The organism is Legionella nautarum (genome assembly GCF_001467895.1).
In the GTDB taxonomy this organism is placed as follows: Bacteria; Pseudomonadota; Gammaproteobacteria; order Legionellales; family Legionellaceae; genus Tatlockia; species Tatlockia nautarum.
On sequence record NZ_LNYO01000013.1, the window covers coordinates 681,398 to 777,123 of the forward strand.

A 95,726-nucleotide genomic window follows, 5' to 3' on the forward strand; every position below is an offset into this window, starting at 1 on the left:
GTCGCGTGTTGCTATTTATTATCAGCCTTTATATTTTATTTCAGCTGTTTGGCTGGTATTCGGATTCCGCTGTGTTCATGACCTTACAAGAATATAGTGAATATCCTCTTGTTAATTTATCCGGTATTCATATCACAGCGCTTAGTATTCTTGAGTTTCTTATCCTGCTTTCCATTTTTGTCTGGGCTGCTAAGTGGACGCGTGAGTTTTGTTATCGCTGGCTCTATCGTGATGCAAGGGATGCGGGAATTCGCAATAGCTTATCGGTATTTACTCAATATGCCGTTATTTTAATTGGTGGATTAATCACTTTACGTGTTTTAGGTCTCGATTTTAGTGGTATGTCGATGGTTATTGGTGGTTTGGCAGTAGGAATGGGATTTGGTTTGCGTGATTTTGCTTCCAATATTGTCGGTGGACTTATGCTATTGATTGAACGCCCCGTGCGTGAAGGGGATTTGATTACCATAGGTGCTCATGAAGGACGTGTGGCCCATATTGGTATCCGTTCAATGCGCGTATCGTCCTGGGACAACATGGAAGTGCTGATTCCTAACGCAGAAACCTTCAATAAACCATTTACCAATTGGACGCATCAAGATAGTATTGTCCGCACGGTGGTTCCTATTAAAGTCAGCCGAGCAGATGATCCAGGATTGGTGCAGCAATTAATTTTTGATGTATTGGCCACTGTCCCTGAAATTGTCGCAGATCCACCGGCTCAGGTGTTTTTAAAACAAATTGACGATGCACTCATCGAATTTGAAATACGTTATTTTATTAACGTACAAATCCACACACGCTTTGAGATTCGCTCTAAAATCTTATTTGAAATTATGGCGAAATTTAAAGCGGCTGGTATTAAAGCACCGATACCACCTATCAGCGTAGAATTAAAAGAGGGCATCCATGCTCCTAACTCTAGCAAAAAGAAAGTTGAACAATGAAAATGAACTTTTGGAACGCTGCCGTTTAATTGAAGGATTAAGCTTTGCTCAATTAGCCAATGCTTTGCAAATTAAAATTCCCGCTGAGCAGCAAAGACGTAAAGGGTGGACAGGGCTTGCAATTGAACTGGCTTTAGGAACTACAGCGGGTACAAAATCTGCCCCTGATTTTTCTAATCTGGGGATAGAACTTAAGACTCTACCACTCAATGATAGAGGGAAACCAGCCGAATCTACCTTTGTGACTAGCATCCCTTTGCTGACAATACATCAGCAAAATTGGCCATCTTCACAATGCTTCGCTAAATTAAAACGAGTTTTATGGTTGCCAATCGAAGGAGATAGCAAAATTCTTTTTGAGCATCGTCGTATTGGTCAGGGTTTTTTGTGGTCTCCTAATCAAGCCGAAGAAGCGATCCTTGCCGACGATTGGAATGAATTAACGACCATGATGAGTACCGGTCATTTAGAAGAGATTCATGCCGGGATAGGACAATATTTACAAGTTCGACCGAAAGCTGCCAATGCAAAATCATTGTGCTACGGATTTGATAGCGAAGGCACCAAAGTTCTAACGCTACCACGAGGCTTTTACCTCCGTAGCTGCTTTACCGAACAGATTATTGCTGCCAGTTTATATCAAGGAATTTAATAGGAGAAAAGTTGATGCAAATCACAGTTGCAACCGTTGAGGACTTGCCTAAAATAAATCAATTTATTCGCCAATCTAAAGCTGTTTGGGACTATTCCGAAGCTTTTTTAGATGCGTTTATGGAAAAATATAGTGTTAAATCTTCTTTTTTAGAACAAGAAGAAGTAATTCTTTTTGAGCAAAACGGCCAGTTAGTTGGTCTTTATGCATTTAAAATCAACGAACGATCTGCAGCAGAACTGGATTTATTTTTTATAAACGCAAATCATATTCGCCAAGGATTAGGAAAACAAATCTGGCAGCATGCAATCAATTATGCCGCAGCTAGAGGATGGCATGAATTTGAATTAGTTGCCGACCCCAATGCCGAAGGATTTTACCAAAAAATGGGGGCCAAGAATTTAAGAAACTTTGAATCTTTTCCCGGTCGATTTGTGCCAGTACTGAGCGTTAGTCTCAATTGACAAGAGAGTGGCCAACAGTCAGGAGAGTCTGCAAAGCAAACCTAATTAAAAAGGATAATATCTCGGCCTACATTTGATTATTCGAAAAAAATCAGGCAATTAAAATGTATTACTTCCTATTTTACTTTTTTGATCTGACTTGCATTTGTCTAAAAAATGATTACAGTTAAATGAGTATGCGATTAATTTAATGGAGTTAAACATGAAAAAACACTTGGTTGTGATTTTATCTTCTTTTCTTATTTCTAGCCTTAGCTATGCGTCAGCTTCCCCACAAATAACAGGTACGCCTAGCCAGCAAATCCAACAATTAAATACCCAAATACAAGATCAATTTAACCAGGTACAAACTCAAATTGGTAAGCTAAATACGCAAAATCAAAATCAACTAAAACAATTACAGACTGAGCTACAGGATCAAATCCAAAAATTAAATACTCAGACACAAACGCAAATCAAGCAAATACAGAGTAATTTTCAAGACCAACTTAAGCAAGTTCAAGGCAATTTTCAACAACAGCTTAAACAAATGCAACAGCAGCAAGCTCAGCAACCACAACCAGCTGCAGGTCAACCAGCAGCACCTGCAACACCAGGTAAAAGCTGATAATTGGTAAATCTCTGCTGTAGTGAATTCACTTATCAGGGTTTTCATACAAATATGATCTTGCCCTGATTTGTCGGACGCCCTGTTAAGCGAGTAAAATCAAAAGCGAGGTGGAAAATGAGTAATCCTTAACCATTTTTCCAGGTTCAAATATCTATCAGTATAAAACAATCATATAAGTTGATATATTGAAAGAAGCTAATTTAAATTATGGAGAGCATTTATGAGAACAATCGGAATAAAAATAGCCTTAATCTCTACATTATTAGTACCAGGTTTATTCTCAACATCGTTGTTCGCAGGATCTAAAGATGCAGCCAACAATAAAATAAATGCTGTCATTTCCTCCAACGTTTTTGAAATGGCAAAAAAGAATGAGAACTGGAAATTAGCACTGGTGACAGGGAAAGATGCGCAGGTTGTTTTCATGAATATCACGCCTAAGACCAATCCTAACAATGAGATTGGGCTCGAAACACATCAATTTGATCAAGTTATATTTGTTGTTGAAGGTCAGGCTAAATCTATCCTCAATGGCAAAAACTCAACTGTTACAGCAGGTGATATGATTTTTATCCCTCAAGGGATTCCTCATAATTTTATTAATCTCAATAAGGAAAAACCATTTAAAATAATTAGCGTTTATTCGGCTACTGATATCCCTAAAAATGCGGTCTATAAACAGAAATCTGATACACCACTAGAGTAACTCTGTAACAAATTGATGCAGATCATTTGCTTTAGGAGTTCTGATATAAATGCAACATAAAGAATATCATCGAATTGAGCGAATTGGCTGGTTACGTGCTGCTGTATTGGGTGCAAATGACGGTATTATCTCTACTGCGAGCTTATTGATTGGTGTTGCTGCTGCTCATACACCCTATAGTGGAATATTTATAGCGGGGATAGCAGGATTGATTGCTGGCGCCATGTCTATGGCTGCAGGTGAATATATATCAGTAAGTTCTCAAGCGGATACAGAAAAATCTGCCCTTAGACGTGAAAAGAAAGAGCTTGCAGAGAGTTTACCGAGTGAAGTTGATGAGCTAACCGCCATTTATATTAATCGTGGGTTAGAACCTGATTTTGCTAAAGAAGTTGTAAAACAATTGATGGCTAAAGATGCATTGGGCACACATGCTCGCGATGAATTGGGTATTACTGAAGTAACCAGTGCACGTCCACTTCAGGCTGCGCTTTTTTCAGCCTGTAGTTTTACTTTTGGCTCGTTATTCCCGCTCTTGATAATTTTTATTGTTCCTAGAACCTATCTTATTTCATCAGTAGCAATAATGGCGGTTCTATTTTTGGCATTACTCGGAGGAGCCGCCGCAAAGATTGGTGGAGCTCGAATAGTATTAGGATCATTGCGTGTTGTAATCTGGGGAACAATAGCAATGCTTGTAAGTGCAGGTATTGGCTCGCTCTTAGGCATAGCCATATAAAATGCAACTACGAGGTCTACAAATGGACTAATTGCTTTTAAGCTTCGTACACTGAGTTAACTCAGAAGGTCAATAAATAATTTGATCTTTTAAAACGCTATCAATCTTATTTCAATTGAACAGGGAAATGTAAATATACACATAGCCTTAAACCAGAATTGTTCCATCTTGCCAAATTAATGGTGCAAGGGCTAGGATTTTTGTGTAGGCGCAATCTTCCGTTACTGCAACTTCTTACCCGCTCGATAAATCGAAGTAGCGCTAGGCTGTGCTGTCGGCATTATTGTTAACTCAGCAATATCAACATGTTGAGGTCGGGTAGCACAATAATATGCTGCATCAGCAATGTCTTCAGCAAAAAGCGGATTAAAGTCTTGGTAAAATGCTTTTGCTTTGTCTTTATCGTTCCAACGAACCTCACTGAACTCGGTTTCTACAGCTCCGGGTGCAATTTCTGTCACTCGAATAGGACTTCCCAATAGATCCATGCGCATTGATTTACTTATCGCTCTCACAGCATGTTTAGTCGCACAATAGACGTTGCCATTGGGGTAGCATTCTTGCCCTGCGATAGAGCCTATATTGATAATATGGCCTTCTTGACGAGTCAGCATACCTGGTAAGATATTCCGAGTAACATAAAGTAATCCTTTGATATTGGTATCAATCATCACTTCCCAATTTGCAATGGAACCTTGTTGTATCGGATCTGAAGAGAGCGCAAGCCCAGCATTATTAATTAATACGCTGACTGCTTGCCATTCAGCGGGTAAAGTACTTAAAGTGGATTCAACCTTAGACTTATCTTGAACATCTAAAGTGATAACTAGACATTCTGTCTTATGCATCGTTTCTAAATCTTGTGCAAGTTGTTCTATGCGCTCTTGTCGGCGTGCACAAAGAATCAGTTTTGCGCCGTTTTTAGCAAAAAGTCGAGCACAGGCATGTCCAATCCCGCTTGAGGCGCCGGTGATTAACACAATTTTATTTTGTAAATTTACCATCTGAGCTCCTGATTAGGGAGACAAAATGCGCTGATGCCATCCTGCATTTTGCCAATAATATTCTGAAACATCGGATAATTCATCAAGACGAAGACTATAGAAAATGAATCGAGTTGGTTTGATTCGAAATCCACAATAGTAAGGGCTTAAAGGTAGTTTTTTATTAAGGTATTCCTTTTCAAGTGCCTTTTTTTTATCTTCAATAATTTGTTTAGACTCGATAGGTTGCATTGAGGTCAAAGCATAAGCTGTGAATCGTATTTGTGCTGAATGCGGATTAGTATTCCAATAGTGTTCTAGCTTTAATTGCGATAAAGGTTCGACACTACCTTCCAAAATCACTTCCCGTTGCCTAAGTTCAAACCAAAATGTAAGCGAAACTTTTGGATTAACGCTTAGATCCTTAATTTTTCTTGTCCCTTTTTGAGTGAAAAATATCAATTCGTCGTCGGTAATCTCTCGGATAGCAATCACACGGCTATGCGGCGTTGCATCAGAAGTTGCAGTTGACAAGATTGCATGTTGGGGATTGGAAGCTCCGGCATCTTTTTCTTCTTCAATCCAGTGATTCAAAATTTTAAACGGCATTTTATTGTCTCAACTTCCTTATAAATATGCAAAGTGTAGTCGAAAATATAGGATCTTTCTAATCCTTTTATACCTCGCCGTCATTCCGAGTGAGCGAGGAGTCTCCAAGGCTTCCTGAATGAGTTTGTGTGACTGCAGAATAGTCAAGGAGGCTCCATTTTTTAATGATAAAAATGATTCACACTCTTTAAAATGGAGATCAATTGCTTATTATCGAAATGGTGATTTGCTAAGGGTTCAGCTCTTAAATCTTGAATTTCAAAATCACCAGAAGGGAATAAATTAGTAATGGTTTGAGGTGTAATATAACTGATATTGTAATTACCGCTAACTATAAGTGGATAACGATTTTTTGCATCAAAGAGATTAGAGCCATAACTATAATCAGAATAAGCTGTTTTACAGCCTAAGGCATCTGACATTAGCGTTGGCACTACATCGTAATGGGAGGTAACATAATCAAATTGTTGTTTCGATTTACCCGGCCAATGAACAATGAAAGGAACTTCAATCTGATATTTACTGAAATTGCTTGCATGTCCCCAATAACCATTATGATTGTCATTGAACTCCTCTCCATGATCAGCAGAGATAATAATAATTGAATTATCCCACAAATTGGATTTTTTAATTCCATCTAAGACTTGGGCAACTTGCTGATCGACGAAATTGACTGCATTTAAATAGCGATTTACTAAAGGCACACCATTGTAGCCATTATTTAAGAAATAGCGTTTACAGACTTGAGTTTCTGGTTGAAATGGACCTTTAAAATTCCTTTTTCCGCAATATTCATGGGCTGCATCATAAAAAACAAATGAAAAAACGGGTTTATCCGTTTTACGATTATTGAGAAATGCCAAAAATCGTTTTGTCACCGCTTCATCACGTTGATAGGCCCAGCCGCTTGGAGGAGGGGGCAAAGACAGATTTCTGAAAATAGTCGAGGCAAAATCGGGGATGGTTAAACTTGCGCTGGCATATATGCCGAATTGATAATTTTGTTTTTGCAGTTGATTTATGAACTCAGGGCTCTTTTTCTGCTCAAAAATGGCAGTCCAGTAAGAAGCTGGCATTGAATAAAAAAGCGAAAACACTCCCGGTTGTGTCGCATTTCCACCGCTAAAATGGTTATGAAAATTAAGGTTTTCTGAAGCAAAACGAGCAATATTGGGAGTAGCTTTTTCATTCATTGCATCAAAGCGCCAGGTATCAATGAGAATGATGAAAATATTAGGCGCTTTAACTTCTTTGCTGCACTGTAGTGGATGCGTTGGATAAACCATTTGATGATTGGCAAATTTAGATTGAGCAAAATAGTGGCTGTAAACAAAGAAATTCATATCTTGTTTTGACACCGAAAAAAGATGGCGCACCACATCGGTATAATAAGGAAAAATGGTGCTTTGTCGGATCAGATATTTGTTGCCAACGACTGTTGAGCAAAAGGAAACAACGATCAAGATAATCGAGGCATAAATAAATCGTATAATCCATTTTGAAAAATTAACGACATGGTTAAACCATAGAAATAAAGCCATAAGTCCTTCGATGAGAAGAATAGACGCGACAATGAGATAAAACATTGCCCATTCGCTCGCAGAAAAATAAAAAATTTGATACCGATAGGGGCTGAATAACATCTTCAATATCAGTGTATTTAAATGAAAACGGTAAAGTTTGAAGACATATAAATCAATAACAATAAATAAAATAAAACAACTTATGCAAAGAATACTGATACCAATCGTAATCCAATTTCGCGAGGTAACCTTCGAAATTAAATAAGGAATTAACAAAGCAAAGATTGTTAAAATAGAAAAATAGCTAATATAGGTGACTATGAGATATAAACTTAAAATGAGATGGTTGACGGTATTAGCTTCATGAAAGCCATCTTTTCCAAAGTAAAAAAGTTTGACAGCAAAAGCATCAGCAATGTAATTGTAACAAAGGACATAAATTACAATTAAATTGATAAAGAAAAAATGTAAGAGCCATTTATTGATACGGGGTTGGCTCAAATCCTCACTTATACTCATATAAAAAATAAGGCTATAAAACTAAGGAAAAGTGCATACTTAATTATATAGTACAAATTTTTATTATAGCTCTTAAGTTTTTTCCCCACTAATCGTATTTGATAAATATGGGTAAATAACTTATTAATAGTTCCTACTTGTTCATTAGGTAAATTTTTACTTGCCGCAGCTTTCATTACAGTTCGACTAAAAAATTGATTAAACCGTGTAGCAAGTTTATTTTTTAAAGGTCTTTGAATGTCGCAAAAAAGAATGATTCTATCTTGCGAAGTTTTGTTCTCAGCATGATGTATAAAGGTTTCATCAAACATAACATCCTGGCCATCTTGCCAAAAATAAGGTTGCCCATCGACATAGATACAGCAATCTTTGGAATTAGGTGTAATTAATCCCAAATGATAACGCAAAGAGCCCGCATAAGGATCACGATGCTTAAATAGAAAGCTATCTTTCGGGAGTAGAGTAAACATGGCTGCATTAATATTAGGAATTTGCTGAATTAATTCCAGGGTTTTAGGGCAAAGTGTTTGAGCAGAATGCATAGGGTCTTGATACCATTTTAAATAGAAGCGCTTCCATCCACGGCGGAAAAAAGAATTAAAGCCAATATCATCGTATTTGTCCGAGGCAGAGATGTAACCTTCTTGATATAAAAACTCAGCTTCTTCACGAATGGTTTCCCAATTGTCGCGTAATATTTTTAATTCAGGAAAGGCCGCTACATCGAGGAAAGGCGTTTTAGGAACTGCGGAAAAAAGATACATGATTGCATTAACCGGCGCCATCAGGCTCGAATGGTCAGTGAGCTGTTTTAAAACTTTTAAACGAACTTTTCCACGAAAATGAGTATAAGCAATCGAAAAAATATAGCTGCTAAAAAACAAGGTCTTAAAATTTAAAATTGAAAGGAAAGTCATAAAGGATCCATTATTGTGACAAGCGACTAAATGCTAGAGAAATTATATTCTCTACCTGAACTTGTCAATAAGTAGATTAGTCACAAAAACTAACAGGCACTTCAGTGAGTTCCAGATCTTTTCTAATGGAGCTAAAATACATCGATTTTGCTTTAGCACAGAATCGTGAAGGTTTGAGCTCGTATTCGATATTCAGCACTGCTTTATTTGCATTGATAAAAGGAGTCAGCTGATTACATTCTTTGTAGAAAAAGCATTGTTCATTCACCGCAAAATCGAAATAAGGCTCTAGTAGCTCAATTTGGTCCAAATCGTTTTTTAATCCGACGGCTAGTCCTGCTTGGTGAGTCATATTAGCTAGTAAACTATTATATTTTGCCTGATCCGCTGCAGTAAGCGGGAAGCCTGTCTTGTTTCTGAAGCCATCGACATTATCGAAATCAACAGCATCAAAACCTTTATTTTTGCACATATTAATACGTGCTTGCATAATAGGCATAAGCAGGGTTGTCTGGCGAATATCCAACCATTTTTCTCCAGACCACCCATTGGTTTTGCCTTTGAGGTCAGCGGGAAAATCTCTTTTATCCGGACGCCAATTTTCCCAGGCTCCAGCATTGATATAACAAATTGCTTTCGCATTTTGGGCATGAATTTTAGCAACGGTTTCTGCTGTATTATCAAAACCATCGATGTCATAAACTGGAACGGACTCTTTAAACTTTAGCGGCTTGGTCAATATAATGTTCCATTTTATACCGAGAGGAATTTGGACTGCACAGGTTGAGCAAAACACTGGGGGGGGCAAGTTAAGTTCTTGTTCAGAGGAAGCAAAAGCAGAAGCTGAAACTAAGGTTAGAGAATAAATAATTTTTTTGAACATAAGATTAATCATCGTTTGAGTATTTTTTTGCCAGCACCAGTTTAGTATAGATACACCCAGTATCCTAAACAACTAAATACAAGTATGCTAAGAGTAAAGCTGTGATTTTTCTAGAGCCTGCCTATTCCAAGTGGAATTTTAGAATAACTGCAAAATTTATGGTTCTAATATTTTCATTTCATCATTAGAAGGACTATGCTTAATAATTATCTTAGATAATGCAATGTTGTTTGAATAATTTGATCACTCAAGGAAAAGGATTAGCCATGACTACTGATATTTTTATCTGTTCTCCTGTTCGCACTGCCATTGGAACTTTTAATGGTACTTTGAAGAATACCCCTGCACCACGATTAGGTGCAGTAGTTGTCAGTGAAACGCTCAAACGAGCAGGATTGACAGCTGATAAAGTACAAGCTGTAGTTATGGGCCATGTTGTACAAGCTGGGGCAGGCATGAACCCAGCTCGTCAAGCCGCGATTTATGGTGGCGTTCCTGTTAATGTTCCAGCCTATACAGTGAACCGAGTTTGTGGCTCTGGTGCACAAGCCGTTGTTTCAGCTTATCTCGAGATTGCGAGTGGTAATATTCAATGCGCAATTGCAGGTGGTATGGAAAACATGGATCTATGCCCTTATCTTCTTCCTTCAGCGCGTTGGGGTTATCGCATGGGTGATGGTAAAACCAGTGACTCTATGCTACTCGATGGCTTACACGATGCATTCTCAGGGAATCATTCCGGCTGGCATACTGAAGATCTTGCTGAAAAATATTCGATTTCTCGTGAAGAACAGGATGAGTGGGCTCTTCGTTCGCAACAACTTTTTTCTAAAGCACAGGCAGAGGGCAAATTTGCTACCGAAATTACACCGGTAGAAATCACTTCTCGTAAAGGCATAGAGTTATTTCAGAAAGATGAACATAATCGTCCTGATACAACGGCAGAAACTCTTGCTAAATTGAAACCCGCATTTCGCAAAGAGGGCACAATTACAGCAGGTAATGCACCAGGTTTGAATAGTGCTGCTGCTGCCATGATTCTTGCCGATAAAGATTTTGTTTCTTCACATCATCTCCAACCCATGGCCCGCATTGTTGCTTATGGTATTGCTGCGGTCGAGCCAGGCATGTTTGGCATTGGACCTGTACCCGCGGTGAAACAAGCTCTCGAACGCGCAAAATGGAAAATTCAAGATGTTCAACGAGTAGAAATTAATGAAGCCTTTGCTGCAATTGCTATCGCTGTGGCTAAGGAACTGAATTTAAATGAAAAGGTTGTCAACGTCGAAGGTGGGGCTATTGCTCATGGTCATCCAATCGGAGCTACTGGTGCTATCTTAACCACAAGACTTATTCATTCTATGAAGCGTGATGGTTTAAAACGCGGGATTGTCACTTTGTGTATCGGAGGCGGACAAGGTATTGCCTTAGCGTTAGAAGCACTCTAGCCACATACTAATTAGCTGTCTCTTTAACTTCCATTGATAATTAAAGAGACAGCTATTAGCTGAAAATTCTCATTTTTTAATAACTACTATGTATTGAAGATTAAAATAATACCGATTTTATTATTTTCGATAATTAAATAAAGAGAAATCAGCGGGTATTTGGTCAAAATAAAATCTTTTTGATTGAAAATAGATAACTGAATCAGCTAATGACTGATGAGTTTCTTTATAGTTAATGATTAATTAGATATTTACGGTTAAAATTGCAGCACTCTAATTAATAACTGATCATCAATGAAAAGAAAACGAGAAAACGAAACAATTTCAACTAACGAATCAACACAGTCTGATATTATAAAAGAACGTAAAGTTGAAGCGTCTGAGCGGGCTCAATTATCCGAAGTGGAAGCGAGAAATCGCGGTAGTAAGGATGCCGCTCTACAGGCACGCAAAGATTACGCGCAATTACAGGCAGAGGGTTGCACTCCAGTGACCGAAATAGAGAACGAATCTCCAGCTTATATGGAAACTTATCGGGAAACTTATGAAAAAGTTAAAACTCAGCTACTAGAAAGAGACAGTACTAACCTAAATTCTACTGCGAATGCTTATTCTTTGACCCCTTATTTAACCAATACTATACCTCCTACTCCTCAACAGACAATGCCGAATAGTCTTCAGCAGAATGGGGTGTTTTATGTTCCTCAGATCATGTATCTAAATGCTTTACTTAATTTGTACTATACGAATTCCATAGTCTTAATGGAATTAGAAAAGCAGAGAATGGCAATTCAAATGGAAGAGGAAGCAATAGGCCAAATTGCAAATAAACTAATGGAAGAAATAAAAATAGAACAAATGGCGGATGACTTAAGAGCTCAGGTCGAATCAGAAGTAAAGGATGGAAAGAAGATTTTTTCAGGATCTGATGAAATATCATGGGAAGAAGCCAAAACGCTGGAACGCGAACAAATTTTCCCTGAAGACACTTCTGCAGGAATGGGTACAAATTGGTGCGACTTTTTCCAATCTATATCAACAGAAACAGTTTATCCTTCCGATATGCCAGCTCCCAACGGTACAAAGGATACATTTCCAAATTTGTAACCTCTGTACCAACTAAAATTGTCATCCACGAGAAGGCGAGGCCAAAAAACACTGTCCTCAATTGATGAATGGACTCAGGCCTTCTCAGGAATAACAGAGTAAGCAATTAACTGATTAGAGGATTTTTATACTGTTTTAAATAGCGCTTGGCGAATTGATAAGAAGCATAATCAGTAATATGGGCCACATCCCGAAATACCGGCACACCATTGATATCAGCCTTACAGTGACCATCTTTTGTACACTGTACTTTTCGCGGATCGATAATAATGAGCTGTGTATATTTCTTTTGCATTTTTAAAAATAAATTATCAAGCCAAGAATCAGCATTGGTTTGTAAGTCAAAGTCGCATTGTTTAGGATCATATTTTTTCCGTTGTTTCACATGTTGGAAGAAACAATCACGCAAATTGTCAGTTGTTGAAGCGGTCGCCTTGATTAATACAGGTGTGGCTCCTGAATCAGTGATAAGCTGCAAAGCCTTTTCTAATGCAATTTTAATACGCTTTTTGGTCAACGCGACGGTACGTTCGTCATTTAATTGATTAATCACATTAACGCCTAAATAACCATTCCAAGACTGACCTATGATGACATAATGATAATGATTGGTTTTAATCATCTCGTAATAGCGCTGAGTTTCGTCGTAGCATTCTTGATAAATCCTATTTCTATAAGTAGACCAATCGTAAAGATAAATTCCCGGTAGGGCGAGGCAGCCAGGTGTTGCTTGCGCAAGAATGGATATATTCGCTTCTTTAGCGAGAGTATCCATGAAGCGCCAAGAATGATTTGAAAACGAATCTCCAATCATAAGACTGGCTTTGCTATCAGCATTTTTTGCCCCAAAAGTACAGCGACTCTTAATATCAACGCTATTTCTACCCATGCATTTTTCTCTTTGACTGACGTCGTATTGCTTTAATTGTTCAAAAACTTTCACTACATCATTATTAAAGCGATGAGGAAAGCCGGCATTGTTTAGAATTAAATAACCATCTAAATGAGCGAGGCCAATTGGTAAAAGCAATAAGAGACCCAAAGTATAGACAAAGCGGAATTGATAAAATTTACGTGCCGGTTTTTCAATAAAGCACCAAGAAAGGTAGCCTAGAACTAAACTTGCACAAAGTGCAGCGGCGATTATTGAAGTGTTTTCTTCGATTCCCAGATAGCGAATAAACGCAAAAATGGGCCAATGCCAAATATAAAGCGAATAAGAAATTAACCCAATGAAAACAAAAGGTTTTGTTGACAGCAATTGATTAATAAATGGTTTAGGTTGATGCCCGCCAACTGCAATTAATAAACCAGTCGCGACACATAAAATAAGCGCATAATAATTGGGAAAACCTTGGCTGATATTGCTGCGGGTGGCGATATAGACTAAAGCCAGAAGGGCAAGAGCGCCAATGATATTCAAAACGATACTCGGTAAAGAAAAGCGTCTTGGAGTAAGAGCAACAGAAGCACCGACCAAAAATTCAAAAATACGACTTAAAAATTGATAGTAAGTCTTGTCGGGATAATTGGCTGAAAAATACAGGGCCAGGCCGAAAAAGAGCAGGGTGAATAAATAAATAAGCTTGTTAATATGCTGTTTAGGGGCGAATTGATTCAATAAGTAGATGGCAACAGGCAAAATTAGGTAGCATTGCCACTCAATCGATAAAGACCAGGTATGCAAGAGGGGGAATTGATTTGAGTCCGCTGCAAAATAACCAGTTGTAACACGCGCAAAATAACTGTTTGAGGTAAAAATTGAGGTTTTCCGGGCACTTTTGGCGTATTGCACCAAATCATCAGGCAAATAAAAAATCAAGGCGCAAAGAGTAACCACCACAAGTAAACAAATAAATACCGGCTGTAAACGCCATAATCGGCGACTATAAAAATCAAGGAAAGAAAAATTCTGATTCTGAATAGACTGATGGATGATACTTGTAATCAAAAAGCCCGAAATCACAAAAAAAAGGTCAACACCGATAAACCCAGAGGGAAAAAGCTTCAGGCCACTGTGAAATAATAAAACAAATAGGATCGCAATTGCTCTTAAGCCATCCACGTCTGGACGATAGGTCATCCTCAAAGATTTCCTTTTATTAGAAGTTGTGCATTTATATCATAATTTTTTTTTTGCTAGAAGATTTGGGAAAGATCAATGGACAATTTCTATTTACACAAAAACTAAAAAACTAAGGGTTCAGACAAATAGTTAATATTTTCTTAATATTAACTCAGTAAGATCAAGCTAATATTATTTATTTTTTACTCTATGACAAAAGAAGCAAATGAAAAAAAGAAACTTTCAAAACAAGAAAAAAAACTAGAAAGCTATCATAAAAAGTTAGTCAGTTATATTCGGAAAAAAGAACGTCTTACTCGCGACAATCTTGTTTCTTTCGAAAAAAGAACTTCTTTTGTTGGTTTTATTACCGCATTTTACCCTATTATTCGACTTAGGGACGTAATGCAAAATTATGCTGAAAAAAAAGGAGTACTTTATAAGTTATTTCATTTTTTTAGCGCTGATTATCAAGCCGGAGAAAAGGTTGTTTTTCCGAGTCTAAGAAATTTTTTTGGGGCCTTATTTAAAAATTTTATAACAAATCGATCTAATAAAGAAAATTTAATTATTCGTCAGAATAATATCGGCTATGCACAAGAGTTATTGGCCCAACTTGATGCAAAAATTTATGGCGAACCTGAGTTAGACATTGATATTAATCAAGAAATTTATGAACAATTAAAAATTAAGAAAGCACGAAAAGAATTTGATTCTTATTACTATTTGTTAAAAGAAATCTTTGCTAAGACCGATCAACAGGTGACAAAAAGAAGTCTTAATGAGCTTAGAGAAAAATCAACTTATCTGGATAACCGTTCTGCAGAACCTGTTAAAAAGGGTTTGTATAGGGGAAACTACCATAGTTCTGCGATGATTCAGGTAAAATTATCAGAGTCAGAAGGCGACTTGTGTCTTTTACCTGTTGCTCCTTTTTCTCATCCTTATATTGACGAGCAAATTCATTTAGCGAGAGTTCTACGCTGGGGTGATCAATGCATGCATATGGTTATATCAGTAGAAAAATATCAGGAATACTCTATTAAGGGTGTTGAAGAAAAATCAAAGAGATTAGTTGGAAAAGATAATGAATTATTAGCCGATGGCTGGTATCAATTTGTAATTATTCATGACCCACAAACCGGTCAACTCTTTATTCGCTATTACCCTTGCGGAGAAAAAAGAGACGGGGTACCTTTTATAAAACAAAATCCTACAAAAAGTGAAGAAGCGGTTGATGATGAAGGGTATTTGATTCAACATCCTGAAAGTTTTTCATTAAAATATGAAAAATACATCGCTCATAGTGAATTAGCGGGTGGGTTACCAGTAAACGCAGCCGGCGCTTTTATGATAAAAAATGGCAAACTCAGAGTGATTGAAGATAGTTCAGGTCATTATGCGCGAAAGAATAGGGATGAGGACCCGCATCGTTCGTTAAAATTTTGCTTTGATTTATTTAGTCATTTAGGTGCTGACCTGGAAGATACCGTTTTAGAGCGTTGGGAACCCTATCACGGTATCGATAAACTTCTTAAAAAGGGTGCCGCTGTATTAACTCAATTTTTCGAATTACCCTCATTAAAAAAAGAAGGGATCTCGGCCCAACTCGCTGAATTAAGGGCCACCGAACCTGAGCATGAAAGCCCTATTCAAAAGTTAGTCAAGTTAAGTTAAGTTAATCCTTTAAGGTTAAAGCCAAATCCCAGCGCTTGCCATCCACGGTATAGAGTTGCAGGGTATAATTTGCTGGCAACAATTGCAGTGGATTTACCGGTGCTAGGGAAATTTCCGCTTTAGCACTTTCAGGCGCAATTAATCCATACATACCCACGCCAACTTTATTATATTGATAACTATTCTGAATAGTCGCTGTGTCTAATTGGTGTAGTTGCGTGGCTGACCAAGTCTCAACGATATTTTTAGTAGCATCCAATAATTCTATACGTACAATATAATTAGGAACCGCACTTGGCCCTGCATCAACATTGAGTTTAAATTTCACAGCTCCCTTGCTGTCTAATTGCCCGTCACTTAAACTGAGATGAAAAACATCGGCGCTTACCGGACCTGCGCGATAACGTGACCAAACAGCTCCACGATAATAATCATAGGTTCCCACTGTAAAAATAAGGGTAACGATAAAAAATAAAATAGCGGTTCGCCACAGGGTTGTGAGTTTCCAAGGCCCACTATTAAAAAGCAAAAACCAAGACTTGTGAACCAAGCCAGGATAACGTTTCATCAACCACCCATCGATTGAATAAACGGGGCTGCCTGCCAAGAACAAGGTCAGACCCATTGATAGATTAGAAACAGCCATGGTCCATTCATCCAGACAAGTACTTCCTTGCCAACCAAACAGAAGCATTAAAACAAAACTAATCATGACCGTGAATATCGCTGCCGTACGGGTAAAAAAACCAAAAATAAGCGCCAAGCCACTGAGAAGTTCTATTAAACTGAAAACAATGATTGCGAAATACAGAAAAACAAAATGATGTAATAGATAACTAACCACAGGAGTTAAATCAAATAGAGCCCCTGGCATAGCACTTTGAATTTTATTCGCCATCCATTGCGAAGCATAGGGATCAAGCTTATGTGGGTCGTAAATGAATCGCCGTGAGCCCCCACCCCAAAAAATCCACCCTTGAACAAATCGAATAGAAAGAATAATCCAGCCAATAATTCGCCAGTCTAAATGATCTAACTTCCATGTGTTGTACATAATTCCTCTATTTTTATAGTGAATAAGGAACAAACTTGTTGCTTAACTTTGACAAAAAATAAAACCAACGACAAGCTACTCAAAAATTACTCATCGATGATTCATTCTGCCAATCGTTCAAATCCCTAGCTTATCAATTGGTACTGGCTATCCTAGCATAACTGGAAGACTTAAGCGTATAGATGGTGGCTATGTGAAACTTAACAAAGCCGCCCTGTTTGGCGACTACTATCGAAGAAGAGGGGAGCCAATAGAACTGCGAGAAATGGTTCATTGATTTTTGTGTATGTTTTCTTATATATCTATAATTAACAGGTTGTATTTATTTAATTTATTATTTAAGGGATTAAAATGAGCCAAAAACTTGCTGTGATTATTGGGTTATTAGTCATTCTTGCTCTGTTATATCTCGTATCACCTAGCTAAAAACGGTTAGCCTATACTTAAAATAAGTTTATTTTATAAAGAGGCAGTATGAGAGCCATATGGAAGGGTGATATTTCTTTTGGATTAGTAACTATTCCTATACAAATTATACCTGTCGAAGAGAAAAATGAGTTGCATTTTCACTTATTAGATTCTCGTGATAATGCACGAGTTCATTATAAACGAGTAAATAGCAAGACCGATAAAGAAGTCCCTTGGGAAAAGATTGTCAAAGGCTATGAATATGATAAGGGAAATTATATTGTCATAGACGAGAGGGCTTTTGAAAATGCCAGCCCCGAATTATATAAATCGATTGATATTGAAGAATTCGTTGATCTAAATGAAATCGATAATTTATATTTTGATAAACCTTACTATGTAATCCCTGATTCAAAGAATCAAAAAGCTTATGTTCTTTTGAGAGAAGCGCTTAGAAAAACAGGCAAAGTAGGGGTTGCTAAAGTCATTATTCGCACTAAAGAATATTTAAGTTTTGTAATGGCCCATGATAATTCTTTAGTGCTTTATCTCCTACATTTTGATGAAGATCTTCGTAAGGAAGATGATTTAAAATTACCTGATGAATCACTCAAAAATTATAAAATCTCTGATCGTGAAATGAAAATGGCGGTTAATCTTATTAAGGATTTAAGCGGAAAATGGGAACCTGAAAAATATCACGATGAATACCGTGAAGCAATGACCAAATGGCTTGATCAAAAAACAGCTGAAATTGAAAAACAAACAGCTAGGAAAAAACCGGCTAACCGACGCACTCCTGATGATGTAGTCGATTTTATTAGTTTATTGAAAAAAAGCATGGGCAAAAAAGGGAAAAAATCTGCAGCAAACTCGGGCAAATCAGCTTCTCGTTAGAATCTTATGGTTTAGAGGACATATATCGACTAATTCAGCTAATTCCTTGAAAGATCCTCACCTTTTTTGAGAGTGTCTAGGCCAAGAGGCATGCATTCCTCCTATTAATTCTTCACCTTCTGTGAGATGTTATTCCTATGCTTTGTGTATAAGATGCCTCAGGGCCTTGACTTCATCAATTCATCCTAATCTTCCCAATTTTACAGAAGCAGATTGAGGATCTTTTGTGTTCTGAGGATTGTTACTTACTTGAGAATTTAATGCAAAAATTCCTGATCTACCTGGCGATGAGATAGCCTCGTCCGAGCGCTCGGATACTTCAGGTGATTTTCTTTTTTTAGACATTTTTTCTCCTTCAGTATAGGGTTGCAACAAGCTTAGCATCTTCGAATCAGTTGGGATTAGAGGCATAACCTCCTTAACTAAATCAACTGCATTATCCCCCGCATGGTCTAAAATTTTTTGCACGAGATCAGAGGAGTTTGACTTAAGAATAGCGGCTAGTAATACTTCCGCATCGATTTCTGCACCGTTTCCAAGCAAAAATTGCGCACAAACCGTACCTTTTCTAGATGAAACAGCTTTATATAAAAGCTTATGGTTTGATGAATCTGTTCTAGTTATAATTTCTCGGTCCAAAATAAATAAACGTTTGAGAAGATCATCTCGATTTTGGGCTACAACCTCTTTAGTCAATTGAGTGCCCCGAAGTTGTTGTTTTCTGTTCTCAAGAGCAGTTAGAAGACTATTAATCATTGACGCATGGCTTCTATATGAAGAGCCAGGGTTAAAATAACTGAAATCCGAAGATTCATATAAGCATTCAGGAGTCGCTCTTTGATTGGCTAAACGTCTTTCATACAATTGTTGGTGCTGATCAGTCTTTCTTAATTGAGCCTCCTCTTTTATTAGCTTGGCCAGTGGTAACTCAGGATCTGCCTGCTTGTCCAATAAAAATTTCACCAATTCATGCTTTTGATGTCGAGCTGCCAGATACAAAAGAGACTGTTGTTCTCTTCCTAATGGTGCATTAACATCAATAAGCTTTTTTTCTATTGCGTATTTTATAGTTTCAATGTCAGCTTTTGTTGCAGCATGCTGCATAATGGCTCTAATTGTTAAAGTTGCTGATTTTCCAAACTCCGGTCTAAAAAATTGCTGGTATTCTCCGTTTAGAAACGGTTTTAACAATATCTCCCAAATCAGTTCATTAGCTAAACGTCGGAGTTGGGTATTAACTAGTAAAACAGGATTAGTGAGCTCTTTTAAACTCATAAATGACAAGATATGCAGCCACATTTCTTCGGGTAATTGGATGCTTTCGTTATCGTTATCCTTTGAATCGAGGTCTCTGCGCTCTGTGTTTTCTCTCATGTTATACTGGCTCAGCAAAAGCCTATAATTTAGCTTATTGACCAAATGAAGAACAGAGAATATTTGTGGTTTCGACATTCCAAAATGGAATTAGTGCAAACAAATTGGAATTGCATCAAAGATGCATTAGCCCCTATCCGGGTTCGCTGAGTTATGAGGGGCTTGATGAGTAATACAACGGTCAACCGGTCTAAGAAAATAAATTTTATTTTACAATCTCGGTCTTCCACTATTAAGTTGCTAGCAATAAATGTCTGAATGGTAATGCCACCATCTATATGAACCTGTTTAAATCCTTCCTTAATTAACCACTGCAAAAAACATGATCGCGACAGGAACAGGTGGCAAAACCTAAAGTTCTATCATGCTAAATTTTGACAATTCATCACCTTTATAATCGTGCTTTGCTGCTAGTGATGTTTTCTATTTCACATCCAAACTCTCTCTTTGGGGGCTCTACTAACAACATTTGTTCAATCATTTTTTCAAAGACAGGATTATGATTGGTAGTTGCCTGTATGATTTCATCAAAAGAAGGAGCGATTTTTTCACAGGCTTGTCTTTGCTCTTTTTTTAAATTCTCTAAAACCTCTGCTGAGGGGAAGCCATGCTCTACAAACACTAATAATAAGGATTCAACCAAACCTCGCTGATTTACACCATCAATAATAACGGGTTCAAATAAAATACCAGCTTGAGTAAACAAGTTCAGATAGAAAGTCAAAAATACTTCATTGCGAAAAACGATATAAATGTTTTGCATTAATTCAGAACAGATGTGCTTTTTCAATTCACCTAAAACAAATAATGCCGAGATCATATTGGATAACGCGTTCACAAATAATTGATGATTATTCCATTCCTTTGAAAAAATTTCACTTTTGTGTTCTTTGGATTTAATCTTCTGAATGGGTGATAATTTTAAGCTTAAAATGATTATCATGAGCCATGTTTGTTCAAACATTTGACACGAAATTGCGTCTTTCAATTCTATTTTAAAAAGGTCTACTAGAGTGAATACTATTGCGAAAGCAATATTTTTAGCCATTTGCAGATCATGAACAGTGGGAGAGTTTTTAATCATGCCATGCAAATCCGGGAATTTGCCAAAAAATAGGCCCGAATGTTGAATTAAGCTTTGCAATGCTAGCAGTTCATCTCCCACCGTTTTTTGCGGGATGACCCCGTTATCGCCTTCATAGGTACAACTAGCTACCCAATCTCGAAAAATATTATTTAGCATTATCTTTGTGTAACTATTTGATGGGATGAAAAAATTAATTTCATTAAAGACTTTTTCTGTCAATGTGGTCGAAAAAACTTTCATGCCGGTTGCAATTGCATCATCAAGTTGGTCGATATTTTTAATTAAAGCACGTTTTGCTAAAAATAAGGCCACTGAAAAGCTTGCCCATCGAGATAAAGAATAGATATCAGGATAACTGGGTCCATAAAAAAAAGAGGGCGATTGATTAGAAGAGTTTGTTGTTTGCTTCGATAACAAAGCTTTTCTTCTTAAATCAGAACCAACATAAAACATCACTGAGATAAACGATGAACTAGTGCAACTAATATAAATCCGGCCGTATTTAATAATTGAATACAAGGTGTTTAAGGGCGATGGCACTAATCTTTTATAATCTCCAGTAGGGGAAAGCTCCACCAGATTATGCATCATCATATTTGCACGAGGGATTCGCACCTGATGAAAGCGAATGACATAATTCGCAATATCATTCAAACCAAATTTTTCGCCTACATCATAGAATTCAATATAGGGGGGTTCCCAGGAATCAAGATGAGGATACAGTGCTTTTTGTCCTTTAACCGTAAAGGGCACATAAAAAGCATGCACTCCTTTTGAAACCCATTCGCCTTCTTTTCCTTTTAATATGAGTTGTGCAAACACAATACCAAAGTCAGCATTACCTGCATTGCCTATAAAGATTTTGCTGGCTTTAATAGATTCTGGATCATTGGCAGTTTCAAACTGGATAAGTTTACCGTTTCTATAGATTGTATAAACATTATCAATAATGAATTGATCATTTTTTTGATCATAAAAAGCGACCGTTTCTAATCCAGGTACATTGGAACCATGCCCAATTTCAGTCATGCAGAAACTACCTAATAAAAATCCTTTTTGTACCAATCTCAATAATCGAGTACGGAGTTCAGGAGCCATCAATTTTAAGCCGCCACCAGCCAGTAACAACTGAACGCCGGCAAGCGTGGCAAAAGAACCACCTCCCGCCAAACCAAATAATTCCAACAGGAAAAAGAATTTTTCAGGATTTTTACTGAGATCATCGAGCTGCAAATAATTTTTACTTAATATGTATTGAAGAGCTCTTAAGGTATGAAGTCGACTTTGCTCACGATGTTGGAAGGGGCCCTTTAGCGAATTGCTCAGCGTTTTCAATTCGCTTTGTATGGTTTCAGTCAGTTGGGGATTAGACAAATTAGGTAAATTAGATTTGATTATTCTAAATATTCTCATGAAGATTGGTCCTCAATCTTAGGTTTAAAGTCATAAAACCGGGTAAATTTCCGATTAATTATTGCTTCTCATACATCGTTTCGCTTGAAACGACCTACTTTGAACACCTTATATCAAAAGCCCAGGCTATTGAAAAGGACAGTTTGTAAAATCTGTCACCGTCTGGAATTTATAACAAGTCAACACTATTTTTTATCGAACCTTGATTAGTTTGCCTGCAACTCACTTAAATAAATCTACTGACCGTAAATCCAATAAAGTGATTAGCTGGTAAGTGGAACTTAAGTCGATTGGTCGTTTATTAATCCCTAAGAAACTAAGACTACAAAGCACTTGTTAATATTTGCTCACTGTAATTGTGCAAAATAGAAATATGTCCTTCTTCTGGTAACAAAACATAATTAGCCTGGGGAATCTGTCGCGAATAGATTTCAGCATGTTTCACCGGTGCCTGCTGATCCTTCCCTCCTTGCCATACAACAAATGGACAGCGAATTGTTTCTAGATCAAAGCCCCAGGGTTTAAAAAGTAGTTTGAAATCATCGAGTACTCCGGCGACATTTTGTCGAAAGGCTTCTTTTAATGCTAAAAGCATCGATTCTATATAATCCGCATTTTTAAATAATTTAGCATCAACTTCTGGTAATTGTTGCAGCATTAATTTTAAGCGCTTAGGATTTTCCAAAGCTTTGCAGGACATTTTCATCATAATTTTCATTAAGATAGGGCAGTAGCGAATCACCCAATTCATCTGTTTTTGAGATCTCGATAGACTGCTTATTGCTTCAGGATAGGTTAGGGGTGCTATACCTGAAACAAGTACAGCTTTATGGAGTAGTTCGGGTATGTGATAAGCGCAAGCAGCAATATAGGGCGCGCCACCGGAATGACCCAGAATAGAAAAAGTTTTTAAATTTAAGGTCGTAGCAAATTCTTTTACATCATTTGGCCAGTCTAAGAGAGTTCGATTGCTTTGAGGGGAAGATAGACCCATTCCAGGTCTATCTATGCCTATTAATCTCAAATGTAACTTAAGAGCTGCTGCATGTAATTTTCCTGCTTCAAGGCGACTACCAGGTAAGCCATGAAAAAATAGCAGGGGGAAACCATCATTAAATCCATATTCTGCAAAGCCAAGCTTTCTGCCGTCCTTAAGTATGAGATACGATAAATTTGCCGTCATAAAAACTCCTTCTGCCAAATTTAAGTTAAATTATGCGTTGCAAATACTTCCATGCCAGCCTGCAAATACTCGGCTAAATCAGGATGAAAACGATTATAGAAATCACGAAAATCCGGATGATCCAAATACATTTGCCCTAGTCCTAAATAGGTTTCTTTTGTAGGGGTCCAAAAGTTATTAACCCAGTCATAATGTTGTTGAATAAGTTTCTGAACTGTAGCTGAATCTATCTTTTGACCTTGTTTGAGGGCGTCGGCAAGTGCAAGATTTAGTTTTTCACCGGCCTCTTTAAATTGCTCCCAATTTGGCTTTTTCCAATGAGCAACACGCTTCCAACTCTCATCAATTTGCTGTTGAGAAATAATTCCAGAATTAAGCATATGTTGTTCATGTTCTTGCTGTTTAATTGGGTCAAAACCATCAAACATTTCTTCAATGCGCATTTTATTTTGTCCTTTTAGATGAGAAATAGTTTTATCAATAGTCTGAATGAGTGTTGATGTTCGCAAAGCCTTAGCTTGTAATAAGGATTTATGCTGTTGTAATGACTTTATTTTATCGAAATCATTGCAACGCAAAATCTGTTTAATCTCATTAAGAGAAAACTCAAGTTCTCGAAAAAATAGAATTTGTTGCAGTAAGAGTAATTGCTCTTCTTTATAGTAACGATATTGGTTCTCACCATAAGCTGCTGGTTTTAATAAACTAATTTCATCATAAAAACGCAAAGTGCGGGTACTCACACCCGAAAGCTTAGCTAATTGTTTAATTGTGTACATTATGGGTACTCCTTCTTAGTCACAAGATACACGATAAGGGTTAACGTTGCGGCAAGGTCAAGCCTTTATTGATTAATTTTTAAATACTCACCTTAGAGCCTATTTTACGATAAAAAACTCAGATTTAATGCGTTGAAAAAAATATAGAGAACCACCTCTCTTAGCCTCTTACAATAGATAAGATCTTATGAAAGCAACGGCGGTATTAGGAATTAGCGGAGGTAAGTCACATGGTTACACTTGTCAACAGATTTCAATAAATTATCAAAATTTATTACTCCTTAGAGTTATACTTTAAGCTAAAGGGAGATAATTCATGAAAAATAAATTTCTAGCAATAGACATCCAGTTTAATGGGCTTGCCCTGAATTCAGGCTCCGCTGTTAAAAAAGCTGAAACCTACCTTGATTTAAAAAAGGAAATTGAGAAAAAATCTCCGTATTTAGGCAACTGCTTTATGATTGTTTTTGAAAACGATAGTGATGATTCAAATCCTCATTATATTCCCTTTGGTTTTTTGAAAATTGATGATAAAAATCAAATAGTTAAGGAAATAACGGTTTCTTAAAATTGGGTTATATGACACAAACGGGGCAAATGCGAACTAGTTGAATCCGCGGGAACTATTTAAAAGATAAGTCTGATTATCAAAATAATCAGACTTATCTTTTATTTATCGTTGGATCTGCCATTCCCTCATGATATGCAAATTTGCTGATATTATCCCTATAGTCGATAAAACTAAGAACCTTTTATAGACTATACTTTCATTGTAATTTTATTTTGGAGTTTGTGTATGTTTCGCTTGATATTTGCTCTTCTTCGTTTACAAATCCTTCGCGCTATACTTAAAAAAGCTTCCCAGCATCCTAAACTCAAGCAGCACGCTGCCCTTTTAGGACCTGTTTTTGTTCTATTAGAATGGTTTTTTACACGCCGTTCACTTAAAAAACGTTAATAATTTTCTTTCAATATGATTGGCTTTGAGCTTTAGAGTATGAAATCATCAAATTCTACTTAACTCAATTATGATCCTCGTCAAAGCTGCCAACTAGAGGCTTTCTGTAAATAGTTAAGCTTATTAAACGATGGAATTTTTCCTTCATCTCTTGAGTCTTCAATCGTATAATCACGATATAAATGATCATGTTTATCTAACATATCTCTTTCAGGGGTAGCTGCTCTAAGAGGACGCCCTTCTCTAGGTGTGGGGATACTGCCAAAGAATCTATGTTTCCGTTGGTAATCAATCTCATCGGAATATACAGAATTTTCTGTATTGACTGAATAGCCATAGTCAAGAGACTCGTGGTTCTTAATTGAACCATTTGGACGAGTACTAATATCTATAATGCGGGGATCCCAGGCATCAACTTCCCATAGGGAATAATCACATTCATCTTGTAATTTAATTTTTATTTCAAGGTATACATGATCAATTTTGATTGAGTTAACAATCCTAATTCTAGCAAGAGCACCATGCTGCTCAATTTCTTTGCCAATTTCTACGAGCAGAAAATCTGCTAACTCATGACAATTTCCTAACCCTGTATGTTTAAGAAGATCATGCCTATACATATACTCATCCTCATGAGTATCCATAATTGGAGCGCGAACATTACGAGAGAAATAATGATTCTCTTTAATTTCACGGTGAAATTTTTTATAACCGCTCAATTGATTATTAATTGTTAATTGACTCCTTGTATAAGAAATAGCTTGGGTGCATATATTAACAAAATCTTTTCTTGATAGAGGCATATTTTTTTCTCTAAAATAATAGGAGCCTCTAATTCTACGACATTGAATATTAACGAATTATTAAGTATACATTTTATTTTTCACCCTTAATTCTCACTGAATTCTACTTGGCGTACGTTTTCTGTCGTGAGGACTTCAAACCCCATATATATTATAATTGAGATATAAAATTATAATATAAGAGTTACCTGTGAGAAGACCCCGAAATATATATCCTATCCTTTACGAAGGAGTAGAGGTAAAAGTTAGCAATAATGAAACCAGTGAAATGGATGAATTAACTGCTATTCCTCTTGCAAGATTATTTGTCTGTGAACCAGATCCAACTACTACTAATCGATATGCTTTCGATATTCGTGAAATTGAAAATTATGTTACTACTTTTGGCCAAGTTTTAAATTTCTATACAGAATCATCTTTTTCCCCTAATGATTTACGCAAATTATTTGAAATGAGCTCGCTATTAAAAACTCATATTATGACTTTGCTCAATAATTCAGTTAGTCATATTAGTCCTCAAACCATTTATGAAATGGATGTATTTGTTAGTAACGCTGCGAAGCCTTCAAAAAAACTCCGCAAAGTTATGGAAAAAAAATATAAAAAATCTGAATTACGAGAAATGCAACAAGCTCGTGTGGATTTAAATGATTTGATTCGCGGAGAAGTATTTTCTAACTTCAAAGATTACTACCGACGATTAGACGAAAAAGAAAAAACAGCAATAGATAATTTTCCTGGCGTTAAACTGTTACTAAAAAGCTACCACTTAGGTGACTCGTTAAGTAATATCTTTAACCTGCCTGCTGATTCATGTTTGGGTGGGGCGGCAGGTGTTTGCAAAAAAATAATAAATACATTAAAAATTGTTGACGATCTTAAAAAAAATTATAGACAAATAAGTCCCCAAAAAGAAAGTTCTGCTCGCAAAGGCTTCTTTTACAAATCTAAAAAAATTTCCGATCCAGAGATAAATAAACCTGAAAAAAAAGATAAAAAAACACCTTAATTTTAAAATTCAATTGCTATTCTCAGCAATGAGCCGATTGATTTCATATCCAAATTGAACACCTGTGATGCTTGGCAAAAGATTTTGCTTTAGGGCAAAACACTATGCTCCTGAAAGAATTCTCTTATATTTTTCTTGCAGGGGTTCTAAGCCCTAACCGTATTTAAAACGATCATGATGTGCATTAGGAAATGAAAATTCGTTATCTATCAAACCGATTTCTAAGAAAACCTTAAAACATAGTCGGTTTATACTGACTAGGTGAAATTAATTCTTGAATTTCCTTTGAGGCCGCATTAGCAAGTTGAGTAGCAACAATACCCTCTCTATCCTCAATATCAACTCTTGCGTGATTCTCAATTAAAATTTTAATAAATTGAATATCTAACTTTAGTTTTAAGGCAATATGTAGAGCTGTGTTTTTACCTGGTTGGGTTTGAATGTCTACTGATGCTCCATGCTCTAATAAGGCTTCTAGCATAGGGAGGTTTTTTTCTATTACTGCTCGAATAATCAGTGGTTTTCCATCATGCAATTGATCTAAAATCGATTTATCAGCCTTTTTAACAAGGGCGATAAAAAGATCGGTATTTTTTAAATTAATCGCATAAACCAACAAGGCACTCAAAATACTCTGATGAATTTTATCCTGGAAATCAAAGATAATTTCTTTTAATAATTGGAGTTCCAGCTCAGAATTTTTTTCGCTATGGGCTTTTAAAAGGTTTAGGAATTGAGATGAATAATCACCAAGAATAACAGCAAAATAATCATCTAAATTTTTATCTATAACATACTGTAAAGCTGTTATTGGATTCGGATTATCATCAAAAAGAGACTCTGGTTTAGCTAAGAGCAAGCTCGACGCTCCGTTTTTTATTAAAAGCTCAACTATTGGATACTGCTTCGCTTCTAATGCTCTTAGCAATAAACTATGACCTTGGGACGAAAGTTCATTGATGATCCCTTTATGCTGATTAATAAAATTTTCAACAAAGGCAAGATTGCCGAACTCGATATGCTTGATACATAATGCAATCAGATCTGAAGGTTTGGCATATTTAATCAAAATATTGAAAATTTCATCTTCATTTGAAGAAGATAAAAGCGCTTTACTGATATCAAGTTTATCTGCCGAATATTTTAGAATCAGAGATATTTTCTTAGCATTTTTATTTTTAAAAGCCATATCAAAAATAGTACGGCCAAAACTATCTTTTGCAGTCGGATCACAATGGCCAGCTTCAAGCAATTTTTCTAAAGTACAATCACTCCCCGTTAATAAAGCTGCATGCAAGTGCGTAAATTGACTAGGCGATTTTTTTTGATAATTAGTTGCTTCTTCGCTATTTTTTGGCAATTCCTGCTCAGAAAATATCTCGAACTTTTCTAAATCGATATCCTTCGCTTGATGGCTAAAATAGTAAATATGGTAAGAAATAGGTAAGGTATTATCCTGATTTATTTTTCTTATTGCTCGATACTTTACATCGATAATGATATCAGTGAGGCAATCGGCAAGTTGCTCAGGATCAGCTTCAAATTCAAAATTTGGATCATAGTAATCAACATAAAAATTGCTATTCACCACATCACCACTAGTACTGTGCTCACCGCCTCCTAAATTGAATTGGATTCCTACTGGCATTCTCCTAATAAGTAGTAAATGTTCGTCCAACTGTTCTCTTGTCATGTCCTTAGTATCAAGATCACAAATAGAAACAATAGAAACGTCTTCTTTTGCAGGGGAAACCAGACTAAATTTGACCTCTGTCTCTAGTTGACGAATAGGGATTACTCCTGTTGTTGCTGTGCCCTGAAACCAAATAATATCTTGTGTCCAATATTCGAATAATGAACGAAGATTATCATGATATTTTGCTTGCTCAGATTCTTCAGGAAAAGTGGTGTTTAAAGCTTGCAAACTGCCATCCCATTTAGGAAGCAATCTAAGATTGTCATAATAATAATTCTTCATTCCCCTTGCAGAATAAAAATTCCGCAAAAAGGAAAAGCCATTGCAATGTCCCGTAATAGCAAGAAAATCAGTATCACGATAATTCGACATCAGATAATAATGCATTACAGGCAGCAACGCTCGGTGATTGATTGCTACTTTTTGTTGACCATATAGTCGATTTTTTTTAACCTCTTCCAGTTGTTTCTGATCTTTACCATAAATTAAGGCTAGTTGTTCATCATTTCCCTCGGCAATCGCCATATCCACCCCAGTAAGGCCATAAATATTTTTAGTTTTTAATAGCATTTCTTTATCGGCATGTTCCAATAACATTTGAGTAATTTCTGGATTATTTTGACGAATAGCGTAATGAAAAGCACAATTTCCAAAGACATCTTTTAACAACACATCAGCCTTATTATCTAGGAGCAATTTAACCATCTCACTATCATTAGCTTCTACGGCGAGCATCAGTGGTGTTTTTTTTACTTCATTTTGGTAATTTATAAAAGAGCCTAAGGATAATAAATAAGTTACCATTGAATGTTGATGGTATTGAGCTGCTGCGTGTAATGCTGTTTGAGTAAATGAAGAATTATTCGGATTCAATTTTCCCTTATTTGATAGTAAATAATTCACAAGTTCCTGATGGCCATTGCTTGCTGCAAGAATAAGGAGTGCTGGTACCATTTTTTCTGAATATTTAAACTCATCTGATCCCTTTTTAATAGCCTCTAAATCCCCCAATTCAGCTAGCCGATGCAAAGGATGATCCGTAAAGCCATTGAAAAATCTGCTTGATTTTAATAGATGGAAATCAGATTTTTCTAATTGAGGGTAAGATTCATTTAGCGATTCTAAAATTTTTTCATTAAACCAATCGCGACAATTCGGATGCACCTTTGCTGCTGCGATTTGAGAACATTTGGCCCCCCTATCAAATAATATTTTGGCTATCCCAAGATGCCCTGCCTCTAAGGCCATTTCAAATGGAGTAACCCCTCCCTTAAGGAAAAGCGGAAGTTGCTCTATGTTAACAGTATGATCTTTGATGAGTTCAGCAACCGCCTCCTCATCACCCAACATACAAGCATAGTGTAGTAAGGTGTGGCCATGTATATCAAAATAATTAAAATTTGTAGGATGGTTAATATAAGGTGGTTTTTGATTTTCAATTTTTTTTTCAAAAATCTGGCGTTCCGCAATAATTTCACGCAATTTTTCATACTTTTCTCGAATTTCTTTCAAACTCATACCCATAAAAAACTCCCATGAATTCGATAAATTCAGTACGCAGATGATAAATAGTATAAACCATTCTCTTAGGTGAGTTAAAATTGAACAGATGATGATTTTTTAAATTAAGGGGTTTACTGCATATCCAGCCCAAACTGGCAATGAGATAGCTTAACGCCTTTAAGTGCCAATATTTTGCCGATATCGAACAACATACCCTGCTCTCTTCAATATCCTGAGTAAAATCATACTCCCCAAGCCCCATGTCCTATAATAAAATAAACTTAGTAATACAGAAGATTGGAAATGACAAAAAATAAAGTTATTAATTTCAGTGCTGGACCTTCTGCAATACCTAATTCTGTCATCCAAACAATTCATGATGAATTATTTAATTGGAGAAATACAGGAGTATCTATATTAGAAATAGGGCATCGTACTCATCAGTTTGCCGATTTAGGTGAAAAGTTAGAGGATTCTGTTAGAAGAATTTTACAAGTACCTAGTCATTTCAGCATACTTTTTTTACCTGGTGGCGCGCAAATTCAATTCGCCATGATAGCTATGAATTTGGTACGTGGTTTTACTTGTGTCAACTACGTCGAAACAGGTTATTGGTCTACTATGGCTATGAACGAAGCAAGAAAATATGCCCAGGTACACCTTGCTGCTAGTAGCGCACAACAGAAATTCACTACTATTCCCGATATTACTACCTGGAATATTGAACAAAATGCAGCATTTTTACATTTCACGGATAATGAAACTATAGGTGGGGTTGAATTTCAGCACATCCCTGACATAGATGATATGATATTAGTAAGTGATATGAGTTCTAACCTCTTTTCAAGACCTATTGATTTTACACGATTAGGTTGTATTTATGCCTGTGCCCAAAAAAATATGGGTATAGCTGGAGTATCTTTAGTTATCATTAGGCAAGACTTATTAGATAGGGCTCTTCCTGAAACTCCGGCCGTTTTTCATTATGCAACCCAAAATAAAAATCATTCACTGACCTGTACCCCCCCTACTTTTGCCTTTTATGTTGCTTCTTTAATGCTGGATTGGTTGGAGGCAGAAGGAGGAATTGAAGTTATGATGGAGCGCAGTCGACTAAAATCTCAAATACTTTATAACTATCTTGATGAAAGTAACGCTTACCATAATCCAATAGCACCTCAATATCGTTCGCGCCTTAATATCCCTTTTACCTTGAATGATGCTCAACGTGAAGCCTCATTTTTTCAAGCAGCAGAGCAGCATGGTTTATTGTATTTACAAGGTCATCGTAGTGTAGGAGGGGCAAGAGCCAGTATTTATAATGCGATTAGCTATGATGACGTCTTGCAATTAATTGATTTCTTGCGTTTTTTTGCAGCACATTAAGGAGTATTTGATGGGCTATGTTAATTCTGAATTATGGAGAATCCAGAAACCCATAAATGTCTTTTTTTTCGATTGGGACAACACCCTATCGTTGCTCGAAGGAATAGACTTTTTGGCGAGTTTGAATGGTGTTGTTGAGCAAGTCCATGAAATAACACAAAGGTGTATGTCAACCACAGGTTTTACTGAGGGTGATTATAAAAAACGTCTAGATTTAGTTAAACCAACTAAGAAACAAATTATGCAGCTGGCCGAGCAATACCATATTCAATGTGCCCCTGGGGCACGAGAAGTAATAAGGCTTCTTAAAAGCCTTGGAAAAAAAATTTATATAATTTCTGCTGGCATTAAGTCATCCATTTTACCGTTGGCAGAAGAGTTAGGCATTCATCAGGACAATATACTTGCAGTTGATGTTTACTTTAATGCCGAAGGGAAATATCAAGGTTTTAATGAGCAGAGTGATCTTGCTAAACCCAAGGGAAAAGCAATGCAGATTGATAAAATAATAGATGCTAACCAGCGTTCGTTGTTATTAGGCGATGGGTTTACCGACTGGGAAGCGAAAACTTCTGTGACTCGTTTTGTAGGTTGTGCCGGTTCAAATCCCAAAAAATGGGTAAAAAAGAACTCTGATTTTTATATAGAACATACCAGCCTATTATCAGTATTAGCTCTGGGTTTAACTGAGCAAGAGCAGGAAGTTCTTTCAGAAGAATACCAGGCCTTTTATAGGCAGGGGTTGGTTGATATTCAAGAAGGCAGAGTTCTAATTAAGGAGCATAATAATGTTTACCATACAAATTCTTGATAATATAGCGCCAACGGCTCTAAAACAGTTTACACCTCCTAATTATAAATTAGGGAACCATTTCGAAAATCCTGACGTAATATTGGTTCGTTCCCATAAATTACACCATCATTCTTTTCCTTTGGAGCTTAAAGCAGTGGGGCGTGCAGGAGTTGGTACTGATAATATTCCAGTTGATTCTCTTACTGCTCTTGGTGTCCCTGTTTTTTATGCTCCTGGTGCCAATGCCAATGCAGTAAAAGAGCTTGTTTTAGCAGCAATGTTAATTGGTTATCGTCATTTGGATGAAGCAAGAATGTTTTTAACTCGTTTGGAAAAACATGATAAAGAATCCCTGTCTCTGGAAATTGAGTCACAAAAAAAACAGTTTGTTGGCCATGAAATTTCAGGCAAAACTCTGGGGGTAATTGGATTAGGCAATATAGGCGTTAAAGTAGCTAATGCAGCTCTTGCTTTAGGCATGAGAGTATTAGGATATGATCCTCATATGACTCTTCCTAATGCACTGTCATTAGACCCTAATGTTGAGAAAATTGATGATATAGAATCGATCTTACCCAACTCAGACATTATTACGTTACATGTACCCTTAACTGCTGATACGACACACTTAATTAATGAAAAAAATGCTTCTTTGATAAAAGCGAACTCACTCTTATTGAATTTTTCTCGCGAGCAAGTAGTCAGTGAAGCAGCAATCATTAATCAATTAGAGATAAAGAATATTTTAGGTTACATTACAGACTTCCCAACTCCTAATCTAACCAATCATCCAAGAGTATTAAGTTTTCCCCATTTAGGTGCTAGCACTACCGAAGCAGAAGTGAACTCAGCAGAAATGGTGATTCGTAATATTATTAATTACCTTAATTTTGGTATTATAGAGCATTCAGTTAATTTTCCTGATACATTTTTACCTACAACTAAGATACCCAATTGTTACCGTATTATTGTGATTAATCAAAACAAACCAGGAGTAATCGCTCATTGTACACAAAGAATTTCTCAATTAGGATACAATATTGAACGTATGGTTAATACTTCCAGAGACAGCATCGCGGTCAATCTAATAGACGTATCAGGAGTTAATTCATCACCTAAAGAATTAGCCAAGAATTTTTCATCAATTGAGAGTGTAATACGATTTCATATCATTTCTCCATTAGAGATGGAAACATAGGGGTATGACAATCATTAGAATGAAAAGTTATTCTAAGAAAATCATCTCATTGCTTAATCATTATTTTTCATATAGGTTTAGGACTCATGAGCCGGAATCGAATAAAACACTCTCCCTCGATATCCAGTTTTGATGATACAACTGTTAACAAAGTATCTGCCACAATAAAATTATCTGATCCCTCCTCGATTAGCCATACACCTTGTTTAACAGATATAACCTGATTGCTTGACCACGACAACTGGGTGAAAAAAAGCTGTGTGTTGGCGTAGTTACATACAAATCCCCTTAGGAGGTGATTTATGTGCTGAAAGCTTCAATTGGGTTGATGCGATGCCATCCAAAGCCGAATATAATTCCTTTGCTGGAATGTCTTCGATACGAATATGTTTGGTTTTGTGAGTGTAATGGGAGTCTAAACACAGACCGCTATTTTGGTTCCAGAAAAATATCTTATCTAATCCAACCAGTGTATCAATCTGATGGCATAATGTTAAGCTGTCTTTAAATTCTCTTAAACGATAAGCTAAAATATAGAATGGTATTGGCTTGTCAGTGCCTTCAGATAAAATGATATTTTCCATTTCACTATAAGTAACTGAAACGGTGGAGTTCGGAGCAATTTTATGAATAATATCTTCAGGAAATAATCCAGTCATCTCCTTCCATTCATCACGATCCCTAATCATATCAGCAATGATAAGAAGATTGTCATCATATCGATCAGTTTTACTCCAGAATGAAGCCTTGGATATTCTGTTCATTAAATTTTTAAAAAAATTGCAAAAAAGCTCATCAATACAATCTTTGTTTGCGGCTAATCTCCTCCTGGTTAAACTAATATCCATATCTGTTAATATCCAAATTGCTTTTGACATATCATGTTCTTTTTCGCTTTCTAGTAATTGTCGTAAATGTCTAAACATGACCTTGTATTGATTCGATCCATTACGCCAGCAATGATAATAATCATGGGTTCTTGCTGCAAATAGGCTCATCTGAAGACCGTGTACCTTGGGTATGGGTTTTAAATCTGGATGTGGCGCTTCTATAGGGCGAGATTGTCTGCGTAGATTGTATCCTTTAGGATTCTCATCCATCTGGCGTATGCGACGAATAGGAATTTGTCCCGCATTATTCACAATTTTGGTTGCATGTTCGATACCATGCATGGCGATTTGAAGTTTATTCAGCACGGAAGAAGGCGTGATAATCATGCAGAGCAAAGGGCTGTGAGGATTGTTTTCATCGTAATTAGGATTAATTGCTATAAATGGAAATGATTCTTTAGTTCTCATGGCTATAATAAAAGCCATAACGCTATTTGATTCAATGCGATTTAATTTAGAAAACTCAGGAAATAAACGCTTATTATCACAAATAAACGAATAGATGCGTTTTTTTGCATCAGCATCATTAGTTTTTATTAACATATCAACCGCATAGTATAGTTCCGCTTTTTGTTTTAATTCATTTTCCTTAATGAGATTAAAAATCAATAAAATGATTGGAAGCAAGACGCTTTGGTTATTGATTTGAAAGTTTATAACCCAATATAAAAGTATGCTAAGAAACATGTTTGTTTCGTTAGCTTGAAATTTTTTTAGAAATTGTTTTATAACGGGGCCAAAATAAGGCCTAGATCGGATATCAACTATTTGATATGGATCTAATAAGGTTTCGAAAAAATTAAATTCGAAAGCACGCGGTAGATCAATGCTAAAGTAGCATCGTTGATTTTCCGATACTTTTTGTAAGCGATTTTTAAAATCAAGAATTTTTTCTTTAGTCGCATAGGGAATGGATTCTGGATGATATGGTCCTTTGCCATCAAAAAATTGATGTTGTTTAATGCTTGAACCATCTTTTTTAAATAACTCACAAGCCATAAACATATCAAGCGCAGTACCTAACTCACTCTCATTTATTTTTTCTTTGCGAAATGCTTTGTAAATATCTCTGACAAAATCCTCATCAAGAAAATCTAATTCAGACCATCGACCTTCATTAATTAATGTTGCATATTCATTCGCCTTGGAGCCAAAAGCTTCTTTCATAAAACCCATATTTAGTGGCCCAGTCAGTGTTTCTGTGTATTTACGAGTAGATGATTTACCAGTTTTACAAGTGAATGATTTACTTTTTTTGAGACGCCATGCTCTTTGCAGCACTCTAGCAGCCTGCTCTTCATAAGCATTTCCAACGACCAACCAAAAGTGAGGGTTAGCCTGGGCCTTAGCTACAGTCACTATTTTATATCTTTCATCTTTTTTACGGAAAAATGAAAATGCAGATACTTTTTTCTCTTTACGTGATTCTGCAGCAAAGAGTGGAATAAGCTCAGGCTCAGGCGTTGGCTCTTTCTGAGTCAATTTACTATTCTGATTGGTCAAATTTTTAGCGGCAGAATGCTCTTTCTCACGCAGCTTCTTCCTTCTTTTTGGATTTTTTCTTTGCATATATTAATATCTATAGATAGTGTCTTATGGAGTTTCGACAGACAGAGTAAATTTGTCGCATCTGTTTCTGATTTTTGATTTCATATATTCTGCAGTAATTATTTGGGGGATGCTACTGATCCGTTTACTGAAGCAACTCTTCTTTGTTTTTTGGAAAACCATTTAATATTATCTTTGATAACAGACATCGATTACAACAATCAAATGTTCCTAATTGAACCAAATTCAAAATTTCATGCTCGTTTTAGCTTAAACTATGTAGCTTATTAAATGTTTAGTCGAGCATAGAGAAATGAATATTATTGAGCCATTGATATTAGGGATGGTTTTGAGTGCTGACTCGTTTTCAGCTGCGGTAGCAATGGGACTTCGGCCTCATAAATTTAGCGACTCTTTTAGATTCGCTCTTGTATCAGGTGGTGCGGAGTTTATTGCCACATTTATCGGGGTTGTAGCCGGTGACACTATTATTTCACGTTTTAGTTCAATAGATCATTGGATTGCTTTTTTACTATTATTTGTTGTTGCTATCCATATGGCCTATGAAGGTGTTAAAGAGTGGAGAAATAGAAATGGTGGTACCAAACCGCTTGAGTTTCATGGTTTTTTCAAACTCTTAGTGGTTGCTATCGCAACAAGCTTGGATGCTTTAGCTGTTGGAGTGAGTCTAGGAATTGCTAATAAACCGTTATTACCTTACTTGGTCTCAATTGGTGGCTGGGCTTTTGGCTCAACGATAGTTGGCATGGCGATAGCAAGAAAAATACCCGAACATTTATCTGCGATTTTTAATGTAATTGGGGCGCTTATTCTTTTTATTCTTTCCATTCATATGTTGAAAATATAAGTTTCTTTTAACTTTACAGAAATAATTACCAATTCAAACTTCAGTGAGCGGTTTGCAACAGTTCTTTTATGTAGGTGGATGCATCTTAAGATGGATTAGGCTTCTTACTCTAAGTTAAGTTTGCTCACAGTATCTATAATCTGGCTTCCTCTTTTATGCTATTAGCCATGCAAAACCAACCCCCTACGAGATGGATAGGAATAAGACAACTACTTTTTTGTTTGTAACGCTTATATCTTTTGGCTTGTTCATGAAAGCTTTTGCAGTTAAGAAAATTTCATCTGATGAAATCAAACAAGAAATTTCTGAGATGTATCAAAAGGATAAGGGGAACAGATGGAAAGCTAATGTTCTCAAACGAGAAAATTTTCTTAAGAACTCGATTAGTATTTACGCCTAGACATCTGAGATAAGCAGTATATTTTTTTCCTCATACTATAATAAAATGATGGATAGGATATCTTTTTAGGGGATCTGTCATGGGTGCTAAAAAAAATTACAAAATGCTCCGGATTGCTTTGGTCATTATTGGACTAGTTTTTATCTTCGCGGTGTACCCATTAACTCTTTTATGGCCTTCAGGCTGGGCATGGCATCTAGTTGGGCAAAATGTTTATTTACAAATGATTGTAGGAATTTATGCAACCTTGGGTGTTTTTTTAATCCTAGCAGCTAAGAATCCAATTCAGTATTTGAGTTTAATCTGGTTTACTGTTTGGTCTAGTATTGTGCATGGCGGCATTATGGCCATCCAAGCATTCTATTACCCACAGCATTTTGCTCATTTATATGGTGATGTGCCTGCTTTATTTATTATCGCAATTGTCTTGGCTATTTTAACCCCCCGCCGCCGCAATACTCGATAATATCTGTTAACAGCGGGAATAATTGCATGTACAATAATAATACATTTTTTATTAGCTTACTTTCATGAAAATAGAGCAACTACTGGAAACGGCAACAAGAGCTGCCCAAAAAACAATTATTGGTTCCTCAAATTACTGGCCTGATGTAGAGGAAAATGAATATATTCCAGAGTTTCTAAAGAGGTATTTCTCTCATCACCGCGAAAAAGGAACTCGCTCTGCTTTATGGTCAACCACAGCTTTTATTAAAAAAAAACCAAAACGGTCAGAAAAAGTTTCTTATGAGGCTAAAAATATTAAAATTGAATTTAATCACAACTGGGTATTTTTTGATCGCAGCTCCTCAGGGGAATTTGCATTAAGAGATGATTTCGATGCATTACCCCGAGATGAAAGAAACCTAAAAAAATTTATCCTTTTGGCTGCTGCTGGACGCACAATTCGTTATGGAAATTGTAGTGTAATTAATGCTTATATTGCGTGGGTATTGTGGGATATGGTGTTTAATTCTAAATCCACCTCTAATCCAATAGTTAAAATTGAGATTGTTAGCCACAAAAAATTTGATCATGAGATTGTAGTGATTAATAGACCTTTAGACTCAAAATTAAAAGATCCATCCACCTGGGGAAAAGACTGTTGGATAGTTGATGGATGGAGAGGGGCGACTAAAGCGCAGTCAGAAAGCCCTAAAACTGCTTATTACCCTGCGACTGAGTTACATCAACGAATGACGGAACTTAATATATTAGCAACCAAGCAGCCCCGAAAGTTTGCAGTAAGACTATCACATGAGATTAATCCGGCAGAAGAACCTCCATCGAAGTTTATTGAAAGAATAGATTTTCATCCTTTAGTGACTGAGGAGGATGAAAAACGCTTAAGAAATAATCAGAGCTTTCTCCCACAAAAAAGACCTTATCTTAGTTTGGTAGGAGATAATCGATTTTTCTTAAACAATCATAAGGAAAAGTTTCAACGTGTATTGAGGGATATAAAAAATAAGAACTCAGAGGTAGATAAGCATCAAAAGAATTTAATTGAAGAACAAGAAATCGTCGATGCGATAAAAACCCCCGCCTTTGATTCGGACAAGGAAGAAAATAAAGAAACCCTTAGGGTACAGATCTAGTCTTGATCGTTGGGCCATCCATTAATTTTTATATCAAGATGGCTTAATAACGAAATAACTTCTGGAAATGAAAATCTTGCTTTTGTTATTGTATTCAATTGAGTATCAATACAATAATTCATCGCATCAGTGAAATCAGCATGTTTTAGGTTCGTATGCATGAACAAACTGTTTTGTAAGTCACTGCCTGTAAAGCTCGCATGATTTAAATTAGCTTCTCTAAAATCAACATCGGTTGCTTTACAATTTTCAATAATTAAGTCTGCAAGTTCTAAGCCGAAAAAACTCGAATGACTTAAATTACTGCTGTAAAAATAGAGCGGACTTGCAAGCTTTACTAAGGGCCAGCTCAATTCTGTCCAATTTATTCCTGAGAGTTTAGAGTTTTTAAAAGAAACTTCCGAAAATTTACATCCTGGAAATTTTGAGAGGGATAAATCACAGGATTCAAAATCACAGTCAGTAAATTTAACTTTGTTAAAATTAACCTCTATGAATTTGCATTCTTTGAATTGGCAGTTATGAAATTCAATAAAGTCAATTTTTTTATCTTCAAGCACAAGCTTAGTAAAGGTTTGATTAGTATAGGCATTAAGATCAAACATTGGCATAACTCCCCTCTTTTAGCTTATAGGTAGCTATTATTTAACTAAGGCGGTTTTATCGCAACAACTGAATCTTTTATTTGATAATTTTATCTATATGCTGAGTAGTTTAAATGCAAACAACAGCCATTTGTGTATGATTTAACCTTTTCTAAGGAAGGATTACTATGCGTCAACTCACAAAAAAATCGGTTATTATTAAAGAAAGACATAAACCTAGGGCTGAAGATCAGATTCGTCGTGCTACCCAAATCAAGCCTAAACCCATTCGGCCGGTCAAACATGGACGCAAACTTAATTCTGCAGCCCCTAATCTGCAAAAAAAATCACAAAATAGAAAACGGCCGCCCAAAGGTTTTTATGGTTTGGGCCTAAGATTTGTCAATAAATTAACGCCAAAGCAATGGATGGCTTTGTTTTTTTTAATGAGTATTAGTGCTGCTTATGCTACTAAGGTAAGCGAGTCACTCCCTCAATCAAAAACTGTAAAAAATGATCCTAAAATACTTATCGACAGTCCTCCAGATGATAGAGAAGATTGTGAAGAAAGCAGCTTAGCAATCTTCAATAAACCCGATATTCGTTTAGGTGCTAAAGAGGGGAAATTGATTCCAGCTTCTTGCTTAGATGGTGATCAGATTACTTGTCTAACCGATCAAAAATTAATGTCATCCTTTGTGGTAGATGTTCCAAAAATGAATGCCGTTTATGCGCAAATTCTAAAGAAAAATGCAGAATGGCGAGCATCTGTTGAATCTACTTTGAAAAAAATATCAGCTAGGATAAGTTCTGCAGAAATAAAAGATATTTTTCACTTATGGATTAGGGAGGTTTCTGTCTTCAAGAGTGCCTATCATTCTGTTCAATCAGCCTATAACGCTGGCGGCGGAACCTGTGATAATCATAAGGATCTGTCACTCATAAAAATTTTTAGTCAGGCTATAAAATTTGGCCTCGAAGTGAAAGTCCAAGTCGTCATTGTTTACACCAATGAAACACAGACATCTTTCAAGACTAATATTAGGAATGAACACCCGCTTAATGGGCATACATATTTATTAATTAACAGTGAAATTGAGGATGTCATTATTAAAAATGATAGAGCTGCTGTAGCCAAGTATCTTGACCTTGCTCGCACAAAATCAGGTAGATTTCATGATACTTGGAACAAGAATTGTCGCAAAATCAGTGAAGATAAAAGTGGTTTTTATCAGGATGCAGCTCATTGGGATACTATTTATATTCAATCAGTTACTTTAGACTTTGAAAGCTTGAAAAAATTACCTGTTGTTGCTCAACGTTTTCTTTGTCAAGAATTAGCTAGTGCAGGATTGCCAGTGGAATTTAATCAATCCTGTTGTTTCTTTACACAAAAAGGTCAAAGCTATCGCGAACAAAACCCTAATCTTCAAACACAACAAGGTTTAGTTTTATAAAAAACGCCCTTTCGATGCTTCTAACTAGCAATTGCTACCCTCAACCTACCCTCAACGATGAGGATATGGCATTAATTACATTGCGGTACATAATCGTATGCCTCAGGATCCTGTGCTACGAGTACCGGGTACTCATCAAGTAAAAAATCTATACCACTTTCTATCTCTTTTATCTGTTTGTCGAACAAATTGCGGCCATCTACGTAAAGACTATAGGTAGCAGCCAAGAGTACTGCAGTAGATACAATTGTCATGCACGCTGCCACCAGAGCAATCCCCAAAGGACTTGTTAACATAGCGGCACTAAAAAAAACAACACCAAGAACAGCTACTGTGGTGAGAAAAAAGTTAGTGAACATGAATAAAGCAGAAACTAATTTTCTACCCTGTTCACTACTAAGCTCCACTTTTAATAAATTAAGACGCTCCCTTATTTCCTGAGGATTTACCGCTTTAGCTGAAAGTGTAGCGCTTATTGCTTCTTGTATAAGGTCTTGTAAAGGACCAATATTTGAAGAATTTGTCGAAACACCACTTAATTGATGAAAGCTGGCAGCCATGTCTATAGCATGACGTTTTAATTTCAATAATGCCTTATATTTATGATTATTGCCTTCTATCATCCCACGTGTTAGCAGCGTTTCTTCAATAAGCGCTTCGTAACTCGTTGAAGAAAAACGAGGAATTTGAAGTCTTGTGAAAAAGAACATGCTAATTTAGCCTGACGAGTGAAAAGGATGGATGCTAATCAAATTTCCATCATTCGTCAACTGCATAAAACCTAGATCAGAGCTTGAGATTTTTTTTTGAAACTTGCTCATAAAATAACGGTAATCTTCTCTTAAGTTATGCACAGTATAATATACCTAGGATTCGTGTTTTAGGACAGTAATGGCATTTCATATCTTACCAAGAATTACATTAAATAGTAACTTGGATGACATAAATAGTTCAATTCAAAAAGAGCATTCTTCTTGGATAAATAAGCACGCGCCATCCACTATCAATCATGAGAAAATAGAGGGAATGCAATATGACATTCTTTATAATCCAGAGTTATGGTCTGGAACACGTTTTTTTGAAATAAATATTGATGTCAATACTGATAAAAAATCAAAAAATAAAAACAATGCTTTTGATGAAATTTTCAAGTTAATTAGAGCAGCTAAAAAAAATTATTCTAATCAGAATAATGAAATAAAAGAAATAGAAGAATTTGAGAAAAAATATAAAAAATTCTTTAATATCCTAAAAGAGCGTTGTTTATTACAAGCTATTCATAAAACACTAGAAAGTATTGATGGGCCAGATCTTGAGGTTATTAAAAAAGAGTTTCGCGAAACTTTAAACTATTCCTCACTACTAAACATGCAAACACGTGTCGATTGTTTGCAAGCTCATCGTAGGGTAACTTTGCTTTGTTATACTTTTAGAGCTCAAGCAAAGGAAAATCCTAAAGCATCGGAACAAATTAAGCAACTTGAAGTTCTCTCTAAACGCCTCGTCGACATTCATTATGTTAATGCGAAAAAATTAAGTCTTATCGATGCCATTGCAAAAGATGTAACTACAGTGACTTCGTCTATAGGATTGATAACGGGTATAATCGCAGCGATCTTGGCTCTTCTCTCCTTTGCTTTTCCCCCTTTGGCCATAGCCGCAGGAATCTTAGGATTCATCAGCTTTGTTTCCTATACTTCAACGATTATCTCTATAATAAAAATGATCCATGAAGCTGGCGAATATGGGCGAGGCCCTAATCCAAGTGATGTAAAATGGCTAATAACTGATATTTTATTGGCCCCTTTAAACATCGTTGGTGGACTAATTTTTGCAAAATTCGCTGATCTCTTTCATTCAGAGCACGTGCGAATGATTGTTGATACCGTTGGATTCGTTTGGAACAGTATTTTAAGTAATTTTGTGCCTGACGCAATAGAAACAAAGGAATTGGCTGTCGGCCTATTAGAAGTTGGTTCCTCTTGCACGTCCGAAGGCCAGCTTAAAAGTACAAGAACAGCTACTTCTTGGAAAAAAATGGCTAGTGCTTTAGCACTGCATGATCAAGAAGCCTCTGACAAAATTATCGTAGCTAAACAATCCATCAGCCTAATTAATGCAGTCCAGGGTTCCACTGCAAAAAGTGGACGCGATTTTGCCTATGTCAGGCTTGCTAATGATAAAGCACCAACTGATTTACCAATAACGAAAAGTTACCATGGCCATATTCTTTTATGGGATCTTGGTTTTATAGGCCTAGGGACTTCCGATTTAGCACAGAACATAATCGATGCCGTAGAAGCCTATAAAAAATTAAAGCCAGATTGCTCAGTTGAACAAAGATTATCTGAATTAGTTTCAATTAAATTTCATTGTAATGCTTACATAGAAGCCTATAAGACTGTTGATTTCTCAAAAGGCCGTTTTGACTATGTTAAAAAACTTTTTGTACATGTAAACAAAGAAATAGATAATTTAAATAATTTAGGCTCCATCAATAATGATGAATCAGTTGTTTTGGTTGGCTTCAAATCGCGATAAATGTCAAAATATGGATGATTCTATCTGTCTTCTTCCTTCTAGGATGACAACAAATCAAACCTAGTGATTAAATTTCAGCAATAAATCCATTGACTTGCATCTGCCATAATTTATAGAAATGCCCCATTTTATCTCCCAGTAGCTGATTCAATGAACCATCCTCGACAATCCTACCATTGACAAAAACAAGAATTCTATCCATCTCTTTTAAGGTAGACAAACGGTGAGCAATGACTAGCACTGTTTTCTTGCTCATTACTTCATGCAAGGCTTGGTGAATTTCGTCTTCTGTTTTAGAGTCTAATGATGAAGTCGCTTCATCCAACAGTAAAATCGGTGCATTTTTTAAAAAAGCTCGGGCAATAGCAATGCGCTGTTTTTGTCCACCAGAAAGCTTGACTCCGCGCTCTCCAACCATCGACTCATATTTTTGGGGTAAATCCATAATAAAATCATGGCAATGGGCTTTTATGGCTGCCTCGATAATTTCTTCATTGCTGGCATCAACACGAGCAAAGCGGATGTTATCCATAATTGTTCGATGAAATAGCTCAGGCTCTTGTGGGATAGTTGCAATTTGTGCTCTTAACGAGCCTTGGCTAACCTTTTTTATATCCTGATTATCAATAAATATATAGCCTTGTTGTATATCCAACAGGCGTAAAATTAACTTGATAAAAGTAGATTTTCCCCCACCCGAGTAACCAACCAGACCAACTTTTTCACCGGGTTTGATAGTAACGCTCATATTTTTAAATAAATTGACTCTATTTTCATAGTGAAAGGACACCTCTTGAAACCTAATTTCTCCTTGATGGATATTGAGTGCTGTGGCGTCTGGAAGGTCTTCAATCTCATGAGGCTGCCTTATAATACTTAATGCCTGATTGCAGGTCCCTACTACTTTAGAATAACGCTGCATCTGTTTTCCCATGTCGTGCACACCCCAAGTAAAGGAAACTGACAACATCAGAACTAAAGCAAAATCCCCTGCGCTTACCCATCCTTTTTGCAAGCCCATAATAAGCATTAGCAGCATAGCTCCAATAAGGATCGAGGCACCAATACCTTGAAGAAGATTAATTTTCAAATTAAACCAAGAGAGTTTGCGGTCGCTAGCAACGACCTTATCTAATATGCCGTCAATAGTAGAAATTTCATGTTGTACATTGTTAAACAGTTTGACACTCATAACATTGGAAACGCTATCAGAAACAGAGCCAGATAATTTGGAAATATTTTCTGAAAAACTTCTTGAGTAATTTTCTGCTTTTTTAGCAGCAAAGTAAGAAAGTAATACAAAAATAATAGCCCAAACAAACAAAATAATACCAAAGATGGGATGAACCACTACAAAGAGAGTTCCACTGGCAATCAAAGCCGCAAATACCCTTGGGTAAAACCATTCATTTGGTATAGTCACTAAAGGCTCGATATTTTCCATCAAATCCGTAATTTTTTTTGTTAAAGCACCAGAAAAATTATTGTGAAAAAAGGTATAGGAATGATGAAGCAAATACTGTAGCAAATCTTTCTCAATTGTTGCACGAAGATAAGGATACAACTGTAAATTAACATAGTCGTAGAAACGAAAATTTAGATTAACTATCAGGCTCATCGCAGCATAGAAAACTGCTGGTAAAATGATGGAGTGAAGTAATTGCGCTTGATTATGAGAATATTGAACAACATTATCGACAATAACTTTTAATAAATAAGGAGTTAAAGACATATCAATTGCCCATATTAAGGCAACCAAAACAAATCCAAGTAGATAGCGTTTCTTAGTTCTGAGATAATACCAGATAAAATTGGGCAATGAATGCGCAAATTCTGTTGAATTATTAGAAGTCACATAATGCTCCAATAGCTAAATGTGGCCCATCATAGCATTATATTAACTTATTATAATTGCGAATTAATTTAAAAAATGTAGCAAAGCCGTATTTGCCAAATTGCTTTAGTCGGTGCCTTCCTTGACCTCGAGCTACTTTACCACTCTGCCATCCGCTTAAAAAGGCAGGGACAAGCACAGCTGCTAATAAATAGGGGTTACGGCCAATTAATTGAGCGAAGTAATATCTATGTTTGATTTCATTTTTTTTAGCAGATTTAACTTTCGTCTCTAATTTGGCTATTGACTTCAATAGCTCTTTCCGTTGACTCATTTTCATTCCCTTTCTCTGAGGTTCTTAAGCAATTTCTTGTACGCGCAAAACTCATTTCCTGTAACCGCTGTTTCATATCGCGAACGAGATAAAGAGCTAGTGCTAAATTTAACACCAATATAGTAATAATAGCAGTTAGAGGTTGTTTGCTGAGAAGAATGATGACATAGCCAATTAAAATCATTAAGGTCAGCCAAACGGTAATTGCCAGCGCTAGCAGGACAATAAGGCCAACAAGAAAGGGTAAAAGATTTAATCCGGCAAGTTTAGCTTCCAACTTAAACAGAGCATAAAGTCCTTTTGAATACTCTGCTTTATTAGAAAAAAAACCTTTTACATGCTCGAAAAATTTCATTACTTTTTCAACAAAGAGGATAAAATAAAGCCAATGCCGCCGGCGATTAATAAAGAGGTTAAAGGTTTTTCCTTCACATGTTTAACCAAATTATCAGTATATTCTTTCAGACAATCTTGCGCATCACAAACAGCCTGCTTTCCTTCTTCATACAATTCGTTGGCTTTGTCTTTAGCGTGTTTATACTTGGCATCAACCTGTTCGATGCCCTCTTCTAGGGATTGTTTTACTTTATCCTCTTCTGAATTTAATTTTGGTGTATTTGATTTACTCACAATTGACTCCTTGAAAATGATATAAAGCTGAATTATTTAATATAGTCTAAAAAATAAGTTTCTTTGCCCAAAAACTCAAGGTGGGATGTTGAAAATATTTTAATTCTTATCACGTAGGTTGGCCAGTCCCAACCTACGTGAATTTCGTTATATTACAACTATTTCACTTAATTCTTATGAAACTGCTCACGCTCCGTGCTTCCTCTTAAAGCCGTAGTTGAAGATTCACCTTGCATAATAGTATTCTGCACTGCATCAAAATAACCAGTTCCAACAAAAGCTTGGTGTTTAGTCGCTCTAAAACCTTGAGCTTCTTGAGCCATTTCTTTCTGCTGCATGCGAGAATAAGCAAGCATTCCTTCTTCCCGATACGATTTAGCAATTTCAAACATGCCCAAGTTAAGACTATGCCAGCCTGCCAAGGTTATGAATTGATATCTATAACCCATCTCAAATAGCTGTTCTCTAAAGGTTTTTAAATCATGCTCTTTAAGATTTGCTTGCCAGTTGAAAGACGGCGAGCAATTGTAGCAAAGTATCTTTTTAGGGAATTCTTGATGAATTGCTTCAGCAAATTGACGGGCTTGTTCAATATTTGGCTTTGAAGTTTCACACCAAATCATATCAGCGTAAGGCGCATAAGCTAAACCGCGGCTTATTGCCTGCTCAATACCGCTTCTTACATAATAAAAGCCTTCCGCTGAACGCTCACCTGTCAAAAAGACACGATCCCTTTCATCAAAATCGCTGGTTATTAAGGTTGCAGAATCTGCATCGGTTCTGCCGATAATCAGCGTAGAGACGCCACAAACATCTGCTGCTAAACGAGCAGCTATTAATTTGTTAATCGCTTCTGAGGTAGGAATTAGAACTTTTCCACCCATATGTCCACATTTTTTTGCTGAAGACAGTTGATCTTCAAAATGAACTGCCGAAGCCCCTGCTCTAATCATATGTTTCATGAGTTCAAAAGCGTTTAAATTGCCACCAAAGCCTGCTTCAGCATCGGCAACAATAGGTGCATACCATTTTGTAGAACGATCGCCCTCTAAACCATAAATTTCGTCGGTGCGCTGGAGAGCATTATTAATCGCTTCTACTAATTTAGGAACAGAGTCAACAGGATATAAACTTTGGTCAGGATACATCTGTCCTGCCGAGTTGTGATCGCCTGCCACTTGCCATCCTGAGCAATAAATTGCTTTAAGGCCTGCTTGTACTGCTTGTACAGCTTGGTTACCCGTCAGGCAGCCTAAGGCGGTTATCGGTTCATTTTCTTGTAACATAGACCATAGTTTTTCAGCGCCATGCTTCGCGATGCTGTATTCGATTTTTAGCGAAGGTCTTAATCTTATAACCTCTTCGGCACTATAAGGACGCTGAATTCCTTCCCAGCGAAGATTTGATTTCCAATCTTTATTTAGTTGATTCGCTTGTTCTTGCTGGTTCATAGTATTGTTTCCTTTGTTTATTAACTAACATGGAGTACGCAGGCAGAGTTAAAAACTCATCAAAATCGTCTTTAGTGATCATACCTATAAACAACTGATAGGCATTTTCTAATTCTATCTCTTCTGAGATTTTAGCGAATTGAGATTTAATTTTTGCTAATTCTTCTGCTGCCATATGGTTAAATAGGCTGTTATCGAACTTTCTACCATCATCGAGCGCGGCGGCAAATTTTAGCCACTGCCATAGTTGCGAGCGGCAAATTTCGGCAGTTGCAGCATCTTCCATTAAGTTATTTATTGGTACGCAGCCATTCCCTGTAAGCCATGAATATAAATATTGGATTCCTACGCTAATATTATTTCTGATGCCTTTTTCAGTTATTTTTCCGTCTGGAACACGTAACAGATCCGCTTGTGTAATCTTATACTGAGGCAAAGCTCTATCTATTTGATTAGCATTGGGCATAAATTCATCAAAAGCCTCAAGTGCAATTCCTATCAACCCCGGATGAGCAACCCAAGTACCATCTTGCCCCGCATTTGCTTCCCTTTTTTTATCCGCGAACACCTTTTCCATGGCCTCTCTATTGGCTTTCTCATCACTTTTGATAGGAATTTGTGCAGCCATGCCTCCCATCGCATGAATACCCCTGCGATGACAGGTTGCCGTCAAAAGGCGAACATAGGACTGAAGAAAATGCCTTGTCATAGTGATTTCTTGGCGATCAGGCAAGACAAATTCAGCATGATTTCTGAATTTTTTAATAAAACTGAAAATATAATCCCAGCGACCACAATTTAATCCCGCTGAATGGTCTTTTAATTCAAACAGTATTTCATCCATTTCAAATGCGGCGTTAATTGTTTCTATTAATACTGTCGCGCGGATTGTTCCTTGAGGAATCTTAACTAATTCTTGTGCGCGTATGAAGACCTCGTTCCACAATCTAGCCTCTAAATGGGATTCCATTTTTGGAAGATAAAAATAAGGACCGCTGCCCTGTTTTATTAATTTTTTTGCATTGTGGAAGAAAAACAAGCTGAAATCAAAAATTGAGGCCGATACAGGTTGACCATTAACAAGCACATGAGCTTCAGACAGATGCCAACCACGTGGCCTTACCATAAGGGTTGCTATTTTATCATTAAGCTTATATTCCTTATTATTTTCAGGATTGCGATAAGAGATTGTCTTATCAACAGCATCGCAAAGATTAATTTGTCCTTGAATGCAATTATCCCAAGTGGGCGAATTAGAATCTTCAAAATCTGCCATGAAAACTTTTGCGCCACTGTTTAGGGCATTAATAATCATTTTACGATCAACGGGGCCAGTTATTTCAACGCGTCGATCAACTAAGTCATGAGGAATTTTGGCAACTTGCCAATCCGCCTTGCGGACCTGCTCTGTTTCTTTGAGAAAATTCGGATAAATGCCTTGATCAAATTCCTTTTGTTTTTCTTGCCTTAACTTAAGAAGCTCCATGCGCCTATCACCAAACTCAAGCTCAAGTGTTACAAAAAAACTCAATGCCTCTGGTGTCAATATTTTGGCATAGTCATCATTTATTTGTCCTATTATTGACAGGTCTTCTTTGCTCATTTGCTTCGCCTTATTAATCTGATTGTTATCATTATTAAATTAAAAATTGATTATTAGCAATGAATTAAATTAGGCAAAAAATATGCCATAAACTTTGGTTTTCAACCTAAAAAAAGGCAATATTTTGACAAATTTGTATTTTTTTGACGTAATAAATCCTAATAATCTTTGTTAAATTCTAAGTTCAATCTATGGTCTAAAGCATGATATAAATTCGCTTGATCTTGAATTTTAGTCAGGACTGCAACAGCTTCTTTATGTCGTTCACGTATTATTTGCCCTGCTTCAATCCAATAATTAATGTCTCTTTCTCTCTGTCTTTTCCAAGTCAGATTATAGATTTCTGCCATTACTGTATTGCTATAAAAATTTTTGGCAATTTGATCAATAATGTTAACTTGACGATTGAGTTCTTCAGGTATGGGTACAATACCCAGTGAAATTGACTCGGTTAAACATTGATCACCCGCAACGCCGCAGAGATCAGAGAGGCGCATAAGATCAAGTGTTAAGATCTGAGGGAACCTTTCTCTAATAAATACTTTAAATTTTCTTCCATCTCCCTCTGACTCGTCTAGCAAAATATTCTGATAAGGATTTTCAGAACTTTCGTTATAAAAAAACAAACTGCTATATCCTAGTTTCTTCAAAACAGCTTTGAAGCTATTGTCAGTTAACTGATCTAAAATATAGGGATATTTTTGATGCGAAGCGCTTATGAAATAGTTTGCCTTTTCTTTAGCATTACTTGCTGCAAAGATTACGGCAGCTCTTTTGTAACTTATTGAAAGATTATAATAAGCAAAAGCAAAGCCATTTTTTTCAATAAATTGATCGCGATCACTAATTTCTTTGCCACAAACTTGTCTTTGCAATAATGAATCACTCATCCTAGAAAGAATGTTAGTTTTTTTAATGCTTTTTATGATTGTATCCAGACGTGAAAATTGCTGTAAATCAGGTTCAATGAGTATTCCTGGATAATTCTTACCAATATTACCACTTAAAGAAATAATGGGTGGTTTATAAGGAGAGCTTTCGTAATTACCGTATTCACCGATAAATATTTTAGTATGAGGAGTGAGTGAATTGTTGCGATTTAGTGAATTGTCAAAAATTGCTGTTTCAATTTCTAATTTTACTTCTTCAAAAAAATTTTTCGGTAACTTCCACAACTCTTTTTTGTCATAAAATTCTAGATTAGGATGTAGCTTGGTATTTAAAAATTCGGGAGCAATTTCTTTTATTTTGGTGAAGGCGTTTTGATCTCCTATAATGCTTACAGAAGCTTGAGGATACTTTCGATGTAAAAACTTGGTAATTTTAATACACAGGCTTATATCTCCATAACCATTTTGCTCGACCAAGTGTATGATAATAGGCCCTAAAAAATCTGTTTGTTTTTCTAATACATCGTTGAATTTAATCATTCATTGAAAAAACATCTACTTTTAAATAATTGTAGACTGTTTTTATAAAGGTCAGTATGTGTTATTATTTGCTTATTGTTTTTATTAGGAAAGATAAAATGCCTGCTTCTTTCTCTTCATTCTCAATAAACAAAAAAGAAGCATTTACTACGCAAAAGGAAATCTTGGAAAAATATGGTGTAGCTATTAATGATCAAGGTGAGCTTGTAGGAATGTGTCGACCCATGACCAATGCTTACCTCAACCTTATTTTAAAGGGAGAAAAACCTAAAAAATACCTAGCTGATGCTAGAAGATTTTTAGCAGACTCAATCGAAAGAGAAAATCGAGACTTGGAGGCATCGAAATTAGGTGAGACTGATATTGAGCATGCTGCTTTTAAAGAAAATAATATTCCACACACCGACCTTACAATCCCTAAAGTCCATTTAACCGAAGCAACTGTCACTGGTTTACTAGAAAAAAACAAACATCTTTTAATTACCTATCCACAGGAAAAAGCTGCTCACGAGATTTATTTAGGCAGAGTTAGAGACAGCCGTTGCCGTTTTTTTGATGCCAATATCAGAGGCGGCGAAAAAAAGGGGCAATGTGCTGAGTTAATTCATCAAGTAGTTGAAGCAATGAAATCTCAGTATGCCAAGGAAGATAAACCTTTCGGTGTTGGTATGGGGTGATTAGAAACTGAGCAGCCCCTGGTTTTTTAGAGTAAATTTGAGTTAGTTTTTCTAAATTTATCAACCAATTACTCATACAGAGATGAAAACAGCTTGAATGGATAACAAGAACCGGATTTATATCTGCCCCTACTTAAAGCAATCAATCCTAAAGTTAAATATTTTGCCTTTTTTAGCTAACTTAATACTGCATTAATGTTTGTTGGTTATTATTTAAGCATATATAACCAATAACGAGGGTAGATACGATGCCAAATCCAACGGAGAATAAAAAGTCTTCAACTCAGCAAAAACCTGTCCCAGGGCTTTGGGAAGCAACTTACAATGTCATAGTAGCGGCATTTAAATCAGAAGTAACTCATAATTATGTGTACCAATTCCCACAACGAAAAACTTTGCATGAAAAATCACCACCCCATGTTCAAGCAGTTAATCAACATCTCGATAGAGAAGGAATTGATTTGGAGCAAGAACATATTGAACATTTTGAACGAGGTTCAAAGATTGATGAGCATGAAGTCAGCGGCCACTTACAGAAATTAAGGAAATGGGGAAAAACAATAAAAAACGAAAGAAAAATTGCCGATTCCTTTGCCAAAGAAGCTAAAGAAGAAGCCAAGAAAGGCTATGAAGCTGATCAAACAAAAATTACCTACGCAAAAGCAGGATGGATAGCCCATACTTTATTTGGCGCAGTAAAAGCGGCTACAAATCCCTATGTAGCACATGAGGATGTATTAGACGCCGGAAGTACAATTGATTATCATTTGGGCTACACCCAAGATAAAAAGTCTCAGATGTAGAATTCTTAATCCTCACAAAATAATTGTGAGGATTCCCTTGACTACTCCAGCAATAAAAAGCTAAGCAACTAGCTCGGAAAAGCTCACAATTAAGTGAAAATTAAGATCAAGGCAACAGCTTATTGGTAATTGTTTGTGACATTGCCATAATGGTTTCAACATTCATCCCTATTTTTTTAGAGTTATGTAGACCCTGTATTTCTTGCCATACTATATCAGACCGAATGGACTCTAAAAAATCATGACCCTGCCAAGTAAGACGAATTAAATGAAACCCATGAGGAGAACCACCGGGCGTTTTATGTATTTTTCCCTGGAGCAATCTGGCCTCCTCTAATATTTCTAAGTGATAAGAGACTTCATTATGTTGATCGACAGGAAAATTGTCTAAGGTAAGAAGAGCATTTGGTTCCAATTTTTCGACTTGCAAAAGAATCGTTCTAATTAGATCCCAGTTTCGTTTCATAAGATCTTAATTAACAAGCAACATATCTTTATTATAAATCAAAAAAATATAAAAAGTTTATTGAATTTATAATTAACTAGCCCTTAATTTCTGAACAGAAATGGGGGGGCTAGTAGCAATTTACTTAGGATGAGATCCTATCAATACGAGTGATTTAAGGCAGAGTTGATTATAAAAAACCATGAGGGAATATTCTAAATTTTCTACTATTTTCGGGTTTCATAACCTGATTGCAGGCAACCAGGTTATAATCTGACTAAACAAGACTACTATTAAAATCCATGCGGTGACATTTTTTCTGTAAAATTTTAGTATTACCTGGATGTGACTCTCTAAGTACAAAGATAGCTACAAGCAAACTTACAAAATAACAGGCTGGTAAAATGAATAATGCATAATTGTAACTTTGTACAGGATAGACCGGTACATCGTTAACAATAGTCCATCCGCTGCTATGATGAAGAAAAACCCCTACTAGCGGCTGAAAAATGGCACCACCCAACAATACGGCGAGATTATTGAATCCTGAAGCAGTACCAACTAATTCAGGTGGGTTGTTATCTTTTACTACTGCAAAACTTACTGTTTGACCACCAGCACCAAAACCAAACATAAATAATACGAGATACATCCAATTAATCGGAACATTCGGTAAATACAGAAGAATAAGTGTTGAAACCAATCCAAAAATTGAACTAATACTTAAAGCTAAACGCCGGCTGTAAAAACGGTCGCTGACCCAACCCAACAAAGGACTGCCTACGCCAATACCTAACCAAATCATTGAGCAAAGCCCAGAAGCAACAAGAACAGATATTTGATATTTTTGCTGTAAATAGGGAACACCCCATAGCGCTGCAAAAACGGCGATTGGTGTCCAAATGGTAAATGCATAAGCACCTATTATCCAGGTGTAAGAACGGTGACAAACACTTAACAACCGATGCCACTCTTCTTTAAACTGGCGCTGTGGACGTTCTTGAGTGGGCTGATGAGGATAATCTCTTATCACAAACCAAATGAGCGCGGCTAAAGCTAAGCCAATAAAGGCCAAAATAAAACTTGCATAACGCCATCCGACCACATCGATTAACTTCGCAAGCGGCATTTCACCAAACATTGCACCGACTGAACTCATTAGCTGAGCAATACCTGCAAGAAAAGCAAACTGTTGTGGCGGAAACCAGCGTGATACCAATACCAATACACCAATAAAAGAGAAAGCTGAAGCCATACCAATCAGAAAACGGCCTAGAGCAGCAGTAAATAAACTATTTGTCGAGGCAAAAAAGAATGAGCCTACTGCACAGGTGATTAAGGCAAAAGTCATTAATTTTCGGGGACCATAGCGATCAAAAAGAAGACCGGCTGGCAGTTGCATGGGAGCATAGGCATAAAAATAAAAGGCCGATACAATACCAAAGCCTGCTGCACTGACCTGAAAGCTTTTCATCATTGAGTCAGCCATGACACTAGGCGCCACTTGCAATACGAACTCGTACAGATAAAAAGTAGCGGACAATAAGAAAACAACATAAGCACTGAGTTTGCTAGGTTGTTGATTATTTAATGTTTGTGTATTCAAGGAAGTTCTTAATTTGTGAAAAACAACATTACACCCTAAGCGAATTTGATTTGTCAATGCCCCCCGGATAGATTGCCCCTAATATTGCAATTTGCTTCGCTCCAGTAATTTGCCCCATATCAAGCGGAATCTTATTTAAAGTTTTTTCAGCCAGCCAAGCAAACATTAGCGCTTCAATCAAATCCGGATTGATATTAATTGCATCTGTACTTTTTACATGAATTTCTGGAAGCAACTTCGCCAAGGAATTTAGCAAAGCTACATTATGAGCGCCGCCACCACAAATAAAAATTTGCTTAGGCGCTAGAGATTCTTTTTTTATTCCCTGCGCAATGGTAGTTGCCGTTAATTCCAGCAAGGTTGCCTGTATATCTATTGCAGCATATTCAGCATCTAAATAAGTCTCCAGCCAGGCAAGAGAAAAATATTCCTTCCCAATGCTCTTGGGTGGTTCTCGCTTAAAATAAGGATCAGCAAGCATTTTATTTAATAGGGGCTCGATAACTTTTCCTTTTGATGCCCAAGCCCCCGCTTCGTCATAATCAGGGCCAAGGTTTTTTTGGATCCATGCATCCATTAAACAGTTGCCCGGACCTAAATCATAACCACTGACCTTTACCTCATCAGGCATATAAGTCACATTGGCAATACCGCCGATATTGACAATTGCGAGTGGAAAGTTTTGTCCTTTAAAAAGCGCTTGATGATAGATTGGGGCAAAAGGAGCCCCCTGCCCGCCAACAACTAAGTCACGAGTTCTAAAATCCGCAACAACCGTTATTCCCGTTAGTTCAGCAATAGTATGAGCACAACCTAGTTGGATTGTGTAGGGAATATCTGCATTTGCATCGTGACAGAGAGTCTGACCATGGCTACCAATGGCTTGGATCGTCTCTCGTGAAATCTGAACTTTGTCCATAAGTTCAATTGCTGCGCTAGCAAACTCTCTTCCCAAAAGGGTATTTAATTGGCTATAGGCCCTTAAACTAGTTAATTCTCCGTTTAATACCGCGTTAAGATAAGATTTTGCTTCTGCGCTGTAAGGGCGGGTAAGGCCAGTGATGAACTGATTAGCCGACAAATCTACCAGCGCAGCGTCGATTCCATCCATACTTGTTCCTGACATTAATCCTATAAATAATTTTTTATTATTTGCGGTGCTCATCAATGATCCTATTCTTTTTATTTTTTTCTCAAAAACTATTTATGCACTTTAAAACAGCGATAGAAATTTTCTGTCGTTTGTCTCGCAATCTCTTCATAACTAGTCTGACGTAATTGACTCAAAGCAACAGCAACGTATTTAACAAGCGCTGGATGATTTTGTTTTCCTCGAAAAGGAACTGGCGCTAAATAAGGAGAATCGGTTTCAATTAACAGCCGATCTTTGGGAATTTTCTTAGCCACTTCATGTAAAGCAGTAGCATTTTTAAATGACACAATTCCTGATAAGGAAATATAGAAATTCAAATCCAATGCACGTTTTGCAATAGCCCAATCCTCAGCAAAACAGTGCATGACACCTCCAACCTCTTTAGCGTTTTCTTCTTCCATAAGACGCAGAGTATCTTCAGCAGCTTGACGTGTATGTATAATAAGGGGCTTTGACGTTGCCAGCGATGCTTGAATATGGGCACGAAAACGCTGTCTTTGATGCTCTTGAGCTGCTTCTGTTTCTGTACGATAGTAATCAAGCCCCGTCTCACCAATAGCAATACAGTCAGGATGCTTAGCTAAATCCACTAGTGTTGATGCCGATGGTTCCTTATCAATGTCGCTGTTTGGATGTAAACCCACCGAAATGCTGATCTCAGGATGACTGTCAGCAAGTTGGCAAAGCACTGGATAGTCGCCAAGTTCTACACAGACAGAAAGAAAATGTTCAACGCCATTCTCTTTAGCCTTAAGCAATACCTTTTCTAGGTCATTATCAAACTCAGCTAAATCAATAAAATTCAGATGGCAATGCGAATCTACTAGCATAACATTACATTCAATTGATAGGATTAAGAAGATTTTAGCATGTAGCCTAGAGTTGGCAAAATTAAGCCTTGAGCAAATCTTAATTTTATAAGCTAAAGTTAATTAATAACGTCATCCTAATGATAATATATCTCATCCCAAGCAGAAGGGATGGGTATAAAATTGAACAACAATAAACTAATTTTCAAGGAAGGAGATATCATGACTGCGCAACGTTTTGATGCGATTGTTATAGGCACTGGCCAGTCTGGCCCTTCTCTTGCCGTACAACTTGCGGGTACTGGATTAAAAGTTGCCATCATAGAACGAAACAAATTTGGTGGCACTTGCGTCAATACTGGCTGTATTCCTACTAAAGTTTTAGTCGCTAGCGCGGAAGTTGCTCATCTTGCTCACAAAGCTGCAGAGTTCGGTATTGAAATCGATGGACCTATCAAAACAAATTGGAAAAACGTTAAAGCACGTAAAGATGCCATTGTTCATAAGGCCTCTCAAGGTGTTGAGCAATGGTTGCGAAATACACCCAATATTACTGTGTTTAACGGTCAAGCAAAATTTGTCAATAATTACACCGTTGCTGTGAATAATCAGCATTTGACGGCTGATAAAATTTTTATCAACGTTGGGGCCCGTGCTTTTGTGCCGCCTATCAAGGGTATTGATAAAATTGATTACCTCACAAACTCTTCTATCTTAGATTTGGAAACAGTCCCCGAACATTTAATTGTTCTCGGTGGAAGCTATATTGGCCTCGAGTTCGCCCAAGCATTTCGCTTTTTTGGTTCCAAAGTAACTGTTATCGAAAAAATGCCTCGACTTATTCCTCGCGAGGATGAAGACGTTTCTGATACCGTCTTAAAAATTATGAAAGATGCCAACATTGATGTTCATTTAAACACAACTTGCTTTGAATGCAGCCAATCAGGACAAACGCTTCATGTTCATATTGGTGATGAAAGCAATAAATCAGTCATCAAAGGAACTCATGTACTAGTCGCTATTGGCCGCATACCCAATACGGATGACTTAGGTTTGGAAAACACAGATATTAAATTAAACGAACGTGGGATGGTTGTAGTGGATGATTCTCTTGCAACTTCCGTCGCTAATATCTGGGCAATCGGTGAATGCAATGGAAAGGGTGCATTCACTCATACTTCTTATAATGATTATCAAATTGTTGCGGATAATCTGTTAAATCATACTCAACGTAAAGTGACCGATAGAATTACAGCTTATGCGCTCTATATCGATCCACCTTTAGGTCGCTGTGGTATGACAGAAGCTGAAATTCGTAAGGCCGGTTATAAGGCCCTCGTTGCGAAAAGACCCATGACACAAGTCAAACGAGCCGTTTTTAAAGGTGAGACAACTGGTTTTATCAAAATATTAGTCGACGCTGATAGTAAAAAAATCTTAGGTGCGGCAATTTTAGGGGTCGGTGGCGATGAAATTATCCACTCTATTTTGGATGTGATGTATGCGGATAAACCTTATACCTTGATTAGGGACGCTGTCCATATACACCCTACTGTTTCAGAGCTAATTCCTACGACTTTAGAGCAATTGTTGCCTTTGGATGAATCTTAAATCCTTCAGGTTATTAATTTTTAGCTCTCCTGTCTACTAACCGTGGCTTATCTGCGGTATCCAGGTGATCTTTTTTATACTAAGATCTCCGGATCCCCCGAACAAGTCGCGGGACGCGTCGACAAAGCTGTTAAAGGGGGTAAATACTAATTCCCCAAATCACAAGCCCCCAACCCGTTTGAACTCCAATGAGCATTAATCGAACGGACATTCATACAATCTTGATCAACACATAAGTTAGTTGCAGGATTAATCTGGCAAACATTCGCAAAATCACCATCGCTAATAGAAATTGCAATAGCCTTGGTTCCCCGAGGCAAGGTAGTAAACCCCTCTCGTTGATCAATGATCGAAGCAACAATCCAATTGGTCTGTGAGCCATCTAAATTGTAACGCAAAATTAATCGTCTAATTGGGCCTAATTCCCCTGCTGAAAAATTGACGGTTACTTGCATGGGCAATGCGTCATTAATCGTCTGAACCGTTCTATCTAAAATATCTACTTTTTGCGGTATCGGATAGTTTTCGCCCGCTAACTTTCCCCTGTATTGAAAAGGATTAAAATTAAAATTATTCATGATGACCCAGGCATTAGCATTAATACTGGCAATTGTGTTGGCATTCCAATCAAAAGGAATGGGAAAACGCTTACTTGCGTAGAGATAGGCTTGTCCAATAGCAGGGGGAACGGTAATAAAAAATTCGCTTGGTGTGGCATCAACAAAATTAGAATCAAGATAACGATCATTACGCAAATGAGAAAAATTAAGTTCTAAACTAGCGAGATCATCCTCTAAATCCCTGACATTAATATCCGAATTTCTATAAAAATCGATTAAAGAACGCAAGGCATTAATCGCTGCAGCGGTTTGTGCTGCCGCCATCACACTTTCAGGTTGGGCACCCACATTATTGTTTAAACTAAAGCCTAACCCCCATAATTCAGCATTATTAAAAAAACCACCATTATTGCGGACAGTTTGCCATATTTTTAGGGCTGTTCCTGTGCCAAACCAATTGTCGATTGTTTCAGGGCCTAAAGCCGAAATAGCCCATAGATTAGTACTGACAGCTGCAAAACTAGCACGGAATGAGGTGGTATTAGGTTGCCAATCATTGACTGCCGAGGGAGTCAAGGCAATGCCACGGGTAAGAAAAATACCATTTTCCACATCAAAGCTGCCATTAAAAAGAAAACTCAACAAGCCTAGAGTGTGAAAGCCATTAATCGTCCGTCCGCCATATAACATGATATTGATGCTAGCAATTGCTTGACTTACTTCCACAGTTTGTATTGTTTTTTGCAAAATAGCCTTTAATATTTGCAATCCTGCTAACACTTCAAAATTATCCTCGATTAAAATTTCCCCTTGTTGCAGTGGTATTTGGATACCTTCTGTACCCAAGGGCGCGAAATAGAATGCACCAATCCCAGTTTGCATAAATCCAAAAGGAATTAGACTATTTATTGCATTTTGGAGAGCTAAGGAAGTAAGCGGAATTCTACCGTTATTAAGTATTAATTCCGCTTGTAATGGGCCGATGAGTTGAGCCCAAGCATTTTTGCCGGTTAAAGGCCTGAAATCAGACCAAGTGGTAATAAAATTAAAAAAAGCGGGAAAATGATGCGTTGGATCGGCAATAGTCGCATCTAAGAGATTAAAATCTCGAGCAATAAAACCTTGGAATCGGCTATTAAAAAAAGGATCTATATTAAAAAAATTGTTTGGTAACCAGCGAAAGCTGAACGCAAAATTGGGATTAAAAATCGGCGTTTTATTGCCATAAAGAAAGGCAAGCCCTATTGCACGATTAATTGGATTAATAACGTAGAGTAATTCGTTCAAGATTAAAAGCTTGGCTCTCGCGAGGTCTAAAAAACCATTTTTTGCCGCCAAAGCGAGTGCAATTTGCCAAGTAGCACCATGGTAAATATCAGTAGCATATTTTACGGTTGTCCGTTCAATTTGTGCCTGAGCTTGTAGCCACTCCAGTTCTGTCCCGTCCATGGGTGCTAAGCCTCGACCTAAAATAGCAAAAGGGTTATAGAGTGTATCAACTACGGTACAACTGTCATCCGGCGTACAAATAAAATCACCAAAGTAAGCAGCAATCTCTTCTTGAGTACCTATATAAAAACTAAGTGGAATAAGTTGAAGCTCATCGGTGGTAATTAATATTTTATTGGAGACAATAAAGTTCACAAGCTGCTTGATGTCATTATTGTTATTGTTTTCTGACAAGCAACAACTGCTAAACAATAAGCTGCTGGCAGCGCAAAGTATTTTCCATTTCTTCATTTAATAGTCTCACTCGATCCACTTTCATTTGAGCTATTAATTGATATTCAAAAAACAGACCTATTTTTTACCGTAGCCTCCACCACCAGGTGTCTCGATAATAAATACATCACCTGGATTCATTTCAATTTGCGCACAACCATCCAACTCAAGGATTGAACCATCGGCTCGTTCTACCCAATTGTGGCCAAGTTTACCCGGCTCTCCGCCTTGCAAGCCATAAGGAGGTATTTTGCGATGACTCGAGATAATATTGGCCATCATCGGTTCTAAAAAACGAATACGTCTTATCACTCCATCACCACCCCGATATTTACCCTCACCTCCACTAGCTTGTCGAATAGCAAAGCGCTCCAAAATGACTGGAAAACGCCATTCCAAGATTTCCGGATCAGTAAGATAGGTGTTAGTCATGTGGGTATGGACTGCCGTAGCGCCGGCAAATCCTTGCCCGGCTCCTGCGCCACCACAAATGGTTTCATAATATTGATAATTACTATTGCCAAAGGTGAAGTTATTACAGCTCCCCTGGGAAGCAGCCACCACGCCTAAGGCCCCTAATAAAGTATCCACAATGCATTGGGAAGTTTCGACATTACCTGCCACGACTGCGGCTGGGTAATTGGGATTTAACAGACTATTCTTCGGGATAATGAGTTCAATAGGGACAAAACAACCCCCATTGAGGGGAATATTTTCAGCCACAAGGCAGCGTAATACATATAAAACTGCGGCTTTGCTAATGGCAGTTGGGGCATTAAAATTGCCAGGATGTTGACCGGCACTACCTGTAAAATCAAAGGTTGCACGGTGATTTTTTTTATCAACCGTCAATTTAACCTTAATTTCACTACCATCATCAAGAGAATAACTAAAATGACCATTGTCTAAACGTGCTAATAATTGTTTGACAGCAAAGCAAGCGTTCTCACGAACATAGCGCATATAAGACTGAATAACAGTTAAACCAAATTGCTCGACCAACTCCCATAAACCAGCTACACCACAAGCATTTGCAGCAATTTGTGCCTTTAAATCTTCTAAATTTTGTTGCGGATTACGTGCAGGATAAGGTGCATCCTGAAGCAATTTCAAAGTAGCCTTTTCACGAAATCGCCCACGAGCAACAATTTTGAAATTGTTGATTAAAACGCCTTCTTCATCAACCGTCTTACTTTCTGCAGGCAACGAGCCTGGCGTGATACCGCCAATATCTGCATGATGACCGCGAGCACCCACAAGAAATAACAACTGTTCTTGCTTGTCAAATACAGGGGTAACGACTGTAATATCAGGTAGATGAGTACCACCATTGTAGGGTGCATTCAGCATATAAACCTCATGCGGCCGTAGTTTGATTTTTAAAATCGCCTTCACCGTTTCACTCATGGAACCAAGATGAACGGGAATATGCGGCGCATTCGCAACAAGTTCCCCTTTGTCATCAAAAATAGCGCAGGAAAAATCTAAACGTTCTTTAATATTCACGGAACTCGCTGTATTTCTTAGTACTTCCCCCATTTGCTCGGCGATATTCATAAAACGATTATTAAACACTTCTAATAAGGCAGGATTGACCTCAGTCGCAGAGATTTTATTACGTGACAAGCTTTGATAACGAGTTAAAAGCAAATGACTTTTCTCGGTGACTGAAACTTGCCAACCTGGTTCAACAATGGTTGTCGAATTTTCTTCACTTATGATGGCGCAACCCTGAATGCAATCTCCGGAATGCAAGTCTTTGCGCAGGTAAACAGGCGCATCATAAAAGCAACCGTGAGTAAATAGTTTTACTTTTTGTTGAAAAGGAAGCTCGCCTTGTTTTCGTGGTTTGTGGGCTTCTTTTGTTTCAGCCAACTTTTCCGCTGCAGCACTCATTTCAATGGAAATGGATTCAACAATTAATGATTTTTTTGTAGAGCCAAAACCAAATTTTTGTTGGTGTTGCTTGACAAATTGTCGCTGCATTAAGTTCATTGCAGTAAATTCAACAATTAATACGGTATCTGAGCCTTGATAACGTAAATGAACTTGACGTTTAACGCTCTGTTTTTGTTGATTTAAATTTTGCTTGGCTAATTCTTTATATGCTTCTTGTTCAAGTTTGGCAAAATGTGGTGTTAATAAGCGTATAATTCCACGTTTCAGCGGTTTTTCGATAGCAAGCTCGCGGAGTACTGCTATTTCGGCGAGCCCCATCCCATAAGCAGATAGCACCCCAGCTAGAGGATGAATTAAGATAGTTGCGACACCTAAATGATCAGCAACAAGACAAGCATGCTGGCCAGCCGCACCGCCAAAGCAATTCAAAACATAGTCACGCACATCATAACCGCGCTGTACCGAAATTTTTTTTATGGCATTAGCCATGTTGTCAACAGCAATCAACAAATAATCTTCAGCCACCTGTTCCGCACTTTGTTGAGCCTTTGTTGCTTTATTAATTTTTTGAGTTAACTCACGAAATTTATCCTGTACTCCTTTTAGATCTAGCGTTTCATTGGCTGCAGGACCAAATACTTTAGGGAAAAAATTAGGCTGAATTTTTCCTAATAGCAGATTGCAATCAGTTATCGTCAGCGGTCCGCCACGGCGATAACAAACGGGCCCAGGATTCGCACCTGCGGAGTCTGGGCCTACTGTAAACCGTTGCCCATCAAAATGGAGAATCGATCCGCCACCGGCGGCAATGGTATGAATCAACATCATCGGTGTACGAATATGAATACCACTGAATTCACAACCAAAAGTGCGTTCATATTCACCAGCAAAATGAGATACGTCGGTAGAAGTACCGCCCATATCAAAGCCAATCACTTTATTGAATCCGGCGCTTTGAGAAGTTTTAATCATGCCAATGACTCCTCCAGCCGGTCCAGAAAAAATACTATCTTTTCCTTTAAAAACTCTTGAAGGAGCTAAACCCCCGTTGGATTGCATAAAAAATAAGGGAATTTTTCCTAGTGCATGCTGCAAATGATTGATATAGCGCTGAAGAACAGGAGACAGATAAGCATCAACAACCGTTGTATCACCTCGACTCACTAATTTCATCACCGGCGCTACTTCATGACTCACGGAAATTTGCGTAAAACCAATTTTATTCGCGATTTTTTTTAAGATTTTTTCATGCTGGTTATAGCGATATGCATGCATCAAGACAATCGCAATGGCACGATAACCCTGTTTAAATGCCCCTTGCATCGCTTGTTGTGCTGCTTTTTCATCCAGGGCTTGTAAGCGCTGACCTTGGGCGTCGACACGCTCTTTAATTTCAATGACATCCCTATAAAGAACGGAGGGTAATTGAATATTTAAAGCGAACAAATGAGGGCGATTTTGATAACCAATACGCAAACTATCAGCAAATCCCTGGGTAATCGCTAAAAGAACTTTCTCGCCTTTTCTTTCCAATAAAGCATTAGTGGCAACCGTTGTACCCATTTTAATAATGGCCACTTTATTGGCAGGAATTTTAGCCTGCTTAGCGAGGCTAAGAATAGTTCTTAGACCTTGTAAAACCGCGTCCTCATATTGCTCCTTATTCTCGGAGAGCAATTTATGACTATGAATACGACCCTGAGGATCCCTGGCGACGATATCTGTAAACGTACCACCCCTATCTACCCAAAACTCCCATTGTTCCTTTTTCATCCTGATAAGTTTCCATCACCTATACTTCAATTAGAATAGCTTAAAAATTATCCATTTGGGTATTCTGATGCGAAAACAATATGCGTCATCTTGATGTAATCTTGGGCATTTTAAGACAGTTCGAGACAGCGCTGCGCGCCTCCTTAGTGCGAACGGGATAAACAAACGTTTACACAATCCTAGCAACTGTCTTTTCAAATCAGCTGCTATGATTTTTTCTTCTTAAGATTCGCTTTTATCAAATTAATCAACCCGCCCTTTTTAAGCACTTCTTTTTGTCGCTCAGAAAGAGAATGCGTTACTTCAATCTCTTTTTTATTAATTTTAATTTTCAATTCATTATGATCTAATTGCTTGATTAGATGATCAATTTCAACCGTGTCATTTAATTGAATCGCGTCATAATCAGTAGGATTTTTAAACACTAAAGGAAGAACGCCAAAATTAATTAAATTCTGCCAGTGAATACGAGCAAAACTCTTGGCAATCACGACGCGCAAACCTAAATACCTTGGTGCTAAGGCTGCGTGCTCACGGCTTGATCCCTGACCATAGTTGTCGCCACCGATAATGACATGACCGGTTTTGTGTTTTTTTGCTCGTTCTGGATAATTTTCATCAATATGTGTGTAAGTAAATTCACTAATTTTGGGGATGTTAGAGCGATAAGGGAGTACTTTCGCTCCCGCTGGAGAAATTTCATCCGTTGAAATATTATCTCCGACTTTTAATAAAACAGGCAGTTTAAATTTTTCGGGTAAGGCATCAAGCTCAGGTAAAGAAACAATATTGGGTCCTTTAACTAACTTAACCTTTTTAGCTTCTTCTGAAGGCAAAGGCGATTCAAAACAGGCCTTATCCAAAATTCGCTGTTTTGGCAATTTAACTTTAGGGTAGGCGGTCTCTAATGCTCGAGGGTCAGTAATAACCCCAGTCAAAGCTGAAGCAGACGCTGTTTCAGGGCTGCAGAGAAAAACTTTATCATCTTTTGTTCCTGAGCGATCAGGGAAATTACGCGGAACAGTCCGCAAACTGTTTTTATCTGTCGCTGGAGCCTGTCCCATTCCGATACAACCATTGCAGCCCGCTTGATGTATACGTGCCCCAGAATGTATTAAGCTACCTAGATGGCCATCTCTCGCGAGTTCTTCAAGAATAGTTCGAGAACTAGGATTAATATCAAGCGAAACATTATTCTTTATGGTATGTCCTTTTACTATTTCGGCAGCAATGGCAAAATCGCGGTAACCAGGATTTGCTGATGATCCGATGTAAGCTTGATAAATTTCTTCGCCGGCAATCTCGGTCACAGGAACAACATTACCAGGGCTTGAGGGTTTTGCGATCAGCGGCACAAGGGTTGATAAATCGAGCTCCTCATCTTTATCATAAGTTGCGTCCTTATCCGCTTTTAATTCTACCCAGTCCACCTCCCGCCCCTGGCTTTGTAAAAATTCGCGGGTAATTTCATCAGACGGAAAAACTGTCGTTGTCGCCCCTAATTCTGCACCCATATTGGCAATGACATGGCGATCCATAGCAGTCAGATGTTTTAGGCCCTCACCATAATATTCAATCACATAACCAACCCCTCCTTTCACATCATGGCGACGTAACATTTCTAAAATAACATCTTTAGCACTGACCCAATCAGGTAATTTTCCTGTTAATTTAACCCCAAGTACTTTGGGCATTTTGATATAAAGGGGGTATCCGGCAATAGCCATAGCAACTTCCAATCCTCCTGAACCAATGGCGATCATTCCTAAGGATCCTCCGGCACAGGTATGGCTATCAGAGCCAGCAAGTGTTTTACCAGGTTTACCAAAATTTTGCATGTGAACTGCATGGCTAATCCCATTACCAGGACGACTAAAATAAATACCAAATCGTCTTGCAGCACTGGCTAGAAACAGATGATCATCGGGGTTTTTATTGTCTTCTTGAATTAAGTTATGGTCGACATATTGCACTGAAATTTCAGCTTTTGTACGCTCTAAACCCATAGCTTCTAGTTCAAGCATGACTAAAGTACCTGTTGCATCTTGGCAGAGTGTCTGGTCGATTTTTAGTGCGATTTCTTTGCCAGGCTCCATTTTGCCTTCGAGAAGATGTGCTTTGATGATCTTTTCAGTGACGTTCATTTGGCATCGTCCTTGTGATTTGCCTTATTGAATAACTATAGTATAGCTGGTTGATTTTAGGATTAATTCATAACTGGATGATTTTGGAGTGAATGGACTTTATATATTTTTAGTCTAAACAGTCTATTTAATATCGTGGGGATACTTCAGTTCGTGCTGAGGAAACGCGGTAAAGATTCGCCAAATTGAACCCGCTACACTTGACGCCTAGCCTCTAACACATTGGGGATCTGTTCTAATTTATTTAACAAGCGCGAAAGGCTATTTAAACCATCAATTTCTACGGTCAAAGTAATAAAAGCTGAATTATCTTGTTTGTTAATCTGTGTTTGTAATGCATAAACATGCGCTTTCTCGTTAGAAAGCAAGGAAGTCACATCTTTTAAGAGTCCAGCTCGATCGAAAGCTTTAATTAATACATCAACAACATAATGATCTCGGGTCGCAGATCCCCAACTGACTTGTAAAAACCGTCGTCGTTGCCTTTCATTTGCGTGAATAATATTCGGGCAATCCTGACGATGTACGGAAACGCCTCGCCCCAGGGTGATATAACCAACCACAGGATCACCAGGTACAGGTTGGCAGCAACGAGCCATATGAGTTAAGAGATTACCTACTCCTTCGATACGCAAATCCCCACCCCGAACTTCGGGTTTTGCTTGTGGTTTTACCAGATTTTGAATCACTGGAGTATCGACCTCTGCAGGCGATAAGCGGTTAAGAATTTGCCCTAGTTTGATATCACCGCGTCCTAAAGCCGCGAGTAAATCATCCAAGCGTTTAAAATTGAAAGAAGAAACTACGTCATGCAAATGATCGGTCTTAATACCCAAGGCTTTTAGTTCTTTATCAAGAATTTCATGGCCTTCGGCTTTATTTTTGTCATAATCCTGCATCTTAAACCAATGCAAAACTTTTGCTTTTGCACGAGAGGTTTTCAAATAATTGAGATGCGGATTTATCCAATCTCTAGAAGGACGCTCATCTTTACCAGTCAGCACTTCAACCCGATCACCGGTTTGCAAAGCATAAGTTAAAGGAACGATAGAACCATTCACTTTTGCCCCTCTGCATCGATGTCCAATTTGACTATGTACATGATAAGCAAAATCCAAGGGGGTAACGCCTTGCGGGAGATCGAGAACATCCCCATCAGGGGTAAATACATAAACCCTATCTTCGAGAAACTCAGTTTCAATGGCTTCAGACACCCCTCTCGAAGTAGCCATTTCTCTATGCCAAGCTAATACATCGCGTAGCCATTCAATTTTACGTTCATGACTTTCCTTTTCTGGCCCGCCACCCTCTTTATATTTCCAATGTGCAGCAACGCCCATTTCTGCTAAATCATGCATCTGAAAAGTACGAATCTGTACTTCAAAAACACGGTTTTCAGGGCCTTCAACCGCAGTATGCAGAGATTGATAACCATTCGGTTTGGGATGAGTAATATAGTCATCAAATTCAATAGGAACTTGTTTCCATAAAGAATGGACCATGCCAAGCACTTCGTAGCATTGTTCTTTTGTTTCGACGAGAACACGCACGGCAGTCGCATCGTAGATTTCATCTAAAGAAACGTTCTTGCGTTTCATTTTGCGATAAATGCTGTGTATATGCTTTGAGCGCCCATAAACTGCAAAATGATGAGCACCAGTCGCTTTAATTTGATCGTTTAACTCAGCAACAATAAGATCAACATAACGATCGCGTTCCAAGCGCTTCGCTTTTAAGCCCTTCGCGATCGACTTATATTCCTCAGGATGTAAATGGCGAAAAGCTAAATCTTCCATTTCCCATTTGATAGCCCCAATCCCTAAACGATTTGCTAAAGGCGCATAAATCTCCATCGCTTCAGTCGCAATTTGTTTGCGCATTTCTTCTGGAAGCTGCGAAGATGTTCGTAAAATACAAAGGCGCTCTGCTAATTTAATTAGCACCACTCGCACATCATCGACCATGGCGAGTAGCATTTTACGAATATTATCGATCTGATGTTTGTTTTGTGGGTATTTGCTTAGTGCTTGCAAATTTTGCATAGCACTCATTTTTTCAATGCCTTTTACTAGTTTGGCAATGTTAGAACCGAGTTGTTCCTCGACATCATCTAGTGACAAATCGTCGTAATGAACGTTTTCAAAAATAATGGCTGCTGTAAGCGTTTCTTGGTCGACTTCTAAATCAGCCAAAATATCTGCCATGGCCAAGCCTTGCTGTAGACAGGATATCCCCGTTTCAGTGGCATGATCATGGCCTGCTAATTGGCTTAAAGTACAGGCACTGCGAATTAAATCTAAGTCTTGGAAATACCCTTTAGAGCCTAATTGATGGAGCCATTGTTCAACATCTATGCCACCGTCAGTTAGCCAGGGAGTATCTTCTTTAACTTTAACCATTTACTGTGCATCCTTTTTCAAATAAGGCAATGGCTTCCACATGAGCAGTATGTGGAAACATGTCCATAACGCCAACTGCTTTTAACCGGTATCCTTTGTGGTTAACTAAAATATCACTATCTCTTGCCAAGGTTGCTGGATTACAAGAAACATAAACAAGTCGTTGCGGATTGATTTTATCGATTTGCTTTACAATTTCTAAGGCTCCAGATCGTGGTGGATCAATTAAAAGTTTAGTAAATTGCTGCTTAAATAGTGCTGATAAGGCATTAATTTGTTCTAAATCGGCGCAAAAAAACTCAGTATTCGTTAAATTATTTAATTCTGCGTTCATTTTAGCCCGTGAAACCATAGTATCACTGCCCTCAACTCCAATTAACTTAGCACAATGCTTAGCGAGTGGTAGAGAAAAATTTCCTAGTCCACAAAATAAATCCAAGACCACGTCTTCTTCAGTTAAAGCCATTAATTCCAGTGCCCGAGCAACCATTAAACGATTGAGGCCGGCATTCACCTGAGTAAAATCGGTGGGATGAAATTGGAAATGTACGCCTTCATCCGGCAACGCATAACTGAGAAATGCCTGGCCATCTTCAGGATAAAATAAACTGACCGTATTAACCCCGCCGGGTTGAAGAAATAATCGAAATTTGGATTCACGGCCAAAATGGCGAAACTTTTCTTCATCGTTAGCGCTAAGAGGTTTTAAATTACGAAAAATTAAAGCGATCTCTTCATCCCCTGCTGCCACTTCCACTTGGGCAATGATCTGAGGATCATCAAGTGAATTGATTAATTCGCGTAAGTTAACGATTTGCTGATCAATTTCTGCGTTTAATACCGGACATTGATTAATTTCTGTAATAAAACGCGGATTATTTTTTTCTCTAAATCCCACTAAAACCGTTTGTTTTTTTTCAACATAGCGGGCACTAAGACGTGCTTTATTACGATAATTCCAATGATCGCTGGTTAAGGGGGCAAGAATTGTTTCAGGTTCACAATGACCAATACGTTGCAATAAATCAAGCAGCAAGGCTTGTTTTTCATGGACCTGAGCTTCTTCGTTCAGATGCTGCAATGAGCAACCGCCGCAGAGATTATAATGCGGACAACGTGGTTCTACCCGTGTAGAGGAAGCAGCAGTAATCGATACTAGCTTCCCTTCATCAAAGTCGCTTTTCATGCGCGTGTATTGAAAGGAAACCTGCTCTCCAGGAAGCGCGCCTTGAATAAAAGTAGTTTTACCATCAACACGAGCGATGCCTCGACCATCATGACTAAACTTCTCAATCTCTGCGGTCTGAATTGTTAACGGTAAGCGTTGGCGTCTTTTACTCATTATTTAGTCTCTTAATCAATATGAAATAAATCCGGCTAAATATTGTGATAGCTACTAGAAAATATTAAGAATTTTACAGTGCGCAAGGATACCATAGGCAATTGCTTCCTGTCATGTCGTAAAGTCAGAGCCAAAAGATTCTACAATATAAATAGTAGGGTAAAAAAGCTGACGTTTATGACTATTGCGCTTATATCTCATTCAGATTGTTTATTACATAACATGGGGCCACTGCATCCTGAGCAGCCAGCGCGTGTGCAAGTTATTGGAGAGCAGTTAAAACAAAGTGGTTTGTCGCCAATTTTAAAAAATTACCAGGCGCCTTTAGTAAAAGAAAGCCATTTATTGGCCGTACACTCTAAAGATCATATTAACAATATATTTCATGCCTCCCCTGAACAAGGTTTAATAGCCTATGCCCCGGATGTTTACATGAACCCCTACTCTTTAGCTGCAGCCCTGCGTGCAGCTGGCTCAGCTATTTTGGGCGTTGATTTAGTACTCAATCAAGAAGTAAACCAAGCTTTCTGCAATGTGCGCCCACCAGGACATCATGCTGAATGGGAAAACGCTATGGGATTTTGCTTTTTTAATAATGTCGCAATAGCAGTGTCTTATGCCCTAGAGCACTATCAACTTAAACGCATTGCTATTGTTGATTTTGATGTCCACCATGGCAATGGCATAGAAGATATTTTTCGCGATGATCGGCGCGTTTTATATTGCTCTTCTTTTCAACATCCTTTTTATCCTTTTAGCGGTGCAAATACCAAAAGTACTCATATTATTAATATTCCTCTTCCTGCCGGCACGGGGAGTGAGCTGTTTCAACAAAGAACTGCGGAATTTTGGTTTGATAAAATAAAAGAATTTAAACCGGAATTGATATTTTTTTCCGCAGGATTCGACGCCTATGTTGACGATGAAATGGCTAATTTATTACTCACAGAAAATGATTATTTGTGGATTACTGAAAATATTAAAGAAATTGCTGAGGAAAGCTGTCATGGACGTATTGTTTCCGTTTTAGAAGGCGGCTATTCATTACATGGTTTAAAATCTTGCGTTATTGCACATATTCAAGGTTTGAATAATGGACAAAACCAAGCAAACCGCACTTAAATTTGTCATTTTATTAAGTACCGTCAGTCTGTTTGCTGATATGACTTATGAAGGAGCACGTAGTATTACAGGCCCTTATTTAGCTTTATTAGGTGCTAATGCGGCAGTTGTGGGATTTGTCGCAGGTTTTGGAGAGTTTGTCGGCTATTCATTACGTATTGTTTCAGGCTACTTAGCTGATCGTAGAGGTCAATACTGGGCTATCACTATAGTAGGTTATATTCTCAATTTATTAGCTGTCCCTTTATTAGCATTGGCAGGTTATTGGCCAATAGCAGCTACTTTGATGATTGTTGAGCGAATTGGCAAAGCAATACGTGTCCCGCCACGCGATGCCATGCTCTCTCATGCCGGCCAAAAACTAGGGATGGGATGGGTTTTTGGACTCCATGAAGCCATTGATCAAATAGGCGGCATGCTGGGGCCCTTAATTGTTGCCACAGTACTGTATTTCCAACAAGGGTATCAAGAAAGTTTCGCGCTGTTGTTAATCCCAGCATTAATCGCTCTAACCCTACTAATATTCGCGCGTTCGCAATACCCACATCCGCAGGCCTTAGAAATCAAGCGTGATCAGCTCGAGCCCAAGGGCATGGATTCCTCATTTTGGCTTTATTTGCTCGCTGCAGCCTTCATTGCGGCAGGATTTGCAGACTTTCCTCTGGTCGCTTACCATTTTCAAAAAACCAACCTTCTTTCACCGCTGTGGATCCCAATATCTTATGCGTTTGCAATGGGGCTTAATTCAATCTCCGCACCCGTTTTCGGGCTTTTTTATGATAGAAAAGGGTTTATCATTTTAATCCTGGCAACCGCTATCTCAGCGCTTTTTGCACCACTGGTATTTTTAGGTAATGCAGCAATGGCTTTTGTAGGTATTGCATTATGGAGCATCGGTGTTAGCGCTCATGAAACCTTAATGCGCGCGATTGTTGCCAATATGATTCCCAAGGAGAAACGTAGTTCTGCCTATGGCCTTTTTAATACTGGCTATGGTATCAGTTGGTTTCTGGGCAGTTACTTGATGGGAATACTTTATGATATTTCGATTAATCTGCTGGTTGTTTTTTCAATTATTATCCAATTGTCAGCCTTGCCAATATTATGGTTAGTAATGAACAAAATGAAGTCATCGCGCTAGCATTGATTGTTATTTTAATTTCGTGTTAGACATAGGCATTAATCTAACAAACATATGGATTGTGTCTATGGTTGAGCCAACCCCTACAAATGTCGAGATTCATCACGACCCTGCAGCATTCACTCTAAAATGGATTCTTTTGTTCACTGCAATTGCCTGTTTTCTTGCACTTGCCTGGGGAACTCACAAAACCTATCAATTAGCGCCACCACTGCCAGACCAATTCATCACTTCCGATGGAATAATAGTGATGACCGAAGCGGATATCTTTGCCGGTAAAGCAGGATTTCAGCGTGCTGACTTGATGGATTATGGTAGCCTTTATGGCATGGGATCTTATTTCGGTGAGGATTATACTGCTAAATATCTGGTTCGCTTAGGTCGCTTAGTTGAAGACAATATGAGTCAACAACAGTTTAGCAAACCCTTTACCCAGCTCACTGAAGAACAGCAATATACGATTCGTAAAAACATGCAGCAAAGCTTGCAACAGTTGGATTTAAGTCATTCTCAAGCTATCGTCCCCATGCCTGTGGCACAAGCGATTCAACAACTACAAACTGAAATTTCTACCTCACTACTCAACCATGATGTTAAGCGAGGATGGACTAAAGCATATAGCTTAGATTCACAAACTGCACTACAAACAGCCGATTTTCTCATCTATTCAGCTTTAACCACCATTGCACATCGCCCTGGACAAAATTTTTCTTACACCAACAATTGGCCTTATGAACCAACCATGGGTAATACTCCTACCGCGGGTACTTTTTATTGGACTTGGATTTCTTATTGTTTTGTATTCTTAGGTTTTGGCGCCGTATTGTATATTTATCAACGCTATTTAAGTTCCTCTGAAGAAGAGGTCCACAGAACGCCAACGCTTTTAGGTTTTGCGCCCCTAACTCCAAGCCAACAGAGAGTAGGCCTTTATTTTATCGTTGTAGTGCTAGTGCTCCTAGCTCAAATCGGTGCTGGTGCCATTCTGGCGCATTATTACACAGAACGGACAAGTTTTTATGGTATCAAAATTGGCGCATTTTTACCTTTTAACTTTTTGCGCGATGTGCATATTCAGACGCCGCTTATTTGGATTGCTTTATCCTGGATAGCCTCAGGTATCTTCTTGATGCCGATTATCAGCAAGCAAGAGGCTAAGGGACAGGCCTTTCTCGTCAGCCTATTATTTGCAGCTACTCTTTTGATCATCGCTGGCACAATTTTAGGTAATTATTTAGGAATTATGGGCTTTCTCAACCAATCTTGGTTTTGGCTGGGTAACCAAGGACTTTCCTATCTGCAGATTGGCCGCTTATGGCAAATTCTTTTTGGCATCGGACTCTTTTTATGGTGTTTCATTATTTTTCGCGGTATGTGGCCAACCTGGGACAAATTTAAAAGTGCGACTTATCAATTCTGGACTGGTCGTATCCGCCTGGAACATCTTTTCTGGGCCAGTACAGCCAACGTTGCTGTTTTATATTGCTTTGGCATGATTCCCCTAACCGGTATTGAAAAATCATTCACCATTACTGATTTTTGGCGCTGGTGGGTGGTGCATTTATGGGTAGAGCAATCGTTTGAATTCTTCGCGGCTTGTGCGACAGCTTATCTACTGATGGGAACCGGGTTAATCTCTCGTACTTTGGCGGAACGCGCCATGTTGTTTGAAACCATCTTAGTATTCCTTGGCGGTGTCTTGGGTACAGGACATCATTGGTATTGGACAGGCACGCCTGATATGTGGATTCCACTGGGCACCATGTTCTCTTTCATCGAAGTATTGCCGCTGGTATTACTGATCATTGATGCCATCGAACATTATCGATTAATTTAAAAACAAGGAAAGTTTGATTACAACCTAAGCTTTTTATACATTTTAGGCGCCTCCTTCTGGAACTTCGTAGGAGCCGGTGTCTTTGGTGGTGGCACCTTGAATGCTCCTCTGATCAATTATTATGAGCATGCAACCTTTCTAACTTTAAACCATGCACATACTGCATTATTTGGAGCCTTTGGTTTGCTCGGTTTAGGTCTAGTTTATTTTTGCCTGCGCTATGCCGCCGGCGAACGTTATCCTTGGAGTGAGCGCGCAGGAATTTGGGCTTTTTGGTTATATAACTTCGGCCTCCTTTTATGGATTGTCCTAAACTTTTTCCCAATAGGTTGGGCGCAATTAATGGATGTCTACACTAATGGTTTGGCCCATGCCCGCAGTTTAGAGTTTTATAATCAAACGCTGCTTTGGCAGTGGTTAAGATTGCCTGGAGATGTTGTTTTTGCAGCTGGTGCCTTGCTGATGGGCTACGATTTTATTAAAAAGTTAGCCCCGTTTTTTCCTGGTTGGGCAAAGCCCGCGTAAGGTTGCCAAAGTGACTTTTTCATATTTTATCAGGCTCCGTTCGGACTGACTCCTTCGAGAAGGATTCAGTCCGAACGGTTAATTGTTTAAGCTTGATACGGCTTAGTCTGACGGCCATGGGCCATGGCCCAAAGCGACCAAGTTGCACTCTAAAGCGCTTCAAAAATCGCAGCAGCGCCCATACCAGTTCCAATACACATGGTGACCATACCATAGCGCCCTTTTGTTCGGCGAAGCCCATGTAGCAAGGTTGCTGTGCGGATAGTACCCGTTGCCCCTAAAGGATGGCCTAAAGCAATTGCCCCACCTAAAGGATTTACCTTATCTCGTGGCAATCCTAATTCCTTAATAACCGCTAAGGACTGGGCAGCAAAAGCTTCATTAAGTTCTATCCAATCAAGCTGATCCAGCGTTATTCCCGCTTTTTTCAGCGCAATAGGAATAGCACTGATTGGTCCAATACCCATGATCTCTGGAGGGACACCCGCGATGGCAAAACTCAGTAAACGTCCCATTGGTTGTAAGTCATAGTCTTTGAGCGCTTGTTCAGACGCTAATAAAGCAATCCCTGCACCATCACTGGTTTGAGAGCTATTACCCGCAGTGACAGAACCTTTCAACGCAAACACTGGGCGCAAACGTGAGATGACTTCGTAGGAGGTATCTGCACGTGGGCCTTCGTCTTCAGAAATGATTCGTTTCTTATCGACTACTTCAGAGGTTTGTAAATTGGCATGACGCACCGTAATTTCAACAGGAGTAATTTCCGCTTTAAAATCTCCACGTTGCTGCGCAGCAACAGCACGTCGATGACTTTCTGCTGCAAACTCATCTTGTTGTTCACGTGTTATTTCCCATTGCTTTGCTACATTCTCAGCAGTGATACCCATTCCATAAGCAATGGCTACATGCTCATCAGTAAAAATTTCCGGGTTAGCAGTATATTTATTGCCGCCTAAAGGCACCATCGACATCGATTCAACACCACCCGCTAAAGCAAGTGACATATCGCCTTGGCGAATCGAGGCTGCTGCAGTTGCAATACTCTGAACACCAGAAGAACAAAAACGATTGATCGTCATCCCTGGCACTGATTGGGGTAAATCAGCACGCAACAAAGCAATACGCGCCACATTCATTCCCTGCTCTGCTTCAGGCATTGCGCAACCGATAACCACGTCACCAATTGCTTGCCAATCAACGGTTTGGTTACGATTTTTTAGTGTTCTAATAGTATGTGCCAATAAATCATCCGGCATTGTATTTTTAAATACCCCTCTTGGCGCTTTACCAACAGGAGTACGTAACACATCAACGACGTATACATTTGTCATAGCTAAAATCTCCTATCTTAATTGCGCAATGGTTTGCCAGTTTCTAAAAGATGGGCAATACGAGCTTGTGATAAGGGGTTTGCTGCCAGAGTCATAAATGCCTCTTTTTCTAAATGTAGCATCCATTTCTCATCAACCAACTCACCTTGATACACTTCACCACCACAAATCACTCTTGCTATCTGATTGGCAAGATAATAGTCATGTTGAGAAATAAACCCACCCTCAAGCCAGTTTACTAATCCGGCTTGTAAGCGCGCATGGCCTTCACGACCTGCCACTTTAAATCGAGTTTTTAATGGCGGTTGATAATTAGCTGCTTGCAAGGCTTCTACTTCAGCCAAAGCCGCGTACAACACTTCATCCGTATGCATTAGCCAAAAATCAGTAGCGCGCAAAAAACCAAACTGTTTCCCTTCAGCGGCCGATCCTGCGACAGCTGCAGTTGCAATATGCTGGAAATAAGGTTGAATGAAAGCCATTAAATCGGCATCTTGCGCTTTAGCTGCTGCACGAAGAGCCATTTCTTTGCAACCACCACCAGCCGGCAGAAGACCGACACCGATTTCGACCAAACCTGGATAAGCTTCGAAAGCAGCCACTACCGAATCACAATGCATCATTAATTCACAACCACCACCCAATGCACGACCACGAAGTGCCGCAACAACTGGAATCATGGAGTATTTTAAGCGCATAGCTACTCGTTGAAATTGGCTAATCATCTCATCCAATGCACTCATTCTTTTTGCTTGGATTAATTCAGCCACACCCCGTAAATCGGCTCCAGAACAGAAATTCGTTGGATCATTTTGATAAATAATGAGTCCTTTACATTCTTTTTCCGCTTTTTCGATGGCTTCCTGAAGACCGTCCAGCACCGCTTGTCCAACCGTATTTGCCTTCGATTTAAAATTAACGACAGCGACCTCGTCTTTGAGAAGCCACAAATGAACTCCTTCATTTTCAAAGAGAGTTGTTCTGGGATGATTGGCCTCTTTTAACACGCGGTCAGGGAAAAATTGGCGATGATAGACTGGTAACTGGCTGCGGGGCTTATATTCATTTTCTTGTGGTGAATAAGCGCCTTTATTACTGTAAAAACCCTCTATTTTATTCAACCAATCTGGTAACTGTGCTTCGCTTAAATTTTCCTTAGAGGCTAGCGCTTTTTTTATACTTTCTAGCATTTCTGAATACCCAGCAGTTTGCCAGGTTTCAAAAGGTCCCTGTTGCCAGCCAAATCCCCAGCGAATAGCTAAATCAACATCACGCGCATTGTTGGCAATGTCTTGTAAATGATAGGCGCAATAGTGAAAGAGATCACGGTAACAAGCGGTAATAAATTTGGCCTGCTTATCGTTAGAAGCCATCAATAATTGCATACGTTGAACAGGATCTGTGGTTTTCATAATCCCTTTCAACTCCTGACTAACCTCCCCTTTGGCTGGACGATAATTACCGGAATCAATATCAAACACCTCAATGATTTTACCATTTTTGCGGTAAATTCCTTGGCCCGATTTTTGTCCTAAATTCCCTTCTTTAATGAGTCCAAGCAACCATTTCGGCAATTTGAAACTATCATGCCAGGGATCCTTTTCTAACTGCTCATCCATAGTATGGACGACATGTTCCATGGTATCTAAACCAACAACATCCATTGTGCGGAATGTGGCCGATTTTGGTCGACCCAGCAAGGGACCTGTCAAAGCATCCACCTCATCCAAGCCTAATTTCATTTTTTCGGCATGATGTATCGTTACTAGTAACGAAAAAACACCTATACGATTGGCAATAAAATTAGGAGTATCTTTGGCGCGAACCACTCCTTTTCCAAGTCGGCTCGTTAACCAAGTTTCTAAATGATCCAACAAATGGGGTGCTGTAGAATCTGCGGGTATTAATTCAGCTAAATGCATATAGCGTGGTGGATTAAAGAAATGCACACCGCAGAAATGTTCGCGAAATGTTTCAGGTAATACCGTACTGAGCTGATTAACACTTAAGCCAGAAGTATTACTCACTAGAATGCAATGTTTGTTCAAATGAGGCGCAATACGACGATATAAATCTTCTTTCCAATCTAGACGTTCCGCAATCGCTTCGATGACTAAATCACAATCAGCCAAATCATTTAAATTTTGCTCATAGTTTTTGGCTTGTAAAAAACTAGCTGTTTGTGGGGTTCCTAAAGGCGCAGGTTTCAATTTATTGAGATTGGCAATAGCTTTTTCAACCAATGCACTAGGAGAACCCTCTTTAGACGCTAAATCAAACAATAAGGTTTCTATTCCTGCATTCACGCAGTGCGCTGCGATTTGTGCCCCCATAACACCAGCACCAAGAACAGCGACTTTTTTGATGTAAAATGGTTCCTGCATGATTCACGTCCTTTGTTTAAATATGGAATTTTAGAGATGAATTATCTAGAGTAATGCTATTATACCAGCGAAGCAACCGTGTTAGCGGTAAGGGCGTTTCAACATAGGTAGAACCTTGCCCCAACAGACGCCACTTGGATACCGCGAACAAGCCGCGGTAGGTAGGGACGAAAGTAGAGTTTGCAATAACGCCGGACAAGCCGGGGGTCGTAGAATCGCTTCGGTATTTAAGATAAATCAAAACGAATACCCTGAGCTAAGGGCAATGCATTACCCCAGTTAATAGTATTCGTTTGACGGCGCATATACGCTTTCCACGAATCCGAACCTGATTCGCGTCCGCCGCCTGTTTCTTTTTCACCACCAAAAGCACCACCAATTTCAGCACCTGAAGTACCAATATTAATGTTAGCAATGCCACAATCACTGCCTAAAGTACTCAGGAAATATTCGGCATTCTTTAGATCTTGAGTGAACATAGCTGAAGATAAGCCTTGAGGAACACCATTTTGCAAAACAATTGCTTCCTCTAGATTGCCATAAGCCATGACATACAAAATTGGTGCAAAGGTTTCTTCTTGCACAATTTCCCAATTATTTTTTACCTCAGTTACCAAAGTAGGCTGAACAAAATAACCAGGACGGTTTATCGGCTCACCTCCACAGACAACATGCCCGCCCGCTTCTTTAATTCGAGCAATGGCGTTTTTAAATTGATGTACTGCTTTCTCGTCAATCAATGGTCCCATTAAATTTTTAGTATCAAGCGGGTCGCCGATGGTGATTTGCTCATAAGCATGCTGCAAGCGCTTGATTACTTCAGGATACATAGATTCCTGCACAAATAATCGTCGTGTAGAGGTACAACGTTGACCTGCAGTTCCCACCGCACCAAACACGATGGCTGGAATTGCTAGATTTAAATCAGCCGATTTATCCAGAATAATCGCATTATTGCCACCCAACTCAAGAATAGTTTTGCCAAGTCTTGTTGCGACTTTCGCAGCAACTTGTTTGCCTACCGCTGTGGAACCCGTAAACGAGATTAAGGGGATGCGGCCATCATCGACCATGGCATTAGCAATGTCATGTGAGCTTGGAATAATAAGCGAAAAAATTTCAGGACAATTGTTTTTTTGTAATACTTTATTACAGATATGCTGCACAGCAATTGCACACAACGGTGTTTTCGCGGAAGGCTTCCATAGCGTTACATTGCCGCAGATCGCTGCAATAAACGCATTCCATGACCAAACAGCAACCGGAAAATTAAATGCTGAGATAACCCCAACAATTCCATAAGGGTGCCATTGTTCGTACATTCGGTGGTTAGGGCGTTCAGAATGCATGGTATTACCATAGAGCATGCGCGATTGACCTACGGCGAAATCAGCAATATCAATCATTTCTTGAACTTCACCATCCCCCTCTTGTTTTGATTTTCCCATCTCAAGCGAAACCAAACTACCTAAGAGATCTTTATTTTCCCGCAATGCATCTCCCATTTGACGAATAATTTCGCCACGCTGAGGAGCAGGTAGTTTTCGCCAGGCTAAAGCTGCTTTTTGCGCTCTTTCCATGATCTGTTGATAATCTTGCATAGAGCAAGTTGCTACTTCAGCAAGCTTTTCGCCATTTGCGGGGCTTATGGAAACCAGACGACTAGCACCGCTTTCACTATGCCAGCCATGACCACTAAAGGCGCCTGGATTAATTTCATGAATATTTAAACGTCTTAATAAATCCATCTGTTTCTCCTAAGCGTAGTGACGACCGAAGCGATTGGCTAAAACATCGGCCAAACTGAAGTTCTCTTGCAAAACAAGACCGTGATATTCATTGCTTTGTCCCATGACCAGATCAACAACTGCACAGACACCAGAAGCAGTACTAACCTGAATCGCTGACCAATAAAGACCACGAATTTCCTCAGGATACACTTTTTTAACATAGCTCTTTTCGGTTAATTCACCCTGCTTGATGCCTTCTACGGTTACATAAACGATAACAATATCTTGGTAAGTTTTGGGGATAGCGCGCTCGAGAATACGTTTTAAAGTTCCACGATCCTCGTTTAATTTTAGGTCATTCATTAAAAGACGCATCTTTTCACAATGCCCTGGATAACGCATCGTTTTATAATTTAGAGTTTGAACTTTGCCTAAATAAAGTTCAGAAAGACTACCTAAACCACCAGAGGTATTGAAAGCTTCGTATTCACAACCATCGATTTGTATGGTTTCACGACCTTCCAGGGGTTTAAGAATAATGGGTTTGCCATTTTCTATACCATAGCAAGGATTACCATACTCATTAATGACGCCATCTGTTGACCAGGTTAATGAATATTGCAATGCATTGTTAGCACGTTGTGGTAAAGCGCCAACACGCAGTTTTGCATGATGGCAGTGCTCAAATTCTTTCATCAAACTATTTGCAGCAATGCTAATAAAGCCAGGAGCTAGACCGCATTGAGGTACAAAAGCTGTATCTGCGCCGGCTGCAATCGCTTTAACCGCTTCAGTTACGGATGTATCTTCAGTTAGATCAAAATAATGCGCTTTTGCAGCTTTTGCGGCTTCAGCGACATGGACATTGAGGTAGTAAGGAAGACTTGAAATAACAGCAACAATTTTATTTTCGTTGAAATAAGCTTGAGTAGATTCTTGATCTTTCACATCAAGCGCTACCGTTTTAATTTCCGGCATTGCCTGCAATAAACGATTAACATCCGTTCCTGCAAACTCTAAATCAGCCAAGTGAACCTCATAGTCGCCACTATCGGCTAATAAACATGCGATTAAACTTCCAATTTTTCCTGCGCCTGTGATCATAACGTTGTACATACATTCCTTCTCCTTTGTAAAACGAGCAGTCATCGTACACTAAAAAAACATTAGTTGAATACCCTCCGATAGCTTGGTATTTAGTTTTTTATTTTTAGCTACCCCGTCAATACCGTTGGGTCTTGACCCAATCTAGAATTTGAGGGGATCCCAAGCTCCTTTTCTGGAAAAAAATCAAAGAAGTTCTTTGTAAGAATCTTGACCTTTTCAAGTTAGTACTTTATCGTCCATTCATTTGTCTACTAAAACTTCAATGACTCGAACAAGTACAGTCGAAAAGCTGGCTCTTATTTCAGCAAAAGCTAGAAAATACAACCATCTTTTGCGTGCTTTTTTATCGGGTTCACTTTTGCCGCTTAGCTTTGCCCCTTTTCATTTTCCTGGTGCTGCTATTTTAGGCATAGCACTTTTTTATGCTCAACTGAGTCGCGGCCATAGTCGATATGCTTTTTTTAATGGACTCTTTTTTGGTTTAGGCTACTTTGGAGTTGGCACCTCTTGGGTCTATGTCAGCATCCATGAATATGGGCACTTAAATAGTTTCCTTTCGGCGTTAATCACTCTCATTTTTTTACTCTATCTATCCCTATTCCCCGCGTTAATGTCTTTTGCTTATCGAAAATTAGTGAATCAACAACCTTCCTTGCCCTCTGGTTTGTTGTTCAGCGTACTTTGGGTTTTATTTGAGTTTTTCCGCTCAAATTTATTTAGTGGCTTTCCCTGGTTATTACTAGGTTTTGGACAATTTGAGGCACCTAGCAAGTACTTATTACCCATTATTGGGGTATATGGCGTTGGGTTAGTAACCTGCTTTGCCGCGATCTTATTGACAACCAGTATTCAGCAAATTGGCGCGAGGCGTTATGGTTATTTAACCGCTTTTGTGGCCTTGATTTTATTGCCTAATCTACTCAAACACCATCATTGGGCAAAAGAAAGCACTGAACCCTTATCAGTGGGTATCATTCAAGCCAATTTGTCCATGAGAGACAAATGGGATGAAAATTTATTTTGGCAACTTTTAAAGCGCTATAAACAAGACACTGATAAATTACTAGGGACAAAGCTTATTGTGATGCCAGAATCAGCTATCCCCCTTCCGCCAAGTTATGTCGGCGATTTTCTGAATGATTTACATATACGTGCTGAACAAGCCGGCAGCGCTGTTATGTTAGGAATACCTCAACCAACAACGGTTGATGAAAATTATTTTTTCAATGCTTTAATTGGATTAGGCAAAGCTAAAGGTTCGTACCTAAAACAGCATCTAGTTCCCTTTGGTGAATACATCCCCAAGCCTTTACAAGCCATTAGTGATTGGCTTGCAATTCCTGATGCTAATTTAAAAGCGGGTAAAAAAAATCAAACGTTGGTTAAAGTCCAAAAACACCCTATAGCCACACTCATCTGCTATGAATTAGCTTTTGGGGAATTACTTCGTCATCAATTACCTAAAGCGGAATGGATTGTATCCATCAGCGATGATGGATGGTTTGGACATTCTTTAGCGATGTATCAACAATTGCAAATGGCCCAAGTCCGCTCGCTTCAAACCGCACGCTATCAGGTTGTTGCTAACAATGACGGCCTTTCTTCCGTGATTAATACACAGGGGGACATTATCTCCTCTTTACCGGCATTTACTGCTGGAATTATTAAAACGGAGCTTTTTCCTGCCACTGGTTTGACACCCTGGGTTTATTTTGGCAACTTACCTATATTACTGTTTTGTGCATTAATTATACTTATTTATGGCGTTTATCGTCTTTCGAAACCAAAACTAAACAATTAACCTATTGCTGCAGAGTACAAGAGGGGTTATTCTTACCGCCTCACTGAAATTTTCATTATGACTATGGATAACAGCTATATACCACGAGAAATTGAAGAACAAGCGCAACAATATTGGCTTAAGAAACAATCTTTTAATGTCTCTGAAGACTTAAATAAAGAAAAATTTTACTGCTTATCCATGTTCCCTTATCCAAGCGGCACGCTACACATGGGGCATGTGCGTAATTACACCTTAGGCGACGTTATTGCTCGTTATCATCGCGCTTTGGGGAAAAATGTCCTACAACCTATTGGTTGGGATGCATTCGGCTTACCTGCTGAAAATGCTGCAATTAAGCATGGCATCCATCCTGCTGAATGGACAAGAAAAAACATTGCATCAATGAAAGAGCAATTTTTAAGATTAGGTAACGCCTATGACTGGAAACGTGAAATTGCGACTTGCGATTCGGACTATTACCGTTGGGAGCAGTGGTTTTTCATTAAACTGTATGAAAAAGGTTTAGTCTATAAGAAAAATGCTGTAGTCAATTGGGACCCTGTCGACCAAACTGTCCTTGCCAATGAACAGGTAGTTGATGGCCGTGGCTGGCGTTCTGGCGCCTTGGTTGAGCGACGCGAAATTCCACAATGGTTCATCAAAATTACTGCCTATGCCGATGAACTTTTAGATGATTTGGATACCCTTGATGAATGGCCTGCACAGGTCAAACAAATGCAAAGAAACTGGATCGGGCGCTCCGAAGGCTGTGAAATTAGCTTCAAAGTGACAGGCTTTCCTAAACGTTTAAAAATCTATACAACTCGCCCAGACACTTTAATGGGAGCAACTTATCTTGCAGTAGCCCCTGATCATCCGCTTGCGAAAGAAGCGGCAAATCATAATCCCAAAGTTCAAGCGTTTATTGATAGCTGCCAAGGTGTGCGCATGGCTGAAGCCGATATCGCCACTATGGAAAAGCGCGGTATTGATACAGGCATGAAAGCGATTCATCCTATCACTGAAGAAGAAATACCTGTCTGGATTGCTAATTTCGTGTTGATGCAATATGGCTCTGGCGCAGTGATGTCTGTGCCAGCTCATGACCAACGCGATTGGGAATTTGCGCAAAAATATAAATTACCATTGAAAAAAGTCATCAAACCCCTTGACGGTAGTGCTCATGATTATGCAATTGCTGCTTATACTGCCGAAGGAGAACTCATTCATTCAGGCCAATTCGATGGTCTTTCTTCAGCGGAGGCGATGAAAGCCATTGCTAGCTTTATTGAAGAGCATGATGCAGGGAAAGCAACCATTAATTATCGTTTACGTGATTGGGGGGTTTCACGTCAACGTTATTGGGGTACTCCTATTCCAATGATTCACTGTGAAGAATGCGGAATTGTGCCAGTTCCTGAAGAAGACTTACCCGTCACCTTACCGGAAAATATTGAATTTACCGGCAGCGGCTCACCCTTAGCTCACTGCAGCGAGTTTGTTCAAGTATCCTGTCCCAAATGCGGTCAAGATGCCACTCGGGAAACCGATACTTTTGATACATTTATAGAGTCTTCTTGGTACTATGCTCGCTTCGCTTGTAAAGGCCAAGACAACGCAATGCTAGATGACCGAGCTAAATACTGGACCCCAGTTGATCAATACATTGGTGGTATTGAACACGCGGTTATGCATTTACTTTATGCTCGTTTTTTTCATAAATTGATGCGTGATGAAGGCCTTGTTAATTCTGATGAGCCATTCAGAGCCTTGCTAACCCAAGGAATGGTTCTTAAAGACGGCCATAAAATGTCAAAGTCTCTAGGAAATGTGGTCGATCCTAATCACCTAATTGACACCTACGGCGCGGATACTGCGCGTTTATTTGTTATGTTTGCTGCACCGCCTGATCAATCCTTAGAGTGGTCTGATACGGCTGTTGAGGGTGCTCATCGCTTTTTAAAACGAATTTGGGCCTTTGCTTATCAACACAAACAAACAATTATCGATGTTAACGATTCAATTATTGGCGGCAACGGTCATATTGATTGGCAAAACACTGAAAATCGTCTCAAAAAATCACGCTTAACGATAAACCAAATATTGGCACAAGCGAATACCGACTATGAGCGCCATCAATTTAATACGGTTGTTTCCGGGTGCATGAAGTTATTTAATGAAATATCAAGTTATGAACTTAAGACTGAAGAAGATAAATATTTTCTTCAATCAGCAATGAACATCTTGCTTCGGCTTTTAGCACCAATTACTCCACATATTTGTCATCACCTATGGCAACAACTAGGTTTTGATAAAGTTATTATTGATGCAGGTTGGCCTAAAGTAGATAAAAGTGCTTTAAAAACCGATGAGCTGGATTTTGTTGTACAAGTCAATGGCAAGCTACGAGCGCAATTTACCGCTGATAGTGACACGCCAGAAGATGAACTTATTGAATTAGCTAAACAACATGCACAGTCCTTTGTTGAAGGAAAATCAGTAAAAAAAGCGGTAGTGGTCATACATCGGCAACTTATTAATTTGGTAGTTGGTTAATGCTAAAACGATATTTCATTGTTTTTATTAGCCTAATATTAAGTGGTTGCGGATTTCACTTACGCGGCTTAAATGATATGCCTTCTTGGCTCAATAGCGTGGCTATTGTGATCGAGAATGCCCATCGTGATTTGGGTCCTATGTTGAAAGAACAATTAGAAGCTTATAAAATTCGCGTTGTCCCTAATCCGACAGATGCGGATTATTTGCTTATTATTAAATCAGATGGTATCCAGCAGCAAATGACCTCTGTTGCGGCTAGTACTGCTCCTCGGCAATATTTACTCATTTACGACGCCCAGTTTTCACTTGTTAAAACAAAAGGAGAAGAAATTATTCCCTCTGGCCGTGTTTTCATCACTCGGCAATTAACAGTAAATAATAACAGAATCTTAGGCTCTAACTTTGAGGAAACACAAATAAGTTATGAAATGCGTCGCGATGCAGCAATGCAAATCATTAATCGTATAGGGCGCGAAGCCAAAAAATTGCCTATGTATCCCAGAGCAGCAACTAAAAACAGAAGTCGGTGAGAAAAAGCAAAATACTGAGGCATTTATGCTCATAAAACAACAAGCATTGGCATCCATTTTAAAGCAGAAATTTGCAGCAGTTTATATTTTGTTTGGCCAAGATCCTTTTCTTTTAGCTAGTGCGGCTGAGTCAATTAAATTAGCTTGGCGAACAGCCAATCAAGACTCTGAAGAAACCATTTTGCATATGAATAATCCCTCCGATTGGACTTTATTAGATACAGAAGCGAATAGTTATTCCTTATTTTCTAACCATGTTTTAATTGATATTCGCTATGAGAAAAAAACAATCGATGCACCTGCAAAGGAATTTTTAACTCGTTATCTGCAAGATATCAATCCTTCTTGCTTACTACTTTTACGGGCTCCTAATTTATCCAATAAACAATTACAAGGCTTAATTAATAATGAGCGCGTTCATGCGGTGCAAGCAAACTCTCTTAATGAGCTTGCAATACAACGTTGGATTGCTGAGCAATTACAAACCAAAGAATTAAAATTTGCACAACAGGTTCCCTCATTAATTCATCAATATACCCAAGGCAATATGTACGCCTGTGCTCAAGTCATAGAAAAGCTTGAATTGATTGTTGATAAAAATGAAACTCTTACGGTGGAGTTTGTGCAAGAACAGTTGGTTGATCAATGTGAATACCAACTTTTCGAATTAGTCGATGCCTGTTTAACACAGAAACCCGATAAAATCATTCATTTGCTACGCCATGCAGCAAGGAGTAAGGTAGAGCCGACACTTGTTTTATGGATCCTGACTCAAGAAATAAGGCTACTCATTCAATTGGCTGAGCAAACCATTGATCAAGGACTAGCTTTTAATACCGCCTGCAACCAACTGAAAATATGGCCACAAAAAACAAACCTTTATCAAACAGCTTTAAAGAAAACGTCGCTAAGGCATTTATTTCAATTACATCGATTTTGTAAAACTATTGATGAACGTATAAAATCAAGCCAAAATAATCAAATCTGGCAAGCCTTAGAACAAATTGCCCTCTCCCTTTGTTTAGCTAAGCAGGTAGGAAGTTTTGCATAATCTTATAATTTTTGGAGGCACCTTTGATCCTCCGCATAATGGTCATATTAATACAGCGATCAATGTTCAGAAGCATTTTAATTTCGACCGTTTTTTGTTTCTTCCTTGCAAAACACCAGTATTAAAAAATGAGGCAACTGCAACTCCAACTCAACGAATTGAGATGTTAAACCTGGCCTTGGCTTCCGTGGATAAAACACTCCATTTCCAAATTGATTTATCCGAAATAAATCGGGATACCCCCTCCTACATGGTAGATAGTCTACAACATTTTCGTAAGCAATTTGGAGAAAAGATTGTTCTCACTTTGTTAATGGGTGATGATGCATTTAGCCAATTGCCCTATTGGCATGCCTGGACAAAACTTTTAACACTCGCAAATATCTTAGTAATTAAACGGGCTGGATTTGATGACAGGGTTCATTCTGATTTAATTAAAGAATTATTGGCAAAGCATGAAACCAAGGATAGTACCGCAATCTGCGAGCAAACCTATGGAGCAATCTATCATTTCGACGCAGGAAGCTTCGATTTTTCTTCGACCTGGGTTCGTAAAGAGCTGGGTAAAAATAAGGACTTAAGTGCTTACATGCCTGAGCCAGTTATGCAATACATTAAGCAAAATGACTTGTATTAGTGTAAATCACACCCTGTACATCTTTTCAAGCCCTATAATTCGTCAACCCCTATCGTCTGAGATATCCAAATTGGTTGTCAACCCTGCCTCCAAGGAGCAATAATTGAAGCACAATGGAAGTGATTCACCCAAATTCATATTCAAAAAAACAGAAAGTATTATTTTTTAACCATCTGATAATTCATAATCATTATTATCGATCAAGCTAGTTGGCATCATTTTGTTCTGTAAATCCTGAATGGGTTGTCTAATATTTTGCTCATCAAATATTTTTACTTTTTTAATAAAATCCGGCATAACAGAATATAACCAGTTTACCAAGGGATCGAACTTAGCGTAGAGTTGGGAATCACGAGAATATTGATCAACAGGCAGTGAGGTCATTTTTATAACAACCATAATCAATGCAACAATAAACACACCACGGACAAAGCCAAACGCCAAACCAAGTATACGATCCGTACTGCTTAATCCCGAACGTCTTAGAATGATACTAAGTATGCCATTCACAATGGCGCCAGCAATGAGAGTAGCAATTAAGATCAAGACAAAAGCAGCTACCGTCCTAGCTGTTTTATCTTGAATATATTTTTGTAACCAGGGGTCAAGACTTTGCGAATAATTATAAGCTAGCCAAAATGCCAAAACCCAAATACAAAGCGCAACAAGTTCTTTTACGAACCCTCGGATCATTCCTGTTAACATTGACAAGCCAACTATTGCAATAATGGCTATATCGACCCAATGCAACATGTTAACTATCCTTGACCCGTAGTGACAATAAAGCCTCTAATTTGTACTGCACTCGCTAATTTCTTTTGTAGCAATTGCGCTTGCTCACGCTTTTGTACTTGACCTACGACCACTTTGTAGACAATTCCTTCGCTAGTTTTTACTTTGTTATAACTTGCCTTATATCCTTTGCCTCTCAACTTTGAGATTAGAGAATCAGCATTACGTAATCGAGTAAAAGTCGCTAGCTGCACAGCATATTTCCCTTTCACTGGAACTGCATTTTTTGCAGTTTTCTTAATGACGGGTTTAGTTATAGGCTTTGGCTTCGCCACTGATATCTTCGGTTTTGCAACCGATTTTACCACTGGTTTATCAGGCTTATTGCTGTTTTTAGCAACGATTTTCGCTTTCGGTTTAATCTTGAGTGGGAAAGTTTCTGCTTTTGCAATTTTATGGACTACGGCTACATTAGTCGTTTTGACTGTTGGAGTAGCTGCTGTTTTTTCTACCACAGCGGGCAGGTCTTCCCTGGCAAAATTTTCAGAGTCAACATTCAGTGATTCTTGATCTAAGGAAAAATTCTGATTTACAGGTTCTACTGTTCGATAATTAACGTCTTTCATTTGACTAAGAGGCTCAGCTTTCGCCAGAGCTGGAGCAGGTTGCTCTTCAGCGACTTCTGGTAGCTCAACATGAGCAACTTTCACCTTTTCAAACATTGCGTTTTTTTCAGTCATAGCAACGTCTGGTTGCAGCGGCTTAGGGGGTAACTCCACGGAAACACTCATATTTCCATCAATGCGCTGATTGGACTTCTTCATAATAGCAGGGGCAAAAATAGCCGCTATAGATAAGATAACAGCAAGACCTATAAGCCGGTGCTTAACCCGCTCATCAATCACTAGTTTCATCATATCTCCTCGGATTTGTGGGTTATATTGACAGCTAGTCTCTTTCTTCCTACTTTTGTATGCTAGATGCAAAAAGCCGGAAAAGAGCAGCTTAGGCTTTTACCTAACTACTTGTCAACTCAACGGCGACATTATAAACCTAATAGATCCCTGCGACCACCGAAAGGATTAATTTGTTTCAATTTGATCAAAAACCAACACCGATCGTTAGCATAGGTTGAACCAAGTCCCAACCTATGATACACCCTGCATAACCATACCTACTGTCATAAAGGAACCATAAACTACAATTAAATCCCCTTCATGTGCTCTACGACAAGCTGCTTGATAAGCTGTAAGCGGATCATCGTGGCAGATGAAAACTTTCTCAGAATCTAAATTCAAGGCTTCCATTAGCTGCTGCCTTGATGCTGCTCGTTTACCCGTAAGTAAGGCTGGATACCAATGATGAACAACATTATTTAAAGGGGATACTATCCCAGCAATATTTTTATCCTTAAGCGCAGAAAAGACAGCATGAACAGACTTTTTGGGATGGAAATTTTTGATAAACTCAGCCAAATACTCTGCTGCTTGGGGATTATGAGATACATCAAATAAGGTTGTAACGCCCTCTTTTTGCACTAATTGCAACCGGCCAGCTAAAAATACTTTTTCAACAGCCTCCTTCAAATGAAGATAATCCACTGGTAACTCTGCTTTTAACAGCAGGCTAGCAACCATCGCAGCAGCGGCTGAATTAGAATGAAGTTTAGGTTGCGGGAAGACAAAAGATTCCCCTTGAAATTTAAGTTCAAACATACCGTTAATAAGTCGATACTTGTACTCACGCTCAACTAAATACATCGAAGCATTCAACGCTAATCCACGGTTAACTATACTGGCTGGCGGATTTTTATCTGCAAAGATAAACGGTTTATTCTCTCTCAGAATACCTGCTTTTTCGAATCCAATTTCTTCTCTTGTCTCGCCTAAAAATTCTTGATGATCAAAATCAATGCTTGTAATAATGGCTAAGTCAGAAGCAATAATGTTTGTCGCATCCAATCGTCCACCAAGACCTACCTCAAGAATGATAAGATCTAATTGCTGCTGCTTAAAATGCCACAAAGCTGCCAAAGTCGCCATTTCAAAATAAGTAAGGGGAATAGCCTCCCGTCCAAGCTCTATCGCCAAAAAGGCTAGACTTAAATGTTCATCACTAATCGGCTGTTGATTGATGCGAATACGCTCATTAAAAACGAGTAAATGCGGCGAGGTATAACTAGCAACCTGATAGCCCGCTGCTAAATAGATCGCCTCAAGCATGGCCACAGTAGAACCCTTCCCATTAGTTCCAGCTACGGTAATGATTTTTGCATGAGGATTAGTCAATGAAAGCGATTCAGCGACCTGCTGAATCCGTGATAAACCAAGTTGAATCTCTTGCTGATGGCGATTTTCTAAATAATCTAACCATTCCCTAAGAGTAAAATCTTTATAGGGCTTCATTGCTCAAATCACGATGAGATAATTTTGCAATTATCTCTGCGACTGTTGTCTGCAGTGCTTTTCGTTCAACCACCATATCAATATGGCCGTGTTCCAGTAAAAATTCACTTCGTTGAAAACCCTCAGGCAAGGTCTGTCTCACTGTTTGCTCAATTACTCGTGGCCCTGCGAAACCAATTAAAGCATTCGGTTCAGCAATAATAATATCTCCGAGACTTGCAAAACTCGCTGAAACACCGCCCATGGTAGGATCGGTTAATACAACGATAAAAGGTAGTCCCGTCTCTCCGAACTTGGAAAGCGCTGCTGCAGTCTTAGCCATTTGCATTAGGGAGAATAAGCCCTCTTGCATTCTTGCACCACCGCTGGCTGTAAAACAGATATAAGCCCGTTTTTCGGCCGCCGCAACATTGACTGCCCTAACAAATTTTTCACCCACGGTGGCTCCCATGGAACCGCCCATAAAATTAAATTCAAAAGCGGAAACGACAACAGGTTGGCGCTTTAAATTGCCTTTTACCACGATTAAAGCTTCCTTTTCTCCAGTTGCTTTTTGCGCTTGACTAATGCGATCTTTATATTTCTTAGAATCTTTAAATTTTAATCGATCAATAGGCTCTAAATTGCCGGCAATTTCCTCCTGGCCTGTCTCATCCAAAAACTGTTCAATCCGTTCTCGGGCAGATAAGCGGTGATGGTGGTTGCAGTTAGGGCATACTGATAGATTTTTTACTAGTTCGCTACGATATAGCACAGAGCTACATCCTACGCATTTGATCCAAAGCCCTTCAGGAACTCCTTTTTTCTGTGAAGTTGCTGTTCTAATTCGTGAAGGTAGTAATTTTTTTAACCAACTCATATACAAAGATCCGTTAAGCTTAATGGCAGCTAGTATAACCTGAAATTCTTTTTAGAGCTTGTTTTTATTAGAATGAATAAGCCGAATTTCTCAGAAATTTATAAAAACAAGTGAAATCTACCCTAATATTTTGGATCATAAATGATGCCAACTTTGGCCAGATTGTTAATATTGCCAATAAACAAAAGCTGCAAATGACATTTTTTTGCACAACACGACCTATATATGCCTCAGATTTTATTCACTTTTTTTACTAAAAACAGTAATAAGCCCTAAAGTTTTTTTCTCTTCTACCGATAACCTTTTTGGGTGCGATAAATTGGTGAACAAATTTATCGATAACAAGGGAAATCCCAAATCCTAGGGATTCAGGTCGAGGAGAATTCAGTCATGACTGAAGTGATTAACACCAACGTGATGTCGCTCAATGCTCAACGCAATTTGAACGCTTCACAAAAAACGATGCAAACAGCGATCCAGCGGCTTTCTTCGGGTTTAAGAATTAATAGCGCTAAGGATGATGCGGCAGGTATGGCTATTTCCGAAGGGATGACTGCGCAAATAAGAGGTATGGACCAAGCGATTAGAAATGCCAATGATGGTATATCCTTATCGCAAACTGCTGAAGGTGCGATGCAAGAAACCACTAGCATTTTACAACGTATGCGCGAACTTGCATTACAATCAGCCAACTCAACAAATAACACAGACGACCGTCAAGCAATTCAACAGGAAATTACTCAGTTACAAGCTGAATTGGATAGAAACGCCCAAAATACTCAGTTTAATGGTCAGCGTATTCTGGATGGTTCATTCCAAAATGCTAGTTTCCAAGTTGGAGCAAATGCTAACCAAACGATTACTTTTTCGATTGGCAGCATTATGTCTTCAGCAATTGGAGGAATAGCTAGTCAAACAGGTACTGCTGTATCTGCTGCGGCTGCGACAGACATAACAATCAGCCTTGGTGGTGGTGCTCCGGTATCAATTAACTCAAGTGCTGGATTTGTAGGTCCCAATGCTAGCCAAGATGCAACTTCAGCTTATGCTAAAGCAGCTGCAATCAATGGTGCCGGTATTGCTGGACTTCAAGTGACAGCTTCAACCTCTGGTACTCAAACAGTAGGTGCTATCGGTGGTACTGCTGCTGACACTTATAATTTAACTATTAACGGTGTGGCTATATTTACTAACACTGACGTTTCTACTGCATTGAGTAACACTCAATTGCGTGATGGTATCAATAGCGTAAGTAGTCAAACTGGTATTGTTGCTAGTTTGAACGGTGGTGATATTACCCTTACAGCTAGTGATGGACGCAATATCACAGTAACTGAAAGTGGTACTGGCTTTACAGCTGGTACTGATGGACTAACCGTTACTGGCGGCCCATTCGCAACAGTATTACGTGGTGATTTATCCATTAGCGCAGTAAGTTCAATCGCCATTGGCGGAACTGTAGCTACTTTAGGTCTATCTGCGGCAATTGCGAAAGATACCTTAGGTGTTAATACGATTGATGTAACTACAGAAGCCGGAGCACAGGCAGCTCTTTTACGTATTGATTCTGCTTTAACTTCGGTGAACTCGAACCGAGCGGCAATGGGTGCGTTGCAAAATCGCTTCGACTTAACCATTGCTAACTTGCAAAACGTAGAAGAAAACCTTTCAGCAGCACGCAGCCGTATTCAGGATGCAGACTTCGCTGCAGAGACTTCAAACTTAACGAAAGGTCAAATTTTACAACAAGCAGGTACAGCAATGCTTGCCCAAGCAAATAGCTTGCCTCAATCTGTGCTGAAGTTACTTGGATAATGTATAATCTAACCATCATGCAGGTCATCCTGTATGATGGTTTTATGCCCAGAAATTCTTAGGGTATAAGGAGATGTTATGATGAATGTTGACTTACCAACGATACTTAACTCTTCTCTTTTAGGCTCAACAAAAACCATGGAAGGTAATAATACAACTTTTAATAAAACAACCCCTCCAACAACTACAGCTGATTCAAGAGAAGCCCTACAAACGGTTAATGAAGCAAGTCGATTATTACAAATAGTCACTTCAAAATTATCTGGAGCTGTTATTCGTAAGGTATCTCCTAGCGAATACGCACAACTTATCGCGGTCTTGGATCAGATAATTCGTGACTCAATCGATGAGCAAGTTTGATTGGCACGATTTTTGCTGTTAGTTATTTTTTTGTTATTGGGTAAAAGATAAGGATATCAAGCGTGCCTAGTATATCATCGCCCGGAATTGGCTCAGGACTTGACGTTAAAGCGATTGTTGAGGCTTTAGTTAAATCAGAAATTGCCCCTACTAAAAATAGACTTGATCGGCAAGAGGCCCGTTTGACTACCCAGCTATCAGCTTTGGGTCAAATAAAAAGTACTTTAGCAAAATTGCAAACGGCTATGCAGAACCTTACTGATCTTAGCCAATTTCAAGCATTGACCACCTCTGTCAGTGATACGACAGCCTTGTATGCCACTGTGGTAGGAAGTGACGCGACAGCGGGTAACTACCAAATACAAATTCAACAACTTGCCACGCAGCAAAGTTTAGCGACTATTCCCTATCCTAGCTCTACTTCAACCATAGGAGACGGATCGCTGACTATTAATTTCGGAACCTATAGCGCCGGCAACACAACCTTTACGCCGAATCCTCTTCAACCGCCGTTAACGATTAATATCATTCCTGGGCAAGATAATTTACTTGCTATAAAAGATGCGATTAACAGCAGTGGCGCTGGGGTACAAGCGAGTATAGTTCAAGATAATTCAGGGGCTAGATTGACTTTGATGAGCACAAACACTGGCTCAGCCTCAGCGATGCAAATTTCGGTAGTTGACAATGATGGGAATAATACCGATCTCTCTGGCCTCTCTGCCCTAGCCTATGATCCAACCCAAAGTATTACTTCTTTGACGCAAACAATCGCAGCAAATGATAGCATGGTTTATATTAATGGTTTGTTACTCACACAAAGTTCCAATCAACTTCAAAATGCCATTGAAGGTGTATCGGTTAATCTTCTAAAAGCTCAACCAGGTATCCCCGTTTATCTATCCATTACCAACAATCAAAATCAAACTACCACCCTGGTTAATCAATTTATTCAACAATACAACGATACAATGACAACACTTAATTCATTAACTAGTTATAATGCGGAAACCAAAAAAGGAAGCCCCCTGCAAAGCGATGCAGGTATCCGCATGTTAAAATACAATTTGTCGACTCTAATTGGTCAGCCAATCAATGACTTAGAAGGCCCGCTACACAGTCTTGCTGATCTAGGCATAACAACCGATATTAATGGTGTACTCACTCTGGATACTGATACCTATAATACGGCTCTGACTAACTATCCAAACGCCATAGCAACTCTTTTTGCCAAATCCGCTACTGCAACCGATCCTAATATCCGTGTTAGCTCCGTAGGACTCGACGTACAAGCTGGACATTACAGTTTAGTAATTGATAATTTTGTTCCAGGAACGACTTTGTCAGGTACTATAGGCGGAGTCAATGCCGTCTCCAATGATGGGTTTACTTTAGAAGGAACTGGGCCTTTTGGCGAACTTAGCCTTGAAGTTTTAGCTGGAGGAGTGGGTAATCGAGGGTACATTAATATTACTGACGGCTTAGCGGTGCAATTTAATAATCTCCTATCGACTTATCTCGATGACTTCGGCGATCTAGCATCAAGGACTGATCAGATCAATGAAAACTTAAAAGAGATTGACGACCAACGTGAACAACTAGGATTTAGAGCAATAACTCTAGCCAATCGATACACCAAGCAATTCACCGCCTTAGATACTTTGTTGATGCAAATGCAAAGTACCAGTCAATTTTTAACACAGCAATTAGCCAATCTGCCCCAAATCAATCAAAAAAGGAATTAGATCATGAAAAATCCTTATACTCAAGCCCATGAGCATTACAAATCCATTGAATTACAAACACGAATTGAGTCTGCTACTCCCCATGAGCTAATTCATTTACTACTTCAAGGTGCCCGCTCTCATATTGCAACGGCTCAAGGCAATATTCAGAGAAACGAAATTAGCGAAAAAGGGGCACATATCAGCAAAGCCATTAGTATTATAGAAGGCTTAAAAGTCAGTCTAGATCATGAAAAAGGTGGCGAAATTGCCAGCAATTTAGAAAAATTGTACGACTATATCCAACAAATCCTCTTGAAAGCAAATCTGCATAATGACCTCGAATTGTTAATTCAAGCGAATTTGTTACTTGCCGATATCCATCAAGCTTGGCAGGGAATTAAGTTAGAAAATGCGTAGTTTGCAGATCGTAGGTCGGGCCTCCTTGGCCCGATAAACTCATTTCTATGCTAGAAGCAAGATCCTCAGACTGAATTTGTCAATCATTCTAAACAGGAATAGCGCCTGAACATAATTAGTTGTAATGCGATCCATTATATGTTCAAATTGCCATCATTTAGATTGTTATA

General features: G+C 38.5%; 75 protein-coding genes and 1 pseudogene (1 of these 76 cut by a window edge). 36 read left to right on the forward strand and 40 right to left on the reverse strand.

All coding sequences use genetic code 11. The features are described from left to right. From Lnau_RS06435 to Lnau_RS06460, 6 genes are all read left to right on the forward strand, one after another. Nucleotides 1–947, forward strand: partial view of a mechanosensitive ion channel domain-containing protein gene (locus Lnau_RS06435; protein WP_058504314.1) — the final stretch only. Its footprint begins 2,017 nt before the window's first position; the window shows 947 of its 2,964 coding nt (coding positions 2,018–2,964); its start codon lies beyond the left edge, outside the window; the stop codon is at nucleotides 945–947. Beyond that, entirely contained in the window at nucleotides 910–1,599 is a 690-nt protein-coding gene (gene mutH / locus Lnau_RS06440; protein ID WP_058504315.1) for a DNA mismatch repair endonuclease MutH, read from the forward strand. The genes Lnau_RS06435 and mutH overlap by 38 nt, the downstream gene beginning before the upstream one ends. Nucleotides 1,600–1,613: 14 nt before the next feature. Beyond that, nucleotides 1,614–2,063, forward strand: a complete 450-nt coding sequence (locus Lnau_RS06445) for a GNAT family N-acetyltransferase (RefSeq protein ID WP_058504316.1) — start codon at nucleotides 1,614–1,616, stop codon at nucleotides 2,061–2,063. Nucleotides 2,064–2,265: 202 nt separating this feature from the next. Next, on the forward strand, nucleotides 2,266–2,670 hold the full coding sequence (locus tag Lnau_RS06450) for a hypothetical protein (protein WP_065240253.1): 405 nt from the start codon (nucleotides 2,266–2,268) through the stop codon (nucleotides 2,668–2,670). A gap of 223 nt (nucleotides 2,671–2,893) precedes the next feature. Next, nucleotides 2,894–3,379: a cupin domain-containing protein gene (locus Lnau_RS06455; protein ID WP_193786799.1), complete on the forward strand. Its 486-nt coding sequence runs from the start codon at nucleotides 2,894–2,896 to the stop codon at nucleotides 3,377–3,379. Nucleotides 3,380–3,428: 49 nt separating this feature from the next. Then, on the forward strand, nucleotides 3,429–4,118 hold the full coding sequence (locus tag Lnau_RS06460) for a VIT1/CCC1 transporter family protein (RefSeq protein ID WP_058504317.1): 690 nt from the start codon (nucleotides 3,429–3,431) through the stop codon (nucleotides 4,116–4,118). 221 nt (nucleotides 4,119–4,339) lie between these two features. Here Lnau_RS06460 and Lnau_RS06465 read toward each other — a convergent pair whose 3' ends face one another. The 5 genes from Lnau_RS06465 to Lnau_RS06485 all read right to left on the reverse strand — a co-directional run bounded on the left by Lnau_RS06465 (nucleotide 4,340) and on the right by Lnau_RS06485 (nucleotide 9,552). Next, nucleotides 4,340–5,122, reverse strand: coding sequence for an SDR family NAD(P)-dependent oxidoreductase (locus tag Lnau_RS06465; protein WP_058504318.1), 783 nt, complete (start codon nucleotides 5,120–5,122; stop codon nucleotides 4,340–4,342). Nucleotides 5,123–5,134: 12 nt separating this feature from the next. Next, a complete protein-coding gene (locus tag Lnau_RS06470) occupies nucleotides 5,135–5,710 on the reverse strand; it encodes a pyridoxine/pyridoxamine 5'-phosphate oxidase (protein ID WP_058504319.1) in 576 nt (191 codons plus the stop codon). A 161-nt stretch (nucleotides 5,711–5,871) separates the two neighbouring features. Then, nucleotides 5,872–7,752, reverse strand: coding sequence for a sulfatase-like hydrolase/transferase (locus tag Lnau_RS06475; RefSeq protein ID WP_058504320.1), 1,881 nt, complete (start codon nucleotides 7,750–7,752; stop codon nucleotides 5,872–5,874). Further along, nucleotides 7,749–8,669 (reverse strand): aspartyl/asparaginyl beta-hydroxylase domain-containing protein, encoded by a 921-nt coding sequence (locus Lnau_RS06480; RefSeq protein WP_058504321.1) that lies wholly within the window; start codon nucleotides 8,667–8,669, stop codon nucleotides 7,749–7,751. Before Lnau_RS06480 ends, Lnau_RS06475 begins: the two co-directional genes overlap by 4 nt. A 76-nt stretch (nucleotides 8,670–8,745) precedes the next feature. Beyond that, a complete protein-coding gene (locus tag Lnau_RS06485) occupies nucleotides 8,746–9,552 on the reverse strand; it encodes an endo alpha-1,4 polygalactosaminidase (RefSeq protein ID WP_058504322.1) in 807 nt (268 codons plus the stop codon). 266 nt (nucleotides 9,553–9,818) lie between these two features. Here Lnau_RS06485 and Lnau_RS06490 point away from each other — a divergent pair, with 266 nt between their 5' ends. Continuing rightward, entirely contained in the window at nucleotides 9,819–11,000 is a 1,182-nt protein-coding gene (locus Lnau_RS06490) for a thiolase family protein (protein ID WP_058504832.1), read from the forward strand. Between the two features lie 294 nt (nucleotides 11,001–11,294). Beyond that, nucleotides 11,295–12,107, forward strand: a complete 813-nt coding sequence (locus tag Lnau_RS06495; RefSeq protein ID WP_058504323.1) for a hypothetical protein — start codon at nucleotides 11,295–11,297, stop codon at nucleotides 12,105–12,107. A gap of 106 nt (nucleotides 12,108–12,213) precedes the next feature. Here the strand turns inward: Lnau_RS06495 and Lnau_RS06500 are convergent, their stop codons facing one another. Continuing rightward, the gene (locus tag Lnau_RS06500; protein WP_058504324.1) at nucleotides 12,214–14,190 is read right to left on the reverse strand and encodes an acyltransferase family protein; all 1,977 of its coding nucleotides are present in this window, start codon (nucleotides 14,188–14,190) and stop codon (nucleotides 12,214–12,216) included. Between the two features lie 192 nt (nucleotides 14,191–14,382). On the opposite strand from Lnau_RS06500, the gene Lnau_RS06505 reads away from it, so the two are divergent. After that, a complete protein-coding gene (locus Lnau_RS06505) occupies nucleotides 14,383–15,849 on the forward strand; it encodes a hypothetical protein (RefSeq protein WP_058504325.1) in 1,467 nt (488 codons plus the stop codon). Nucleotide 15,850: 1 nt separating this feature from the next. Here Lnau_RS06505 and Lnau_RS06510 read toward each other — a convergent pair whose 3' ends face one another. Next, nucleotides 15,851–16,903, reverse strand: coding sequence for a TQO small subunit DoxD (locus Lnau_RS06510; protein ID WP_058504326.1), 1,053 nt, complete (start codon nucleotides 16,901–16,903; stop codon nucleotides 15,851–15,853). Nucleotides 16,904–17,377: 474 nt separating this feature from the next. Here Lnau_RS06510 and ku point away from each other — a divergent pair, with 474 nt between their 5' ends. Further along, on the forward strand, nucleotides 17,378–18,208 hold the full coding sequence (ku, locus tag Lnau_RS06515; protein ID WP_058504327.1) for a non-homologous end joining protein Ku: 831 nt from the start codon (nucleotides 17,378–17,380) through the stop codon (nucleotides 18,206–18,208). A 180-nt stretch (nucleotides 18,209–18,388) separates the two neighbouring features. Here the strand turns inward: ku and Lnau_RS06520 are convergent, their stop codons facing one another. The 4 genes from Lnau_RS06520 to Lnau_RS06535 all read right to left on the reverse strand — a co-directional run bounded on the left by Lnau_RS06520 (nucleotide 18,389) and on the right by Lnau_RS06535 (nucleotide 24,044). After that, nucleotides 18,389–19,582 carry an ankyrin repeat domain-containing protein gene (locus tag Lnau_RS06520; RefSeq protein WP_058504328.1) on the reverse strand — a complete coding sequence of 398 codons (1,194 nt, stop codon included), beginning with the start codon at nucleotides 19,580–19,582 and terminating at the stop codon, nucleotides 18,389–18,391. Nucleotides 19,583–19,973: 391 nt separating this feature from the next. Beyond that, nucleotides 19,974–22,082, reverse strand: coding sequence for an acyl-CoA dehydrogenase family protein (locus tag Lnau_RS06525; protein ID WP_058504329.1), 2,109 nt, complete (start codon nucleotides 22,080–22,082; stop codon nucleotides 19,974–19,976). Between the two features lie 322 nt (nucleotides 22,083–22,404). Beyond that, nucleotides 22,405–23,265: an alpha/beta fold hydrolase gene (locus Lnau_RS06530; protein ID WP_058504330.1), complete on the reverse strand. Its 861-nt coding sequence runs from the start codon at nucleotides 23,263–23,265 to the stop codon at nucleotides 22,405–22,407. Between the two features lie 20 nt (nucleotides 23,266–23,285). Further along, nucleotides 23,286–24,044: a MerR family transcriptional regulator gene (locus Lnau_RS06535; protein WP_338011303.1), complete on the reverse strand. Its 759-nt coding sequence runs from the start codon at nucleotides 24,042–24,044 to the stop codon at nucleotides 23,286–23,288. A gap of 316 nt (nucleotides 24,045–24,360) precedes the next feature. Here Lnau_RS06535 and Lnau_RS06540 point away from each other — a divergent pair, with 316 nt between their 5' ends. Together Lnau_RS06540 and Lnau_RS16365 are read left to right on the forward strand one after the other, a co-directional pair. Next, nucleotides 24,361–24,612: a hypothetical protein gene (locus Lnau_RS06540; protein ID WP_058504332.1), complete on the forward strand. Its 252-nt coding sequence runs from the start codon at nucleotides 24,361–24,363 to the stop codon at nucleotides 24,610–24,612. Between the two features lie 228 nt (nucleotides 24,613–24,840). Beyond that, the gene (locus Lnau_RS16365; RefSeq protein WP_157070636.1) at nucleotides 24,841–25,002 is read left to right on the forward strand and encodes a hypothetical protein; all 162 of its coding nucleotides are present in this window, start codon (nucleotides 24,841–24,843) and stop codon (nucleotides 25,000–25,002) included. A gap of 80 nt (nucleotides 25,003–25,082) precedes the next feature. Here the strand turns inward: Lnau_RS16365 and Lnau_RS06545 are convergent, their stop codons facing one another. Continuing rightward, entirely contained in the window at nucleotides 25,083–25,805 is a 723-nt protein-coding gene (locus tag Lnau_RS06545; RefSeq protein ID WP_058504333.1) for a hypothetical protein, read from the reverse strand. Nucleotides 25,806–26,073: 268 nt separating this feature from the next. Between Lnau_RS06545 and Lnau_RS06550 the strand changes: the two genes are divergently transcribed. After that, a complete protein-coding gene (locus Lnau_RS06550) occupies nucleotides 26,074–26,814 on the forward strand; it encodes a hypothetical protein (RefSeq protein ID WP_133134807.1) in 741 nt (246 codons plus the stop codon). 232 nt (nucleotides 26,815–27,046) lie between these two features. Here the strand turns inward: Lnau_RS06550 and Lnau_RS06555 are convergent, their stop codons facing one another. Then, a complete protein-coding gene (locus tag Lnau_RS06555; RefSeq protein ID WP_058504335.1) occupies nucleotides 27,047–30,034 on the reverse strand; it encodes an ankyrin repeat domain-containing protein in 2,988 nt (995 codons plus the stop codon). A 282-nt stretch (nucleotides 30,035–30,316) separates the two neighbouring features. On the opposite strand from Lnau_RS06555, the gene serC reads away from it, so the two are divergent. Genes serC through Lnau_RS06570 form a run of 3 tightly spaced genes read left to right on the forward strand, consistent with a single transcriptional unit; the run spans nucleotide 30,317 to nucleotide 33,390 of the window. Further along, nucleotides 30,317–31,399, forward strand: coding sequence for a 3-phosphoserine/phosphohydroxythreonine transaminase (gene serC, locus Lnau_RS06560; protein WP_058504336.1), 1,083 nt, complete (start codon nucleotides 30,317–30,319; stop codon nucleotides 31,397–31,399). A 10-nt stretch (nucleotides 31,400–31,409) separates the two neighbouring features. Continuing rightward, nucleotides 31,410–32,210, forward strand: a complete 801-nt coding sequence (locus Lnau_RS06565; protein ID WP_058504337.1) for an HAD-IB family phosphatase — start codon at nucleotides 31,410–31,412, stop codon at nucleotides 32,208–32,210. Continuing rightward, the gene (locus tag Lnau_RS06570) at nucleotides 32,188–33,390 is read left to right on the forward strand and encodes a 3-phosphoglycerate dehydrogenase family protein (RefSeq protein WP_058504338.1); all 1,203 of its coding nucleotides are present in this window, start codon (nucleotides 32,188–32,190) and stop codon (nucleotides 33,388–33,390) included. Before Lnau_RS06565 ends, Lnau_RS06570 begins: the two co-directional genes overlap by 23 nt. Nucleotides 33,391–33,662: 272 nt before the next feature. On the opposite strand, the gene Lnau_RS06575 is transcribed toward Lnau_RS06570, so the two are convergent. Continuing rightward, nucleotides 33,663–35,849 (reverse strand): hypothetical protein, encoded by a 2,187-nt coding sequence (locus tag Lnau_RS06575; protein ID WP_058504339.1) that lies wholly within the window; start codon nucleotides 35,847–35,849, stop codon nucleotides 33,663–33,665. Between the two features lie 292 nt (nucleotides 35,850–36,141). Between Lnau_RS06575 and Lnau_RS06580 the strand changes: the two genes are divergently transcribed. The 3 genes from Lnau_RS06580 (at nucleotide 36,142) to Lnau_RS06590 (ending at nucleotide 38,694) form a co-directional block, all read left to right on the forward strand. Then, a complete protein-coding gene (locus tag Lnau_RS06580) occupies nucleotides 36,142–36,696 on the forward strand; it encodes a manganese efflux pump MntP (protein ID WP_058504340.1) in 555 nt (184 codons plus the stop codon). A 479-nt stretch (nucleotides 36,697–37,175) separates the two neighbouring features. Next, a complete protein-coding gene (locus tag Lnau_RS06585) occupies nucleotides 37,176–37,562 on the forward strand; it encodes a DUF6632 domain-containing protein (protein ID WP_058504341.1) in 387 nt (128 codons plus the stop codon). A gap of 64 nt (nucleotides 37,563–37,626) precedes the next feature. Beyond that, nucleotides 37,627–38,694, forward strand: coding sequence for a hypothetical protein (locus Lnau_RS06590; RefSeq protein WP_058504342.1), 1,068 nt, complete (start codon nucleotides 37,627–37,629; stop codon nucleotides 38,692–38,694). Here the strand turns inward: Lnau_RS06590 and Lnau_RS06595 are convergent. Then, nucleotides 38,691–39,299 carry a pentapeptide repeat-containing protein gene (locus Lnau_RS06595; RefSeq protein WP_238585924.1) on the reverse strand — a complete coding sequence of 203 codons (609 nt, stop codon included), beginning with the start codon at nucleotides 39,297–39,299 and terminating at the stop codon, nucleotides 38,691–38,693. The genes Lnau_RS06590 and Lnau_RS06595 overlap by 4 nt on opposite strands. Nucleotides 39,300–39,466: 167 nt before the next feature. Here Lnau_RS06595 and Lnau_RS06600 point away from each other — a divergent pair, with 167 nt between their 5' ends. Further along, nucleotides 39,467–40,735, forward strand: coding sequence for a hypothetical protein (locus tag Lnau_RS06600; protein ID WP_058504344.1), 1,269 nt, complete (start codon nucleotides 39,467–39,469; stop codon nucleotides 40,733–40,735). A 71-nt stretch (nucleotides 40,736–40,806) separates the two neighbouring features. Here the strand turns inward: Lnau_RS06600 and Lnau_RS06605 are convergent, their stop codons facing one another. Further along, nucleotides 40,807–41,445 (reverse strand): phage holin family protein, encoded by a 639-nt coding sequence (locus tag Lnau_RS06605; protein ID WP_058504345.1) that lies wholly within the window; start codon nucleotides 41,443–41,445, stop codon nucleotides 40,807–40,809. A 181-nt stretch (nucleotides 41,446–41,626) separates the two neighbouring features. Between Lnau_RS06605 and Lnau_RS06610 the strand changes: the two genes are divergently transcribed. After that, nucleotides 41,627–43,276: a sulfite exporter TauE/SafE family protein gene (locus Lnau_RS06610; protein WP_058504346.1), complete on the forward strand. Its 1,650-nt coding sequence runs from the start codon at nucleotides 41,627–41,629 to the stop codon at nucleotides 43,274–43,276. A gap of 67 nt (nucleotides 43,277–43,343) precedes the next feature. Here the strand turns inward: Lnau_RS06610 and Lnau_RS06615 are convergent, their stop codons facing one another. From Lnau_RS06615 to Lnau_RS06645, 7 genes are all read right to left on the reverse strand, one after another. Then, on the reverse strand, nucleotides 43,344–45,131 hold the full coding sequence (locus Lnau_RS06615; protein WP_065240254.1) for an ABC transporter ATP-binding protein: 1,788 nt from the start codon (nucleotides 45,129–45,131) through the stop codon (nucleotides 43,344–43,346). 37 nt (nucleotides 45,132–45,168) lie between these two features. Further along, nucleotides 45,169–45,444: a hypothetical protein gene (locus Lnau_RS06620; RefSeq protein WP_157070638.1), complete on the reverse strand. Its 276-nt coding sequence runs from the start codon at nucleotides 45,442–45,444 to the stop codon at nucleotides 45,169–45,171. After that, complete coding sequence (locus tag Lnau_RS06625) at nucleotides 45,389–45,799, reverse strand: hypothetical protein (RefSeq protein ID WP_058504348.1); 411 nt, start codon at nucleotides 45,797–45,799, stop codon at nucleotides 45,389–45,391. Before Lnau_RS06625 ends, Lnau_RS06620 begins: the two co-directional genes overlap by 56 nt. Then, entirely contained in the window at nucleotides 45,799–46,074 is a 276-nt protein-coding gene (locus Lnau_RS06630; protein ID WP_058504349.1) for an ElaB/YgaM/YqjD family protein, read from the reverse strand. The genes Lnau_RS06625 and Lnau_RS06630 overlap by 1 nt, the downstream gene beginning before the upstream one ends. A 167-nt stretch (nucleotides 46,075–46,241) precedes the next feature. Continuing rightward, nucleotides 46,242–47,525: an isocitrate lyase gene (gene aceA, locus Lnau_RS06635; RefSeq protein ID WP_058504350.1), complete on the reverse strand. Its 1,284-nt coding sequence runs from the start codon at nucleotides 47,523–47,525 to the stop codon at nucleotides 46,242–46,244. Beyond that, nucleotides 47,491–49,128, reverse strand: coding sequence for a malate synthase A (gene aceB / locus Lnau_RS06640; protein ID WP_058504351.1), 1,638 nt, complete (start codon nucleotides 49,126–49,128; stop codon nucleotides 47,491–47,493). Before aceB ends, aceA begins: the two co-directional genes overlap by 35 nt. A gap of 158 nt (nucleotides 49,129–49,286) precedes the next feature. After that, the gene (locus Lnau_RS06645; RefSeq protein WP_058504352.1) at nucleotides 49,287–50,558 is read right to left on the reverse strand and encodes a hypothetical protein; all 1,272 of its coding nucleotides are present in this window, start codon (nucleotides 50,556–50,558) and stop codon (nucleotides 49,287–49,289) included. A 98-nt stretch (nucleotides 50,559–50,656) separates the two neighbouring features. Between Lnau_RS06645 and Lnau_RS06650 the strand changes: the two genes are divergently transcribed. Together Lnau_RS06650 and Lnau_RS06655 are read left to right on the forward strand one after the other, a co-directional pair. Further along, nucleotides 50,657–51,235, forward strand: a complete 579-nt coding sequence (locus Lnau_RS06650) for a hypothetical protein (protein ID WP_058504353.1) — start codon at nucleotides 50,657–50,659, stop codon at nucleotides 51,233–51,235. Nucleotides 51,236–51,483: 248 nt separating this feature from the next. Further along, entirely contained in the window at nucleotides 51,484–52,038 is a 555-nt protein-coding gene (locus Lnau_RS06655) for a hypothetical protein (protein ID WP_058504354.1), read from the forward strand. Nucleotides 52,039–52,144: 106 nt separating this feature from the next. On the opposite strand, the gene Lnau_RS06660 is transcribed toward Lnau_RS06655, so the two are convergent. The 4 genes from Lnau_RS06660 to Lnau_RS06675 form a co-directional block, all read right to left on the reverse strand. Continuing rightward, nucleotides 52,145–52,504, reverse strand: coding sequence for a DUF2513 domain-containing protein (locus tag Lnau_RS06660; RefSeq protein ID WP_058504355.1), 360 nt, complete (start codon nucleotides 52,502–52,504; stop codon nucleotides 52,145–52,147). Nucleotides 52,505–52,760: 256 nt separating this feature from the next. Further along, the gene (locus tag Lnau_RS06665) at nucleotides 52,761–54,089 is read right to left on the reverse strand and encodes an MFS transporter (protein WP_058504834.1); all 1,329 of its coding nucleotides are present in this window, start codon (nucleotides 54,087–54,089) and stop codon (nucleotides 52,761–52,763) included. A gap of 28 nt (nucleotides 54,090–54,117) precedes the next feature. Continuing rightward, nucleotides 54,118–55,254 (reverse strand): anhydro-N-acetylmuramic acid kinase, encoded by a 1,137-nt coding sequence (locus tag Lnau_RS06670; RefSeq protein WP_058504356.1) that lies wholly within the window; start codon nucleotides 55,252–55,254, stop codon nucleotides 54,118–54,120. 35 nt (nucleotides 55,255–55,289) lie between these two features. Next, entirely contained in the window at nucleotides 55,290–56,072 is a 783-nt protein-coding gene (locus Lnau_RS06675; protein WP_058504357.1) for a TatD family hydrolase, read from the reverse strand. Between the two features lie 201 nt (nucleotides 56,073–56,273). On the opposite strand from Lnau_RS06675, the gene Lnau_RS06680 reads away from it, so the two are divergent. Next, entirely contained in the window at nucleotides 56,274–57,662 is a 1,389-nt protein-coding gene (locus tag Lnau_RS06680) for an FAD-containing oxidoreductase (protein WP_058504358.1), read from the forward strand. A 146-nt stretch (nucleotides 57,663–57,808) separates the two neighbouring features. Here Lnau_RS06680 and Lnau_RS06685 read toward each other — a convergent pair whose 3' ends face one another. The 5 genes from Lnau_RS06685 to rlmD all read right to left on the reverse strand — a co-directional run bounded on the left by Lnau_RS06685 (nucleotide 57,809) and on the right by rlmD (nucleotide 69,501). Beyond that, nucleotides 57,809–59,962 carry a hypothetical protein gene (locus Lnau_RS06685; RefSeq protein ID WP_058504359.1) on the reverse strand — a complete coding sequence of 718 codons (2,154 nt, stop codon included), beginning with the start codon at nucleotides 59,960–59,962 and terminating at the stop codon, nucleotides 57,809–57,811. Between the two features lie 60 nt (nucleotides 59,963–60,022). Beyond that, entirely contained in the window at nucleotides 60,023–63,616 is a 3,594-nt protein-coding gene (locus Lnau_RS06690) for a hydantoinase B/oxoprolinase family protein (protein ID WP_058504360.1), read from the reverse strand. Between the two features lie 206 nt (nucleotides 63,617–63,822). After that, entirely contained in the window at nucleotides 63,823–65,760 is a 1,938-nt protein-coding gene (locus Lnau_RS06695; protein ID WP_058504361.1) for an aconitate hydratase, read from the reverse strand. Between the two features lie 194 nt (nucleotides 65,761–65,954). Then, a complete protein-coding gene (relA, locus tag Lnau_RS06700; RefSeq protein WP_058504362.1) occupies nucleotides 65,955–68,159 on the reverse strand; it encodes a GTP diphosphokinase in 2,205 nt (734 codons plus the stop codon). Beyond that, complete coding sequence (gene rlmD / locus Lnau_RS06705) at nucleotides 68,152–69,501, reverse strand: 23S rRNA (uracil(1939)-C(5))-methyltransferase RlmD (RefSeq protein WP_058504363.1); 1,350 nt, start codon at nucleotides 69,499–69,501, stop codon at nucleotides 68,152–68,154. Before rlmD ends, relA begins: the two co-directional genes overlap by 8 nt. 177 nt (nucleotides 69,502–69,678) lie before the next feature. On the opposite strand from rlmD, the gene Lnau_RS06710 reads away from it, so the two are divergent. The 3 genes and pseudogenes from Lnau_RS06710 (at nucleotide 69,679) to Lnau_RS06720 (ending at nucleotide 74,126) form a co-directional block, all read left to right on the forward strand. Further along, on the forward strand, nucleotides 69,679–70,623 hold the full coding sequence (locus Lnau_RS06710) for a histone deacetylase family protein (RefSeq protein WP_058504364.1): 945 nt from the start codon (nucleotides 69,679–69,681) through the stop codon (nucleotides 70,621–70,623). Continuing rightward, on the forward strand, nucleotides 70,595–71,764 hold the full coding sequence (locus tag Lnau_RS06715) for an MFS transporter (RefSeq protein ID WP_058504365.1): 1,170 nt from the start codon (nucleotides 70,595–70,597) through the stop codon (nucleotides 71,762–71,764). Before Lnau_RS06710 ends, Lnau_RS06715 begins: the two co-directional genes overlap by 29 nt. Nucleotides 71,765–71,831: 67 nt before the next feature. Then, a pseudogene (locus Lnau_RS06720) lies at nucleotides 71,832–74,126 on the forward strand (nitric-oxide reductase large subunit). 149 nt (nucleotides 74,127–74,275) lie between these two features. Here the strand turns inward: Lnau_RS06720 and Lnau_RS06725 are convergent. The 4 genes from Lnau_RS06725 to Lnau_RS06740 form a co-directional block, all read right to left on the reverse strand. After that, nucleotides 74,276–75,460, reverse strand: coding sequence for an acetyl-CoA C-acyltransferase (locus Lnau_RS06725; RefSeq protein ID WP_058504366.1), 1,185 nt, complete (start codon nucleotides 75,458–75,460; stop codon nucleotides 74,276–74,278). Between the two features lie 17 nt (nucleotides 75,461–75,477). After that, the gene (locus Lnau_RS06730; protein WP_058504367.1) at nucleotides 75,478–77,844 is read right to left on the reverse strand and encodes a 3-hydroxyacyl-CoA dehydrogenase/enoyl-CoA hydratase family protein; all 2,367 of its coding nucleotides are present in this window, start codon (nucleotides 77,842–77,844) and stop codon (nucleotides 75,478–75,480) included. A 227-nt stretch (nucleotides 77,845–78,071) separates the two neighbouring features. Then, nucleotides 78,072–79,592: an L-piperidine-6-carboxylate dehydrogenase gene (gene amaB, locus Lnau_RS06735; RefSeq protein WP_058504368.1), complete on the reverse strand. Its 1,521-nt coding sequence runs from the start codon at nucleotides 79,590–79,592 to the stop codon at nucleotides 78,072–78,074. Nucleotides 79,593–79,601: 9 nt separating this feature from the next. After that, on the reverse strand, nucleotides 79,602–80,690 hold the full coding sequence (locus tag Lnau_RS06740) for a saccharopine dehydrogenase family protein (protein WP_058504369.1): 1,089 nt from the start codon (nucleotides 80,688–80,690) through the stop codon (nucleotides 79,602–79,604). 253 nt (nucleotides 80,691–80,943) lie between these two features. Between Lnau_RS06740 and lnt the strand changes: the two genes are divergently transcribed. The 5 genes from lnt (at nucleotide 80,944) to nadD (ending at nucleotide 87,241) form a co-directional block, all read left to right on the forward strand. Next, nucleotides 80,944–82,482, forward strand: coding sequence for an apolipoprotein N-acyltransferase (gene lnt / locus Lnau_RS06745; RefSeq protein WP_058504370.1), 1,539 nt, complete (start codon nucleotides 80,944–80,946; stop codon nucleotides 82,480–82,482). Nucleotides 82,483–82,545: 63 nt separating this feature from the next. Further along, entirely contained in the window at nucleotides 82,546–85,020 is a 2,475-nt protein-coding gene (leuS, locus tag Lnau_RS06750; protein ID WP_058504835.1) for a leucine--tRNA ligase, read from the forward strand. Further along, the gene (locus tag Lnau_RS06755; protein WP_058504371.1) at nucleotides 85,020–85,553 is read left to right on the forward strand and encodes an LPS-assembly lipoprotein LptE; all 534 of its coding nucleotides are present in this window, start codon (nucleotides 85,020–85,022) and stop codon (nucleotides 85,551–85,553) included. Before leuS ends, Lnau_RS06755 begins: the two co-directional genes overlap by 1 nt. A gap of 25 nt (nucleotides 85,554–85,578) precedes the next feature. After that, nucleotides 85,579–86,604, forward strand: a complete 1,026-nt coding sequence (gene holA, locus Lnau_RS06760; protein WP_058504372.1) for a DNA polymerase III subunit delta — start codon at nucleotides 85,579–85,581, stop codon at nucleotides 86,602–86,604. Next, nucleotides 86,597–87,241, forward strand: coding sequence for a nicotinate-nucleotide adenylyltransferase (gene nadD / locus Lnau_RS06765; protein WP_058504373.1), 645 nt, complete (start codon nucleotides 86,597–86,599; stop codon nucleotides 87,239–87,241). Before holA ends, nadD begins: the two co-directional genes overlap by 8 nt. Nucleotides 87,242–87,406: 165 nt before the next feature. On the opposite strand, the gene Lnau_RS06770 is transcribed toward nadD, so the two are convergent. From Lnau_RS06770 to accD, 4 genes are all read right to left on the reverse strand, one after another. After that, nucleotides 87,407–87,994 (reverse strand): CvpA family protein, encoded by a 588-nt coding sequence (locus Lnau_RS06770; RefSeq protein ID WP_058504374.1) that lies wholly within the window; start codon nucleotides 87,992–87,994, stop codon nucleotides 87,407–87,409. A 5-nt stretch (nucleotides 87,995–87,999) separates the two neighbouring features. Further along, nucleotides 88,000–88,890: an SPOR domain-containing protein gene (locus Lnau_RS06775; protein ID WP_083503782.1), complete on the reverse strand. Its 891-nt coding sequence runs from the start codon at nucleotides 88,888–88,890 to the stop codon at nucleotides 88,000–88,002. A gap of 231 nt (nucleotides 88,891–89,121) precedes the next feature. Beyond that, nucleotides 89,122–90,378, reverse strand: coding sequence for a bifunctional tetrahydrofolate synthase/dihydrofolate synthase (gene folC / locus Lnau_RS06780; protein WP_058504376.1), 1,257 nt, complete (start codon nucleotides 90,376–90,378; stop codon nucleotides 89,122–89,124). Beyond that, nucleotides 90,365–91,237 (reverse strand): acetyl-CoA carboxylase, carboxyltransferase subunit beta, encoded by an 873-nt coding sequence (gene accD, locus Lnau_RS06785; protein WP_058504377.1) that lies wholly within the window; start codon nucleotides 91,235–91,237, stop codon nucleotides 90,365–90,367. The genes folC and accD overlap by 14 nt, the downstream gene beginning before the upstream one ends. Nucleotides 91,238–91,627: 390 nt before the next feature. Between accD and Lnau_RS06790 the strand changes: the two genes are divergently transcribed. The 4 genes from Lnau_RS06790 to fliS all read left to right on the forward strand — a co-directional run bounded on the left by Lnau_RS06790 (nucleotide 91,628) and on the right by fliS (nucleotide 95,556). Further along, nucleotides 91,628–93,052 (forward strand): flagellin N-terminal helical domain-containing protein, encoded by a 1,425-nt coding sequence (locus tag Lnau_RS06790; RefSeq protein ID WP_058504378.1) that lies wholly within the window; start codon nucleotides 91,628–91,630, stop codon nucleotides 93,050–93,052. Between the two features lie 78 nt (nucleotides 93,053–93,130). Further along, nucleotides 93,131–93,412, forward strand: a complete 282-nt coding sequence (locus tag Lnau_RS06795) for a hypothetical protein (protein WP_133134805.1) — start codon at nucleotides 93,131–93,133, stop codon at nucleotides 93,410–93,412. Between the two features lie 62 nt (nucleotides 93,413–93,474). Continuing rightward, complete coding sequence (gene fliD, locus Lnau_RS06800; protein WP_058504380.1) at nucleotides 93,475–95,157, forward strand: flagellar filament capping protein FliD; 1,683 nt, start codon at nucleotides 93,475–93,477, stop codon at nucleotides 95,155–95,157. Between the two features lie 3 nt (nucleotides 95,158–95,160). Beyond that, nucleotides 95,161–95,556, forward strand: coding sequence for a flagellar export chaperone FliS (gene fliS / locus Lnau_RS06805; protein ID WP_058504381.1), 396 nt, complete (start codon nucleotides 95,161–95,163; stop codon nucleotides 95,554–95,556). Nucleotides 95,557–95,726 lie beyond the last annotated feature (170 nt).

Coding starts and splice junctions, on each gene's coding strand:
- relA (WP_058504362.1), bottom strand. CDS start 68,159: ATGGTTAAAGTTAAAGAAGATACTCCCTGGCTAACTGACGGTGGCATA.
- Lnau_RS06460 (WP_058504317.1), top strand. CDS start 3,429: ATGCAACATAAAGAATATCATCGAATTGAGCGAATTGGCTGGTTACGT.
- holA (WP_058504372.1), top strand. CDS start 85,579: ATGCTCATAAAACAACAAGCATTGGCATCCATTTTAAAGCAGAAATTT.
- aceA (WP_058504350.1), bottom strand. CDS start 47,525: ATGAACCAGCAAGAACAAGCGAATCAACTAAATAAAGATTGGAAATCA.
- Lnau_RS06650 (WP_058504353.1), top strand. CDS start 50,657: ATGCCTGCTTCTTTCTCTTCATTCTCAATAAACAAAAAAGAAGCATTT.
- Lnau_RS06595 (WP_238585924.1), bottom strand. CDS start 39,299: ATGTTTGATCTTAATGCCTATACTAATCAAACCTTTACTAAGCTTGTG.
- Lnau_RS06645 (WP_058504352.1), bottom strand. CDS start 50,558: ATGATTAAATTCAACGATGTATTAGAAAAACAAACAGATTTTTTAGGG.
- Lnau_RS06775 (WP_083503782.1), bottom strand. CDS start 88,890: ATGATGAAACTAGTGATTGATGAGCGGGTTAAGCACCGGCTTATAGGT.
- Lnau_RS06725 (WP_058504366.1), bottom strand. CDS start 75,460: ATGACAAATGTATACGTCGTTGATGTGTTACGTACTCCTGTTGGTAAA.
- Lnau_RS06770 (WP_058504374.1), bottom strand. CDS start 87,994: ATGTTGCATTGGGTCGATATAGCCATTATTGCAATAGTTGGCTTGTCA.
- aceB (WP_058504351.1), bottom strand. CDS start 49,128: ATGAGCAAAGAAGACCTGTCAATAATAGGACAAATAAATGATGACTAT.
- Lnau_RS06710 (WP_058504364.1), top strand. CDS start 69,679: ATGACTATTGCGCTTATATCTCATTCAGATTGTTTATTACATAACATG.
- Lnau_RS06490 (WP_058504832.1), top strand. CDS start 9,819: ATGACTACTGATATTTTTATCTGTTCTCCTGTTCGCACTGCCATTGGA.
- Lnau_RS06670 (WP_058504356.1), bottom strand. CDS start 55,254: ATGAGCACCGCAAATAATAAAAAATTATTTATAGGATTAATGTCAGGA.
- Lnau_RS06680 (WP_058504358.1), top strand. CDS start 56,274: ATGACTGCGCAACGTTTTGATGCGATTGTTATAGGCACTGGCCAGTCT.
- Lnau_RS06580 (WP_058504340.1), top strand. CDS start 36,142: ATGAATATTATTGAGCCATTGATATTAGGGATGGTTTTGAGTGCTGAC.
- Lnau_RS06505 (WP_058504325.1), top strand. CDS start 14,383: ATGACAAAAGAAGCAAATGAAAAAAAGAAACTTTCAAAACAAGAAAAA.
- Lnau_RS06525 (WP_058504329.1), bottom strand. CDS start 22,082: ATGAGAATATTTAGAATAATCAAATCTAATTTACCTAATTTGTCTAAT.
- Lnau_RS06495 (WP_058504323.1), top strand. CDS start 11,295: ATGAAAAGAAAACGAGAAAACGAAACAATTTCAACTAACGAATCAACA.
- Lnau_RS06565 (WP_058504337.1), top strand. CDS start 31,410: ATGGGCTATGTTAATTCTGAATTATGGAGAATCCAGAAACCCATAAAT.
- Lnau_RS06790 (WP_058504378.1), top strand. CDS start 91,628: ATGACTGAAGTGATTAACACCAACGTGATGTCGCTCAATGCTCAACGC.
- Lnau_RS16365 (WP_157070636.1), top strand. CDS start 24,841: ATGTTTCGCTTGATATTTGCTCTTCTTCGTTTACAAATCCTTCGCGCT.
- mutH (WP_058504315.1), top strand. CDS start 910: ATGCTCCTAACTCTAGCAAAAAGAAAGTTGAACAATGAAAATGAACTT.
- fliS (WP_058504381.1), top strand. CDS start 95,161: ATGAAAAATCCTTATACTCAAGCCCATGAGCATTACAAATCCATTGAA.
- Lnau_RS06655 (WP_058504354.1), top strand. CDS start 51,484: ATGCCAAATCCAACGGAGAATAAAAAGTCTTCAACTCAGCAAAAACCT.
- Lnau_RS06510 (WP_058504326.1), bottom strand. CDS start 16,903: ATGTACAACACATGGAAGTTAGATCATTTAGACTGGCGAATTATTGGC.
- Lnau_RS06555 (WP_058504335.1), bottom strand. CDS start 30,034: ATGGGTATGAGTTTGAAAGAAATTCGAGAAAAGTATGAAAAATTGCGT.
- Lnau_RS06500 (WP_058504324.1), bottom strand. CDS start 14,190: ATGACCTATCGTCCAGACGTGGATGGCTTAAGAGCAATTGCGATCCTA.
- Lnau_RS06520 (WP_058504328.1), bottom strand. CDS start 19,582: ATGAGAGAAAACACAGAGCGCAGAGACCTCGATTCAAAGGATAACGAT.
- Lnau_RS06590 (WP_058504342.1), top strand. CDS start 37,627: ATGAAAATAGAGCAACTACTGGAAACGGCAACAAGAGCTGCCCAAAAA.
- Lnau_RS06550 (WP_133134807.1), top strand. CDS start 26,074: ATGGATGAATTAACTGCTATTCCTCTTGCAAGATTATTTGTCTGTGAA.
- Lnau_RS06625 (WP_058504348.1), bottom strand. CDS start 45,799: ATGAAATTTTTCGAGCATGTAAAAGGTTTTTTTTCTAATAAAGCAGAG.
- Lnau_RS06530 (WP_058504330.1), bottom strand. CDS start 23,265: ATGACGGCAAATTTATCGTATCTCATACTTAAGGACGGCAGAAAGCTT.
- Lnau_RS06610 (WP_058504346.1), top strand. CDS start 41,627: ATGGCATTTCATATCTTACCAAGAATTACATTAAATAGTAACTTGGAT.
- Lnau_RS06465 (WP_058504318.1), bottom strand. CDS start 5,122: ATGGTAAATTTACAAAATAAAATTGTGTTAATCACCGGCGCCTCAAGC.
- Lnau_RS06480 (WP_058504321.1), bottom strand. CDS start 8,669: ATGACTTTCCTTTCAATTTTAAATTTTAAGACCTTGTTTTTTAGCAGC.
- Lnau_RS06475 (WP_058504320.1), bottom strand. CDS start 7,752: ATGAGTATAAGTGAGGATTTGAGCCAACCCCGTATCAATAAATGGCTC.
- Lnau_RS06455 (WP_193786799.1), top strand. CDS start 2,894: ATGAGAACAATCGGAATAAAAATAGCCTTAATCTCTACATTATTAGTA.
- Lnau_RS06695 (WP_058504361.1), bottom strand. CDS start 65,760: ATGAACGTCACTGAAAAGATCATCAAAGCACATCTTCTCGAAGGCAAA.
- leuS (WP_058504835.1), top strand. CDS start 82,546: ATGGATAACAGCTATATACCACGAGAAATTGAAGAACAAGCGCAACAA.
- Lnau_RS06730 (WP_058504367.1), bottom strand. CDS start 77,844: ATGCAGGAACCATTTTACATCAAAAAAGTCGCTGTTCTTGGTGCTGGT.
- Lnau_RS06685 (WP_058504359.1), bottom strand. CDS start 59,962: ATGAAGAAATGGAAAATACTTTGCGCTGCCAGCAGCTTATTGTTTAGC.
- Lnau_RS06620 (WP_157070638.1), bottom strand. CDS start 45,444: ATGAGTCAACGGAAAGAGCTATTGAAGTCAATAGCCAAATTAGAGACG.
- folC (WP_058504376.1), bottom strand. CDS start 90,378: ATGAAGCCCTATAAAGATTTTACTCTTAGGGAATGGTTAGATTATTTA.
- lnt (WP_058504370.1), top strand. CDS start 80,944: ATGACTCGAACAAGTACAGTCGAAAAGCTGGCTCTTATTTCAGCAAAA.
- Lnau_RS06585 (WP_058504341.1), top strand. CDS start 37,176: ATGGGTGCTAAAAAAAATTACAAAATGCTCCGGATTGCTTTGGTCATT.
- ku (WP_058504327.1), top strand. CDS start 17,378: ATGAGAGCCATATGGAAGGGTGATATTTCTTTTGGATTAGTAACTATT.
- Lnau_RS06445 (WP_058504316.1), top strand. CDS start 1,614: ATGCAAATCACAGTTGCAACCGTTGAGGACTTGCCTAAAATAAATCAA.
- accD (WP_058504377.1), bottom strand. CDS start 91,237: ATGAGTTGGTTAAAAAAATTACTACCTTCACGAATTAGAACAGCAACT.
- Lnau_RS06755 (WP_058504371.1), top strand. CDS start 85,020: ATGCTAAAACGATATTTCATTGTTTTTATTAGCCTAATATTAAGTGGT.
- Lnau_RS06600 (WP_058504344.1), top strand. CDS start 39,467: ATGCGTCAACTCACAAAAAAATCGGTTATTATTAAAGAAAGACATAAA.
- amaB (WP_058504368.1), bottom strand. CDS start 79,592: ATGGATTTATTAAGACGTTTAAATATTCATGAAATTAATCCAGGCGCC.
- Lnau_RS06740 (WP_058504369.1), bottom strand. CDS start 80,690: ATGTACAACGTTATGATCACAGGCGCAGGAAAAATTGGAAGTTTAATC.
- Lnau_RS06575 (WP_058504339.1), bottom strand. CDS start 35,849: ATGCAAAGAAAAAATCCAAAAAGAAGGAAGAAGCTGCGTGAGAAAGAG.
- Lnau_RS06545 (WP_058504333.1), bottom strand. CDS start 25,805: ATGCCTCTATCAAGAAAAGATTTTGTTAATATATGCACCCAAGCTATT.
- Lnau_RS06470 (WP_058504319.1), bottom strand. CDS start 5,710: ATGCCGTTTAAAATTTTGAATCACTGGATTGAAGAAGAAAAAGATGCC.
- Lnau_RS06690 (WP_058504360.1), bottom strand. CDS start 63,616: ATGAAAAAGGAACAATGGGAGTTTTGGGTAGATAGGGGTGGTACGTTT.
- Lnau_RS06540 (WP_058504332.1), top strand. CDS start 24,361: ATGAAAAATAAATTTCTAGCAATAGACATCCAGTTTAATGGGCTTGCC.
- Lnau_RS06675 (WP_058504357.1), bottom strand. CDS start 56,072: ATGCTAGTAGATTCGCATTGCCATCTGAATTTTATTGATTTAGCTGAG.
- Lnau_RS06795 (WP_133134805.1), top strand. CDS start 93,131: ATGATGAATGTTGACTTACCAACGATACTTAACTCTTCTCTTTTAGGC.
- serC (WP_058504336.1), top strand. CDS start 30,317: ATGACAAAAAATAAAGTTATTAATTTCAGTGCTGGACCTTCTGCAATA.
- Lnau_RS06485 (WP_058504322.1), bottom strand. CDS start 9,552: ATGTTCAAAAAAATTATTTATTCTCTAACCTTAGTTTCAGCTTCTGCT.
- rlmD (WP_058504363.1), bottom strand. CDS start 69,501: ATGAGTAAAAGACGCCAACGCTTACCGTTAACAATTCAGACCGCAGAG.
- Lnau_RS06570 (WP_058504338.1), top strand. CDS start 32,188: ATGTTTACCATACAAATTCTTGATAATATAGCGCCAACGGCTCTAAAA.
- Lnau_RS06535 (WP_338011303.1), bottom strand. CDS start 24,044: ATGTACACAATTAAACAATTAGCTAAGCTTTCGGGTGTGAGTACCCGC.
- Lnau_RS06605 (WP_058504345.1), bottom strand. CDS start 41,445: ATGTTCTTTTTCACAAGACTTCAAATTCCTCGTTTTTCTTCAACGAGT.
- Lnau_RS06660 (WP_058504355.1), bottom strand. CDS start 52,504: ATGAAACGAAACTGGGATCTAATTAGAACGATTCTTTTGCAAGTCGAA.
- Lnau_RS06715 (WP_058504365.1), top strand. CDS start 70,595: ATGGACAAAACCAAGCAAACCGCACTTAAATTTGTCATTTTATTAAGT.
- Lnau_RS06450 (WP_065240253.1), top strand. CDS start 2,266: ATGAAAAAACACTTGGTTGTGATTTTATCTTCTTTTCTTATTTCTAGC.